The organism is Rhodococcus sp. NPDC003383 (genome assembly GCF_053589115.1).
Map to the genome: position 1 here is coordinate 57,672 of NZ_JBSFRG010000008.1, position 115,343 is coordinate 173,014.

At 65.5% G+C, this 115,343-nt stretch carries 96 protein-coding genes and 2 pseudogenes (2 of these 98 cut by a window edge); 83 read left to right on the forward strand and 15 right to left on the reverse strand.

Annotated features, from left to right (window positions below):
• Positions 1-789 carry the 5' portion of a glucose 1-dehydrogenase gene (locus tag ACWDTS_RS09775; RefSeq protein ID WP_450118043.1) on the reverse strand. It extends 54 nt beyond the left edge of the window, so the window shows 789 of its 843 coding nt (coding positions 1-789); the start codon lies at positions 787-789; its stop codon lies beyond the left edge, outside the window.
• Positions 790-888: 99 nt separating this feature from the next.
• Here ACWDTS_RS09775 and ACWDTS_RS09780 point away from each other — a divergent pair, with 99 nt between their 5' ends.
• The 8 genes from ACWDTS_RS09780 to ACWDTS_RS09815 all read left to right on the forward strand — a co-directional run bounded on the left by ACWDTS_RS09780 (position 889) and on the right by ACWDTS_RS09815 (position 10,241).
• Entirely contained in the window at positions 889-1,704 is an 816-nt protein-coding gene (locus ACWDTS_RS09780; protein ID WP_248675086.1) for an enoyl-CoA hydratase/isomerase family protein, read from the forward strand.
• 55 nt (positions 1,705-1,759) lie between these two features.
• On the forward strand, positions 1,760-2,797 hold the full coding sequence (locus ACWDTS_RS09785; protein WP_248675085.1) for an LLM class F420-dependent oxidoreductase: 1,038 nt from the start codon (positions 1,760-1,762) through the stop codon (positions 2,795-2,797).
• Positions 2,794-4,281 (forward strand): acetyl-CoA acetyltransferase, encoded by a 1,488-nt coding sequence (locus ACWDTS_RS09790; RefSeq protein ID WP_450118044.1) that lies wholly within the window; start codon positions 2,794-2,796, stop codon positions 4,279-4,281. Before ACWDTS_RS09785 ends, ACWDTS_RS09790 begins: the two co-directional genes overlap by 4 nt.
• 74 nt (positions 4,282-4,355) lie before the next feature.
• Positions 4,356-4,673 (forward strand): hypothetical protein, encoded by a 318-nt coding sequence (locus ACWDTS_RS09795; RefSeq protein WP_450118045.1) that lies wholly within the window; start codon positions 4,356-4,358, stop codon positions 4,671-4,673.
• Positions 4,670-5,113 carry a Zn-ribbon domain-containing OB-fold protein gene (locus ACWDTS_RS09800; RefSeq protein ID WP_450118046.1) on the forward strand — a complete coding sequence of 148 codons (444 nt, stop codon included), beginning with the start codon at positions 4,670-4,672 and terminating at the stop codon, positions 5,111-5,113. The genes ACWDTS_RS09795 and ACWDTS_RS09800 overlap by 4 nt, the downstream gene beginning before the upstream one ends.
• A complete protein-coding gene (locus ACWDTS_RS09805) occupies positions 5,110-6,303 on the forward strand; it encodes a thiolase C-terminal domain-containing protein (RefSeq protein WP_450118047.1) in 1,194 nt (397 codons plus the stop codon). The genes ACWDTS_RS09800 and ACWDTS_RS09805 overlap by 4 nt, the downstream gene beginning before the upstream one ends.
• Before the next feature lie 25 nt (positions 6,304-6,328).
• A complete protein-coding gene (locus ACWDTS_RS09810; RefSeq protein ID WP_450118048.1) occupies positions 6,329-7,774 on the forward strand; it encodes an aldehyde dehydrogenase in 1,446 nt (481 codons plus the stop codon).
• A 40-nt stretch (positions 7,775-7,814) separates the two neighbouring features.
• Positions 7,815-10,241, forward strand: a complete 2,427-nt coding sequence (locus tag ACWDTS_RS09815) for a CaiB/BaiF CoA transferase family protein (protein ID WP_420750319.1) — start codon at positions 7,815-7,817, stop codon at positions 10,239-10,241.
• Between the two features lie 75 nt (positions 10,242-10,316).
• Here the strand turns inward: ACWDTS_RS09815 and ACWDTS_RS09820 are convergent, their stop codons facing one another.
• Positions 10,317-11,555, reverse strand: coding sequence for a cytochrome P450 (locus ACWDTS_RS09820; protein WP_420750320.1), 1,239 nt, complete (start codon positions 11,553-11,555; stop codon positions 10,317-10,319).
• A gap of 479 nt (positions 11,556-12,034) precedes the next feature.
• On the opposite strand from ACWDTS_RS09820, the gene ACWDTS_RS09825 reads away from it, so the two are divergent.
• The 16 genes from ACWDTS_RS09825 (at position 12,035) to ACWDTS_RS09900 (ending at position 27,723) form a co-directional block, all read left to right on the forward strand.
• A complete protein-coding gene (locus tag ACWDTS_RS09825; RefSeq protein ID WP_197251403.1) occupies positions 12,035-12,511 on the forward strand; it encodes a cupin domain-containing protein in 477 nt (158 codons plus the stop codon).
• Between the two features lies 1 nt (position 12,512).
• Complete coding sequence (locus ACWDTS_RS09830) at positions 12,513-13,700, forward strand: LLM class flavin-dependent oxidoreductase (protein WP_420750321.1); 1,188 nt, start codon at positions 12,513-12,515, stop codon at positions 13,698-13,700.
• 51 nt (positions 13,701-13,751) lie between these two features.
• Positions 13,752-14,564, forward strand: coding sequence for a mycofactocin-coupled SDR family oxidoreductase (locus ACWDTS_RS09835; RefSeq protein WP_420750322.1), 813 nt, complete (start codon positions 13,752-13,754; stop codon positions 14,562-14,564).
• 64 nt (positions 14,565-14,628) lie between these two features.
• Positions 14,629-15,111, forward strand: a complete 483-nt coding sequence (locus tag ACWDTS_RS09840) for a Zn-ribbon domain-containing OB-fold protein (RefSeq protein WP_197251400.1) — start codon at positions 14,629-14,631, stop codon at positions 15,109-15,111.
• Positions 15,108-16,283 carry a thiolase C-terminal domain-containing protein gene (locus ACWDTS_RS09845; RefSeq protein ID WP_420750324.1) on the forward strand — a complete coding sequence of 392 codons (1,176 nt, stop codon included), beginning with the start codon at positions 15,108-15,110 and terminating at the stop codon, positions 16,281-16,283. Before ACWDTS_RS09840 ends, ACWDTS_RS09845 begins: the two co-directional genes overlap by 4 nt.
• A gap of 16 nt (positions 16,284-16,299) precedes the next feature.
• A complete protein-coding gene (locus ACWDTS_RS09850; RefSeq protein WP_420750325.1) occupies positions 16,300-16,818 on the forward strand; it encodes a lipocalin-like domain-containing protein in 519 nt (172 codons plus the stop codon).
• A gap of 70 nt (positions 16,819-16,888) precedes the next feature.
• Entirely contained in the window at positions 16,889-17,569 is a 681-nt protein-coding gene (locus ACWDTS_RS09855; protein WP_420750326.1) for a TetR/AcrR family transcriptional regulator, read from the forward strand.
• Between the two features lie 6 nt (positions 17,570-17,575).
• Positions 17,576-18,994 carry an aldehyde dehydrogenase family protein gene (locus tag ACWDTS_RS09860; RefSeq protein ID WP_420750327.1) on the forward strand — a complete coding sequence of 473 codons (1,419 nt, stop codon included), beginning with the start codon at positions 17,576-17,578 and terminating at the stop codon, positions 18,992-18,994.
• 45 nt (positions 18,995-19,039) lie between these two features.
• Positions 19,040-20,230: an aromatic ring-hydroxylating oxygenase subunit alpha gene (locus ACWDTS_RS09865; RefSeq protein ID WP_420750328.1), complete on the forward strand. Its 1,191-nt coding sequence runs from the start codon at positions 19,040-19,042 to the stop codon at positions 20,228-20,230.
• 39 nt (positions 20,231-20,269) lie between these two features.
• On the forward strand, positions 20,270-21,700 hold the full coding sequence (locus tag ACWDTS_RS09870) for an MFS transporter (protein WP_197251439.1): 1,431 nt from the start codon (positions 20,270-20,272) through the stop codon (positions 21,698-21,700).
• Positions 21,701-21,733: 33 nt separating this feature from the next.
• Positions 21,734-23,563, forward strand: a complete 1,830-nt coding sequence (locus ACWDTS_RS09875) for an N-acyl-D-amino-acid deacylase family protein (protein WP_420750329.1) — start codon at positions 21,734-21,736, stop codon at positions 23,561-23,563.
• 110 nt (positions 23,564-23,673) lie between these two features.
• Positions 23,674-23,820: a DUF1059 domain-containing protein gene (locus ACWDTS_RS09880; RefSeq protein ID WP_197251438.1), complete on the forward strand. Its 147-nt coding sequence runs from the start codon at positions 23,674-23,676 to the stop codon at positions 23,818-23,820.
• 195 nt (positions 23,821-24,015) lie between these two features.
• Positions 24,016-24,897, forward strand: coding sequence for an SDR family NAD(P)-dependent oxidoreductase (locus tag ACWDTS_RS09885; protein WP_450118049.1), 882 nt, complete (start codon positions 24,016-24,018; stop codon positions 24,895-24,897).
• 5 nt (positions 24,898-24,902) lie between these two features.
• On the forward strand, positions 24,903-25,136 hold the full coding sequence (locus ACWDTS_RS09890; RefSeq protein WP_420750331.1) for a ferredoxin: 234 nt from the start codon (positions 24,903-24,905) through the stop codon (positions 25,134-25,136).
• 37 nt (positions 25,137-25,173) lie between these two features.
• Positions 25,174-26,397: a cytochrome P450 gene (locus ACWDTS_RS09895; RefSeq protein WP_197251391.1), complete on the forward strand. Its 1,224-nt coding sequence runs from the start codon at positions 25,174-25,176 to the stop codon at positions 26,395-26,397.
• Between the two features lie 96 nt (positions 26,398-26,493).
• The gene (locus tag ACWDTS_RS09900) at positions 26,494-27,723 is read left to right on the forward strand and encodes a cytochrome P450 (RefSeq protein ID WP_420750332.1); all 1,230 of its coding nucleotides are present in this window, start codon (positions 26,494-26,496) and stop codon (positions 27,721-27,723) included.
• Positions 27,724-27,780: 57 nt separating this feature from the next.
• Here ACWDTS_RS09900 and ACWDTS_RS09905 read toward each other — a convergent pair whose 3' ends face one another.
• Both ACWDTS_RS09905 and ACWDTS_RS09910 read right to left on the reverse strand, forming a co-directional pair.
• On the reverse strand, positions 27,781-28,932 hold the full coding sequence (locus ACWDTS_RS09905; RefSeq protein ID WP_197251389.1) for an acyl-CoA dehydrogenase family protein: 1,152 nt from the start codon (positions 28,930-28,932) through the stop codon (positions 27,781-27,783).
• Positions 28,933-28,986: 54 nt separating this feature from the next.
• The gene (locus tag ACWDTS_RS09910) at positions 28,987-30,156 is read right to left on the reverse strand and encodes an aromatic ring-hydroxylating oxygenase subunit alpha (RefSeq protein WP_197251388.1); all 1,170 of its coding nucleotides are present in this window, start codon (positions 30,154-30,156) and stop codon (positions 28,987-28,989) included.
• Positions 30,157-30,319: 163 nt separating this feature from the next.
• On the opposite strand from ACWDTS_RS09910, the gene ACWDTS_RS09915 reads away from it, so the two are divergent.
• From ACWDTS_RS09915 to ACWDTS_RS09925, 3 genes are all read left to right on the forward strand, one after another.
• The gene (locus ACWDTS_RS09915) at positions 30,320-31,306 is read left to right on the forward strand and encodes a GNAT family N-acetyltransferase (protein ID WP_450118050.1); all 987 of its coding nucleotides are present in this window, start codon (positions 30,320-30,322) and stop codon (positions 31,304-31,306) included.
• Between the two features lie 246 nt (positions 31,307-31,552).
• Positions 31,553-32,377: a mycofactocin-coupled SDR family oxidoreductase gene (locus tag ACWDTS_RS09920; protein WP_450109118.1), complete on the forward strand. Its 825-nt coding sequence runs from the start codon at positions 31,553-31,555 to the stop codon at positions 32,375-32,377.
• 19 nt (positions 32,378-32,396) lie between these two features.
• Positions 32,397-33,884, forward strand: a complete 1,488-nt coding sequence (locus ACWDTS_RS09925; protein WP_450109119.1) for an aldehyde dehydrogenase — start codon at positions 32,397-32,399, stop codon at positions 33,882-33,884.
• A 69-nt stretch (positions 33,885-33,953) separates the two neighbouring features.
• On the opposite strand, the gene ACWDTS_RS09930 is transcribed toward ACWDTS_RS09925, so the two are convergent.
• The 3 genes from ACWDTS_RS09930 to ACWDTS_RS09940 all read right to left on the reverse strand — a co-directional run bounded on the left by ACWDTS_RS09930 (position 33,954) and on the right by ACWDTS_RS09940 (position 36,393).
• Positions 33,954-34,610, reverse strand: a complete 657-nt coding sequence (locus ACWDTS_RS09930) for a TetR family transcriptional regulator (RefSeq protein WP_197251437.1) — start codon at positions 34,608-34,610, stop codon at positions 33,954-33,956.
• A gap of 84 nt (positions 34,611-34,694) precedes the next feature.
• Positions 34,695-35,558, reverse strand: a complete 864-nt coding sequence (locus tag ACWDTS_RS09935; protein ID WP_450118051.1) for an alpha/beta fold hydrolase — start codon at positions 35,556-35,558, stop codon at positions 34,695-34,697.
• A gap of 43 nt (positions 35,559-35,601) precedes the next feature.
• Positions 35,602-36,393 carry an SDR family NAD(P)-dependent oxidoreductase gene (locus ACWDTS_RS09940; RefSeq protein ID WP_450118052.1) on the reverse strand — a complete coding sequence of 264 codons (792 nt, stop codon included), beginning with the start codon at positions 36,391-36,393 and terminating at the stop codon, positions 35,602-35,604.
• Between the two features lie 112 nt (positions 36,394-36,505).
• Here ACWDTS_RS09940 and ACWDTS_RS09945 point away from each other — a divergent pair, with 112 nt between their 5' ends.
• The 21 genes from ACWDTS_RS09945 (at position 36,506) to ACWDTS_RS10045 (ending at position 58,870) form a co-directional block, all read left to right on the forward strand.
• Positions 36,506-37,468 (forward strand): PDR/VanB family oxidoreductase, encoded by a 963-nt coding sequence (locus tag ACWDTS_RS09945; protein WP_450118053.1) that lies wholly within the window; start codon positions 36,506-36,508, stop codon positions 37,466-37,468.
• A 9-nt stretch (positions 37,469-37,477) separates the two neighbouring features.
• A complete protein-coding gene (locus tag ACWDTS_RS09950) occupies positions 37,478-38,911 on the forward strand; it encodes an MFS transporter (protein WP_450118054.1) in 1,434 nt (477 codons plus the stop codon).
• A gap of 137 nt (positions 38,912-39,048) precedes the next feature.
• Positions 39,049-40,566 (forward strand): class I adenylate-forming enzyme family protein, encoded by a 1,518-nt coding sequence (locus ACWDTS_RS09955; RefSeq protein ID WP_420751078.1) that lies wholly within the window; start codon positions 39,049-39,051, stop codon positions 40,564-40,566.
• A gap of 38 nt (positions 40,567-40,604) precedes the next feature.
• Positions 40,605-41,447, forward strand: a complete 843-nt coding sequence (locus ACWDTS_RS09960; protein ID WP_420751079.1) for an enoyl-CoA hydratase-related protein — start codon at positions 40,605-40,607, stop codon at positions 41,445-41,447.
• Between the two features lie 188 nt (positions 41,448-41,635).
• Positions 41,636-42,247, forward strand: coding sequence for a TetR/AcrR family transcriptional regulator (locus ACWDTS_RS09965; protein WP_197251379.1), 612 nt, complete (start codon positions 41,636-41,638; stop codon positions 42,245-42,247).
• A 309-nt stretch (positions 42,248-42,556) separates the two neighbouring features.
• Positions 42,557-43,429, forward strand: coding sequence for an SDR family NAD(P)-dependent oxidoreductase (locus ACWDTS_RS09970; RefSeq protein WP_450118055.1), 873 nt, complete (start codon positions 42,557-42,559; stop codon positions 43,427-43,429).
• Positions 43,430-43,467: 38 nt separating this feature from the next.
• Positions 43,468-43,686, forward strand: coding sequence for a ferredoxin (locus tag ACWDTS_RS09975; RefSeq protein WP_248675066.1), 219 nt, complete (start codon positions 43,468-43,470; stop codon positions 43,684-43,686).
• Positions 43,687-43,710: 24 nt separating this feature from the next.
• Positions 43,711-44,946, forward strand: coding sequence for a cytochrome P450 (locus tag ACWDTS_RS09980; RefSeq protein WP_450118056.1), 1,236 nt, complete (start codon positions 43,711-43,713; stop codon positions 44,944-44,946).
• 139 nt (positions 44,947-45,085) lie between these two features.
• Positions 45,086-45,706 (forward strand): TetR/AcrR family transcriptional regulator, encoded by a 621-nt coding sequence (locus tag ACWDTS_RS09985; protein WP_450118057.1) that lies wholly within the window; start codon positions 45,086-45,088, stop codon positions 45,704-45,706.
• 244 nt (positions 45,707-45,950) lie between these two features.
• Positions 45,951-47,282 (forward strand): NlpC/P60 family protein, encoded by a 1,332-nt coding sequence (locus tag ACWDTS_RS09990; RefSeq protein WP_450118058.1) that lies wholly within the window; start codon positions 45,951-45,953, stop codon positions 47,280-47,282.
• 48 nt (positions 47,283-47,330) lie between these two features.
• Positions 47,331-48,974 (forward strand): FAD-dependent oxidoreductase, encoded by a 1,644-nt coding sequence (locus ACWDTS_RS09995; protein WP_450118059.1) that lies wholly within the window; start codon positions 47,331-47,333, stop codon positions 48,972-48,974.
• 287 nt (positions 48,975-49,261) lie between these two features.
• Complete coding sequence (locus ACWDTS_RS10000; RefSeq protein ID WP_450118060.1) at positions 49,262-50,308, forward strand: ABC transporter ATP-binding protein; 1,047 nt, start codon at positions 49,262-49,264, stop codon at positions 50,306-50,308.
• A 41-nt stretch (positions 50,309-50,349) separates the two neighbouring features.
• On the forward strand, positions 50,350-51,165 hold the full coding sequence (locus tag ACWDTS_RS10005; RefSeq protein WP_197250422.1) for an MlaE family ABC transporter permease: 816 nt from the start codon (positions 50,350-50,352) through the stop codon (positions 51,163-51,165).
• A complete protein-coding gene (locus ACWDTS_RS10010) occupies positions 51,165-52,043 on the forward strand; it encodes an MlaE family ABC transporter permease (protein WP_197250419.1) in 879 nt (292 codons plus the stop codon). The genes ACWDTS_RS10005 and ACWDTS_RS10010 overlap by 1 nt, the downstream gene beginning before the upstream one ends.
• A gap of 10 nt (positions 52,044-52,053) precedes the next feature.
• Positions 52,054-53,130, forward strand: coding sequence for an Mce family protein (locus tag ACWDTS_RS10015; RefSeq protein WP_450118061.1), 1,077 nt, complete (start codon positions 52,054-52,056; stop codon positions 53,128-53,130).
• A complete protein-coding gene (locus tag ACWDTS_RS10020) occupies positions 53,127-54,140 on the forward strand; it encodes an MlaD family protein (protein WP_450118062.1) in 1,014 nt (337 codons plus the stop codon). Before ACWDTS_RS10015 ends, ACWDTS_RS10020 begins: the two co-directional genes overlap by 4 nt.
• Positions 54,137-55,138 carry an MlaD family protein gene (locus ACWDTS_RS10025; protein WP_450118063.1) on the forward strand — a complete coding sequence of 334 codons (1,002 nt, stop codon included), beginning with the start codon at positions 54,137-54,139 and terminating at the stop codon, positions 55,136-55,138. Before ACWDTS_RS10020 ends, ACWDTS_RS10025 begins: the two co-directional genes overlap by 4 nt.
• Before the next feature lie 64 nt (positions 55,139-55,202).
• Entirely contained in the window at positions 55,203-56,288 is a 1,086-nt protein-coding gene (locus tag ACWDTS_RS10030; protein WP_420751088.1) for an MlaD family protein, read from the forward strand.
• Positions 56,285-57,277: an MlaD family protein gene (locus ACWDTS_RS10035; protein WP_420751089.1), complete on the forward strand. Its 993-nt coding sequence runs from the start codon at positions 56,285-56,287 to the stop codon at positions 57,275-57,277. Before ACWDTS_RS10030 ends, ACWDTS_RS10035 begins: the two co-directional genes overlap by 4 nt.
• Positions 57,277-58,233, forward strand: a complete 957-nt coding sequence (locus ACWDTS_RS10040; RefSeq protein ID WP_420751090.1) for an MlaD family protein — start codon at positions 57,277-57,279, stop codon at positions 58,231-58,233. The genes ACWDTS_RS10035 and ACWDTS_RS10040 overlap by 1 nt, the downstream gene beginning before the upstream one ends.
• A 46-nt stretch (positions 58,234-58,279) precedes the next feature.
• Entirely contained in the window at positions 58,280-58,870 is a 591-nt protein-coding gene (locus tag ACWDTS_RS10045) for a hypothetical protein (protein WP_450118064.1), read from the forward strand.
• 79 nt (positions 58,871-58,949) lie between these two features.
• Here the strand turns inward: ACWDTS_RS10045 and ACWDTS_RS10050 are convergent, their stop codons facing one another.
• Positions 58,950-59,258, reverse strand: coding sequence for a hypothetical protein (locus ACWDTS_RS10050; RefSeq protein WP_450118065.1), 309 nt, complete (start codon positions 59,256-59,258; stop codon positions 58,950-58,952).
• A gap of 403 nt (positions 59,259-59,661) precedes the next feature.
• On the opposite strand from ACWDTS_RS10050, the gene ACWDTS_RS10055 reads away from it, so the two are divergent.
• The 28 genes and pseudogenes from ACWDTS_RS10055 (at position 59,662) to ACWDTS_RS10190 (ending at position 95,040) form a co-directional block, all read left to right on the forward strand.
• Positions 59,662-61,239, forward strand: coding sequence for an amidase family protein (locus ACWDTS_RS10055; protein ID WP_450118066.1), 1,578 nt, complete (start codon positions 59,662-59,664; stop codon positions 61,237-61,239).
• A gap of 35 nt (positions 61,240-61,274) precedes the next feature.
• Positions 61,275-62,573 (forward strand): MFS transporter, encoded by a 1,299-nt coding sequence (locus ACWDTS_RS10060; RefSeq protein ID WP_450118067.1) that lies wholly within the window; start codon positions 61,275-61,277, stop codon positions 62,571-62,573.
• A gap of 300 nt (positions 62,574-62,873) precedes the next feature.
• Positions 62,874-63,920: an ABC transporter ATP-binding protein gene (locus ACWDTS_RS10065; RefSeq protein ID WP_450118068.1), complete on the forward strand. Its 1,047-nt coding sequence runs from the start codon at positions 62,874-62,876 to the stop codon at positions 63,918-63,920.
• Positions 63,921-64,163: 243 nt separating this feature from the next.
• On the forward strand, positions 64,164-65,561 hold the full coding sequence (locus tag ACWDTS_RS10070) for an ABC transporter substrate-binding protein (protein ID WP_450118069.1): 1,398 nt from the start codon (positions 64,164-64,166) through the stop codon (positions 65,559-65,561).
• Between the two features lie 16 nt (positions 65,562-65,577).
• Positions 65,578-66,522, forward strand: coding sequence for an ABC transporter permease (locus tag ACWDTS_RS10075; protein WP_450118070.1), 945 nt, complete (start codon positions 65,578-65,580; stop codon positions 66,520-66,522).
• The gene (locus ACWDTS_RS10080; RefSeq protein WP_450107529.1) at positions 66,519-67,475 is read left to right on the forward strand and encodes an ABC transporter permease; all 957 of its coding nucleotides are present in this window, start codon (positions 66,519-66,521) and stop codon (positions 67,473-67,475) included. Before ACWDTS_RS10075 ends, ACWDTS_RS10080 begins: the two co-directional genes overlap by 4 nt.
• Positions 67,476-67,502: 27 nt before the next feature.
• Complete coding sequence (locus ACWDTS_RS10085; protein WP_450118071.1) at positions 67,503-68,558, forward strand: ABC transporter ATP-binding protein; 1,056 nt, start codon at positions 67,503-67,505, stop codon at positions 68,556-68,558.
• 20 nt (positions 68,559-68,578) lie between these two features.
• Entirely contained in the window at positions 68,579-68,776 is a 198-nt protein-coding gene (locus ACWDTS_RS10090) for a hypothetical protein (protein ID WP_450107531.1), read from the forward strand.
• 28 nt (positions 68,777-68,804) lie between these two features.
• Positions 68,805-70,217 carry an amidase gene (locus ACWDTS_RS10095; RefSeq protein ID WP_450107532.1) on the forward strand — a complete coding sequence of 471 codons (1,413 nt, stop codon included), beginning with the start codon at positions 68,805-68,807 and terminating at the stop codon, positions 70,215-70,217.
• Between the two features lie 72 nt (positions 70,218-70,289).
• Positions 70,290-70,487 carry a hypothetical protein gene (locus ACWDTS_RS10100; RefSeq protein WP_450107533.1) on the forward strand — a complete coding sequence of 66 codons (198 nt, stop codon included), beginning with the start codon at positions 70,290-70,292 and terminating at the stop codon, positions 70,485-70,487.
• Positions 70,484-71,908 carry an amidase gene (locus tag ACWDTS_RS10105; protein ID WP_450118072.1) on the forward strand — a complete coding sequence of 475 codons (1,425 nt, stop codon included), beginning with the start codon at positions 70,484-70,486 and terminating at the stop codon, positions 71,906-71,908. Before ACWDTS_RS10100 ends, ACWDTS_RS10105 begins: the two co-directional genes overlap by 4 nt.
• 1 nt (position 71,909) lies before the next feature.
• Positions 71,910-72,110 carry a hypothetical protein gene (locus ACWDTS_RS10110; RefSeq protein ID WP_450107535.1) on the forward strand — a complete coding sequence of 67 codons (201 nt, stop codon included), beginning with the start codon at positions 71,910-71,912 and terminating at the stop codon, positions 72,108-72,110.
• Between the two features lie 2 nt (positions 72,111-72,112).
• On the forward strand, positions 72,113-73,516 hold the full coding sequence (locus ACWDTS_RS10115) for an amidase (RefSeq protein WP_450118102.1): 1,404 nt from the start codon (positions 72,113-72,115) through the stop codon (positions 73,514-73,516).
• A 90-nt stretch (positions 73,517-73,606) separates the two neighbouring features.
• Complete coding sequence (locus tag ACWDTS_RS10120) at positions 73,607-74,752, forward strand: MFS transporter (RefSeq protein ID WP_450118073.1); 1,146 nt, start codon at positions 73,607-73,609, stop codon at positions 74,750-74,752.
• A 145-nt stretch (positions 74,753-74,897) separates the two neighbouring features.
• The gene (locus tag ACWDTS_RS10125; RefSeq protein WP_450118074.1) at positions 74,898-75,629 is read left to right on the forward strand and encodes a GntR family transcriptional regulator; all 732 of its coding nucleotides are present in this window, start codon (positions 74,898-74,900) and stop codon (positions 75,627-75,629) included.
• A 124-nt stretch (positions 75,630-75,753) separates the two neighbouring features.
• On the forward strand, positions 75,754-76,224 hold the full coding sequence (locus ACWDTS_RS10130; RefSeq protein ID WP_450107538.1) for a hypothetical protein: 471 nt from the start codon (positions 75,754-75,756) through the stop codon (positions 76,222-76,224).
• Positions 76,225-76,398: 174 nt separating this feature from the next.
• Complete coding sequence (locus ACWDTS_RS10135; protein WP_450107539.1) at positions 76,399-76,875, forward strand: VOC family protein; 477 nt, start codon at positions 76,399-76,401, stop codon at positions 76,873-76,875.
• A 613-nt stretch (positions 76,876-77,488) separates the two neighbouring features.
• Positions 77,489-77,851, forward strand: coding sequence for a hypothetical protein (locus tag ACWDTS_RS10140; RefSeq protein WP_450118075.1), 363 nt, complete (start codon positions 77,489-77,491; stop codon positions 77,849-77,851).
• Positions 77,848-80,586, forward strand: coding sequence for a vWA domain-containing protein (locus tag ACWDTS_RS10145; protein ID WP_450118076.1), 2,739 nt, complete (start codon positions 77,848-77,850; stop codon positions 80,584-80,586). The genes ACWDTS_RS10140 and ACWDTS_RS10145 overlap by 4 nt, the downstream gene beginning before the upstream one ends.
• A 42-nt stretch (positions 80,587-80,628) precedes the next feature.
• On the forward strand, positions 80,629-84,204 hold the full coding sequence (locus tag ACWDTS_RS10150; RefSeq protein WP_450118077.1) for a tubulin-like doman-containing protein: 3,576 nt from the start codon (positions 80,629-80,631) through the stop codon (positions 84,202-84,204).
• A 1-nt stretch (position 84,205) separates the two neighbouring features.
• Positions 84,206-86,932 (forward strand): magnesium transporter, encoded by a 2,727-nt coding sequence (locus ACWDTS_RS10155; protein WP_450118078.1) that lies wholly within the window; start codon positions 84,206-84,208, stop codon positions 86,930-86,932.
• 14 nt (positions 86,933-86,946) lie between these two features.
• Entirely contained in the window at positions 86,947-88,959 is a 2,013-nt protein-coding gene (locus ACWDTS_RS10160; RefSeq protein WP_450118079.1) for a hypothetical protein, read from the forward strand.
• Position 88,960: 1 nt separating this feature from the next.
• Positions 88,961-89,692: pseudogene (locus ACWDTS_RS10165) on the forward strand (GAP1-N2 domain-containing protein); the annotation flags it as partial.
• A gap of 360 nt (positions 89,693-90,052) precedes the next feature.
• The gene (locus ACWDTS_RS10170; RefSeq protein WP_450118106.1) at positions 90,053-91,663 is read left to right on the forward strand and encodes a hypothetical protein; all 1,611 of its coding nucleotides are present in this window, start codon (positions 90,053-90,055) and stop codon (positions 91,661-91,663) included.
• Positions 91,664-91,778: 115 nt separating this feature from the next.
• Positions 91,779-92,720, forward strand: coding sequence for a hypothetical protein (locus ACWDTS_RS10175; RefSeq protein WP_450118080.1), 942 nt, complete (start codon positions 91,779-91,781; stop codon positions 92,718-92,720).
• On the forward strand, positions 92,717-93,880 hold the full coding sequence (locus tag ACWDTS_RS10180; protein WP_450118081.1) for a TRAFAC clade GTPase domain-containing protein: 1,164 nt from the start codon (positions 92,717-92,719) through the stop codon (positions 93,878-93,880). The genes ACWDTS_RS10175 and ACWDTS_RS10180 overlap by 4 nt, the downstream gene beginning before the upstream one ends.
• Positions 93,881-94,039: 159 nt before the next feature.
• Positions 94,040-94,525 carry a hypothetical protein gene (locus tag ACWDTS_RS10185; protein WP_450118082.1) on the forward strand — a complete coding sequence of 162 codons (486 nt, stop codon included), beginning with the start codon at positions 94,040-94,042 and terminating at the stop codon, positions 94,523-94,525.
• A gap of 146 nt (positions 94,526-94,671) precedes the next feature.
• On the forward strand, positions 94,672-95,040 hold the full coding sequence (locus ACWDTS_RS10190; protein ID WP_450107549.1) for a hypothetical protein: 369 nt from the start codon (positions 94,672-94,674) through the stop codon (positions 95,038-95,040).
• A 381-nt stretch (positions 95,041-95,421) separates the two neighbouring features.
• Here the strand turns inward: ACWDTS_RS10190 and ACWDTS_RS10195 are convergent, their stop codons facing one another.
• The 4 genes and pseudogenes from ACWDTS_RS10195 to ACWDTS_RS10210 all read right to left on the reverse strand — a co-directional run bounded on the left by ACWDTS_RS10195 (position 95,422) and on the right by ACWDTS_RS10210 (position 98,537).
• A complete protein-coding gene (locus ACWDTS_RS10195) occupies positions 95,422-96,018 on the reverse strand; it encodes a TerD family protein (protein ID WP_450118103.1) in 597 nt (198 codons plus the stop codon).
• A 162-nt stretch (positions 96,019-96,180) separates the two neighbouring features.
• Positions 96,181-96,780, reverse strand: a pseudogene (locus tag ACWDTS_RS10200) (TerD family protein); the annotation flags it as partial.
• Positions 96,734-97,858 carry a DUF475 domain-containing protein gene (locus ACWDTS_RS10205; protein WP_450118083.1) on the reverse strand — a complete coding sequence of 375 codons (1,125 nt, stop codon included), beginning with the start codon at positions 97,856-97,858 and terminating at the stop codon, positions 96,734-96,736. The pseudogene ACWDTS_RS10200 and the gene ACWDTS_RS10205, both read right to left, overlap by 47 nt.
• Before the next feature lie 100 nt (positions 97,859-97,958).
• Positions 97,959-98,537, reverse strand: a complete 579-nt coding sequence (locus ACWDTS_RS10210; RefSeq protein WP_450118104.1) for a TerD family protein — start codon at positions 98,535-98,537, stop codon at positions 97,959-97,961.
• A 516-nt stretch (positions 98,538-99,053) separates the two neighbouring features.
• Between ACWDTS_RS10210 and ACWDTS_RS10215 the strand changes: the two genes are divergently transcribed.
• From ACWDTS_RS10215 to ACWDTS_RS10225, 3 genes are read left to right on the forward strand one after another with little or no spacing between them, the layout of a single operon-like run.
• The gene (locus ACWDTS_RS10215) at positions 99,054-104,537 is read left to right on the forward strand and encodes an AAA domain-containing protein (protein ID WP_450118105.1); all 5,484 of its coding nucleotides are present in this window, start codon (positions 99,054-99,056) and stop codon (positions 104,535-104,537) included.
• Entirely contained in the window at positions 104,534-105,991 is a 1,458-nt protein-coding gene (locus ACWDTS_RS10220) for a DEAD/DEAH box helicase family protein (RefSeq protein ID WP_450118084.1), read from the forward strand. The genes ACWDTS_RS10215 and ACWDTS_RS10220 overlap by 4 nt, the downstream gene beginning before the upstream one ends.
• Positions 105,992-106,043: 52 nt before the next feature.
• A complete protein-coding gene (locus tag ACWDTS_RS10225) occupies positions 106,044-106,493 on the forward strand; it encodes a hypothetical protein (RefSeq protein WP_450118085.1) in 450 nt (149 codons plus the stop codon).
• A gap of 72 nt (positions 106,494-106,565) precedes the next feature.
• Here ACWDTS_RS10225 and ACWDTS_RS10230 read toward each other — a convergent pair whose 3' ends face one another.
• The 3 genes from ACWDTS_RS10230 to ACWDTS_RS10240 form a co-directional block, all read right to left on the reverse strand.
• Complete coding sequence (locus ACWDTS_RS10230) at positions 106,566-107,330, reverse strand: protein NO VEIN domain-containing protein (RefSeq protein WP_450118086.1); 765 nt, start codon at positions 107,328-107,330, stop codon at positions 106,566-106,568.
• A 70-nt stretch (positions 107,331-107,400) separates the two neighbouring features.
• Positions 107,401-109,065 (reverse strand): DEAD/DEAH box helicase, encoded by a 1,665-nt coding sequence (locus tag ACWDTS_RS10235; RefSeq protein WP_450118087.1) that lies wholly within the window; start codon positions 109,063-109,065, stop codon positions 107,401-107,403.
• Between the two features lie 149 nt (positions 109,066-109,214).
• Positions 109,215-110,633 carry a hypothetical protein gene (locus ACWDTS_RS10240; protein ID WP_450118088.1) on the reverse strand — a complete coding sequence of 473 codons (1,419 nt, stop codon included), beginning with the start codon at positions 110,631-110,633 and terminating at the stop codon, positions 109,215-109,217.
• 92 nt (positions 110,634-110,725) lie between these two features.
• Between ACWDTS_RS10240 and ACWDTS_RS10245 the strand changes: the two genes are divergently transcribed.
• The 4 genes from ACWDTS_RS10245 to ACWDTS_RS10260 form a co-directional block, all read left to right on the forward strand.
• Entirely contained in the window at positions 110,726-111,424 is a 699-nt protein-coding gene (locus ACWDTS_RS10245) for a hypothetical protein (RefSeq protein WP_450118089.1), read from the forward strand.
• A gap of 172 nt (positions 111,425-111,596) precedes the next feature.
• Positions 111,597-112,916: a DNA cytosine methyltransferase gene (locus tag ACWDTS_RS10250; RefSeq protein ID WP_450118090.1), complete on the forward strand. Its 1,320-nt coding sequence runs from the start codon at positions 111,597-111,599 to the stop codon at positions 112,914-112,916.
• 7 nt (positions 112,917-112,923) lie between these two features.
• Complete coding sequence (locus ACWDTS_RS10255) at positions 112,924-113,445, forward strand: very short patch repair endonuclease (protein WP_450118091.1); 522 nt, start codon at positions 112,924-112,926, stop codon at positions 113,443-113,445.
• A gap of 137 nt (positions 113,446-113,582) precedes the next feature.
• Positions 113,583-115,343, forward strand: partial view of a TerD family protein gene (locus ACWDTS_RS10260; RefSeq protein WP_450118092.1) — the 5' portion only. It continues 126 nt past the right edge of the window; the window shows 1,761 of its 1,887 coding nt (coding positions 1-1,761); the start codon lies at positions 113,583-113,585; its stop codon lies off the right edge, out of view.

Here is a 115,343-nt window from a genome sequence, read left to right on the forward strand (position 1 = left end):
GTTGGACGGCCACTTCTTGCCGAGGGTCAGGCCGCCGTCGACCCCGAGGGTCTGGCCCGTCACGAACTCGGCGTCGTCGGAGGCGAGGAACGCCGCGGCGTGGGCGAGGTCCTCGGGTTCGCCCGCGCGGGGGATGGGCTGGAAGTTCGTCAGGCTGCGCCGCACGGCCTCGACACTGCGATCGAGCGCGTCGTCCTCGAGTCCGGCGCCGTGGCCGACGATGCGGGTGGCGACGCCGCCGGGGACCAGAGCATTGACGCGGATCCGGAACTCGGCCAGCTCTACTGCTGCGGTTCGGGTCAGTTGCAGCACAGCGGCTTTCGCTGCGCTGTAGGGGTGCGGACCGAACCCGGTGCGGACGCCCGCGACGCTCGAGACGTTGATGATGCTGCCGGATCCCTGCTCGCGCATGACCCGTGCGGCGTGTTTGGTCCCGAGGAACACGCTGCGTGCCAGCACCGCGAATCCGTTCTCCCACTCCTCGAGCGTGGTGTCCTCGAGGAACGTCCACGCGCCCACGCGGCCCGCGTTGTTGACCACGCAGTCGAGCCGGCCGAACCGGTCGACTGCGAGCGCGACGGCGGCTTCCACCTCGGCTTCGTTGCGCACATCGGTGTGCAGGTAGACGCCGCGGTCGCCGAGTGCGGAGGCGACGGCCTCGCCGCGTGCGTCGTCGATGTCCGCGACGACCACGCGGGCCCCGCGCTGGGCGAACGTGTGCGCAGTCGCCGCACCGATTCCGCTGGCGGCACCCGTCACCAGGGCTACCTTGCCGTCGAGGTTCGTCATGGGACTCCTTCGGTCGTCGTCCGTGCGCGGTTTCCTTGAGCTTTTAATCTAAAGCCATTAGCCTGCGTGTGTCGAGCACTCAGTCCCTTGGAGAGTCATATGTCCGATGTGAAACCGATCCTGACCGAGCGACCGCGGCCAGGTGTGCTCGTGATCCGGCTGAATCGCCCCGACGAGCTGAATGCCATGAACGTCGACCTCATCGACGCGTTGCACGAGGTGCTCGCCGAGGTTCGCGACGATTCGACCACCCGCGCGATCGTCCTCACCGGCGAAGGCCGGGCCTTCTGCGCCGGGCTGGACCTGCGCGGATACGGAACGCCGTCGGGCACCACGGAGGGTGAGGGGCGTGCGCAACTCGGACTGCGCGTGCAGAAGCACATCGCGGGTCTCGTCGACGACTTCCGCAGCGCGCGGCCGCCGGTCATCGCCGCGGTCAACGGGGCTGCGGCGGGCGGCGGCATGTCGCTCGCACTGATGGCCGACATTCGTATCGCGTCGGAATCCGCGGTGTTCCACGCCGCGTTCATCCGCCGCGGCCTGTCCAATTGCGATATCGGCATGAGCTGGCTGCTGCCCCGCATGATCGGGTTCTCCCGGGCCGCGCAGATCATGCTCACCGGCCGTTCGATCGACGCCGGCGAGGCCGAACGCATCGGCCTCGTCTCGTCCGTCGAACCTGCCGACGCACTGCTCGACGTCGCGTTGGACACCGCCGAGGCCATCGCGCAGAACAGCCCGTTCGGGGTGTGGATGACCAAGGAGGTCATGTGGTCGAACCTCGAGGTGCCCAGCATGCGTGCCGCGATCGACCTCGAGAACCGCACCCAGATCCTCAGCTCGCTGACCCGGGACCACAGGGAGGCCGTCGTCTCCTTCCTCGAGAAGCGTCCCCCCGAGTTCCGAAACCACTGACCATCGGCCGACGCCGGCTCGACCAGAACACACGTAGCAGAAGTAGCGAGGCAGCATGAGAGTAGGAATCGCCGCAGGTTATTGGGGGTCGGGCCCGCCGCGGCACGTCGAGCGGATGCTCGCCGAGGCCGAGACGCTCGGGGTCGACAGCTTCTGGACCGCCGAAACGTACGGGTCCGACGCGCTGACGCCGCTGGCGTGGTGGGGCGCGCAGACGTCGACGATCAAGCTGGGCACCTCGGTGTGCCAGATGTCCGCCCGCACACCGACGGCGCTGGCGATGGCTGCGCAGACCCTCGACCACCTCAGCGGCGGCCGCGTGATCATCGGTATCGGCGCCTCGGGACCGCAGGTCGTCGAAGGCTGGTACGGGCAGCCGTACCCGCGGCCCCTCGAACGCACCCGCGAATACATCGAGATCATGCGCCAGGTGTGGGCGCGGGACGAACCGGTGACCTACTCGGGACGGCACTATCAGCTTCCCCTGCAAGGCGGAACGGGACTGGGGAAGCCGCTCAAGTCGATCGTGCACCCGCTGCGCAACGACATTCCCGTCTACATGGGCGCCGAGGGACCGAAGAACGTGGCGCTGGCCGCCGAGATCGCCGACGGCTGGACACCGCTGTGGTTCTCGCCCAAGAGCGACGAGTTCTACCGCAAGGCACTCGCCGAGGGGTTCGCCCGGGAAGGCGCACGCCACACGGCCGACGACTTCGAGGTCGCGAACGTGTGCTGGCTCGTCGAGAACGACGATGTGGAGAAGGCCGCGTCCCGGCTCAAGCCGACGGTCGCCCTGTATGCGGGCGGCATGGGCGCCAAGGGCGCGAACTTCCACAACGACGTGTTCGCGCGCATGGGCTGGGGCGAGGTCTGTGCCGAGATCCAGGAGCTGTACCTGAGCGGGCGGGCCGATCTCGCCGCGCAGGCCGTGCCCACCGAGATGGTCGAGGACGTCGCGCTCGTCGGTCCCGCGGACAAGATCATCGAAGAGATCGAAACCAAGTGGAAGCCGACGTGTCTCACCACCCTCATCCTCGGTGGGTGGCCGAAGCCGGAGAACCGTAAGCGCATTCTGGAGGCAGTGCAGTCGTGAGTCTGGATCCGAGAACCCCCATCCTGGTCGGCGTCGGCCAGGTCAACGAGCGCGACGGTGGCATCGAACCCGTCGATCTGATGGTGCGTGCCGCACGCGCGGCGGCCGACGATGCCGGTTCGGCGCGACTGCTCGAGCTCGTCGATTCGGTCCGTGTGGTCGGGTTGCTGTCCTGGCGCTACCGGGATCCGGGTGCGCTCGTCGGGGAGCGCATCGGCGCGACCGTCCGGCACACCGGTTACTCGGGCAACGGGGGCAGCACGCCGCAGGTCCTCGTCAACGGTGCCGCCGAGGACATCGCCACAGGGCGTGCCGACGTCGTGCTCATCGGTGGTGCCGAATCCTGGCGCACCCGAACGAAGTTGCGCGCGCAGAAGCAGCGCCCGGAATGGACGGTGCAGGACGAGTCGGTGCCGGCCGCCGAAATCATGGTCACCGACGTGCCGATGGCCGACGAGAGCGAACGCCGGATCGGTCTGGACCGGCCGTCGTACGTCTATCCGCTGTTCGAGCAGGCGCTGCGCGTGTCGGCGGGGCGCTCGGTCGCGGAGCACCAGGACTTCATCGGCGGGTTGTGGTCGCAGTTCAGCAAGATCGCGGCGACGAACCCGAACGCCTGGGTGCAGCGCGAGTACACCGCCGCGGAGATCGCGACCCCGTCGCCCGACAACCGGATGATCTCCACGCCCTACACGAAGCTGCTGAACTCGAACAACATGGTCGATCAGAGCGCGGTGCTGCTGCTGTGCTCGGTGGAGACCGCCACCCGGTTCGGAATTCCGCAGGAGCGCTGGGTCTTTCCGCAGTCCGGCACCGAATCGCACGACACCTACGCGATCGCCGAACGCGGTGCGCTCGACCGGTCCCCGGCGATCCGCATCGCGGGCGCGCGGGCCCTCGAGCTCGCGGGGATCGGGCTCGACGACGTCGCGCACGTGGACGTGTACTCGTGTTTCCCCTCGGCGGTGCAGGTCGCGGCGAACGAACTCGGTCTCGCCCTGGACGACCCGGGCCGGCCCCTCACCGTCACCGGTGGCCTGACGTTCGGCGGCGGACCGTGGAACAACTACGTCAGCCACTCGATCGCGACGATGGCGGCGCGGCTGCGCGAGTCTCCCGGCTCGTACGGCCTGGTCACCGCCAACAGCGGGTACCTGACCAAACACGCGATGGGCGTGTACCGGTCCGAACCGCCGGCCGGCGGCTTCCGTCGTCTGGATGTGCAGGCCGAGGTCGATGCGCTCCCCACGACGAAGGCGCTGCTGTCCTGTGCGGGCACAGCGTCGGTGGAGTCGTGGACGGTGGTGTACGGCCGCGACGGCGCCCCGGAGCGCGGTTTCCTCGCAGCCCGCACCGCCGGGGGTGAGCGGACGCTTGCCGCGACCACGGACGCCGACGATCTCGCGCGTCTCGTCGAGGACGATGTCGCAGGCCGGCAGGTCGTCGTCTCGGAGGACGGGCAGTTCCGCTTCGCCCGACGTTGACGGCTTTTATCTAAAGACATAAGGTTAATGCCACTGACACGACGGTCTCGTGTCACGAAAGCGAGGAGTTCACAATGTCTGTCGAAGACTTCCGCGCCCTGTACGAACAGCACGTGGGCTACGTCGTCGCCGGAAACATGAAGGCCGCCCTGGCCGACATGGTGCAGGAGAACATTCCGCAGGTCTTCGACGGCGTCGACGCCCCGCGCGCGGCCGCCCAGGGTTTCGAGATCAAGGACGTGCGTGCCGAGGGCGACCTCATGGTGGGCGAGACCGTCTACGACATGGGCGACCGCTCGATCGGGCTGCGCTCCATCTGGGAACTCCACGACGGACGGTGGCTGGCCGCGAAACTCGAGAACTTTCCGACAGGAACGGACGCGAACGCATGACGACGACCGAACCATGGGGGCCCGCTCCCGACGGGCTCGACAAGCCCTACTGGGAAGGTCTCCTCGAAGGTGAGCTGCGGCTGCAGCGCTGCACCGGGTGCAGCACCTGGATCTGGGGCCCGCAGGCCATCTGCGGCACCTGCCACGGCTTCGACATCGGCTGGGAGACAGTGGAACCCGTCGGTACCGTCTACAGCTGGAATCGCAGCTGGTACCCCTACATGGACGAATATGCCGACAAGCTTCCCTACGTGACGGTGCTCGTCGAGCTGCCCCACGCCGGCGGCCGCCGGGTACTGGGCATCCTCACCGACGACATCGACGCGAACCCCGAGATCGGCGACCGCGTCGTCGGGGTGTTCGAGCACACCGAGGGCGCGACCTGGCCGTTGCTGCGCTGGCGTCGCACCGGCACGACCGAAGAAGGAGAACAGCGATGAGCGCGGGCAACATGCGCGGGGCCGCTGCGGTCGTCGGCGTCGCCGAACAGCACTATCGCCGCGGCGAGGCACCGCACAGCGAGAAGCGGATGACCCTCGAGGTCATTCTCGAAGCGTGCGCCGACGCGGGCGTCAACCCCCGCGAGATCGACGGCTTCGTCTCCTACGCGGGCGGTCCCAACGACGGCGCCATCATCGGCGGCGCGCTGCTGATCGACGAACTCCGCTGGTCGAACATGATGTGGGGCGGTGGCGGTGGCAGTGTCGCCGCCGCGATCACGAACGCCGCTGCCGCGATCGCCACCGGCCAGGCCGAGTGCGTCGTGGTGTACCGCGCCATGTCGCAGGAGGACACGGGCCGGCTCGGGTATGCGAAGTACCACTACGGAAGCCACTTCCTGGCCCACGGCATCGGCTCGCCCGCACAGATCTGCGCGATGCGCACCCAGCGGATGCTCGAGCACGGCGGCGTGCCGCGCAGCGCGATGCGCGCGCTGGTGCTCGCCGCGTACCAGCACGCGCAGAACAACCCGACCGCACAGGGTTACGGCCGGCCCCTCGACGAGGACACCTACGAGAAGTCCCGGTTGATCGCCGAACCGTTCCACCTGTTCGACTGCTCCCGGGAAAGCGACGGCGCGGTCGCCCTCGTGCTCGTCTCGGCCGAACGCGCCAAGACGCTGCGCCCCGATCCTGCCTACCTGCTCGCCGGTGCGCAGGGGGCACCCGGCGGCTTCTCCGAGCTGATCGACAACGACCTGGGCGAGCAGTACATGTCCGCCGGATTCGGTCCCGCCAACAACGGAAAACCCGGTGTTGCACAACGACTCTGGGCCGGAGCCGGATTGGGTCCCGACGACGTCGACGTCGTGCAGGTGTACGAGAACTTCAGCGGCCCCGCAGTGGCCGCGCTGATCGATCACGGCCTGTGCCCTCCGGGGGAAGCGGCCGGCACGTTCATGACGGTCGAGAACCTCACCGCACCGGGCGGCAAACTCCCGATCAACACCAGCGGCGGCAACCTCGCCGACTCGTTCGTCAACGGCCTGAACCTCGCGGTCGAAGCGGTCCGCCAGATCCGCGGCACCTCGACCAATCCGGTGGCGAACGCGAAGACGTCGCTGTTCATCGGCGGCCCGATGGCGCCGCTCGTGAGCTCGGTGCTGTTCGGCCACGAAGACACGCTCTGACCGTCACCCCCGCGAAAGGCACGACATGAACGACCTGGACAGGAACGAACTGTTCATCGGCGGCCGGTGGGTCGCGCCGAAGTCCGGTGCCACCACCGACGTCATCGAGGCGGCCACCGAGAAGGTGCTCGGTACGTCGGCCCTGGCATCCGAGGCCGACATCGACGAGGCGGTCGCGTCCGCCCGCGCCGCGCTGACCGGCCCGTGGGCCGCGCTGACCAACGCCGAACGTGCCGACCTGCTCGACCGGTTCGCCGCAGCGCTGAAGGCCCGGGGCCGCGACACCGCCCGGCTGGTGACCCGCGAGAACGGCATGCCGATCGCACTGTCGAACGGAGTCAACGGCTTCGGCCCCGCGGCGATGTTCTCGTACTACGCCGGCCTGATCCGCGACGCGGCCACCGAGGACGTGCGGCCGAGCGCATTCGGCGGCCGGACCGTCGTGCGCCGCGAACCCGTCGGTGTGGTCGCGGCGATCACGCCGTGGAACTACCCGCAGCCGCTGGCGGCGATGAAACTCGCCCCCGCGCTCGCGGCGGGATGCACGGTGGTCCTCAAGCCGGCACCCGAGACCGCGCTCGACGCGTTCGCCTTCGCCGACGCCGCCGTGGAGGCCGGGCTGCCCGAGGGCGTGCTCAACGTCGTCCCCGCCGGCCGGGAAGCCGGTGCCTACCTGGTCTCGCACCCCGGCGTCGACAAGGTGGCGTTCACCGGGTCCACGGCCGCGGGCCGCGCGATCGGCGAAGTCTGCGGCCGGCTGCTGCGCCCGGTCACCCTCGAACTGGGCGGCAAGTCCGCGGCGATCGTCACCGAGCAGGCCGACCTCGACGTGCTCGCGCAGAACCTGCTCGAGGTGTCGCTGGTGAACAACGGCCAGACCTGCCACGCGAGCACCCGGATCCTCGCGCCGCGCTCGCGGTACGCCGAGGTGGTCGAGGCGGTCACCGAGACGGTGCGGGCGCTGACCGTCGGCGATCCGCTCGACAAGGCGACGAACATCGGGCCGCTGGTGTCGGCGGCGCAGCGCGAGCGCGTGCTCGGCTACATCGAGGCCGGCCGCGCCGACGGCTACCGCATCACCACCGGTGGCGGGCGCCCCGCGTCGCAGTCCGTGGGCTGGTTCGTCGAGCCGACCGTGTTCACCGATGTCGACAACTCCGCGCGCATCGCGCAGGAGGAGATCTTCGGCCCGGTCCTGACCATCACCCCGTACGGCGACGAGGACGAAGCGGTGTCGATCGCCAACGACTCGGAATACGGCCTCGGCGGCACGGTCTGGACCACCGACGAACAGCACGGCCTCGACCTGGCCGCACGCATCCACAGCGGCACCGTCGGAGTCAACTACTACGCCCTGGATCTCGCGGCGCCGTTCGGCGGCGTCAAGTCGTCGGGGCTGGGCCGCGAGCTCGGACCCGAGGGACTGGCGCCGTACTTCAACGCGAAGTCGGTGTACTTCGGAACTCGCTGATGCGCGCGGGATCTCGCGGCAAGCACACACTTTGGAGCACATGATGGCACTTCCACTGCAGGGTGTCCGGGTACTGGAACTGACGGACGGATTCGGCGACGCCGCAGGCAGGTTTCTCGCCGACCTCGGGGCCGAGGTCGTCCGGGTCGAACTTCCCGGCGGATCGGCCGGGCGATCGGCGCAGCCGGTCCGGAACGGAGTGAGTGTTCCGTTCGCGCTGCGCAACGCGAACAAGCTCGGTGTCGTCCTCGACCTCGACGACGAACAGGACCGGGACCGGCTGCGCGCATTGGCACGGCGATCGGACATTCTCCTCGACTCGTTCGCGCCGGGCTTCCTGGCGGCGCGGGGCATCGGCGCCGAGGATCTGTGCCGGATCAATCCCGCGCTCGTGGCCGTGTCGATCACCGGTTTCGGGCAGGACGGTCCGTACCGCGACTGGGCGGCGACCGAGCAGGTTCTCTACGCGCTCAGCGGCGTGCTGTCGCGGTCCGGTGAACCGGGGGAGGAGCCGCTGCTGCCACCCAACGGCCTGATCGACGAGTCGGTGGCCGTGCACACGGCGTGGTCGGCTCTGCTCGCCTACTTCGACCGCCTGCACACCGGACGGGGGCAGACCGTCGACGTCTCGGCGTTCGAGGTCGTCACGCACGGCTTCGATCCCGGCTTCGGTGTGCAGGGGTCCGCTGCCGCCGGCCGCTCCGAGGACTTCCCGCGGGGCCGGCCCGACGCCGCCAACTTCTATCCGGTCTACCGGTGTGGCGACGGTCAGGTGCGCATCTGCCTGCTCGCCAAGCGCCAGTGGCGGGCGATGTTCGAATGGCTCGGTGAGCCCGAGGAATTCGCGGATCCGAAGTACGACACGATCCCCGCCCGGTTCGCCGCGTCCGATCGCCTCAACCCCCTCATCGAGCAGCTGTTCAGCACCTACACCCGCGACCAACTCGTCGCCGAAGGCGCTGCCCGCGGTATCCCGATCGGTGGGCTCAACACCGTCGCCGAGGTGCTGACGACCGAGCACTTCGACGCGTCCGGCACCTTCGTCGACACCGAGATCGCGCCCGGCCTGACCGCACGGGTTCCGTCCGGTTACGCGAAGATCAACGACGAGCGGGCCGGAATCCGCACTCGCGCACCGGAACCCGGTGAACACAACGAAAAGGTCTTCGGGGCCACCGACGATGCGCGTGACCCGATCCCCGCGCCGCGCCGCGAACCGGGCACACGCCCGTTCGAGGGCCTGCGGGTTCTCGACATGGGTGTCGTCGTGTTCGGCGCGGAACTCGGGCGTCAGTTCGCGGACAACGGCGCCGATGTCATCAAGATCGAGAACTCGAACTTCCCGGACGGCCTGCGCCAGTCCAAGCGCGGCGCCGCTCTGGCCGCGTCCGTGGCGTGGGGCCACCGCAACCGGCGCAGCCTCGGGCTGAACCTGCGCAGCCCCGAAGGCATCCGCATCTTCAAGAAGCTCGCCGCCGAGGCGGACCTCGTGCTCGCCAACTTCAAGCCCGGCACCCTCGCCGCGATGGGCCTGTCGTACGACGAGCTCGCCGCGATCAACCCGCGCATCATCGTCTCCGAGAGCAGCGCGTTCGGCAGCGTCGGACCGTGGAACAAGCGCCTCGGCTACGGGCCGCTGGTGCGGGCGGCCTGCGGTGTCTCGGCGCTCTGGCGGTACTCGGACGCCTCCGACGGGCTGTGCGACGGCTCCACCGTCTACCCCGATCACATCGCCGGACAGGTCGCCGCGACCACGATCCTCGCCGCGCTGATCAACCGGCTTCGTACCGGGCGCGGCGCCGCGATCGAGGTCGCGCAGGCCGATGTCGCGATCGTGCAGCTGGCCAATCAACTCGTCGCGGAGTACCTCGAGCCGGGATCGATTCACGCACCGGGCAATTCGGATCCGTACTCGGCGCCGTCCGGGGTGTACTCGTGCGCGGGTGACGACGAGTGGTGTGCCGTCACCGTCCGCGGTGACGAGGACTGGGTCCGGCTGTGCGAGGTCCTCGGACGGTCCGAGCTGGCCGACGACCCGCGTTTCGCGACCGCCGAGCGCAGGATCGAGAATCGGGCCGAGGTCGACGAGGTTCTCGCGCAGTGGATGGCGCTGCGCACGCCGACCGAGGCGATGGAGGCGTTGCAGGCAGTCGGCATCCCCGCTGGGGCGATGGTCCGGTTGCCGGAGTTGCTGACGAATCCGCAGCTCGTCGCCCGCGGTGCGTACACCGAACTCACCCACGAGTTGTTGCCGGCCTCGCTGCCGACGGCGAAGCAGGTGGCGCACTTCTCGGCGTTGCCGGCCTGGCCGCTGCGGCAGGCGCCGGCGCCCGGACAGCAGACGCGGGAGATCTGCGAGACCGTGCTCGGCCTGAGCACGCCCGAGATCGACGCGCTCGTGCGTGACAGGGTGCTGCAGCCCCCCGCCGACGATCCGGCGCTGTCGCCGGTTCCCTCCACAGTGTGACGCAAGCCCGAAGGTCCCCGGAGTTTTCCTCCGGGGACCTTCGTCGTTGCGGACCCGTCGGCGGCCCGGCGGATCTCAGCGCGTCGACGGCGTGAACGTGATCGGAAGCTTCGCGCAGCCCCGGACCTGTGACGAATGGAAGACGGCGGGATCACCCGGGACGAGGGCGTAGTCGGGAATCCTCGAGTGGATCTCTTCGAGGGCCAGCGTCAGCTCGAGCCGCGCGAGGTGGGAGCCGAGGCAGCGATGAGGACCGGCACCGAATCCGATGTGACGATTGGGATGTCTCTCGATGCGAAGCTCGTCCGGGCTGTCGAACTCGTCGTCGTCACGATTGGCGGCGGTCATCACCACCAGTAGTTGATCGCCGGCCTTGACGGAGACACCGCCGATCCGAACGTCGCGGGTTGCGCGCCGGCCGGCGCTCGTCGCGGTCTCGATGCGCAGAATCTCCTCCACCGCCGACGGGATCAGCGTCGGGTCGTCGACGATCGCCTCGCGCTGCTCGGGATTGCGCGACAGGTGGATCAGTCCCCACGCGAGAGCGCCTTGGACGGTATGCAGCCCCGCGACCAGAAGCAGGAAGAACATTCGGCACAGCTCCTCGTCGGAGAGTGGCCGGGGTGTGTCTTGGATGTCGAGAGGGGTGTTGATGATCTGCGCCGTGAGGGTTTCGGAACGGTCTTCGCCGGATCGGACCTGCGCAACGACCCGCCCGAAGTACTCGTAGATTTCGGCGGCGGCCTTCGCGCGGGCCGCGGCGGATTCCTCTTCGGTCGCACCGGGGATGCCTTGCAGCGTGATGTCCGTCCACTCCGTGAACTGCGGTGCGTCGCCCAATGGCCACCCCATGAGAGCAAGGAAGATTCGAGTCGGCAATTCGTGTGCGAACTCGGCGATGAACTCGCATTCGCCCTTGTGCGCGAACCGGTCGATCAGCTCGCTGATGATTCTTCGGATCTCGGGTTCGAGCGCCTTCATACGTTTGGGGCTGAACAGTGGCTGCAAGGCCTGCCGGTAGTAGCTGTGTTCGGGCGGGTCGAGTTCGAGCGGTAGGAATTTGCCCTGTGCGGCATTGAGTAGATTGTTCGGGAAGCTCGAGAACGTCTCTGCATCCTGGAGGATCTGGAGGGCTTCCTTGTACCTCGTGACGACCCAGTGCCCGCCGTGGTGTGGGGAATAGAGGATCGGACCCTGCCTGCGTAATGCGGCGACGCGTTCCTGAAAGACGTCGGTAGGCACGGCCAGGGACGGATCGTAGACATCGAAGTCGGTGATCAGGTGAGCGGGAATATCGGTCTGTGTCGTGATCATCGGTGATCCTTCGCGAGGGGAGTGGTCCGGGAGATCGCCTCGGTGAGGTGGCTTCCGGGGAGTCGGCCGAGGACGCGCGGTGACAAGTGCGGGAGCTGCCATGAAAGGGGAATTGCCTTGGGAAGAAGAGCGATTCCCCTGGGAAGAAAGTAGATCAGCGATTTCCCGCTGGTCAACAGTGTAGATGTCTCGGGTCCGCGATTTCCTGGATTCTGCCGAACCGCTCGCTCCGCTTGACCGATTAACCGATAGCATTTAGATTGAGTGATGTGATCTGAAGCACTCCGATGTGTGCGGGTCGCGTAGCGCACGAGATGTGCGGTGGTGCTTCTTGTGTGTTCGACCGGGTTGAAACCCGTTGTAGGACAGTTCATGTGCCCGCGTTGGCGGCACGGACCCGATATCGACCCGAGTTCCCTTCGGCGCAGCTGCTTTTCGAGAATCTGCGCCGCTACAGAGTTGTCTCCCGGAGGTCGGAGATGAGTTTTCGACGTGTGATCGCAATGGAGCGGAACGGTGCGGCGGTGCTCGTGGCCGACGAGAAGATCGACAGGATCCACGCCGCCGGCATCGACCCGATCTGGCGCACCGAAGGCATTCCCGAGGTTCCTGATCCCGGTGCGATACCGGACACCGTCGGGTTTCCGGATCCCGGTGGAGTGTGGGTGATCGGCTGGGTCCTCGAACCCGGGCGCATCGGCGACAACGACAACGGAATCGTCGTCATGGACGACGACGCACCGGGTTTTCACCGCACCGATTCCGTTGACGTCCATGTGCTTCTGGAAGGTTCGCTCGTCCTCGAGCTCGACGACGGCGTGGAGGTCGAATTGAATGCCGGCGACACGGTGGTCGTCAACGGCAACAAACATCGATGGCACAACCGCGGTGAACGGACGGCCCGGGCCATCGTCACCATCTGCGGCGCATCACGCAACTATCGACAGGAGACCTGACATGAATTCGACAAATGCGAAGGCTGCGCCACTGAAGTGTGGAGTGTTCCTTCCGCCGTATCACAACCCTCGGCGTAACCCTACGATGGCGATCGAACAGGACCTCTGCCACGTCGAGGAGCTTGATCGACTCGGATACGACCAGGTGTGGTTCGGGGAGCATCACAGCGGCGGATACGAGGTCGGACCGTCCCCGGAACTGATGATCGCGGCGGCCGCGCAGCGAACGTCGCGCATCGAGCTGTGCAGCGGCGTCATCTCCCTTCCCTACCACCATCCGCTGATGGTTGCCGATCGAATCACCTTTTTGGACCACATGACTCGTGGCCGAATCCGCATCGGGGTCGGGCCCGGCGCGCTGGTGGCGGACTCGCAGATGATGGGTATGGACTACAACCTCCTGCGGCCGCGGATGGAAGAAGCCCTCGACGCCATCCTCGAACTGCTCACCACGCCCGGTCCGATCGACAGGAAGACGGAATGGTTCTCGCTCGAGGATGCCCGGGTCCAGCTGGGCCCCTACTCGTATCCCGGCGTCCCGATCACCGTCGCAGCGGCGATGTCGCCGTCGGGCCCGAAGCTCGCCGGAAAGTACGGGCTCGGTCTGCTGTCCATCGGTGGAACCGGTGCGAAATCGGTCGAATTGCTCGCGCAGACTTGGGATATCACCACCCGTGAGGCGAACGAGCACGGGCAGACGGTGAATCGGAAGGATTGGGCGGTCGTCGGCAACATCCATATCGCCGATACCTTCGAACAGGCAGTAGAGGACACCCGATACGGGTTGCGCGACTTCATGGACTACCGCCACGTCGTCACCCCGATGAAGATGATCGAACCCGGCGAGGAGGTCGCACACGAGGAACTCGTCCGGCGCGTCAACGAGTCAGGCTACGGCTGCATCGGCGACGCGAACGACGCCATCGCCTACATCCGCAAGATCATCGACCGCACAGGTGGTTTCGGCACCTTCCTTGCGACGGCGCACGATTGGGCGGAAACCGAGGCGACCTCGCGCATGTACCGCATCCTCATGCGAGATGTCATGCCGCACTTCAGGGGAACGTGCGAGCCGCTCCTGAACTCGTACCACTGGACGCAGGCGCGCAAAGATGGCTTCAGCGAGCGTTTCGCGACCGGCATCAGCCAGGCGACGCAGGACTACGAGCGCGCGAAGAGCACCCGCTAGCCGGTCCGGAAGTTCCCACACCGAACCCATGTTTCGACACCAGGAGAATCGATGACGTCACTCGACGGAAAAGTAGCTGTGATCACCGGTGGGGCACGAGGCCAGGGACGTTCCCACGCGCTCACCCTTGCAGCCGCGGGCGCGAAGATCGTCGTGTGCGACGTCGCCGCACCGATCGAGGAGGTGCAGTACGCACTCGCGACCCCGGAGGATCTCGAGGAGACGATCCGGTTGGTCAAGGAAGCCGGGGGCGAGATCGCCGGCATGCAGGCCGATGTCCGGAGCAGTGCGGATATGAAGGCGGTTGCGGAGTTGGCCGTGTCGCAGTTCGGCCGGATCGACATTCTGCTGGCCAACGCGGGTATTCACGATCATGCCGAGTCGACGATCGAGATCGACGACGACGCGTGGCAGACGATGCTCGACGTCAACCTCACCGGCGCGTGGAAGGCCTGCAAGGCCGTCGTGCCCGTGATGATCGAGGGTGGTCGGGGTGGATCGATCGTGATCACCTCGTCGGTGGACGGATTGGGTGCTTCACCGTCGTGGGGTCACTACGGTGCCGCGAAGCACGGTCTTCAGGGCCTGAAGGACACCCTCGCGTTCGAGCTCGCCGACCACAACATCCGGGTCAACACGGTCAACCCGACCGGAGTCGACTCGCCCATGGCGACCGGCCTGTCGAAGGTGCTGCCGCACGTGGTGCGCAAGTGGAAGCACAACGACCGAACGAACCTGCTCGACGTCATGATGCTCGAACCCCAGGACATCTCGGATGCGGTGCTGTGGCTCGTGTCCGATGCCGCGAAGTATGTCACCGGGATCGACCTGCCGATCGATGCGGGATACCTGACCAAGCACTGACCGGACGTGACCTGCCCCAGCGGCAGAAGCAGACGTGCCATTTCACGAGAGCGGAGCGATTTCGATGACCCCGAGTGGCAGCGTGACCCGCGAGTTCCCGGCCACGGAGCTGGTCGGTCCGTACGCGGACGGCCTCGACCTGCCCTACTGGGAGGGGCTGCGGGCAGGGGAGCTGCGATTGCAGCGATGCGCCGCGTGTGACCTCTGGATCTGGGGCCCGCGCTGGATGTGCGGGCGGTGCAGTACGTTCGACCCGGACTGGGTCGCGGTGGAACCGCATGGGCGGGTCTTCTCGTGGTCGCGGACCTGGCATCCGTTCGTCCCCGAACTGGCCGGCGACCTGCCGTACATCACCGTCCTCGTCGAACTGCCCCATGCCGGAGGGCGACGCGTTCTCGGTCTGCTGGCGGAGAGCGGCGACACCGGAATCGCCATCGGCGACCACGTCACGGGCGTCATCGCGCAGCCGTCCGACGCGCCCTGGCCGCTGCTCCGCTGGCGCCGCGTGAGCGCATCGTCCGAGCCGGGGAAGGAAGCACAGCGATGACCGATACATTTCTCCGTGGTGCGGCGGCAGTAGTGGGCGTCAGCGAATTCCACTACAAGCGAGGGGAATCGCCCGACGGTGAGCTTCGGATGACACTGCGGGCCATCGTCGAAGCAGCTGCCGATGCCGGTGTTTCCCCACGCGATATCGACGGATTCGTCTCGTACGGCGGCGGCGAGAACGACGGGACCGTCGTGGGTGCCTCGCTGATGTCCCATCGGATCCGATGGTCCAACATGATCTGGGGTGGTGGCGGCGGTGGCGCCGCCGCGGCGATCACCAACGCGGCGGTCGCCATCGCAGCGGGTCAGGCACAGTGTGTTGTCGTTTATCGTGCTATGGCACAACATGATTCCGGAAGGCTCGGATACGCAAGGCATCATTTCGACGGTCACATGCTCCCGCACGGGGTGGGATCACCGGCCCAGGCCTGTGCGCTGCGAACTCGGCGGATGCTCGACCACGACGGTGTTCCCGAATCTGCTGTGAGGGCGTTGGTTCTCGCCGACTACTTCCACGCGCAGCAGAATCCGGATGCCGCGGCGTTCGGCCGCCCGCTCGACGAGCCGGCCTACGAAGCGTCCCGGATGATCGTCGAGCCGTACCGTCTCTACGACTGCTCGCGTGAGAACGACGGAGCCGTAGCGCTGATTCTGGTCGCCGCAGACCGCGCCGAGAAGCTTCATCCGAACCCCGCCTACGTACTGGCCGGGGCTCAGGGTGCGATGGGTGGGTACGCCACCGACACGGAGAACGATCCCGACTACAGCTCGGCCGGCTTCTCCGGATCCTCCGGCGTCGCCGAATCCCTCTGGAAAAATGCTGGACTCGGCCCCGACCAGGTCGACGTGGCCCAGGTCTACGAGAACTTCAGCGGTTCCGGAGTGGCCGCACTGATCGATCACTCGCTGTGCCCGCCCGGAGCCGAGGCAGGCAAGGTGATGACCGTCGAGAACCTGACGGCCCCGCACGGGCTTCTCCCGGTGAACACCAGCGGTGGCAACCTCGCGGATTCGTTCGTGAACGGAATGGGGCTGGCTGTGGAGGCCGTCCGCCAGGTGCGTGGCACCTCCACCAACCAGGTGCCCGACGCGAAGGTCTCCCTGTTCATCGGCGGGCCGATGGCCGCCCTCTCGAGTTCGATCCTTCTCTGCACGCGTGACGTGCTGTGAGTGGAGAGGAAGCAGAATGAGTATCGACGCCGGTATCGGTGGTCTGTCGATCGCCGAGCGCATCGTCGGGGCCTGGGAACTCGTCGAGTACTCGACGACCTCCGACGACGGGAAGGTCGACCACCCGCTGGGAGCCGACGCTCGCGGTCTGATCGTCTACTCGGCGGACGGATTCATGTCGGCACAGATCATGCGTCCCGGCCGCACCCCGTACCGGTCGCGCAACGTACACAGCGGTGAGACGAGCGAGCGAGGTGAGGCTGCCGGCGGGTACCTGGCGTACTCGGGCCCCTATCACGTCGACGAGGACAACGCCGCGGTCTGGCATGAGATGGCGGTATCGCTGTACCCGAACTGGATCGGCGACAACCAGAAGCGAGATGTGCGCTTCGACGGCGATCTGATGACGCTGTCCTCGGATCCGCTCGTGTTCCGGACCGTCACGTTGTTTCCGGCGTTGGTCTGGCGCCGCGTAGCGCCTCGGATGGGACGGGCGGAGCCGTTGCTGCGGGCTGGTACGAGTCCGGCGCCATGATGCAGACGACCCCGACGCAACGGCGCCGGACGGATGCTTCCGATTCGTTGTTCGATCGAAGGTGGGAACAGTGGGACGACCGACAAAACCCCTGATCAGTCGGAGTTCGGCGGTCGCAGCCAGTATCGAGATCATCGACACCGAAGGAATGGACGCGTTCAGTCTGCCCCGCGTCGCCAAGCAGCTGAATGTGAGGACCTCGTCGCTGTACCACCACTTCGCCGATCGTCGTGAACTCATGACGGAGGTGGCGAAGAAGCTGATGACGGAAGCGGTTCTCCCCGAACGTCCGCCGGGCACCCACTGGGTGGAGTGGTTCGTCGATCTCAGTCTCAACTACCGCGACGCGATCCTCCGGCATCCCAATGCGGCACTGGTCCTGGTGCAGTTTCTTCCGCGGGACATCCTCACCGGCACCTACGAGAAGTGTGCCCGGATCCTCGAGGAAGGGGGCGTCCCTGCGTCCCTGCATGTGGTGATCCTGGACGGGCTGGAGAAGATCTCTCTCGCAACCACGCTCGGCGACCTCATGCGCGACCCGGTCGGCAGCAGGGAGGTATTTCCGAACGTCGACGAGCGCAGGCACCCCACGCTCACCCGTGCGCTGGACGCCAACGGCTGGTCGTCACGAGAGCTCTTCGTCGTGACGATCCGTGGGTTTCTCGCCGGCGTCACGAACGGAGCCGACCCCTACCCGGGAACCCGAATCGAACTACCCGGCCAAATTCGAACTACCGACGGAGCGGAGTAGACCGTTATGACACTCGACCTGTATGTGGACGGCGCATGGATCGCGTCGGCGAACGACGAACGTATCGACGTGGTGAATCCGACCACGGAAGCGCGGATCGGGAGCGTTCCCGCGGGATCCGCGCAGGACGTCGATCGCGCGGTGGCGGCGGCGCGGCGAGCCTTGGTGCAGTGGTCGCAGACGGCCCCGAGCGACCGGGCGGAGCTCGTCTCGCGTCTGGCCGACGAACTCGAGCGGCGGCAGGACGAGATCACGGACATCGTCGTGGCAGAGGTCGGCACCCCGCGCCGGGTCGCTCGGTGGGCTCAGGTCGGACTGGGCATCATCGACCTGCGCGAGGCGGTGTCCGCCGCCGCCGACTTCCCATGGGAAGCGCCGCTGCGCAACTCGTTGATCGTGCGGGAGCCGGTCGGCGTGATCGGGTGCATCACCCCCTGGAACTACCCGCTGCACCAGATCACCGCCAAGATCGGCGCCGCGCTGGTGACCGGGTGCACGGTGGTCGTCAAGGCCAGTGAGGTGGCCCCGTTCACCGCCTGTGCTCTTGCGGAAGCGGTCGCCGCAGTCGGAATCCCGCCCGGGGTGTTCAATCTCGTGCACGGGTACGGACCCATCGTCGGCGAAGCCATCGCCGTTCACCCGGACATCGACATGGTCAGCTTCACCGGATCCAACGAGGTCGGCAAGCGAGTCCTCGAACGGGCCGCCGGAACCGTGAAGCGAGTATCGGTCGAACTGGGCGGAAAGAGCGCGGCCGTGCTGCTCGACGACCTGAACGACGAGGAGTTCGCGCAGGCGGTGTCCCACACGGTGCGCGCCTGCTTCATGAACGGCGGACAGTCCTGCAACGCGCAGACCCGGATGGTCGTCCCGCGCTCTCGCCTGGCAGCGGCCGAGAAACTCGCGGCGCAGGCGGTTGCCTCGTACCTGCCCGGCGACCCGACCGACGGCGACACCAAGCTCGGACCGATGGTCACCGCAGCCCAGCGTGAGCGGGTCCTCGGCTACATCCGATCCGGCATCAAGGAAGGCGCACGACTGGTCGTCGGGTCGGTCGATGCGCCCGTCGGCACCGGATTCTTCGTGGAACCGACCGTGTTCTCCGACGTGGACCCGGAATCCACGATCGCACAGGAGGAGATCTTCGGACCGGTGCTGTCGATCATCGCCTGCGACACGATCGAGCAGGCCGTCGAGATTGCGAACGGCACGATCTACGGGATCGCCGGTGCCGTGTGGTCCGGCGACCTCGAGCGTGCGAAGTCGGTGGCCCGCAGGTTGCGTGCGACCCAGATCGAGGTCAACGGCGGAAAGTTCAACGGCGCAGCGCCGTTCGGTGGTTTCAAGCAATCCGGACACGGGCGTGAGGGCGGGGTGTTCGGCCTCGAGGAATTCACCGAGATCAAGAGCCTGCAGCTTCCGTGACGTTCGTACGGCACCCCGCAGAGGCCCCGCGAAGGAGTGAGCACCATGGTCTACACCGACCTGCCCTACGACGAGACGACGAAAGCGGGCTTCGCCCGCGCGATGTTCGACCACCTCGACAACGGCACCACCGACATGGCGCCGGGGATCCTCGAGATCGATCCCCGCATCTACACCGATCCGGAACTCGCGGCCCGGGAACGCAGTGAACTGTTCGGGCACATTCCGATCATCGCGGCGCACAGCACCGAACTGCCCGGCAGGAACGACTTCGTGACCGTCCAGCTGCCGAACAACGAGGTCGTTCTCGTCCGCCAGGCAGACGGAAGCGTGCGCGGATTCGTGAACACCTGCCGGCATCGAGGAGCCAGGCTGGTTCCGGACGAAAAGGGTTCGAAGCGAACGTTTTCCTGTCGGTACCACGGTTGGGCATACGGGGCCGACGGCGGTCTGCGATCGATCGCGGACGAGTCGACGTTCGGGATGGTGGACCGCAGCTGCATGGGCCTGCTGGAGGTCCCGGTCGAGGAGCGGCACGGGTTCGTCTGGGTCGTCGACTCGGCAGCGGACGGCCGCAAGATCGATATCGAAGCGTGGCTCGGGCAGGAGTTCGACGACTCGCTCGCCGCCATGGAAATGGACGAGTACACCTGCTACACCGTCGGGAACTTCGACGTGGACATCAATTGGAAGGTCCTGATGGACGCCTTCCTCGACGGCTACCACATCACCTCGACCCACGCCGGAACGGTCGCCCCGTACTTCTACAACAACGCCCAGTCATGGCAGCCGATGGGCAGGCACGGGCGAATGGTGACGGCACGCAAGAGCATCGACTCGGTTCGCGGCGGGGCACCCGCAGAGGTGCCGATCGATCGGCACATCACCGTGGCGCACTTCCTGATGCCGAACATGTCGGTGCTGCGTCAGCCCGACCATCTGGAAGTGCTGAACTTCGTCCCGGCTCCGGGCACCGCTGTCGGGACACGGATGCAGATCCGTCTCCTGACTCGGGAACCGGCCGTGACGGACGAGCAGAAGGCGCGGTGGGACAAGAACTGGAACATCCTCATGGCGGTGCTTCGTGACGAGGACCTCGTCGTCAACGAAGGACTCCAGAGGGCCGTGTCGAACACGGACCTTGGACCACTGCTCTTCGGGCGCAACGAGATTGCAAACCAGCATTTCCATCGGTGGATGGCACGTGCATTCGCGGATCCACAGAAGTGGGGATGAGAGTCGGGTTTCCGGCAGGCCGGCTCCGTCGGTGCCGTCCTGCCGGTCGACAAACGTTCCCGCCGTCACTCGTACAGCACCGATTCCGAATCTCGGATACTCACCCCTGAAGGAACCAACATGTCGCAAATCATCGGATCGGGGGAGGGGCGGGCCGTATCGGGTGCCCGCTCCGTGGTCCTCACCTGCCTGGCCATCACCATCCTCGACGGTGTCGACCTCATCATGTTCGGCGCAGTGCTGCCGACGCTGCTGGAGACCGAACAGTGGGGGATCACCACAGCAACAGCAGGACTGATCGGAAGTCTGTCCCTGTTCGGGATGATGGCCGGCGCCATGCTGGCCGGTTACCTCACCGATCGGATCGGTCGGCGGCCCGTTGTGCTCGCCTGCATCGTGAGCTTCAGCCTGTTCACCGGATTGTGCGCCATCGCTCCGAACCTGGAGGCGTTCGGTCTCTTCCGGTTGCTGGCGGGGCTCGGTTTCGGTGGAGCGCTCCCCACTCTCATCGCTCTCACACAGGAATACGTCAAGGTCGACCGACGGCAGTTCTACAACGGTGTCATCCAGACCGGCTTCCCCATCGGGGGTGTTCTGGTATCCGTTGCCGCCATCTTCATGATCCCGGCGTTCGGTTGGAAGGCGATGTTCGCAGCGGGTGGTCTTCTCGGCATCGTGTTGTTGGTGGTTGCATTCCGGTACCTGCCCGAGTCCATCGCCTTCCTCACCGGTAAGGGCCGCCACGAAGAGGCGCGCGCACTGGCGCAGCGGTACGCGATCGATGCGGGTGCCGAATCGGGCATGGCACTCGATCGGTCGCACAGCACGGGTGCAGCGCCGAAGTCCGGCCTGAAACTGCTGCTCGCCCCGGGCTTCCGGATCGCGACGATCATGTTCCCGCTCATCACCTTCTTCGGCCTGCTCGTCTCGTACGGCATGAACACCTGGATCCCTCAGATGCTGCGGGCTTCCGGCTACGATCTCGGATCGGCACTGACGTTCCTGCTCGCCTTCAACCTCGGCAGCGGGATCGGCATGGTCGTCATCACGGGTCTCGCCGACCGGCTGGGCTCCCGCCCGGTGATTTCGGTGAGCTTCATCGGTGGTGCGCTGGCGGTCTCGGCGCTGACGCTCCAGCCGGCGCAGGCGATCGTGTTCGGATTGGTTCTGCTGATCGGCTTCTGCGCCTCGTCCACGACGGGTGTCTACGGCTTCGTCGGGGTCTACTATCCGGCGGCGGCTCGTGGCACGGCGCTCGGGCTGGCGGTGGGTCTCGGGCGGTTGGGTGGCGTCTGTGGCCCCATCCTCACCGGCCTGATCATGAGTTCCGCCCTCGGAGCGGACTGGGCCTTCTACGCATTCGCGTTCGCCGGAGTTGCCGCAGCGGTACTGGTGGCACTTGTTCCCCGGAGGAATCGGGCCGATCGCGAGACACCCACGGTCGTCGACAGGGCCACCGAGCCGGCTTGAGCGCGACCCGTTCCGACAACCCAGGAGGGTGTTGTGTTCGATCTCTTGATCAAGAACGGCACGATCGCCGACGGTAGTGGCGAACCTGCCGTGGTGCGTGATGTGGCGATCGCCGACGGCAGGATCGTCGCAGTCGAGCCGAAGATCGCTGGGGATGCCCGTGAAGTGATCGACGCGACCGGCAAGCTGGTCACTCCCGGGTTCATCGATGTGCACACTCACTACGACGGTCAGCTCACGTGGGACTCCGAGCTGCTTCCGTCGTCGGGGCACGGCGTGACAACTGTTGTCACCGGCAACTGCGGAATCGGATTTGCCCCTGTTCGCAAGGGATCCGAGGATTGGCTGGTTGCCCTGACCGAGGGCGTGGAGGACATTCCCGGCTCAGCTCTCCACGACGGCATCACATGGGGCTGGGAGACCTTTCCGCAGTACCTGGACGTCCTCGCCGACCGTGAGTTCGCGGTAGATGTGGCCACCCAGGTTCCCCACAGTGCAGTCCGTGCATATGTGCTGGGAAGCCGCGCGGAAACGGACGAATCGGCTACCGACGAGGAGATCGCCGAGATCGCTCGCATCGTCGGCGAGGGTATCGGTGCAGGTGCGGTGGGCGTCGGTACTTCCCGGGTGGCGGCACACCGCGGGTCGGGTGGTGGGATCCTCCCGGGTACCAGGGCTGCGGAGGAGGAGTTGCTCGCCATGGCCTGCGCGATGCGCGATGCGGGTGGTGGTGTGTTCCAGTTGGTGCCCTCCGGGGTCGCCGGGGGTGTAGAGGGGCAGCCCGGCGAACAGTATCGGGCCGGGCTGGGTCGGCGTGATGCCAACACGCTCTCGTCGGAGATCGAGATGATGCGACGACTGCACCGGGCAACCGGGCAATCAATCACCTTCACCTTCGCCGAAAACCTCACGCTCGGCGCAGAGGAGTTCACGAAGGCTCGTGCTCTTGTTGCGGAAGCGGGCAGATCCGGCGAACGCATCTACCCTCAGGTGGCGCCCAGGGCGATCGGCGGTCTGATCTCACTGGCGACCTACCACCCGTTCATGGGGCGTCCCGGGTATGTCGAGATCGCGGATCTTCCGTTGCCCGAGCGGGCACGCCGGATGTCGGAGCCGTCGGTGAAGGCACGGATCCTGGCGGAAGAGGACCTGCCCGTCGACTCCGGTGACCCGCGCAAACACACTCACCTGACGCTGCAGCGCAACCTCGCGAACATTTACAGCCTCCAGGATCTCGACTACGAACCGGACCCGAGCACGTCGATGGCGGAACGCGGGCGGCTCGAAGGGCGGGACCCGCTCGAGGTTCTCTACGACCAGCTGATCGCCGACGAGGGGCGTGCAATCCTCATCTGGTTCGCGACCGGCTTCCTTCACGGAAATCTGAACCGGATCGGTGAGTTTCTCGCCGATCCCCAGTACGTGATGGGTCTCGGAGACGGGGGAGCGCACGTTGCCTTCATCTGTGATGCAAGCTTCCCGACATTCCTGTTGTCGCACTGGGGGTTGCGTCGCCGGGGGCCACGGTTTGCGATCGAGGGTCTGGTCCGCAAGCTCACGAAAGATCTGGCCGACCTGTACGGGTTCGACGACCGTGGCACGTTGGCCGTCGGTAAGCGCGCCGATCTGAATGTCATCGACCTCGCGAGGTTGTCGTTGACGGCACCGCGGCTCGTCGCAGATCTGCCGTCGGGCGCCGAGCGGTTCATTCAGGAAGCGCGCGGCTACGTGGCCACGGTGGTCGCGGGCGTTGTGACGAGACGGGACGACCGGGACACGGGGGCGCGGCCGGGCCGGCTCTATCGAAGGAGGTCGGCGACCGTCCCCGATTCGGTGGTTGTGCAATCTACTCCCGTTAGATAACTTGGTGTGACGCCGCTCACGGACGTCGGTGCTTCCGGGCTTCTCGGTCGCGGACGTGCGGAGGGCGTCGCGATTGCACTGAAGGCGTGGAAAGGCTGTCCGGGATGAGAATGAAGACGAGATTGAGTTGTCCGTGCGGCGTAGCGATCACCGGCGTCGACGAAGACGATCTGGTGACGAAAACCCAGGCGCACCTGAGTGAGTCGCATCCGGGGATGGAGTACTCGCGCGACGAGATTCTGTTCATCGCGTACTGAAGACCTCGCGTACCGAACACCGTGGTCGGTTCGCCGACGGTCCGGCCGTCGGCGACCACCGTGTCTTCGCGGGTTGGTCCTGCTCGGGTGGCGGTCACGGCGCCGAGCCGTAGCGATTGACCGGAGAGGCCCGGAGAGGCACTGTCGTCCAACAACTTCCATTCATCTGTCACAGGTTCGAACAGAGGAGAGTCGATGAAACTCGAAGGCAAGGTCGCGCTGATCACCGGTGCAGGATCCGGGTTGGGGCGTGAGGCGTCGCAGCTGTTCGCGGCGGAAGGCGCGAAGATCGCGGTCGTCGACATCGATCCGGAGCGTGCCAAGGGCACGGTCGAGTTGGTCGAGAAGCAGGGTGGCACGGCCATCGCGGTCACCGCGGACGTGCGGGTGGAGCAGCAGGTGATCGACTCCGTGGCCGCGACGGTTGCGGCATTCGGCAAGCTCGACATCGCGTGGGCCAACGCGGGCATCGTGTCGCGTGGCGGTGTGCCGTCGGTCGCCGATGGTGAGCAGGTCGAGTTCCAGGATCTGACGGATGCGGACTGGCAGGACGTCATCGGCGTCAACCTGTCGGGTGTGTTCTACACCGCGAAGGCCGCCGTGCCGGCACTGCGGGCCAACGGTGGTGGCGTCATTCTGGCGACCTCGTCGGCCGCGTCGTTCGTCGCATACCACAGCATCGCGGCATACTCCGCGACGAAAGCCGGTGTGAACGGGATGGTTCGGGGTCTGAGTCTGGATCTGGGCAAGTACGGGATCCGAGTCAACGCGATCGCCCCGACGCACGGAATGTCGCCGAACTTCCTGGCCCCGGCGGGTACGCCGGTGGTGGGGCAGTCGTACGAAGAGGTGGCAGGCCCGTGGGATCCGACCGTGTCGCCGATTCCGCTCAAGCTCAATCGTCCGCCGTCGCTGAAAGACAATGCGCGCGCAGCGCTCTTCCTGGTGTCGGACGAGTCGGCGTACATCTCGGGTGTCACGCTGCCGACGACCGATGGCGGCACGCTCTCCCGCGTGGCGATGATGTTCCCGGAGGACGGGAACAATCCTCCGCCGATGGTCACCGGCGAAGAGTAACGATCATGACTGCCCACGACACGGAAACGAAGCGCGGTACGCGCCGCCTCGTCGTGGATCGGTCGGTGTGCGCGGGCCACGGCCTGTGCTACAGCCGTTCCCCCGAGGTTGTCGACTGTGACGACTCCGGCTATCCGGTGATCCTCCAGGACATACTCGAGCTCGAGGAGCACATCGCGGCTGCCGAGGAGGCCGTCGCGGTGTGCCCCGAGCGAGCGTTGACGCTCGAATTCTCCTGAATTGCTCCGAAATACATCTGCTACCAAGGCGGACAGCATGACCGTGACAGACGACCGGTCGACACCCGTGGTCGACTTCGACATCTACGATCCGACACTCGCATACCCGGTGGACACCGTGCAGGAGAAGGTCGCCGAACTGGCGGCCAAGGGGCCTGTGGTCTACTCGACCGCGCACGGCGGCCACTGGATCGTCACCCGCTACAAGGAAGCCCACGAGGTGCTCCGCAACCCGGAGACCTTCTCGAGCTATCCGAACAACCTCGTCAATGCGGGCGACGGCAAATTCCTCCCGCTCGAACTGGATCCGCCGGAGCACACCGCCTACCGGGTGGCGCTGCAACCACTCTTCTCGCCCAATCGGATGAAGGCACTCACCGAGCAGATCCGCGCGGTGGTCAACGAGCTCATCGACGGATTTGCGGGTGACGGTGAGGCCGAATTCATTTCGGCGTTCGCACACGAGCTGCCCACCCGTGTGTTCCTGGCCTTGATGGACTGGCCGCTGGAGGACGCACCCATGTTCACCGAAGCCACCGACATCGCACTGATGGGTAAACCCGGTGCGAGTGAGGAAGAGTCCGCGCAGGCCCGCGCCGAAGCCGCGCAACAGATGTTCGGGTACTTCCAGAAGATTGTCGACGAGCGCCGCGCCAACCCGGGCGACGACGTCACGTCTGTCCTCATCCACACCGAGATCGACCTCGCCGACGGCAAGCGGTTGCTCACGGACGAAGAACTCACGCGCATGTTCTTCCTGCTGCTCATCGCGGGATTGCACACCGTGCAGGGATCATTGGCATGGGCGATCATCCATCTGGTCAACCGCCCCGGCCAGCGCGCGGCGCTGATCGCCGACGACGGGCTGATTCCCAGTGCGGTCGAGGAGATCCTTCGGATCGAAGCCGCGGTCGTCATGGGCCGGCGTGCGACACGCGACGTCGAACTCGGGGGAGTTCGGATCAAGGAGGGCGACCAGCTCATCGTCATGCTGTGCTCGGCCAACCGCGACGCCGACGAGTTCGACGATCCGGACACTCTGGATCTCGAGCGGACTCCCAATCGCCACTTGTCGTTCGGTGCGGGGCCGCACCGATGCCTGGGCTCGCACCTCGCACGACTCGAGCTGTCGATTGCACTCGAAGAACTGCACCGGAGGATCCCCGACTACGAACTGGTCGAATCCGATCCGCCGGTCCTGCACGCCACCCAGGTTCGCGGGTGCCTGCGCCTCCCGATCAAGTTCACTCCGGCGTCCTGATCGTCGGAACTTTCCGTGCCACCCGATCGGCGTATCGATCCTTCACGAACCCCGTGGACGATCGATGCGCCGATCGGCGTTCGAAGGGAGTTCTACTTGACTACTCACGACATCGCAACGGATCTGACGGTCGACTTCGACGTCTACGATCCTGCCCTTGCCGCGCCGGTCGACGTCTTCCAACAGAAGGCCGCCGAACTCCGCGTCCGAGGTCCGATCCTCTACTCTCCGCACTACGGCGGGCATTGGATCGTCACGCGCTACGCAGACATCTTCCGTATTCTGCGTGACGCCGAGACGTTCTCCAGCTATCCGAACAATCTCGTCGACGCCGGCCAGGGCAAATTCATCCCCGTCGAGATCGATCCCCCCGAGCACACGCAGTATCGGCAAGCGCTCCAGCCGCTGTTCGGACCGGCGCGAATGAAGGAGCTCGAGCCGCAGATCCGCGCGATCATCAACGAACTGATCGACGGCTTCGCGTCCGCAGGGCGATGTGAATTCGTCGCCGAGTTCGCGCATGCGCTGCCGACCCGTGTCTTCCTGACTCTCATGGGCTGGCCCCTCGCCGACGCCGAACGGTTCACCGAGTGGACCGATACTGCGCTCCAGGGTATTCCGGGGGCGTCCGAAGAAGAATCCGCCAAAGCGCGTGCCGAAGCGGCGGCGAGCGTGTTCGAGTACTTCGGTGCCTTCGTGGACCGGGTGCGGTCGGGGCAAGAAGACGCCGACAGCATCACCGCGCAGATCATCAACACGCCGATCCGCATGGATGGAGTCGAGCGGCACCTCACGGACGAGGAACTGCGTCGCATGTTCTTCCTGCTGCTCATCGCGGGACTGCATACGGTGCAGGGTTCACTCGGCTGGGCCATGGTGCACCTCGCGAACAACCCGGCGCAGCGGCAAGCACTCATCGACGACAGTGGTCTGGTGCCGGACGCGGTCGAGGAGATTCTTCGCATCGAAGCGGCCGTCAGCATGGGGCGCAGGGCCACCCGCGACGTCGAGATCGCCGGTGTGCAGGTCAAGCAAGACGATCAACTGCTGCTGTTGCTGTGCTCGGCCAACCGCGACGATGCCGAGTTCGACGATCCCGACGCGTTCGTGATCGATCGTGGGCCCAACCGGCACCTGTCGTTCGGGGCGGGCCCGCACCGTTGCCTGGGATCGCATCTCGCCCGTCTGGAGTTGACGCTGGCAATGGAGGAGATCCACCGCCGGATCCCCGATTACGCTCTGGTCCAGAGTGATCCGCCGCTCATGCACGGCACGTCGGTGCGGGGATGCGTGCGGCTGCCCCTCACCTTCACACCGGAATCCTGATCCGTAAGAGGGGGCGGGACCCGATCGGTCGGGTCCCGCCCCTTATTCCTTGGTGGATCAGGCCTTCATCAGATCGCGATGGATGATTTCCTTCATGATCTCGTTGGTGCCGCCGTAGATGCGCTGGATCCGGGCGTCGATGAACGCCTTGGCAACCGGGTACTCCATCATGTAGCCGTAGCCACCGTGGAACTGGACGCCGGCGTCGATGACACGGCCCTGCAGCTCGGTGGCCCACAGCTTCGCCTTCGACGCATCCACCGCGGTGAGGGTGCCCTTGTTGTACTCGCGCACACACCGGTCGATGTAGGTGCGGGAAACCTCCACTGCCGTCTGCAATTCCGCGAGGGTGAAACCCATGCCCTGGAATTCGCCGATGCGCTTGCCGAACGCGGTCCGCTCCTTGACATAGTCGAGCGTCCAGCCCATGACGGCCTCCGCGGACATCTGCGCGGCGATTCCGATCCCGAGCCGCTCGAGCGGCAGGCTCTGCATCAGATATCCGAAGCCCTGACCGAGCTCTCCGAGCAGGTTCTCCTTCGGAACGCGCACGTCCTCGAAGAAGAGTTCGGCGGTGTCCTGGGCGTGCAGACCGACCTTGTCGAGTTTGCGGCCGCGGGTGAAGCCGGGCATGCCCTCTTCGACGACGAAGAGGCTGAATCCCCGGGAACCCGCCTGGGGATCGGTCTTCGCGAAGACGATGACCAGGTCCGCGAGGATACCGCTGGTGATGAACGTCTTGGAGCCGTTGAGGATCCAGTGGTCGCCGTCGGCCACCGCGCTGGTGGTGATGCCGCGGAGGTCGCTTCCGGCGGCGGGTTCGCTCATCGCGATCGCGCCGATCGTCTCACCGGTGACGAACCCCGGCAGCCAGCGCTGCTTCTGCTCGTCGTTGGCGTGCCGGAGCAGGTAGTTGAGGACGATGTCGTCGTTGGTCGAGAAGCCGGACTGCAGGGCCGACGCACCGACCCGCGCGATCTCGGACTGGATCACGACGCGGAAGCGGTAGTCCGACTCGCCGGGGCCGCCGTACTGTTCCGGCACGCTCAGTCCGAGCAGGCCCTGCTTGCCGGCGGCGAGCCAGGTGTCCCGGTCGATGAGCCGGTCGGCATCCCACTTCTCCAGATTGGGTACGACGTGCTTGTCGACGAAACCCCGAACCGAATCGCGGAACAGTTCATGGTCGTGTTCGAAGAGATCGCTCTCCACGTAAAGCCTCCTGGTGGCGGGGCGCCCGCAGGCGCCCCGCCGTCGTGTTCGGGATCAGTTCTCGCTGACCAGTTTCTGGATCTCGCGCCGGAAGACCTGGTTGGCGACCTCGTTCCGGCCGAGGAGCATGTTGCCGGCGTTGGCGCTGGCCATGGCCCGCTGCGAATCGCGCAGGATCGGGAAGTCCTCGTTGTGGAGGACGGCGATGAGGATTTCGACGTTCTTGTCCCAGAGCCGGTTCCAGCGCTCCTCGGTCATTCCGCTGTCCTCGACCGTCGGGCAGATCAAACGGATCTCCATGCGGCACAACTGTGGGTCGCTCGGATGCGGGCGGAAGGTGAGCAGCTGGAAGTGGTCGGGCTGGCGGAGCAGGGTGCTGTTGGGCCCGATGAAGTGGGTCTCGGTGGTGTGCTCGGCCAGGCTGCGGTCGCCGGGATCCTCCTCGATCCACCGGTCGATGGTCTTGCGCAGGTTCATGAACCGGCAGTGGTGACCGAAGTCCTCGAAGGACATCACGTTGGTGTGGATGTGCTTGGCGGCAGTGTTCGGGTGCGCGTACTGGATGTGGTAGCCGTCGAGGAACGCGTCCTGCATCAGCTTCCAGTTGACGGGCTCCTCGAACACCTGGACGCGGGTGCTCACCAGCTTGTCGAGGTTCTGCGAGGCCAGGATGGCATCCATCTCGGGTCCGAGCCAATCCGCGACGTCGATGGTGGCGTCGGCGTCGTCCACGACCCAGATGAAGCCGTGCCGTTCCTCGGTGGGGAGCTGGACGAGGTTGCGCTGGTCCCGGTCGGCCTCACCGAAGGTGTTGTCACGGGTGATCGTGCGCAGCGTGCCGTCGGTGTCGTACGACCAGCGGTGGTACGGGCAGGAGAAGAGGCGGCAACGGCCCTTCTCCTCCTTCTCGACCATGGCCCCGCGGTGGCGGCACTGGTTCACGAGGGTCTTGACACTGCCGTCGCGCTGGCGGACGACGATGACGTTGTTCCGCGGCATCTGCAGGGTGAAGAAGTCTCCCGCGCGAGGGATCTCGGACCCGTGCGCAACGATGGTCGGAACGCGACCGAACACGCGGTCACGTTCGAGCTTGGCCGTTGCCGGGTCGACGAATTCGCCCGGTTCGAACCAGGTGAGGTGCTCGTACTCGTCGGTGGTGTCGTTGCGCAGGTGGTCGAGCGCACGGCGAATGCGCTCCTCGCGGGGAATTCCGACCTCTGTCATGGCTGCCTCCAGGCGGTGGTTCGGATCGATGGCGCTAAATCTAACCCAAGTAGGTTTAAGTGTAAAGCCTGGGGATGCTCACGGAAGCGTTACGGACATTGCGGCCGTATACCGATGGGCATTAGATTTACGACAACGAACCGGCAGATGAGGAGCGGACAGGATGATCTCGTATCAGTGGTGTTCGGAATTGGATCCCGACGATCGCGACGAGGTGCTGGCGCTGGTTGCCACGGCCGCCGAGTACGACGAGGAAGCGGGCTTCTCCCGGATCCACGCCGCCGACGTCACCTCGACGAGCCGTGACGGCGCACGGGTGTACCACCTGCCGATCAAGGCACGCCGCGACCTGAGTGCCCGGGAGGACGCCCCGCTGGTGATCGTGGCGTACCTGCACCTGCACGTCGACGACGAGGGGCTCGGCACGGTGCAGTTCGTGGTCCATCCGGACTATCGGTCGCGCGGGGTGGCCACGATGCTCGTCGAGGAGATCGGCCTGGACGCGACCGGGGACGGCGGCTGGGAAGGCACCGGTGCCGTGGCCCTGCGCTGCTGGGCGTACAGCACCCACCCTGCGTCCGAGCGGCTCACGCGACGGTTCGGCATCCCGGCGGTGAGCAGGCTCTGGACGCTGTTCCGGCACCTGTCGGGGCCGTTCGCGGTACCGCTCGACGAGGTGGCCGCGCCCGAGGGAATCGCGATCGGCGAGCCGCGGCCGCTCGGGGACGCGGCGGTGTCGAAGGCGATCGACGAGGTGCTGGACTCGGCGTCGCTGGTGCCCGCCCAGCGTGAACGTCTCGCCGACGAGATCCGCCTCGGGTCCGGCAGCGTCGTCGTCGCGACCGATCCGTCCGGGGCGTGCGTGGGATTCGTCTGGTACGACCCCGCCCTGTTCATGCACAACGAATTGGACGCGGCCCCGACCCGAGCCCTTGTCCTCACCGAGGCCGCCCGGGGCGCGGGCGTCGGGACGGCCCTGCTCACGACCGCGCTCGGAGCGCTCCGCGAGGCGCGGGCGCAGATCGCCCTGATTCGCATCGATCCCGACGACGCGTCGGCGGTGCGCATGTGCCGGTTGATGGCGTTCGAGCAGGAGGACGAGCACTCCTGCTACCAGGTCGGCGAGTGGGCCGAGGTGCCCAGCTTCTGATCCTGCGTCCCTGACGAGAGGGAGGTTGTGTGCGGAATCCTCGGGGATATCGCACACAACCTCCCTCTCGCCCGCCTTTCGCGGCAACGAGACAAATTACGAAGTATGTTCGGTGTTGACCTAAAGGGTGTAGGCAACTACCGTCTGTGGTGTGGTTCACAGGCGATGAGGTGAGTCACCGCCTTCATCGCATTCATTCGTTGTCCCGCACTGCAGTCGGGACGTGCAATCCGCAGAGGAACAATCATGGGTCGACTCGAAGGCAAGGTCGCTTTCATTACCGGTGCTGCGCGGGGCCAGGGCCGCTCGCACGCCGTCCGGCTCGCCGAAGAGGGCGCGTCGATCATCGCGATGGACATCTGCGATCAGATCCCCACCGTGTTCTATCCGATGGCCACCAGCGACGATCTCGCCGAGACCGAGCGTCTGGTCAAGGAGGCCGGAGGCTCGATCGTCACGTCGGTGGGCGATGTCCGCAATCTCGAGGATGTCCAGCGGGCTTACGACGCGGGCATCGCGCAGTTCGGCAAGGTCGACATCGTGCTGCCCAACGCCGGCATCATGCCGGTCATCGGACCCGGTGAGCAGCGCCAGGCCTGGCACGACGCGATCGACACCATGCTCACCGGTGTGTGGCACGTGCTCGAGGTGACGGTGCCGGATCTCGTCCAGCGAGGCGAGGGCGGATCGATCATCATCACGAGCTCCGCCGCCGGCCTCACGAGCATCGGCCTGAACACCCTGCCCGGTCAGGTCGGATACACTGCCGCCAAGCACGGCGTCGTCGGACTCATGCGCATCTACGCGAAACAGCTGGCTCCGCACAGCATCCGGGTGAACACCATCCACCCGACCGGCGTGAACACCCCGATGGTCGCCAACGCCGAATACGGGGAATTCCTCACCGCCAATCCCGATGTGGCCGCGGACGAGTCCTACAAGAACCCGATGCCGGTCGAGCTGGTCGAGGCCGTCGACATCAGCAACGCCGTCGTCTACCTCGCCTCCGACGAGGCCCGCTACGTCACCGGTGTCACGTTCCCCGTCGACGCCGGCTACAACATCCGCTGAAGCGAAGGAGCTTTCACGCATGTCCACCACCGAAGCCACGACATCGACGATCCCGGCGATCGCCGACCGCGAGCAGGTGTTCATCGGCGGTCGCTGGGTCGACTCGACCGGCGACGAATGGGTCGACGTCGTCGACTCGTTCTCCGAGGAGAAGGTTGCGCGGGTACGCACCGCTACCGTCGACGACGTAGCCAAAGCGGTTGCAGCGGCGCGTGAGTCGTTCGACAAGGGCGAGTGGGCGTCGCGCACCATGGCCGAACGCGCCGATGTCATCGACGAGATCGCCGACCGCCTCGAACAGCGCCTCGACGAACTCACCACCATCGGCGTCGTCGAGGTCGGCGTCCCCGTGAGTGTCAGCGGACCCACCCAGCAGATGATCGGTGGTCTGTTCCGGGCGGTTGCCGCGGTGGCCCGCACGTTCGAGACCAGCGAGGAGCGTCCCCGCGCCGGCGGTGGCGTGTCCCGCATCGTCAAGGAACCGACCGGTGTGGTCGCGGCGATCATCCCGTGGAACGGCCCGGTCGGCACGATTGCGTTCAAGCTCGCCCCGGCGCTCGCGGCCGGCTGCTCGGTCGTGCTCAAGACCGCTCCGGAGGCACCGCTCTCACCGTCCGTGTTCGCGGACGTCATCGCCGAGCTGGTCGCGGAAGGCCGTATCCCCGAAGGCGTCGTGAGCGTGCTGTGCGCCGATCGTGAGGTGTCGGAGACCCTCGTCACCAACCCGGACGTCGACCACATCACGTTCACCGGCAGCACCGCCGCGGGCCGTCGCATCATGTCGCTGGCGAGCGAGCGCATCGCGCGGGTCTCCCTCGAACTCGGCGGCAAGTCCGCGGCGATCATCCTCGACGACGCCGACATCAACCACGTGCTGCAGACGCTGCCCATGGGTGGCTGCATGCAGTCGGGTCAGGCCTGCATCGCCCTCACCCGCGTCCTCGTCTCCCGCAAGCGGCACGACGAGGTGATCGAAGCGCTGAAGGCCGCGTACGGCGCCCTGCCGATGGGCAACCCGTGGGAGCCGACCAACTTCCTCGGCCCGCTCGCGTCGAAGCGTCAGCAGGACCGCGTCCTCGGGTACATCGACATCGCCAAGGAGGAAGGCGCCAAGGTCGTCCTCGGCGGCGGACGTCCGGAGGGCTTCGACAAGGGCTTCTTCGTCGCACAGACGCTGCTCGACGACGTGGCACCCGATTCCCGCATCGCGCAGGAAGAGGTCTTCGGGCCGGTCATCTCGGTGATCACCTACGAGGACGAGGAGGACGCGATCGCGATCGCCAACAACTCGATGTACGGCCTGTCGGGTGCGGTGTACACCGAGGACATCGACCACGGCTTCGACGTGGCGCGGCGCATCCGCACCGGAACCATCAGCGTGAACACCGCGACGATGGACTTCACCCTGCCGTTCGGCGGCTACAAGCAGTCCGGCCTCGGCCGGGAAGGCGGCATCGAGGGCCTCGAGGAGTTCTTCGAGACCAAGACCGTCCACATGCCTGCCTGACACGGCTCCACAAAGGCGACGCCCCCGCGGATTCGATCCGCGGGGGCATCGTTGCGCTTGTCGCCCTATTCAGTTCGCCGAAACCGTCAGTTCCTCGGTCTGCCCGGCCGACTCGCTGCGCATCACCCCGTACAGGAAACTGCGGATCATCTCCTCGAACAGCTGGCGGGAGGTGAACTCGTTCTCGGCGAGCGCCCGGGCGAGCAGCGGCTGCGATTCCGGATCGACGTGGGGGAAGATCGTGTTCTTCGTGCTCGGCTTGCGCATGGCCTCGGTCAGCACCGCACCGAGGGTCAGCCGCTCCATGCCGTCGAGAATCTGGACGTGCAGGCGGGCCGGTACCCCGGACTTCTCCAGGAACTGCGCGGTGTCCTCGTAGCTGCCGATCAGCAGGTCGCGGGGAAGGTACTGCAGCAGGATCGGTGCGGCGTTGCGATGCTTGAGGATCGACTTGCGGAAGTTCGAACTCAGGGTCACGAAGTACTCGGGCCATCCCGGGCCGGGCTTGCGCCGTGGCAGCGGGATGTTGCCGGCGATCTCCTGCGCGACCGCGGCGAGGATCTCCGACTTGTCGGCGAAATGGTGGTAGAGGGACGGCGCCCGCACCCCGAGGTGCTTCGCCAGGCGCGGCAGGCTGAACGCATCGAGTCCCTCGGAGTCGATGATCTCGATGGACGCGGCCACCGCGGACGCGCGACTGATGAGAGGCTTCGACGGTCGGGCCATCATTCGCTTTCGGCTAGTACGGTCCTCCGGGTGGGTCCGCCCGGAGGGTGCAAGAAATGGTATCGGTTCCAGCAGGGCCGGTGGTCACGCGGTGAGCACGGTCTCGTCGAGGAACTCCACCAGGCCCCGGCTCAGCACGTCGTTGTCGTCGCCGCCCACCATGTGCCCCGCTCCGCCGACGTCGATGTGCCGTGCCCCGGGGATCAGTTCGAGCAGTTCGCGCGCACCCTCGGTGCTGACCACATCCGACTGCGCCCCTCGGATGAGCAGGGTCGGCACCGTGACCCCGCGAGCGGCGGCCCGCGCACGTGCTTCGCGCTCGGCGGCGGCTTCCGGAAGGTTCGTCCGGTGGGCGAGCATCCGCGGGTCCCAGTGCCAGTACCAGCGGCCGTCCCGTTCACGCAGGTTCTTGCGCAGTCCCTCCAGCCGCGGGGGACGGCTCCGGTGCGGGTTGTAGGCGATCACCGCGTCGAGCGCGTCGTGCAGGCTGTCGAAGCCGGCGAGTCCCGCCCGCATGAATCCGGTGATCTTGGCCAGGCCCTCGGGTTCGGATTTCGGGGTGATGTCCACCAGCACCAGTGCCCGGGCGAGTCCGGGGTCGTCTCCCGCGGCGATGAGCGAGGCCATTCCGCCCATCGACGCACCCACGAGTACCGGTGGTTCCCCGAGTTCGTCGGCGATCGTGCGGATGTCGCGGGCGTGCGCATCGCTGCTGTAGTCGCCGTCGTGGGCCCAGTCGCTGTCGCCGTGCCCGCGCGCGTCGACGGCGTAAGCCCGCCAGCCTCGAGTTGCGAGGCGGATTCCGGTGCGCTGCCACGAGTGCCGTGTCTGCCCGCCCCCGTGCAGCAACAGGACCGTGCCTTTCTGCTCGGAGGCCGGTTCCCAGAGATCGGCGGCCAGTGAAACCCGGTCGCCGCGAAGTCTTGTCGTGCTGGTGGAGATCGTCATCGGTGTGTCGTCCCTTGGTCGTCGGAATCGGTGTCCGAGAAAATCAGTGTCCGGAGGTGCCACCGTCGACGGCGAGCGTCGATCCGGTGATGTAGCCGGAGGCACGGCTGGCGAGGAACACGACAGCGGCGTCGATCTCGCGCTGCGTGGCGGTGCGACCGAGCGAGCAGCCGCGCAGGAACTCTGCGAGCGTATCCGAAGACATCTCGGAGATCAGGTCGGTCTCGACGAAACCGGGTGCGATCGCGTTGACGCGGATACCTTTTCGCTGCGACCACTGGTGGGACAGATCCCGGGTGAGGCCGATGAGACCGGCCTTGCTCGCGGCGTAGGCGGCCTGGGGGAGAACCGACTTGACCAGACCGAGCATGCTCGCGACATTCACGATGCTCGAACCGGGGTTCATCACGCGGCCGCACGCCTGCGCCGCCCAGTAGGCGCCGAACAGATTCACGTCCATGACGGCGCGGAAATCCTCGGGCCGCTCGCGTGTCGAGGGTGCGGAATGGGTGACACCGGCGTTGTTGACCAGGATGTCCAGGCGGCCGAACTCGGCGATCGTGGCTTCCGCGAGTGCGGTGCACTGCTCGGGGTCGGTGACGTCGGTGGGGACGACGAGGCAGCGGCGGCCGGTGGCCTCCACCGCCGGGGCGACGGCCTCGAGGCGGTCGCGCCGGCGCGCGGCGATCACCACATCCGCGCCGGCCTCGGCGAGGGCGCGCGCGAAGCCGGCGCCGAGGCCGCTGCCGGCGCCGGTGACGACGGCGACGGACCCGTCGAGCCTGAAGAGGTCGAGGACCGAGTCGGCGGGGTGGGCGGTATCTGTCGAGGTCATGCGGTGTTCTCCCGGTGCTGCGTGCGGTGTGGTCGCGGGTGCGCCTTGCGCGCCCTAAAACTAATTACATAAGATTAGCGCGTAGGCGAGGTCCAGGGGAGTGGGAGCACTGATGGCCGCACACAGCAACTCGGAGCAGGACAAGATGCAGGTGATCGGCAAGGACGTCGTCGCGGACGGCGTCGTGGCAGTGCGATTCGCCGACCCCGACGGTGGGCGCGTTCCCGCATGGGATCCCGGCTCGCACATCGACATCATCATCGACGAGTCGACGGTCCGGCAGTATTCGCTGTGCGGCGACCCGGCCGACGACACCTGCCTCACCGTCGCGGTCCTGCGCGAGGAGAACGGGCGCGGTGGCTCGCGGTGGGTCCACGACTCGCTGCAGATCGGCGACCTCGTCAGCATCGCCGGTCCCCGCGACAACTTCCGTTTCGAGCCCGCGCAGTCGTACCTCTTCGTCGCGGGCGGAATCGGCATCACCCCCTTGCTGCCCATGGTGCGGGCCGCGGAAGCGGCCGGCGCCGACTGGCGCCTGCTGTACGGCGGGCGCACCCGCGCGAGCATGGCCTTCGCCGACGACCTCGTCGCCCGGTATCCCGACCGGGTCCTGCTCCGTCCCCAGGACGAATACGGCCTCCTCGATCTGGCGGGCGAGCTCGACGCCGTGGCCGCCGGCACCGGCGTGTACTGCTGCGGGCCGGAGCCGCTCCTGCAGGCCATCGAGAACGAGTGCCGCAACCGTGCCGGTATCGCCCTGCACGTCGAACGGTTCGCGGCCAAGGAGCGTCCGGCCGATGCCGTCGACCAGGCGTTCGACGTCGAGCTCCGGCAATCGGGCATGACGATCACCGTCGACGCGTCGGAGACCCTTCTCGACGCGGTACTCCGCGCCGGTGTCGACGTGTCGTTCTCGTGCCGCGAGGGGACGTGCGGCACGTGCGAAACCGCCGTGCTGGACGGCGTGCCGGATCATCGCGACTCGGTGCTCACCGAAGACGAGCAGGCCGAGAACGACTGCATGATGATCTGCGTATCTCGCAGCTGCACAGCGAAACTCACCCTGGACCTCTAGATCCGGCCTATGGTGACCCAACGACTCGCCACCGCGAGGGGAGGGGTACGCAACCCCACCGTCCCGCCCGGTGTGCTGATTCCTGCACTGTGTTTCGTCGTGATGATCACGGCGGTCATGCAGACCGCCGTGGTGCCGCTGATGCCGGCGATGGCGACGCAACTGGAGGTGGGTACGAACGCCGCCGGTTGGATCGTGACGGCGAATCTCCTCGCCGCCACCGTTTCCACCCCTCTGCTCGGAAGGCTTGCCGACCGGCGCGGGCCACGGAAGGTACTGCTCGGGATTCTCGGCGTGGTGCTCGTCGGGTCGGTGCTGTGCGTTGCGTGGGACTCGTTGCCCGTGCTCGTCGCCGGCCGTGCACTGCAGGGGACTTCGTTCGCTCTGTTCCCGATCGGGGTTGCCGTCCTGCGCAGCGCACTCGGCTCGCATCGGCTCACGCCCGCGCTCGGCGTCATGTCCGGAACGATGAGCGTCGGGGGCGGTGCGGGAATGATCGCGGCCGGACTGCTCTACCGAGAGGGCGACGACTATCGCCGCGTGTTCTGGTTGCTGGTGGTGCTCGCGCTGCTCGCTCTTGTCATCGCCTGGGCGGTGGTGCCCCGCAGCGCCGGTTCCGGTGCCGGAGCGGGGTTCGACGTCCGGAGCGCACTCGGGCTCGCGATCGGCCTGTCCGCGCTACTGCTGGCACCGGCGCAGGGCGGCACCTGGGGCTGGGTGTCCGTACCGACGCTCGGTTGTGCCGCCGGCGGTGTCCTCGTGCTCGCCGCCTGGTACCGGCACCAACGACGGTGCGCCGAACCACTGGTGGCTCCGGCCCTTCTCACGGCTCGCGCGGTGGCACCGGCGCACCTCGCCGCGTTCCTGGTGGGCATCGCGATGTTCGTGCAGTTCTTGGCGATTGCGATGTTCGTGCAGGTCTCCCGCGACGACGCGGGGTACGGGTTCGGCGCGTCGGTCCTCGTGACGAGTCTGGTGTACCTGCTGCCGGGCCAGGTCGTGGGCATTGTCGCGGCCGCGATCAGCGGGTTCCTGGTCCGCAGGTTCCGTGCAGACCGGGTTCTCGCGACGGCGTGTGCCGTCGGCGTGTGCGGGTTCGTGTTTCTGATTCTGGCCCACGACCATACCTGGCAGATGATCACGGCGGTGGCGATTCTCAATGCCTTCGTCTGCGTCGCGTACGGCGCGCTGCCGGCGATGCTCGTGGAGCACGTGCCGCTGCGGGACACCGGTGTTGCGAACGGTGTCAACGCAATCGCGCGGACGTTCGGCAGTTCGCTGGCCGGTGCGTTGGTGGGAACGCTGCTCGCGTCGAACACGATCGCGGAGACCGGCATTCCCTCCGAAGGAGCGTATGTGGCCGTCTTCGTGGTCGGGGGAGTGACGGCACTGGCTGCGGGACTCGTCGCGAGCGTCCCGCGCTTTGCAAGTAACAGATTTTGATTGACGTCTCACAGAAATGCGGATAGCGTGGATCACACGCGACGTGAGGACCCCGTCTCCTCGATTCATTCGCGCTGAAAACTTCTGGGGACAAACCCGATTCGGATTCTTCTCGGTACGGGAAAGGCAAGGGAGACATGGCTACCACCGTCGGCTCGGCATTGCATTGGTGGGCGAAGACCAAAGGCGAGCAGAACGCGATCATCGTCGCGGGCGAAGCCCTCACTTATCGCGAGCTCCAGGATTGGTCGAGCCGCATCGCTCGCGCCGTCGTCGATCGCGGAATCAAGCCCGGCGAGCGGGTGGGCGTGCTCGGCCCGAACTCGCTGACCTGGCCGGTCGTCGCGCTCGGTGTGCTCAAGGCCGGTGCGGTGCTCGTTCCGCTCAACCCGCGTTTCAAGCCCGCCGAGCTCCGCAAGGTGGTCGACGATGCCGGCGCCGTCATGGTCATCGGACCGGCCGAGTTCACCGGCACGGTCGAGGAGGCCCGAGAGCTCGGCGACACCTTCGCCACGCTCACGTTCGACGACATCACCCCGCTCCGCGAGGGCGAGCAGGACGACTTCCGTGTCGACCTCGACCCCGACGAGCCGACGGCACTGCTGTTCACCAGCGGTTCCACCGGGCTGTCCAAGGGTGTCATCTGCACCAACCGCACCCTGCTCAACATCGTCTTCGAGGCCACTCTCACCGAGGAAGGCTTCCGGCCCGGCTCGACGTCGCTGCTGGTGCTTCCGCTCGTGTTCACCCCGGGTCTGGTGTGGGGCCTGATCATGACGACCGTCCTCGGCGGCACCCTCGTGATCGAGAAGGAACTCGATCCGGGACGGGCAGCCACGCTCCTCGGCGAACACAAGGTGCAGGCGATCTTCGGTGTGCCGCTCATCTTCGAGGCGATCTCGCGGGCACCCGAATTCGAGAAGGCCGACCTGTCCTCGCTGCGCACCGCGATCGTCGGTGGCGCCGCGGTCGCGCCCGCGCTGCTGAAGCGGTGGGCGGACAAGGGCGTCGCGCTGCGCCAGATCTACGGCATGACCGAAGCCGGCGGTGTCGCGACCGCGACCCTCGTCGCCGAGGCGTTCGATCACCCGGACTCGTGCGGCTCCGGCTCGATCTTCACCGAACTGAAGGTCGTCCGTGACGACGGCACCGACGCCGACCCGGGCGAGGAAGGCGAAATCCTGCTGCGCGGTCCCGGCGTGACCCCCGGGTACTGGAACGACGAGGAGTCCACCGCGTCCGCGCTGCGCGACGGCTGGCTGCACAGCGGCGACCTCGGCACCCTCGACGCCGAGGGACGCGTCAAGTTCGTCGATCGTCTCAAGGACCTCATCATCACCGGCGGCATCAACGTCTCGCCCGTCGAGATCGAGCGCGTCATCGGCGAGATCCCCGGTGTCCAGGAGGTCGCGGTGATCGCGGCGTCCGACGAGCGGTTCGGCGAGACCCCGGCAGCGATCGTGACCGTCGGCGACGGTGTCGACGAGGCGACGATCATCGAACACTGCGACCGGTTGATGGCCGATTACAAGGTTCCGCGTTACGTCGTGATCCGCGACGAGCCGCTGCCGCGGCTCCCCAGCGGCAAGCTGTCGAAGACCGCGATCCGGTCCGAGTACAAGGACGTGTCGGAGCGTTTCGACAAGGTGCGCTGACCTACACAGGTCCGCGGGCCCCGGAAGGAAGCAATCAAGTGCCCGAAGCAGGAATCGACGACATCGTCGTCCTCGAACGTCGCGGCGAGATCGCGATCGTCAGACTGAACCGACCCGATCGGCTCAACGCATTCACCAACGAGATGTGCCACAAGCTCGTCGCGATCTTCGACGAGACGGATGCGGACGACTCGGTGCGGGCGGTCGTCCTGACCGGAACCGGACGTGCGTTCTGCGCCGGTGCCGATCTCGCGGCCGGTGGCGACACGTTCGTCCTCGGCGACGATCCCGAGACGGGAGGGGCCCCGCCGGACACCGGAGGACAGGTCTCGCTGCGGATCTACCGGTCGCTCAAGCCGGTGATCGCGGCGATCAACGGACCCGCCGCCGGGGTCGGTGTCACCATGACACTGCCGGCGGACATCCGAATCGCAGCGGACACAGCCAAATTCGGTTTCGTGTTCGCGCGGCGCGGGCTCGTGCCGGAAGCCTGCTCGACGTGGTTCCTGCCGCGGGCGGTCGGAATCTCGACCGCGGTCGAGTGGACGGTGGGTGGCCGGATGGTGCCGGCCCAGGAAGCACTCGAGCGTGGGCTCGTCCGTGAGCTGGTTCCGGCCGATCAGGTGCTGGACCGGGCGGTCGAGCTCGCCCGCGAACTCGTGACCGGCACGGCGCCGGTCTCGGTGGCGCTGACCCGTCAGCTGATGTGGCGGATGCTCGGTGCACCCGAACCCGAGATCGCGCATCGTGCCGAATCGATCGGCATCTACGTCCGTGGCACGTCGGACGACGTGAAGGAAGGGGTCGACGCGTTTCTCGGCAAGCGCGACCCCGAGTTCCCGAACAGGGTGTCCGACGGACTGCCCGATCTGTTCGAGTAGCCGACGAGAACAGAACCCGCCTGTGCGGGTCGCGAACGCCCCGGGGGGTCGACCTCCCGGGGCGTTTCGCTTTGTGTCACAGGGTGCGGTGGTCCGGGCAGGCCCGCGCCAACTCGTTGACAAGTGACGCATCTTGTATCATCAAACGAAACTTTTCTGCTGGGAATCGACATTTCAGGAGCAATGCAATGGCGCGACGGAGGGGGAGCGTCCTCAGTGACGACACGGAGGAGGCGCGCGCGCAGATCCTGAAGGCCGCCGAGTCGATGTTCCAGCGGTACGGCGTCTCGAAGACGACGATGGACGACATCGCCAAGGAAGCGGGTGTTTCGAGGCCGACGGTCTACCGTTACTTCGGCGACCGGGACTCGCTGATCACGGCCCTGATCGAGGCGCGATCGCGTCGGTTGTTCGACAAGGCGCGCGCGTATCTCCGCGAACGGAAGACACTGGCCGATCAGATCGTCGACGGCCTGATCTTCCTGGTCGAACGGGGCCGTCACGATCCGATCGTCCGGCTCATCGTGAGCCCCGAGCACATGGATCTCGCGACCGCGCTGGTCGGCAGCACCGGTCTGGCGGCGCGGCTCACATACGAGATGTGGGCCCCGTTGCTCGCGGAGGCGCGCGAACGCGGTGAGATCCGGGACGGCCTGACCGACGAGGAGATCTGCGAGTGGATCGCGCTCGTCCAGCTCGTCCTGGTCGGGCGCATGGATTTCAGCTCGGAGGAGGATCCCGAGAACCGGCGGATGCTCACGAACTTCCTGCTGCCCAGCATCGTGGCGCAGTCCGCGTGACGGAATCTGCCGTCGTCGATCGGTAGGTTTCGAAGCAGCCCAGCGGCTTTCGGTCCGCGACCACCCGGCCGGCCCCTTCCCTCCACGGGACGGGGCCGACCGCTTTTTCGATCACTCACAAATCACTTTACAAATTTCGATTGACGTCAGCTGTAGCGTGGCGGTAACCTGGGTCACACGCGGCAAGCCCCCTCGCTGAGGTGGTACGACGGCATCCACTCCGGGCCCCGAAACGGCAGGAGGGTCGGAACCGCTTGCCGCACAGTGCATCTACCCAATTCCCAGCAGCCCATGAGCAGAGGAGCTCGCATGAAACTCGAAGGCAAGGTCGTTCTCATCACCGGTGCGGGTTCCGGACTGGGACGTGAGGCCTCCCAGCTGTTCGCCTCCGAAGGCGCCAAGATCGCCGTCGTCGACATCGACGCCGAGCGTGCCAAGGGCACCGTCGAACTCGTCGAGCAGCAGGGCGGCGAGGCCATCGCGATCACCGCCGACGTCAGCAAGGAACAGCAGGTTATCGACGCGGTCGCCGCCACTGTCGATCGCTTCGGCAAGCTCGACGTGGCCTGGGCCAACGCGGGCATCGTCTCGCGCGGCGGCGTTCCGTCCGTCGCCGGTGGTGAGCAGGTCGAATTCCAGGACCTGACCGACGCCGACTGGCAGGAAGTCCTCGGCGTGAACCTCAGCGGCGTCGTCTACACCGCCAAGGCTGCGGTGCCCGCGCTCCGCGCCAACGGTGGCGGTGTCATTCTCGCGACCTCCTCGGCAGCGTCCTTCGCGGCCTACCACAGCATCGCGCTCTACTCGGCGACGAAGGCCGGCGTCAACGGCCTCGTGCGCGGCCTGAGCCTGGACCTCGGCAAGTACGGCATCCGCGTCAACGCCGTCGCTCCGACCCACGGCATGTCGCCGAACTTCCTTGCGCCCGCGGGAACTCCGGTCGTCGGCAAGTCCTACGAAGAGGTCGCCGGCCCCTGGGATCCGGGCATCTCGCCGATCCCGCTCAAGCTCAACCGCCCGCCGTCACTCGGCGACAACGCGCGTGCCGCCCTGTTCCTCATCTCGGACGACGCCGCCTACATCACGGGTCTGACCCTGCCGGCCACGGACGGCGGCACTCTCTCCCGCGTCGCGATGATGTTCCCCGAGGACGAACTGAAGCCCACGCTCGAATCCAACTGATTTCGCGCGCAGAGGCTTTCGAAAGGAGGGATCGGATCGTGTCCGATACCCGGCAACAGACGCGGCAGCTCGTCGTCGATCGCTCGGCCTGCGCCGGTCACGGCCTGTGCTACTCGACCTCCCCGCAGCTGATCGACTGCGACGACCAGGGATATCCCGTTCTCCTGAAGGAGTTTCTGTCCGACGACGACGTGCCCGCCGCGGAAGCCGCGGCCGTCGTCTGCCCCGAGCGAGCGCTGACCATCGAATCCCGCTGAGGATTCCGGCCCGAGGAACACCTGATGACAACCACCGAAAAGTCGGTACCCGACGAACTCGTCGTCGACTTCGACATCTACGACCAGACGCTCGCGCAGCCTGTCGACACCGTGCAGGAGCGGGTTGCCGAGCTGGCGGCGAAGGGCCCGGTCGTGTACTCCACCGCGCACGGCGGACACTGGATCGTCACGCACTACAAGGAGATCCACGAAATTCTCCGCGACCCGGAGACCTTCTCGAGCTACCCGAACAACCTCGTCACCGGCCCCGGTGGCATGGGCAAGTTCATCCCGATCGAGCTGGATCCGCCGGAGCACACCGGCTACCGCCTGGCGATGCAGCCGCTGTTCAGCCCGAACCGGATGAAGGCGCTGGAGGAGCAGATCCGCTCCCACACCAACGACCTGATCGACGCTTTCGCGGGTAAGGGCGAGGCGGAATTCATCACGGAGTTCGCTCACGAGCTGCCCACCCGCGTGTTCCTGGCGCTCATGGACTGGCCCCTCGAAGACGCGCCGCTGTTCACCGAGGCCACCGACACCGTCCTCCTGGGCAAGCCCGGGCTGAGCCCGGAGGAGAACCAGCAGGCGCAGGTCGCGGCCGGGTTCGAGATGTTCGGCTATTTCCACAAGATGGTGCAGGAGCGTCGGGAGAACCCGGGCGACGACATCACCTCCACGCTCATCCACACGGAAGTGGAGCTCGAGGGTGGCAAGCGGCTCCTCACGGACGAAGAGCTGTACCGGATGTTCTTCCTGCTGCTGATCGCCGGGCTGCACACGACGCAGGGCGCGCTCGCGTGGTCGATCATCCACCTGTACAACAACCCCGCGCAGCGTCAGGCCCTGATCGAGGACGACACCCTCATCCCCAGCGCGGTGGAGGAGATCCTGCGCTTCGAAGCACCCGTGACTCCCGGGCGGCGCGCGACCCGCGACGTCGAGCTCGGCGGGGTGCAGATCAAGGAGGGGGATCAGCTCATCCTGACCCTCTGCTCGGCCAATCGCGACGCCGAGGAGTTCGACGATCCGGGTGAGCTCATCCTCGATCGTCGCCCGAACCGGCACCTGTCGTTCGGAGGCGGTCCGCACCGGTGCCTCGGATCCCACCTGGCCCGCATCGAGCTGACCATCGCGCTCGAGGAACTCCACCGCCGGATCCCGGACTACTCGCTGATCGCGGAGGATCCGCCGGTCCTCCACGCCAGCCAGGTCCGCGGCTGCATGCGCCTGCCCATCAGGTTCACACCGACCGCCTGACCCACCGCTCGCCTGCCGGCTCCGAGGGCAGACGGACCGGCAGGCGAGCAAACTCTCACGGCGGTGCCGCCGCCGTGCCGACCGGCACGGCTGCGGTATCGTCGGGGCGGACTGGGTATCGATCGGCCGAGGAGGGCACATGGCGCGACGTCACGGTGTCCTCAGCGAGGACCCGGAGGCTGCACGTTCGCAGATCCTCAGGGCAGCCGAAACCGCGATCCAGAGATTCGGTATCGCGAAGACGACGATCGACGACGTCGCGAAGGAAACCGGTGTGTCGCGACCGACGATCTACCGGTACTTCCGTGATCGCGACACCCTGATGACGTCGATGATTGAGGCCCGATCCCGCAGGCTCTTCGAGCAGGCCCGCGAATATGTCTCGGATCGGGACACGTTCGCCGAACAGGTGGTCGACGGCCTGCTGTATCTCGTGGACCAGGGCCGCCAGGACGCGGTGATCCGCCTCATCGTCAGCCCGGAGCATGCCGGCCGGCGGACCGCGCTCGCCGGAAGTTCCGGTCTCGCATCCCGATTGACGTACGAGATGTGGGCTCCGCTCATCGATGCGGCTCGCGAGCGCGGGGAGATCCGGGAGGGGATCACCGACATCGAGATCTGCAACTGGATCACTTTGGTCGAGTTGATTCTGGTGGGACGCATGGACTTCGGCGATCCGACCGGTCCCGAGAACAAGCGCCTGCTCACCAACCTCCTTCTGCCCGGGATCGTCTCCACTCCGGTGGAGGTCATGCGCTAGCAATCCCGCAACCTCCGGTCCGAATTTCAACGGCCCGTGGACTTATTGTCCACGGGCCGTTGCCATTTCATGGCACAGCATTGGTTGCGTGGTCCAGCTCACATGCTGTATAACAAAATACGAACTTTGTATCTTGTTATCCACGACGTCCGGTCGACCGCGAGAATCAGCGGAGAATCCCAGCCCGCCCCGTAGACGGAGATCGACGACGTGGACTCCATCGATCCGAGAGGGTTACCCCACCATGACAGTGGATCCGTCGTCGTTGATCGTGGCAGTGGCCTCCGCCGTCAGCACCGCAGTGCTCGGCGTCGATGTACCCGAGGAAGTCCAGGAACCCGCGGCCGCGCTCGCCGCGTCGATCGAGCAGGGCGCGGCCGACCTCGGCGCACAACTCGACGATGCGTTCGCCTCGCTGCCCGTGGAGGTGCAGGCCCCGGCCCGGCAGGCTGTGGCCGATACCCAGGAGCTTCTCGCCGGCGTGACCGATCCGCACACGCCCGAATCGTCGGCCACCGAGACCGATGTCGCCGTATCGCCCGCGCCGGACGGCGCGCCCACGATCGCGGCCCCCGCGGCGCGACCCAACCCGTGGGGCATCGACTTCGGTGCCTCGACCGGTACGCCCGCTGCGGGTGCACCCGCGGTTCTCCCGCAGATTCCCGCGATCGTCCCCGGCACGTCACTCGCTCCGATCGGAGCCATCGCCGTGTTCGCGCCGTGGCTGAAGAAGGCCGGCTCGATCTGCGAGGGTGTCACCGCGCCCGTACTCGCCGCTCTCTACTCGGTCGAGAACGGCTTCCGCTACGGCCCCACCGCGCCGATCTCGCCGGTCGGGGCGCGTGGACCGGGGCAGTTCATGCCCGGCACGTGGGACGCCTACGGGAAGGACGCGGACGGCGACGGCAAGGCCGACGTCCTGGGCGTCGCCGACCCGGTGATGGCGTCCGGTCACCTGCTGTGCGACAACTGGTCTCGCATCGAGGCATGGAAGAGCGAGGGCCGCGTCACCGGCGACACCCTGGGGCTCACGCTCGCCTCGTACAACGCCGGGCTCGGCGCGGTCCTACGCTCGGGCGGGATGCCGTCGGGCCTGCCCGACTACGAGAACCAGACCAAGCCCTACGTCGCGAAGATCCTCGCCGCCCGGCCCGTGTTCGAGCGGCTCCTCGCGCCCTTCGTGGCACTCGGCCTGCCCGCCGCGAACGACATCGGTCAGCGGGTGATCGACGCAGCATTCCGCTACCTGGGCCTGCCGTACGTGTGGGGCGGCGGCAACATCGACGGACCGTCCGGCGGCGGTTTCGACTGCTCCGGGCTCACGTCGTTCGCGATGCACGCCGCCACCGGTATCGCGCTGCCGCGCACGTCCGAGACTCAGTGGCACGTCGGCGTCGAGGTTCCGCTCGCGGAAGCCCGCCCCGGCGACCTCGTCTTCGGGAACTGGCAGGCCGCCGGCCCCGGACACGTCGGTATCTACATCGGTGGCGGACAGATGGTCCACGCGCCGACCACCGGCGACGTGGTCCGCATCGGAGACGTCTTCCCCGACATGCGGGCCCGCCGCATCGTCTGAGACCGACCGGACACGAAGAACAACAGCTGTTACGAGGAGTGATCAACGATGGCGCACGTGGTGACACAACCGTGCTGCAACGATGCGGGATGCGTGGCGGTCTGCCCGGTCAACTGCATCCACCCGACCCCGGAGGAGCGAACCCGCGGTCGCACCGAGATGCTCTACATCGACCCCGAGGCCTGCATCGACTGCGGCGCCTGCGTGGACGAATGCCCGGTCGACGCGATCGTGCCGCCCGAGGACCTCACGCCCGAGATGCAGCCGTTCGTCGACATGAATGCCGCCTACTACCAAGACAATCCGACGCCTGATCCGATGCCCGCCGTCGAGCTGCCGAAGGTGTCCGCGGAGGCGGGTGTGCTGCGCGTCGCGATCGTGGGGAGCGGGCCGTCGGCGTGCTACCTGGCGGAGGCACTCACGTCGCACCGGGGCCTCGACGTCGAGATCTCGATGATCGAGAGGCTCCCGGTGCCCGGTGGACTCGTCCGCTACGGCGTCGCACCCGACCACAGTTCCACGAAGAACATCGCCGGCACGTTCACGCGGATGATGGGGCGCCGGAACATCGACGTCTACCTCGACGTCGAGGTCGGCCGTCATCTCACGCACGAGGATCTTCTGCGCCACCACCACGCCGTCGTGTACGCGAACGGCGCCACCGGGGATCGTGCACTCGGAGTGCCGGGAGAAGACTTGGCGGGCAGCATGTCCGCTCGCGAGTTCGTCGCCTGGTACAACGGTCATCCCGACTACGCGGACCTGCGGGTGGATCTGTCGTGCGAGCGCGCGGTGGTCGTGGGCAACGGCAACGTCGCGCTCGACGTCGCCCGCGTTCTCACGTCCGATGTGTCCCGGCTGCTGAAGACGGACATCGCCGCACACGCGCTGGAAGCGCTTGCTGCGAGCCGGATTCGGGAGGTTGTCGTGCTCGGCCGCAGGGGAGCGGGCGCGGCGGCGTTCAGCACACCGGAACTGCTCGGCCTCGGCGACCTCCCGGGCGTCTACGTGACGGCCTCCGATATCGGCACCGGAAGTGCCGAAATGTCTGCGCTCGAACGGATTCGAGCCGACATTCTCACGCGGTACGTCGCGACGGAACCCGCGCCGGGCCGGCGCCGCATCCATCTCCAGTTCCTGCGATCGCCCGTCGAAGTACTCGGAAACGGACGCGTCGAGTCTCTGAGAACCGCGGTGAATACGCTCGAGGGTGCCACCGGCGAATTCGAGAACATCGAGACCGGGTTGGTGCTCCGGTCGATCGGATTCCGGGGCATGCGTCAGTCGGGCGTGCCGTTCGACGAGGACCGCGGGGTGATCCCCAACGCGGCGGGCGCGGCGATCGATCCGGAGTCCGGCGACCGCGTTCCCGGCGTCTACACGGCCGGATGGCTCAAGCGTGGGCCGAGCGGTGTGATCGGATCCAACAAGGTGTGTTCGGCGGAGACCGCCGCCGCGATCGTCGGTGACTTCGTGAACGGCCTGCACACACCGCCGGTCGGTGACCGTAAGGCGTTTGCGGAGCTTGTGTGCGCCCGCCACCCCGACTACATCGACCTGCAGGGATGGCGTCGCATCGACGCGTTCGAGCGAGGGGAGGGACGCTCGGCCGGACGGCCCCGGGTGAAGGTCGTGAGCGTCGGAGACATGGTGTCGGTGGCGCGGGGTGAGCCGGCGACTCTGGGCCGCTAGTGGCGGTCGGCAGTGCGTCGAAATGTCCGCTTCATGGCAACTTGTCCAGTTCTCCTGAGGCGGGGTGAATTCAGGGGTGAGACACGACGACGCAACGATTGACAATATTCGTATTTTGAATCACAGTTATCGGCGATCGGGACTTTGGTCACATCGAGTCCCAGCGCGCGGCCCGTGTGAAGCCCTGCGAGGCCGCAAGAGTGCCGAACCTGTGTCAACACATGATGATTCGCTGACAGTCGCTGCCGACGGCACGCGCCGAAGCAGCGGCGAACGGGAGGGAACCGATGGGTGTCGAGGTCTCGGTCGAAGGACTCACGAAGTCGTTCGGCTCACAACGAATTTGGGGTGATGTGACGCTGACGCTGCCCGCGGGGGAGGTCAGTGCGCTGCTGGGCCCGTCCGGTACGGGTAAGTCGGTGTTCCTGAAGTCGCTGATCGGTCTGCTCCGCCCGGAGCAGGGATCGATCGTCATCGACGGCACGGACATCCTGCAGTGCTCGAGCAAGGAGCTCTACGAGATCCGCAAGCTGTTCGGGGTGCTGTTCCAGGACGGCGCGCTGTTCGGGTCGATGAACCTGTACGACAACGTGGCCTTCCCGCTGCGCGAGCACACCAAGAAGTCCGAGTCCGACATCCGCAAGATCGTGATGGACAAGCTCGAGCTGGTCGGTCTGCTCGGGGCCGAGGACAAGCTGCCCGGTGAGATCTCCGGGGGTATGCGCAAGCGTGCCGGCCTGGCCCGGGCGCTGGTGCTCGATCCGCAGATCATCCTGGTCGACGAGCCGGACTCGGGGCTGGATCCGGTGCGCACGACGTACATCTCGCAGACGTTGATCGACATCAACGCCGAGATCGACGCGACGATCCTGATCGTCTCGCACAACATCAACCTGGCGCGGACGGTGCCGGACAACATCGGCATGCTGTTCCGTCGGGAACTGGTGATGTTCGGTCCGCGCGAGGTGCTGCTGACCTCGGACGAGCCGGTGGTCAAGCAGTTCCTCAACGGCACGATGATCGGGCCGATCGGGATGTCGGAGGAGAAGGACGAGGCGCAGATGGCGCACGAGCAGGCGCTCGTCGACGCGGGGCATCATGCCGGTGGTGTCGACGACGTCGAGGGCATCGTGCCGCAGATGCAGGCCACGCCGGGCATGCCCGAACGCCGCGCCGTGGCCCGCCGCCAGGACCGTGTCCGCTCGATCCTGCACACGCTGCCCGAGGCAGCGCAGCACGCGATCCGCGAAAGCCTCGGAGCCGAGCCGGCGTACACCGGGTATCAGGACTTCGATGCCCCCACCGAAGAGATCCCGGCGGTGGTCGTCCGATGAGCGCACCCGCCATCGCACCCCCGGCGGAAAAGAAGCGGGGGATGTCGGGCCTGTCGCGCGTCGCGAAGTACCTCACGAGCAAGCCCGCCGCGTCCCTCGCGACGATCGGGCGGTCGGCCCGCCTGGGCGGAAACGTCCTGCGCTACTGCGTCACCGACACCATCGCGATGAAGCTTCCCCTGCGCGAGGTCATCGAGCAGATGTGGATCCTCCTCAAGGTCACCGCGCTGCCGGCGCTCCTGATGGCCGTCCCGATCGGCGCCGAGGTCTCGGTCCAGGTCGGCGGCATCATGAACCAGGTCGGTGCCAACTCCCTCGCGGGCGCGGCCAGCGGCCTCGGCGTCGTCGGTCAGGGTGCGCCGATGGCCGCCGGTCTCCTCATGAGCGGCGCGGCCGCCTCGGCGATCGCATCCGATCTCGGCGCGCGATCCATCCGCGAGGAGATCGAGGCGATCCGCGTCATGGGCATCGATCCTGTCCAGCGCCTCGTCGTTCCCCGCTTCCTCGCGATGATCGCGATCGCCCCGATGCTGTGCATCGTCATCATCGCCGCCGGTGTCGCCGCCGGCCTGACCATCTCCGCCAACGTCAACGACGTTGTGCCGGGCAGCTTCTGGCAGTCCTTCGGCGCCTTCGCCACCCCCACCGACCTCGCCTTCTCGGTCCTCAAATCGGTGATCTTCGCCGCGATGGTCGTGCTCATCGCCGGTCTGCGCGGCCTCGAGGCCAAGGGCGGACCGACCGGCGTCGCCAACGCCGTCAACGCTTCCGTCGTGCTGAGCGTGTTCTGCATCTTCATCGCGAACCTCGTCGTCAGCCAGCTCCAGCTGATGTTCTTCCCGGCAAGGCTCGCGTGATGACGACCGGAACACCCGCGCATCGCGGGATTCGCAAGCACACGCCGGTCTCGGCACGCCTCGGCGCGGTGACCCGACGCGCCAGGGGAGCGGTCGAGGAACTCGGCCAGATCGTGCTGTTCACGGCCCGCACCGTCTACCTGCTCCCGAAGACCGTCAAGCACTACCGCAAGCAGACCCTCGCGACGATGAACAACATGGCCTGGGGCAACGGGTCGCTCGTCGTCGACGGCGGTGTCATCAGCCTGATGTTCTTCCTCGGTATCGCAGTCGGCGCGGTCGTCGCCATCCAGGCGTTCATGGCCTTCGACCTGCTCGGCTTCGGCGCCCTGACCGGCATCATCGGCTCGTTCGGCAACGTGCGCGTCATCGCGCCGATCATCACCGGCATCGGCTTCGCGGCCCAGGCCGGTTGCCGGATGACGGCCGAGATCGGGTCCATGCGCATCTCCGAGGAGATCGACGCGACCGAATCGATCGGTCTGCAGGCGATCCCGTTCGTCGTCGGACCCCGCCTGATCGGCAGCATGCTCGTGGTCCTGCCCGGCTACCTCATGGCGCTCGTCGTCAGCTTCATCACCGGTGGTCTTGTGGTCAAGAACTTCCACGACCAGCCGAGCGGCACCTACGACCACTACTTCGGCCAGTTCCTCAACGTTCCGGATCTGGCCGCGTCGGTCGCCAAAGCCCTGATCTTCTGTGCCGTCGTCACGATGATCCACTGCTACTACGGGTATTTCGCGTCGGGTGGGCCGGCGGGTGTCGGCTCGGCGTCGGGACGTGCGATCCGCGCGAGCCTGGTCGCCATCGTCGTCCTGAACTTCGTAATGACGGTGATCATCTGGGGCCTGAGCCCCGAACTTGTCTTCAAGGGATGAGGAAACGAACATGTCGAGAAGCCAGGACTTCCTGCGCGGAACAGCGGCAGAGCAGTCGCGGAGGCTGGCAACGACCGGAATGGCTACCCTCGCGGTACTCGGGGTCGCAGCCGCCGTCGGCGCGACGATGTACCCGAAGTGGTCCGCCCCGAAGGGAATCGACGTCGCAGTCGACGTCGCCTATGTCGGACCGGGCGTCACGGAAGGAACGAAGGTCGTGTTGCGCGGCCGGTCCGTCGGAACCGTCACCGAACTCGAACGCACGGACACCGAATCGGTGCGGATGCACCTTGTTCTCGACGAGGAGCAGATCGGCGGACTCACCGACCGGTTCGAACTCGACTTCCGGCCCGAGAACTACTTCGGCACGTCCGCGGTGAACCTCGTCGCGCAGCCGGGTGGCAACCCGATCGCCTCCGGGATGGAACTCGCACGTGAACCACAGGGCGACTACACGATGTCGACGATGATCGAGCAGGGCTCGCTGACCATCGACGGCACCCTGACCGACGACATGATCTCGTCGCTCGACAAGACCGTCCACTACCTAGACGGACTGACGCCGTGGATCGACACCGGCGTCGAGGTCGCCGATCACGTCGCCGCGACTCAGCAGGAACTCCCGACCGTCCAGATCGCACGCTTCAACGACATCCTCGAGGCGATGCCCGGATTCAGCGAGCAGGCGATCGCGTCCCTCATGGCCATCTACGACAGCAACTACAACCACCTCGCGGACGGCTCGATCGGCGTCGACGATGCGGTGTTCGACGAAGCGAATGCGGGTCTGACGCTCGCCGCGAACCAGCTGTTCGGTCAGGCCGGCGCCCTGCTGGCGTCGCACGGCGGTGAACTCACCCCGTTGATCGACACGGTGGTCGTGGCCTCGGACGTCTTCCCGCACCTCGTCAACGGCGGTATGACTCCGGCCGCGGCCCGCGAGATCGTGCGGCGCCTCGACTCGACCTTCGTCGACACCCCCGACGGACAGCGCCTGCGCCTGCGCATCCTCGTCGACGGTTTCCCCTCGTTCACAGCGCCCCTCGGACTCGGAGCGGCACCGGCCCCGGAAGGAGGCGAGCGATGACGACCCGAGCCACCTACATCGCGACCATCGTCAAACTCGTGATCGCGGCGGTCATCTCGGTCATGCTGTTCGGTCTGGTCATCAGCGCGATGCGCAGCCCCGTGGACGGCGCCACCCGCAGCTACACCGCGGAATTCTCCGACGTGTCCGGTCTCGGATCCAACGGCGACATCCGCACCCGAGGCGTCCGCATCGGGAAGGTCGAGTCCATCGACCTGCACCGCCGCGACGGCAGCACCATCGCCGAAGTGCGATTCACGATGGAGGCGCCCTACACCCTCACCGACGACACCACCCTGGCGGTCAAGTACCAGAACCTGACCGGCGTGCGGTACATCGACGTCGACTTCGGATCCGGGTCCGGCACGCCGGTGGACCACGTCGCGCTCGAACGGACCCGGCCGTCGTTCGACATCACCGAGCTGTTCAACGGCCTCCAGCCGGTGCTCGCCACGATGAGCACCGAGGACATCAACCGGTTCGCCGAGAACGCGATCTCGCTGCTCCAGGGCGACGGCAGCGGTCTCGCCCCGATGATGGACGACGCGCAGAAGCTCGCCGACCTTGCCGCCGACCGCGAGCAGGTCCTGTCCACCCTCGCCGACAATCTCGCCCGGATCGCGGACAGCATGGGCGGCCGCTCCGACGGCGTCGTCGAATTCCTTCGCTCCGTGAGCTTCCCGATCGGAAAGGCCATGACCGTTCTCGACGAGTTCCCGAAGACCGCGTCCTACGGTCCGCAGTTCCTGACCCCCGTCAAGCGGCTGCTCGACGCCTATGGGCTCGCGCCGGGTGCGGACGTCGACGCGATGGTCGCCGACGCATTCACGTCGCTGGAGGAAGCCGCGGACGCCATCCGGTTGCTGCCCCCGGCGGTCGCCGGCCTGCAATTGCCGGCGAGTCTGCCCGCTGGCGCGGGAGCGGGCTGCACCCACGGTCTCGCCCAGTTGCCGACCGATGTCCAGGTTCTTCTCAACGGTAGTGAGGTCGTCGTATGCAGCGCGTCATGAGTAAGGGACGATTCGGATCGGGCCGCATCGCGGCGTGGTTCGACAACGATCTCCGGATCGGCGCGGGCGTCGCAGTTCTCGTCGCCCTGGGTCTCGTCGCCACCGCGGTCCTGTACACGAATCCGCCCGGGCGGAAGACGATTTCGTTCGAGACGACCGACGTCTCGGCCATCTCGGTGGGGCAGGACGTGCGCGTCGCGGGTGTGTCCGTCGGCAAGGTGTCCGACATGCGGCTCGGTGACACCTCGGTGCGCGTCACCGCCGAGGTCGAGGACGACCTCGAGGTCGGCACCGACACCCGTGTCGAGGTTCGCATGCTCACCCCTGTCGGCGGCTACGCGGTGACGCTCGTTCCCCTCGGTGAGGTTCCGCTCGGCGACTCCACCCTCCCCGCCGCGCAGGTCACCGTCCCGTACTCCATCGGCGACGTGCTGCAGGCGGCCCCCAACGTCACCGACAACGTCGAGGCTGAGCTGATCGACGCCAACCTCGCGCAGGTCGCGGAGGCCCTGAACAAGAACCCCGGCTCCGTCGAATCGGTGATCGCCGGAATGAGCGCGGTCGCGCGCGTCATGGACCACCAGCGCGCCCAGGTCCACACCGTCGCGAGCCTCGCCTCGGAGTACCTCACGACGTTCAACGCGAGCCGCCAGATGGTGTTCGACCTGATCCGCGAGATCGACATCGTGTTCGCCACCTACAACACCACCCACGCGGGCTTCAACGAGGCGTACCGGCTGCTCGGCCACGTCCTGATGACGGTCGCGCCCTACGAGGAGTACTACCTCGACCATCGCGAGGAGGTGGCGGCCGGCATCGCACAGGTCCGCGGCATGATCGAGCAGTTCAACGCGGAGTTCGGGCCGTCGATCGATGCACTGGCCGCGACCCGCGATCAGCTCGCGAACTGGCTCACGCCCACCGGCATCGCCGAGATCGGCGGCGGCACCCTGATGGCCTCGGACATCTGTGTCCCCGTACCGGGACGTCAATGCTGATGCGGCCCTCGACATTCCGTCTTGATGACACGAACGGCAGGTTGTTGTGAAGAGAACGACCAGAATGACGATCATCGCGCTGACCACCACCGCGATCGCGTCGTCGTGCGGCGTCGCCGTCACCCATGCCCAGGCGAACGACACCGGGGCACCGTCCGAGACCCTGTGCGCCGAGATGCCCGACGGCATCGGCCTCTACCCGGGAAACCCCGTCACGCAGATGGGTTTTCCGGTCGGCAAGGTCGACTCGGTGGTGTCGAAGGGCGATCACGTCGAGGTCGTCTTCACGACCGACGGCGGACGTCTGTTCCCGGCCGACGTCCAGGCCGTGACGCGGTCGAAGTCGATCCTCGCGGACCGCAGCCTCGAACTCGTCGGGAACTACGAGTCGGGGCCGACCCTCGAGCCCGGATCGTGCATTCCGCTCCGGAACAGCCACACACCGAAGACGATCTCCGAGGTCGTCGGATCGGCCGCGGACTTCATCGAGGCGCTCTCGCCCGAGGGTGGTGAGGACACCATCGAGATGGCCGTGACCGGATTGAACGAGTCGCTGCGAGGCCAGGGACCGAACGCGCGGGCGATGATGGAACACGCCGCGAGCGCGATGGAGAACCCCGACCGGTTCGTCGCGGACATCGGCTCGTCCATCGACAACATGGCCCCGCTGACCGAGGACGCCCTCGCCCAGTGGGCGGCGATCAAGAACATCGTCGCGAACATGCCCGACGTCGTCGACGCCGGCATCGACCTGTGGCCCGGAACGATCGACGTCTGCGTCGGCATCGGATGGCTCGTCGCCCTGCTCGACGACGTCCAGAACAGGTACGGCGACGAGATCTGGCCGTTCGTGCACGGCCAGGCGACCGATGCGATCGCCCTCGCCGCAGCCCGCTCCGGCGACATCGGCGACCTCGTCTCCACCGTGCCCTCCCTGAAGGGGGCCGTGGACCAGCAGACCGCGCAGTCCGGGCCGCTGACGGCAGGGTTCAACCCGCCCGCGATTGCTCTGAAAGACGAAGAAGCCGAACGTCTCTGCGCTCTCCTCGAATCGCTGAGCCCGGGAAGCTGCCGCAGTGCAGGCTCGGGCGAGAAGGTCACCGAAGAGGGCCTGCTCGGTCTGCTCGACCTGAACGGAGCGGTGCGATGACCTCGACCACGATCCGGCGCGGAATCCGGACCTTCACAGCGCTCGCCCTCATCCTCGTCGCCTCGGCGTGTTCGCTGCGCCCCGAGGACCTGCCGTCCGTGCGCGGCGGCATCGGCGACGGCTACGAGATCTCGATCGAGTTCGCCAGCGTCATGAACCTGCCGTCCGGCGCCGACGTCATCATGGACGGCGTCCGCGTCGGCGAGGTCCGCGAGGTTGCCCTCCAGGAGGACAGCGTCGCCGTGACGGCCGGGATCCGCTCCGATACGCGCGTGCCGGCGAGTATCCAGGCGATCGTCCGCCAGAACACCCTGCTCGGCGACACATACGTCGCGCTCGTGCGGGACCCGCAGGGCAAGACGGGGGAGTACCTCCGTGACGGCGCGACCGTCCCCACCGAACGCACCACCTCGCCACCCCAGCTCGAGGACACGATGGCCGTGCTCGCAACCTTCATCAACGGCGGCAGCATCCGCCGCATCGAAGAGGTGATGGGTCGCGTCAACTCCGTCATGCCGGACGTGCCCGAGATCCAGCGTCTCGCTTCGACCGTGGCCGTCGACCTCGACGATCTCGGCGGGCGAACCGCGGAGATCGACCGCATGCTCAACGGGTTGGACGCCACCGCAACGACTTTGAACAACAACGCGGAGTCGCTTGAGACGATCTTCGATGCGGAGACCGTGCACTACTGGCGTCGCCTCGCGGTCGATGTCGTCTCGCACATCGGCCAGATCCTCCCGTCGGTCGGCAGCCTCTACGAGGGCGGCCTGTGGTTGATCCCGATGTTCGAGTCGCTCGCCGACACCACCGACATCTCACGTGGCACCCCGTCCGCGGCGGTGGACCTGTCCAACTTCCTGCGGACCACGCTGATCCCGTTCGCGCAGAAGCCGGCCGTCGACGTGGTCGCGGTCGACTCGACGAACGGCGACCAGCTCGTGTCCGACGCCGAGAACATCCTGCGAATGTTGGGAGCTGTGAAGTGATGCGGCGCACCGTACTGTCCCTCGGCGGCATGGCCGTCATCGCGGCCCTGTCCTTCGGATACATGAGCCAGCAGGGTCTGCGCACCGGGCTCATGGAGGACGTCTACACCGCGCAGGTCGAGGTGCCCGACACCAACGGGCTCGTCGTCGGATCGCGAGTACTGCTGCGCGGCATAGACATCGGTGAAGTCACCGACATCACGGCGTCGGCCGACGCCGTCACCGTGTCGTGGAAGTACGACCGGAACACCCCGATCGCCGCGGACAGCACCGTCCGCCTCGACAACCTCTCGGCCCTCGGCGAGCCGTTCCTCGCCGTGTCACCTGGTTCCGATGGCGGACCGGCCCTCGAGGACGGCGCCGTGCTCGCGTCGGACCAGGTGGTCGTGCCCACGACGTTCGAGGAACTGTCCGAACGGCTCACCAACCTGCTCACGCAGGTCGAACCCGACGGCGTCCGCGAGATCTTCCGCACCCTCGACATTGCGTTGCCCGACGACCAGCGCGTCTACGGCAACCTCGAGCGGTCGGGGGAGCTCATGGCCGCGACGATCACGCAGAACTCCGACACCTTCACCACGTTGCTCCGCACCGTGCAGCCTCTGCTGCTCGACAGTGGAACCATTCCCGAGGGGATGCGCGCCACCGAACCCCGTGTTGCCGAATTCGGTAGTGGTTTCAAGGATCTGCTCGCCGGTATCCGCTTCGCCTCCGACCGCGGCCCCCTCAACGCCGGCATCAAGTACGGCGCGAGCCCGTTCATCGGCGAACTGCAGAAGTTCCTCGACGCCACCGCGCCTGACCTCCAAACCATCGGCGTCAACCTCCTGCCTGCCGTGTCCGAAGCCGCGAACAGCATCCGCAGCATGGACATCGGCACGCTGATGAACAACGTCCTCACCTCCACCGAATCCGGGGACGCCCTCACCCTGAAATTGGAGATGCCCGGCAACTGACTGTCCCCCTCCCCATCCCGGCCAGCCACGACAGACGAGGAAAACGATGAACGTCACCACCCTGCCCAACGCCACCGACCGCACCGATCTGGTCGAAATCACCGCCGACCGCAAGCGGTGGACCCCGCCCCGCGCCGCGGTCGGAGCCGCCGGGGTGGTGCTCGTCGCCGCCCTCGGCCTGACCACCTGGCAGTGGCTCGACGCCCGCAGCGAACGCGACGCGCTCCTCGCGGACGCGGCCGGTCGCGAGCAGGCGGAACAGGTCGCCCTCGACTACGCCCTCGGCGCGGCCGAAATGGACTTCCGCGACCTCGGCGCGTGGAAGGGCCGGCTCGTCGCCGGCACGACCCCGGAACTCACCGACCGCCTCACCAGGGCCGCCACGTCGATGGAACAGATCATCGTGCCCCTCCAGTGGTCGTCGACCGCGGAACCCATCACCGCCAAGGCCGAAGCCGGCCCCGACGGCACCTACACCGTCGACTGCTTCGTCAGCGTCCACACCACCAACGCCCAGGCACCCGAAGGCATCCAGTCCACCGCGACGTATCGCCTCACCCTCGACAGCGACGACGAATGGGCGATTACCGAGATCAGTGGGATCGGGGGAGAGGCACTGCCCGAACAGCCCCGGTGACGCTTCTTTCCGGATCCGCGCGCTGGTCGGACAACCGCCGAGGTCCAGGATCGACGTTTCTGTCCATCCGGCGAGCGGATTACGCCCTCGGGTACATCCGGTCGGTGCGGTCCGCGATGGAGACCATGTGCTCCCGAGCCTTCCGAAGTGCCCACAATGCGTCCGAGAGTTCGTCGGCGACCACCTTCAGCACATCGGCCGTGGCCGTGTCCGACAGGGTGCCCAGGTCCGGGTCGATCGTCTGAATCTCGGCCGGGTCGAGGGCGGCGAACTTGGGAATCGCGAACTCGACGAGGATCTCGGCGGACTCGAGCGCGTCGGCGGTGACGCGCATGTTGACGGAGAGCTTGTCGATATCGACGGGTGAGGGGATCGGGTCGTCGTTCATGTCAGGTGTACTCGAATCCGTGATGGTGTGATCGGGGCGGGACCGGATGGAGCGTTGACGATCCGAGGTCCCAACCCGATCGGGATGGTCGGCACAGTGTGCCATTCGAGCCCGACAGATCAACCAGGTCCCGTTTCCAGGCGTGTCCGACGAGGAGTCGCGAGAGATGCCCGTCTTCGGATTGCGCGTCGTCAGGAACAGATTCCCTGGCGTACTGCACCAGGCCGGTTGTGACGGCGGTTACCCGGCGGAGGTAACACCGCCGGACGTGATCGCGCTGCAAACGCGCAGGTCGGGGCCTACTGCGAAAAGTGTTGCACTGGCGTAACAGTGCAGACCCCTGCTGCGGTGGCAATCCAGCCGTGTCTGAAGCACCTTTCCCTCAAACGACTGGGAGGTGAAGATGGCCGGAAAGCCTGGAATCGACGAGATCATCGGCGTCGCGGAGCGCCTGGGAATCGGAATCACGTCAACTGAGGCGGAGGTATACCAGAGCCATCTGGTGAAGGTTCTCGAGGAGTTCGACGCGTTTCTCGGTTCGGACCTGCCCGAGGATCCGCCGCCGCAGTTCGCGACGGAACGGCCCGCCGGGTATCGCCCGAGCGAAGCGGAGGATCCGCTCAACGCCTGGATGTGGAAGACGCGCATCGAAGGCTCCGAGGAAGGACTTCTCCACGGACTCACCGTCAGTTTCAAGGACCACATCGCCGTGGCCGGGACACCGACGGCATACGGACTGCAGGCTCTCGAGGGCAACATCGCGGACTACGATGCCACGATCGTGTCGCGCACCTTGGCGGCCGGCGGAACGGTCGTCGGGAAGAACGTCATGGACGGCCTGGGCGGCGGGTTCGGCTTCGGCGGAGGCATCGGGGACTTCGGGCGAGTTCTGAATCCCCATAAGCACGAGCATCTTTCGGGTGGTTCCTCGTCGGGATCGGCGGCCGCAGTGGCGGTCGCGGACGTCGACATCTCGTTCGGAGGGGATCAGGGTGGTTCCATCCGGATCCCGGCGTCGTGGTCCGGGACGGTCGGGCTGAAGCCGACCTTCGGTGCCGTTTCGCACTTCGGTGCGGGGTTCGGCTCGGATCAGAGCGTCGACTACGTCGGACCCCTGACGCGGACGGTGCGACTCGCCGCAGCCGCGTTTCAGGCGGTAGCCGGGCGTGACGGTCTCGACCCGCGGCAGACCGCGGCGACACCCGAGTGCTTCGACGTGCTCTCCGGGCTCGAGGGCGGTGTCGAGGGATTGCGCATCGGCATCCTGGCGGAGGGGTTCGCCGACGCCGATCCCGCGGTCGCCGCGTCCGTGTCGGCCGCCGCGGAGGTCCTGGCCGGTCTCGGAGCCGAGATCGTGGAAGTGTCGGTGCCGGCGTTCGCCTGGGCCTCACGTGCACAGACGGCGCTGATGCCCGAAGGCGCCCGGGCGGTGTTCGACACCGGCTTCTTCGGGACGTTCACGCGGACGTGGTACCCGGCGGAGAACATCGAGGCGATCAACCGCATGTGGGCGAACGACGCCGACGGGCTGGATCCCCGGATCAAGCTCAACTACCTCGTCGCCGACTTCAGCCGGCGGCTGTACGGCGGGCGCGTCTACGCGAAGTCGCAGAACATGCGCGGCCAGGTGATCGGCGAGTTCGATCGGGTCCTGACAGGGATCGACGCCCTCGTGATGCCGACGACCCTCACGACGGCACCCGAGTACGACGCCCCCGCGCCGGGCGAGGCGCTCGCGGTCAAACTGGCCGGTGAGATCGTCGGCAAGGCGGTGCGGAACACCCGGCCGTTCAACTACACCGGCCATCCCGCGCTCGCCGTGCCGTGCGGAATGATCGGCGGTCTGCCCGCGAGCATGCAGCTCGTGGGGCGCTTCTTCGACGAAGGAACACTGCTTCGCATCGCATACGCCTTCGAGCAGGCGAAGCCCGACCTTCAGGAAGAGCTGGTGTCGAGCGCACGAGCGACCGTGACCGTATGAGGCGCCGGAACGACTCCGCACGACACGAGGGGCGGGTGTTCCGGTCACTCACGGTCCCGAACTATCGCCGCTATTTCTGGGGGAGTTTCGTCAGCAATATCGGCGTATGGATGCAGCGGACGGCCCAGGTCTGGGTGGTCATGCAACTCTCGGGCGGCAACGGCGTCGCACTGGGAGTCGTTGCGTTCCTCCAGTTCGCCCCGACCCTCGTGTTCGGTTTGTACGCCGGTCTGGTGGGGGACAGGTTCAGCAGGGCGAAGATCCTGCTCGTCACGCAATGCGCCATCAGCGCGGTCAGCGCGATAATGGCGGTCCTGGATTTCGCCGGGATGATGTCGCTGCCGATCATGTACGTGCTCGCCGCCGTCGTGGGAATTGTGACGGCGTTCGACGCGCCCATCCGTCAGACTTTCGTCTCCGACCTCGTGGTGGATCCCGAATTCATCGGAAATGCGGTCGGACTGAATTCTGCGGCATTCAATTCGGCGCGTCTGATCGGGCCGGCGGTAGCGGGCGGGATCATGGCGGTCACCTCGACCTGGACCGTATTCGCGCTGCATGTCGTGGCATCGCTGGGAATTATCGTGTCGCTCTATTCGATCGGCCGCAGTGTCCCCGGCGGTGGCCGGGTTCCACGCGAGAAGGGACAGCTCCGAGAAGGGATCAGGTACGTGCTGTCGTCGACGGACCTGGTCGGGCTGCTCCTCATCGCGGGGGTCATCAGCGCTCTCGGCCTCAACGGTATCCAGGTGTTCATCCCGCTAGCGTCGGGGGAGCTGTTCGGCCGCGGGGCACTTGCCTTCGGGATGCTGACGTCGGCAATGGCGATCGGTTCCGTCATCGGTGCGCTGGTATCGAATCTTCGATCGGGAATGCCGAAGCGGCGTACCGTATTCGGTGCCGCGGCCGTCGCCGGCATCTGTGAGTGCGTCCTCGGTGTCATGCCGACCTACGAGTTGTTCGCGGTGATGCTGCTTCCGACCGGGATCGCCCTGATGTACTTCGTGGTCGCGGTCAACACCCGGGTCCAGATGTCCAGTGCGGACTGGGTGCGAGGGCGGGTCATGTCGTTGTACATGATGGTGTTCTTCACCGGCGCGGCACTCGGCTCTACCGCGACCGGCGGTCTGTCGGAACTGCTCGGTATCCCGCTCGCCGTCGCGACCGCAGGGGCATCGATGATCGCGTGCGCGCTTCTCGTCGGTGCAGCGCTGCTCGTTCGGGCGAGAAAGCACGATTCGCGTGAAAGTGAAGACGTGCAAAGCAATACAGATTCCATTGATGCGAGCAAGATCACGGCCACGGTTTCCTTGCGTGCGAAATCACGAGTGTGATCCACCCTGCGCAGATCGAATCTGTTCACCGATCAGCCCGATTGTTACGAAATGACCGGTGCTGTAACACTCGGTGCAGTTTCAAGAAACAACACTCTGGAATATTGATCCTCGAAAGATCAAATGGGCCCGATCATTTCACGATTCATCGGATGCCCACACGAAGATGAACATTCTTCTCCTTCGTTCGGTGCTGCGACGATGCCGGCCGCGATGAAGCGAGTGACACGGACGCGAAGGCGTTCGTCATCGAGGATTCCGCCCACAGATCAGCGGCAACGTGAAAGGAAGGGTGAGTAGATGAGCCAGGCAGTTGTGAAGGAGCCGGTCGTTGCTACCGGAGACCAGTTGCGTGTCCCGGCACCGGCCCTCGAAGTTCGCGACCTCGTCACCGAGTTCCGTACGGAGAAGGGCAATCTGAGAGCAGTCAACGGTGTCTCGTTCTCGGTGCAACGCGGCGAGGTTCTCGCTGTGATCGGGGAGTCGGGTAGTGGCAAGAGCGCGATGCTCCGCTCCATTCTCGGCATCCAGCCGCCGAGCACTCTCATCGAAGGTGAAGTGCGACTCGGGGGCCGGGACCTGCTCGCGATGAGCAGCCGGGAGCGCCGGCGCGTCCGTGGACGTGACGTCGCGATGGTTTTCCAGGACCCGCTGACGGCGCTCGATCCGGTCTACACAGTCGAGCAGCAGCTGGTGGAGACGATCCTCGTCCATCAGAAGATGTCTCGCTCTCGTGCCCGGGCACGGGCGCTGGAACTGCTCGAACTCGTTCAGATCCCGTCGCCGGAAACGCGGCTGAAGGCGTATCCGTCCGAGTTGAGCGGCGGCATGCGGCAACGCATCGTGATCGCGATGGCGATCGCCGGAACCCCACAGGTGCTGCTCGCTGACGAGCCCACCACTGCTCTGGATGTCACCGTGCAGGCCCGGATGATCCGGCTGTTCCGCCGGATTCAGATGGAAGCCGACATGGGACTCATCGTGGTCACCCACGACCTCGGTGTCGCGGCCGAACTGGCCGATTGCGTTGCGGTGATGTATGCCGGGCGGATCGTCGAGTACGGCACAGCCAAGGAAGTGCTGTCGAATCCGCAACATCCCTACACGGAAGGATTGATCGAGGCGAATGTCCGGCCCGGGCAGGATTCGCGTCCGCGGGCGATCATCGGGGCGCCGCCGAGCTTGAAGCGGCTCCCGCCGGGTTGTTCGTTCGCGCCGCGATGCCCGGAAGCCGTCTCGGAATGCTGGTCGGAGCTACCGGCATTGGCGGAGATCGGCGAAAAGCGATTCAGTCGCTGTGTTTTCAGCCCACGTGCCATGATGGCACACAGTACCAGGGAGAACTGACATATGCGGATAGGATTGGTGCGCCGTAGCAGCCGCGCCTCTGCACCTCGTCGGCTACGGCTTCTTGCCCTCGGCCTTGCTGGAACGATCGCACTCACCGCGTGTGGGACCGCAAGCGGGTCGGATGGTGGGGAACAGGTTCTGCGGATCGCGATGTCGGCGGGAAACATTCCCTACCCCGCGACTCCGCCCAACGAAGGATACGAGGGATATCGATTTGTCGGGAACAACATCTACGATGCCTTGACTCGTCTGAATCTCGATCAGGCCGAGGAACTTCCGACGCCGCAGCCGTCTCTGGCCGAATCGTGGGAGTCGAGTGAGGATCTGACGGCCTGGACGTTCAAGCTGCGGGAGGGAGTCAAGTTCCACGACGGCACGGACTTCAACGCCGACGCGGTGATCTTCCAGTTCGATCGGATGCGCAATCCCGACTTCGAATACTATTCCGCCACCGATGCCGGACGCGGCGCGGCCGCATTCCGCTTCATCTCCGGCTGGGAGAAGATCGACGACTACACCGTCACGATCCGGACGTCGCAGCCCTACGCCTGGGTGCCGTGGGACGTGGCGTCGATCTTCATCCCCAGCCCGACCAAGGTCAAGGAAGTCGGCAACGACGCCTACAACCAGTCTGCGACGGGAACCGGCCCGTTCGTCATGACCGAGTACGTCGACGGCGAAGTGATGGAGCTGACCCGCAACGACGACTACTGGGGCAATGTGCCGAAGCTCGACAAGATCGTCCTGTACCCGCAGGCCGAGGCCGCGTCGCGGTTCGCCGCGCTCACGTCCGGTGAGGTGGACTGGGCCGAAGTGCCGGCACCGGATTCGCTCGCCCAGCTCGAAGCGGAAGGCTTCAACATTCAGCTCGGCAAGTACCCGCACGGAATCATGCCTCGGTTCAACCAGTTCCGGGCACCGTTCAAGGACAACCTGGCGCTCCGGCAGGCACTGAACTTCGCGCTGGACCGCGAAGGCACCGCCGCGTTGATCAACGATGTGGGCTACCCGGCTTCGCAGTGGGTGTACGACGGGCATCCCGCGTTCGACGTGGACAACAACTCCGGGTACACCTACGACGTCGAGAAGGCCAAGAAGCTCCTGGCCGATTCGGGAACCCAGCCGGGATCTCTGAAGCTGACGATGGCCTACCCGACGGGTGGCTCCGGGAACATGTTCCCCGACGTGATGATGCAGAAGCTCCAGGCGGACTTCGCGGCGATCGGGGTCGACGTGACGCTCGAGCCGATGGAGTGGAACACGCTGCTCACCGCGAGCCTCGAAGGGCTCGACAAGCCGCAGTGGCAGCACATCGACATCCTGTGGGCGTCGCCGGCGGCGGGGATGATGCCGTCGCTGTACTCGAGCTCCTTCATGTGTGTCCTCCCCGGTGGTTCGCCCAATGCGGCGGGCACGTGCAACCAGAAGGCCACGGACGCACTGCTCACCGCCGCGCAGCAGCCCGATGTGGCCGAGCAGGACCGCTATCTCCAGGACATGATGGGTGCAGCCGTCGACAATGCCGACTTCTTGTTCTGGATGCACGATCTGAACCTGCGCGTGCTCTCGCCCAGGGTTCAGGGATACGTACATCCGCAGTCCTGGTGGGTGGATTTCACCACCATCTCCATGGAATAGATTCGAGGGGGAGTCAATGCTCTCGGTGATCTTGAGACGTACCGCGCTGGCGGTGCCCACGCTCTTCGGTGTATCCATCGTCGTCTTCCTGCTCATGCAGGTTCTGCCCGGTGACCCGGTCGCCTCCTTCATGACCGAGGATTCGACCGACGCCGAACGTCAGGCCATGCGGGCCGAACTCGGCCTCGACCGACCCCTGCCGGTTCGCTATCTCGACTGGCTGACGGCCGCCTTCCAGGGCGATCTCGGATATTCCCTGCAACGGCGCAGGGAAGTCCTCGATCTGCTGACCCAAGCGATCGGCAACACGCTCGTCCTCGCCCTGGCCTCCGCGGTGTTCGGCATCGTCGCCGGCGTCGCAATCGGATTCGTCGCAGGTGTCCGCCGTGGGTCCGTCGTGGACCGGGTGGTGTCGGTGATCAGCTTGTCTGGCTTGAGCATCCCGTCGTTCTTCCTGGCGATCGTGCTCCTGGCGGTGTTCTCCGGAGGCCTGAAGTGGTTCCCGTCCGGTGGGGCGGTCCTCGACGAGGGGCTCGCGACGGCGCTGCAGCACCTGACGCTTCCCGTCCTCGCCGGATCACTGGTCACGATGGCGATCACGGCCCGGGTGACCCGGGCGAGTGTCGTCGACGTGTACAGCTCGGACTTCATCGAGACACTGCGAGCGAAGGGCCTGAGCTCCACGCAGATCAACCGGCACGTGATGCGGAACGCGATCTCCCCGGTGCTCACCACGTCCGGCGTGCAGATCGGTGCGCTGCTCGGCGGATCGGTTCTGGTGGAGACGATCTTCCGCTGGCCCGGCATGGGAATGCTCGTGTTCAACGCGATCTCGTCGCGTGACCTCCTCGTCGTGCAGGGCGCCACCCTCGTGATCGCCCTCTGCTTCGTCCTGATCAACCTGGCCGTCGATCTCGCACAGGCGGCGATCGATCCCCGAGTGAGAGCAGGTGTCGCATGACCACTCTTCTTCTGCAACAAGGACCACTCGCCGGCAGCGCGCCGACGACCGAATCGAAGGTGGAGGCGGAGCGACTCCGCGAAGCGTGGCTGGCGCAGGAAGAGAGCGTTCGCAGCCAGTCGTTCTGGAAGGAGACCGGCCGCCGATTCCTCGCCAACAAGGTCGGCGTCGGTGCCGCGGCCGTCGTGCTGCTCCTGGTCCTCGCGGCAATCTTCGCGCCGCTGATCACGAGCCACGACCCGCTTGTCGGGAACCCCGCGGACCGCCTGCTCGGGGTGTTCAGCGGAGGGCACATCCTCGGCACCGACGAACAGGGCCGGGACATGTTCGCCCGCATCGTCTACGGCGGACGGCTGTCGCTGGTGGCCGGCTTCGTGCCCACCCTCGTCGCGGCACTGATCGGCACCGCGATCGGCGTCACGGCGGGCATGGTCGGAGGACTCATCGGCAGCGGTCTGATGCGCGCAATGGATGTGCTGTACGCATTCCCGGCCATCCTGCTGGCCATCGCGGTCGGAGCGTCCCTCGGCCCCGGCCTGACCAACACCGTGATCGCCGTGACGATCGTGTTCATCCCCCCGGTCGCACGTGTCGCGGAATCGGCGACCCGCCGGGTCGTCTCCCGCGAGTACATCGAGGCCGCCCGGCTGACCGGAGCATCGCGCATCCGGATCGCCCGCAGCCAGGTGCTGCCGAACGTGCTGAACGACATCATCGTCTACTCGTCGGGCCTGGTCGGCGTCGCGATGATCACCGCGGCGAGCCTGAGCTTCCTGGGCCTGGGCTCCCCGCCGCCGGCACCGGAGTGGGGCTACATGCTCAACAGCATGCGTGGCGCGCTCTACGTCGAGCCGCTGGTGGCCATGATTCCGGGCATCTTCATCTTCCTTGCCTCGGTCGCATTCAACATGGCGAGCGACGCCCTTCGCGAAGCAATGGATTCGCGTCTGTGACAAGACGATCGACGGAAGGAGCGTGAAATGACCGTCACGACTGAAAATCCCGATCTATCCACGCCGAAGTCCCGGCACCCGGTTCTGGAAATCCTCGACGTCTCCAAATCGTTCGCCGTGCGGGACGGATTCAGAACCCGCTCGCTGTCGGCCGTGGACCACGTGTCGCTCTCGGTCGACGAGGGCACCACACTCGGCATCGTCGGCGAATCGGGCTGTGGCAAATCGACACTCGCCCGGATCATCGTCGGTCTCCACACGGCGAGCACCGGTGAGATCATCTTCGACGGCAAGCAGATCTCGACCACCGGCAAGCGCGACCGCGCCGCCGTCGAGCAGATGCAGATGGTGTTCCAGGACCCGTCGTCCGCTCTCAATCCCAGGGCCACCATCAGCGAGTCGATCGCCTTCCCGCTGCGGGTGCAGGGTGTCGCCGCCGACGAGATCGACAGACGCGTCGCGAAGGTCATGGCGGACGTGGGCCTGCCCAGCAACTACGCCGGCAACTACCCGCATCAACTCAGCGGCGGGCAGCGCCAGCGCGTGAACATCGCTCGCGCACTGGCGTTGCAGCCCAAGCTGATCGTCCTCGACGAGGCGGTCTCGGCACTCGACAAGTCGATTCAGGCGCAGGTGCTGAATCTGCTCGAGGACCTGCAGGAAGAGTACGGGCTCACCTACGTCTTCATCAGTCACGATCTCAACGTGATCGAGTACATCAGCGATCGCATCGCGGTGATGTACCTGGGACAGGTCGTCGAATCCGGTGCCGCGTCGGACCTCTACGAGCATCCCCTGCATCCGTACACCCAGTTGCTGTTCTCCTCCATTCCGAATCTCGATCCCGACGAGAGCCGGCGCGACGATCCGGAGGCCGTCGACGCGGGCGAGATTCCCAGCCCGCTGAACCCTCCGAGCGGGTGCCGGTTCCGGACCCGATGCTCGTTCGCCCACGACCGGTGCGCGAGCGAGGCGCCGGTTCAGGTCGAGGTGTCGGCCGGGCACGCCGTCGCTTGCCACCTCTACCCGGAAGGAGGTGCGCGAGACCTCGTCGAGTTCCTTCCAGGAGTTTCCGAGCAGTGAAATCGAGAAAGGCACCAATGATGGCTGTTTCACCGAACGACATGGTTGCGGCGATCCTGTCGGCCGCACAGCTGACCGTGAGCGAACGCGAATTCGACACCATGGTCAGGGACTATCCGGTCATGCGGGCAGCGGCGGACTCGCTGTACCTCCCGGAACTCGAGTTCGTCGAGCCGGCCGTGACCTTCGATTCGAGGACTGCATTTCTTCCCGTGTAGGCGCTGAAGCTCAGAAAGGAAAACTCCTGTGACAAGCGATATTCCGCTGACGATCAAAGAGGCCGCGGAGGCGCTGCGATCGGGCGAGACGACGTCGGTGGCGATCACCGAGACCGTGCTCGCCCGGGTGGAGCGGCTCAACGACGAACTCGGTGCCTATGTCACCGTCACCAAGGATCAGGCCCTCGAACAGGCGGCCGCCGCAGACGCGGATCTCGCTGCCGGGAAGGACACCGGTCCGCTGCAGGGAATTCCGCTTGCGATCAAGGACATCATCGCGATGCGGGGCGCAGGTACCACGGCCAACAGCCGCATCCTCGACGGCGGCTGGTGCCCGGACCACGAGGCCCCTGTGGCGGCACGCCTGCGGGCCGCCGGGTCCGTCTTCGTGGGTAAGTCGACCACCAGCGAGTTCGCGCTGGGTCTTCCGGACCCGGACAAGGGCTTTCTCGTACCGCACAACCCGTGGAATGTCGCCCACACGCCCGCAGGTTCGAGTTCGGGCACCGGAATCGCGGTCGCGGCCGGGTTGGCGCTCGGCGGTCTCGGAACCGACACCGGCGGATCGGTGCGCGGCCCCGCGGCCGCGAACGGCCACACCGGCCTGAAGGTGACCTTCGGACGTGTGCCGAAGAGCGGCGTGGTCCCGCTCGGGTACAGCCTCGACAGCATCGGGCCGATGGCCCGCAGCGCGTACGACTGCGCACTCATGCTCGAGGTGATGGCCGGACACGATCCCAGTGACCCGAACGCCGCCGACGTGCCCGTTCCCGCGTACTCCGCGCAGCTCGACGGGGACGTCGACGGGCTGAAGATCGCGCTCCCGATGCCGTACTTCTTCGACCACGAGATGCTCGACCCTCAGGTGCGCGAAGCTGTCCTGGCAGCGGTCGGCCGGCTGGGCGAGATGGGTGCGGCCGTGGCGGAGACCAGCCTGCCCTACGCCGCGGAGGCCAAGGAAGCGAACCACATCATCCTGGTCGCCGAGGCATTCGCGTACCACCGCAACAACCTCGTCTCGCGCTGGTCCGACTACGGCGCGTTCACCCGCCCCGCCCTCGCCCGCGGAGCCTTCTTCTCCTCCGCCGACGTGATGCAGGCGAACAGGCTGCGGACCGCATTCTCCGCGGAAGTGGCCGCGCTGCTCCGCGAGCACGACGTCATCGTGACGCCCGCCGCGGTCACGCCGGCGGAGCGAGCCGACACGATGGACGTCAGCAAGCGACTCAGCCAGCCCAGCTACACCGGCCACTGGAATCTCACCGGCCTGCCCGCAGTCGCCATTCCCGTCGGACTCAGCGCCGAGGGACTGCCCATGTCGATGCAGATCATCGGGCGGCCGTTCGCCGAAGCGACGGTCCTCAAGGTCGCCGACGCCCTGCAAAGCGTCACGGATTGGCACCTGCTGGTGCCGCCGATCGCTCAACCCGCCGCTGTGTGACAACGGGCTCCGCCCGGTGACCGCACACACCGGGCGGAGCGCGTGCCGTCCAGACCGATGAATGGAGGATCGATGGATCAAGACGTTTCGAAGGCCCGAACGCTCGAGATGCTGGAGCTCGCAGGACTGACGATCCCCGAGGACGAGGTTCCCTACCTGGTCGAGGCGTTCGAGCAGTCCCGCTTCCACGCCGACCGCGTCCGGTCGATGGCGCAGACTCGTTACGACGAACCGGCCATCGTGCTGCGTGTGGGGACGGTGTCCGCATGACCACCTATCGGACAATCGCAGGGAGCGCGGCCCAACTGCGCAGTGGTGAGATCACCGCGGTCGAACTCGTGGAGGAGTCGATCGCCAACGCCGACCGCACCGACATGGAGATCGGCGTCTACCTGCGGCGTTTCGACGACGAAGCGCGTGCCGCAGCCGAGAAGACCGACGCCGCTCTGAAAGCCGGGAACGACCCGGGACCGCTCGCCGGGATTCCGCTGGGCGTCAAGGACATCATCGCGACCGAAGGTGCCCCCACCACCGCGCAGAGCCTGGTGCTCGATGCGGAATGGTCGGCGGCACTCGGCGATGCGCCGGTGGTCGCGCGACTGCGTGCGGCGGGCGGCGTCATCACCGGCAAGACCACCACCATGGAGTTCGCGACCGGCGTCCCGGATCCGGAGAAGCCGTTCCCGATTCCCGTCAACCCCTGGGATACGGCGCGCTGGGCGGGCGGGTCGAGTTCCGGGACCGGCAGCGGTGTCGTCGTCGGCGCCTTCCTCGGGGGACTCGGCACCGACACCGGGGGCAGCATCCGGATGCCGGCCGCGTTCTGTGGTATCTCGGGGCACAAGCCGACGTTCGGGCTCGTACCGAAGTCGGGATGCGTCCCGCTCGCATACAGCCTCGACAACATCGGGCCCATGGCCCGGACGGCCGAGGACTGCGCGATCATGCTGAACGCCCTCGCCGGGTTCGACCCCAGCGACGCGTGCAGCGCCGACGTCGCAATACCCGACTATGTGGGAATGCTCCAGCCCGATCTCACCGGGCTGCGCGTCGGAATCGACACGCTCGAGCGCTTCCCGACCTCCTTCGACGAGCCGGAAGTCTTCGCTGCGCTGCGTGCCGCGGCCGAAGTTCTCGAATCACTGGGCGCGACCGTCGTCGAAGTTCAGGTGCCGTACTACGAGGAACTCTGTTCGGCGGCGCGGATCACGTCGAGGTCGGAGTCGTTCGCGTATCACGCGGACGATCTGGCCGCGCGGTGGGACGACTACTTCCGTTCGACGCGCCGAGGGGTGAGCGGAGGCGCGTTCTACACCGCAGCCGAATACGTTCAGGCGCAACGAGTCCGACGCGTCGTCCAGCGGGCGCTCGCCGAGCTCTACACGACGGTGGATCTGGTGATCACCCCGACCGCGACGGTGTCGGCGTTCCTGATGGACAGCCTCGATTCGCTGCAAGGGGAGCGGTTCGTGGCGCTGAAGACGAACTACTGGAACGGCTCGGGAAACCCGGCGCTGTCGGTGCCGATGGGGTTGTCGGCCACCGGGATGCCGTTCGGAATGCAGATCATCGGCCGCCACTTCGAGGACGGGACCGTGCTTCGCGTCGGTGACGCCTACCAACGCCGAACGACATGGCACGAACGCGTTCCCGCCGGCACGCAACTCGTCGCTGCCGGATCGGAGGAATGACATGGCGGAAACACGAATTCTCTCGGGGACCGCGGAGAAGATCGGGGTCCTGGCTGCGGTCGCCGGACTGGATCTGACCGCTCAACGGATCGACGCGCTGAAGGCCTCGGTCGAGGACATGTGGCTGGCGGCGGCACGTGTGCGCGCGATCGACCTGGGTGAGGTCGCGCCGGCTGCCGCGTTCGACCCGGAATGGACGTGACGATGCAGCCGTACGAACTCACCATCCAAGAAGCCTCGCAACGTATGGCGGAAGGTTCGCTCACCGCCGTCGAACTCACCGAATCCAGCCTCGACCGGATCGGGGAAGTCGAGCCGGCCTTGAACGCGTTCGTCGCGGTGACCGGCGATACCGCGCTCCGGCAGGCCGAGGAGGTGGATGCGGCACGACGCGCCGGCGTCACGTTGGGGCCGCTCGCCGGCATCCCCATCGGCGTCAAGGATCTCTACGACATCGGCGGGATCCCGACGACGTCGAGTTCCCGGGTCCGAGCCGACTACGTTCCCGACCGGGATTCGACGGCCGTGGACAAGCTGCGGCGGGCCGGATCCGTGCTGGTCGGCAAGACTCACACGCATGAATTCGCCTACGGTGGAATCACTCCCACCACGCGGAACCCCTGGAACACCGGCCACATTCCCGGAGGTTCGAGCGGTGGCTCTGCTGCCGCCGTGGCAGCGGGGGAGTGCATGGCCGGTCTCGGCAGCGACACCGGCGGTTCGATTCGAATGCCGGCCGCTGCGTGCGGTGTATTCGGGATCAAACCGACCTACGGGCTGGTATCGCGGCGCGGCGTCACGTCGCTCTCGTGGTCGCTGGACCATGTGGGCCCGTTGACCCGCACCGCGCTCGACTCCGCATATGTCCTGGACGCGATGGCGGGGTACGACTCCGGTGATCCGGCCTCGGCCGATCGGCCACCGGTCCAGTACGCCCAAGGGGTGCTCGCCGCCGCCGGCCGAGACGTCGAACTGCGAATCGGGTTCCCGCAGAACTACTTCACCGATCGGGTCCAACCCGAAGTTCAAGAGGCAGTCGAACGCGCGGTGGAGGAACTGGTCGGGCTGGGGGCGACCACTGTTCCGGTGGAGATACCGTTCGCCGACGAGTTCGCGGCGGTCTCGCGGCTCATCGTCGGGGCCGAGGCTGCGGCGTATCACCGGACGATGCTGCGCGACCGTGCGGACCTCTACACCGACCAGGTGCGAACGGCACTCGAAACCGGCTCGCTGGTGATGGCCACGGACTACATCGATGCTCTGCGGGTCCGAGCGTTGATCCAGGACGCGTGGAAGGTCATGTTCGACGGGATCGACTGTCTCGCGGCGCCGGTCTCGCCGATCGTCGCGCCACCGGTCGAACTGGGCCCGATCGAGTGGCCGGACGGCACGGTCGAGGAGTCGGCGCGTGCGATCGGCCGGTTCTCGGCACCGGCCAATCAATTGGGTCTTCCCGCTGTGGCCGTGCCCGTCGGAGTCGCCGACGGCATGCCGATCGGGATGCAGTTGATCGGGCGTCCCTTCAGCGAGCTGCCGCTGCTGTGTGCCGCTGCGGCATACGAAAGTCTTTCCACCGTAAGGCGTCCCGTGGACGTGTGCGTCCGCTGAGAAGGGAGGACAGGCGTGGCGACGTCGCTTGTCGTCGAAAATGAGACATCGTCGCCGCGAGGACTACCGATCGGCTTTCACCTGTTCTCGATGCTGGCAGGTTTGTCGCTGGGCCTCACTGCACCGCTGACGGCCGGATTCGCGGTTGCTTTGGGGTCCAGCGCCTTCCAAGCGGGTCTGTCGGTGGCATCGCTCACCGCGGTGGTGTTCGTGATGGACATCTTCGGGACGCGACTGCTTCCGTATATCGAGGCGCGGCGCTCGATCTGCTTCGGGATGGCGTTGTGGAGCATCGGCTCCTTCGGTTCGGCACTGTCGCCGAACATGCCGGTCATGGCTTCGTTCCGGCTGCTCCAGGGCCTCGGGCTGGCATTCTTTGCGTCCGCGGCGCCTCAGGCCGCGGTGGCGATGGCGGGTCCGGGCAATGTGGGGAAGGCCCTGGGGCGGTTCACGGCATGCATGGCATTGGGTTCGGTGGTCGGCCCGCTGGGCGGGGGTGCCCTCGCGGCGATCGGCACCGGAGACACGGGTCTGCGCATCGCATTCCACGTGTGCGGGGTACTGGCCGCTTTGTGTGCAATCGGGGTGTGGTGGGTGATCCCCGAACACGGGGCCGGCTTTCCTTCGACGGAGCGACCGCGGCTGAGTCTGCCGCGGTTGCCGGGAATCCTCCGACCGAGGTCGCTGATGGGGCTCGGCCTCGGTGCGACCGGCCAGGGGGTTCGGAGCGCGCTCGCGATCACGCTCCTGCCGTTGGTGGCGGTCGAGGACTTCGGGTTGTCCTCCGTGGGGATCGGTGTGGTCCTGTCGTGCATGTTCCTGCTGGAGGTGGTGATCATGTCGGTGGGAGGCGCTGCGTCCGACCGACGAGGCAGACGGCCGATCCTGACCGCATCTTCGATCTTGGGAGTGGGTGCGGTAATGGCCGGGGTCGCGGCGCTGTTTCTCGAATCGGTGCCGTTGTTCATCGGGGCGGTCATCGTGCTGGGCGTCGCGTGCGGCGGAATGATGTCGCTGCCGCCCGCGATGGCCGTGGATTTGGCCAGTAGGCCGCAGGTCGGCCTGGCGAGCTATCGCATCTCGAAGGATTTCGGATTCACCTTCTACACGGTCCTGATCGGGGGAGCGATCGGGGCGTTGGGGTCGGCCGCAGCGCTGGCCTTGTGCGCAGTGTGTTTTGCGGTCGTGCTGGTGCTGGCGCTGGCAGTGGGGGAGACACTTCCACCCCACACGTGACGAAAACTTCACAAACCGGACCACCATCGGCAACGCCGACGACGAAAACTGGGTGGCCGGCGGCAGTTCACGACTCCTGCCGCCGGCGTCGTCGACTGTGTCGCAGGTGGAGGTGACTGTGTCTCCTTACAGTGGGGGAACCGCGGTGCGTTCGAAGATCGGAGCGCTCTTCTGGGTGCGTGACCTGCTGCGCGCCGAGGTCCTGTCGGGGCGCTTCGCGCAGAACCCACTACCGGCCGAGGACCGGCTTCAGAGCAGGTACGGTGTCGGCCGCGCCACCATCCGCGAGGCGCTTCGCATACTCACCGAGCAAGGCCTCATCGAGAGAGTCCGTGGAGCAGGCACTTTCGTCGTCTGCCCCGAGGTATTCAGGCATCGGGTCGTGAACTCGTGGGACCTGGTGCAGAATTCCGAGGCCGGCCCGAACCGGGTCGCCTTCAAACTCACCCACCTCGAACTGATGCCCGCCCCTCATCACGTCGCAGCCAAACTGGAGGTCGACGACGATGACGACGTCATCGTGTTCGAGCAGATCAGCTTCCTCGACGGCAGCCTGCTCAGCCTGCGCTGCGGATGGTGGCCCGCGGACCTGCTCAGCGCAGCGCTGGAGGAAGGCGCCGACCTCGACCGGTCGCCCTACGAAATCCTGGAACGCATGGGGAAGGTGCTGGTCGGCGACACCGATCTCATCGTCAGCGCATCCGTGGCAGACGAACACATCGCACAGCTCCTGGGAGTCGGCACCGGCGCCGCACTGCTCGACACCGAACGCGTCATCTACAACCTCGATGGGCGGCCGGTGGAGTTCAGCATGTCGCACGCGCGGGGTGACCGGATCACGATGGGGACCTCCATGCGTTCGCTGCACGAGCGTTGAGCAGCTTGTTGGTGTCTGTGTATCGGGCATACCGTCCCCGTCGATGAGTGACCGTGCAGCCGAATCTTCCGCAGGCGATAGCATCTGTCTCGATGTGTCCGTGTATCGATGAAGGAAGTCGTCGTTGACCGATGACAGGGTTGGCCCAGAGATCAACACCTGGGAAGAGATGGCCGCGTGGATGGTCACCTCGTTCACGGATCAGCCGGTCGGCCTGATCATCGATTACGGACCGAGTGATTATGTTCAGTACTTCGACGATGAGGAATTCGAAGACCGAGAGGTCGAGCGAGTTGTGTGCGCGCAGGTGCACGTGCTTTCGGACGGCGTATTAATGGTTCGGCGTTCGCAGACCGTGCTCGAGCGTCTGCGTCTCGACGATCACGCAGTCGCCGGGTTGGAGCTGGACCGCTGGTTCTTCGACGACCATTTCGAGGACTGCACGGACGGCTATGTCTTCACGCGCGATATCGAACTGGCTGCTGACGCTTGCGTTTCATGGTTTCGGGATGTGCCGGGTGCGCCTGCTCTCGACCAGCTTGGCTGTGACTACGAGTATCCGGTTTCGCTTCCCCATCACGATCGGGCTCGGTGACGTGCTCTCCACCTAATCGTTGATGTGCTCGTCGACGGCGCGGTCACAGTTCGATCCCTAGGCGGTCGTTTGCTCCCGTGGACGGGTACCCCGCGAAGGGTCAGCCGGTGATTCCTTGACGGGGTTCCTCGTGACGGGGGATTCTGAACGTCAGCGTCACGGAGGGGACTGGTCATGATTCCGACGCTCGCCGGCGTTCACCATCTGAAATTGCCTGTCGCCGATCTCTCGCGATCGGTCGAGTGGTATCGGACGCGACTCGGGTACGAGGTGGCGGTCGAGTTCCACGAAGAGGGTCGACTCGTGGGTGTTGCGATGCGGCACCCGGCAGGCGGGCCGATGATGGCACTTCGACTCGACCCGGAGAAGGCTGCAGCAGCGGCAGGATTCGACTACTTCTCGATCGGTGTGCCCGACCGCGATGCCCTCGAAGCGCTGGCAGAACATCTCGACCAGCTCGGCGACCAGCACGGTGGAGTGCATTTCGCCTCGATCGGTTGGATCCTTCCTCTCCTGCACGATCCCGACGGGCACGAAGTGCGGTTCTACACGGTCGAATCGCATACCGAAACCCCGGAATCGGAAGTGCGCACGGTTGTGAACCCGGTGGAGTCGGCGGCAGATGAAGAAGCGCGCCGCGGACCTCGCTGATTGTTTCGAAAGGCCGGGGCTCGAGCCGTGGGTGACAAACTCGACCGTGGGTTTCGGTGATGGTGTCCGCCGCTGCACGTACTTGCACGAAGTCGTGTTCTTCGAAAACTGTGCGGGGATCGAAACTTACAAGATCAAATTTCTGTCTTCAGTCTTTGTTTGTGGCGGCCACGCAGTTGATACCGACGGGTGGTTTACGCAGCGAGACGTGCGGTCGCGATACAACCCTGTAGCCGGGTATGTGTGACGCAGGGTATCGGGGCGTTCATGCCCCTCGAGGCGGTATCGGGATGTGTCGATCGGACCGCTGTCTGGCAAATTGTGATAGATCATCAAACCGGGGCTAAAGTCCCGTAACGGAGACGGGTCGACCGTCGATTGATCGTTGAACTATGCCGACATCTGTAGCAACACCGCTCCCGGATGCGCGGCCCAGACCCGACCCCGAGGGACGCCCGTGCAGTTACCGTCGAACTTCGACTTCACCGAGTATTCGAGCTCGCGGGACGGAACCGATACTCCTTCGTTGAATCCGAGTACGGCAGGGTGGGGATCGGATGCTCCCACCTTCGGATTCTCGTCCGACCCGTTCGGAGGTTCAGCCGGCTCCTCGATGGCGGCGCCGGCCGACATGTTCGCCCTCCAGCAGACCCCCGTCTCGGCAGGTGTTGAACAGGGACGCACGCCGGTCGGGTGGGCGGCTGGTGCCGCAGCCGTCGCACTCGTGGGTCTGGTGTTCGCCCTCGTCGCCGTCAACGGTGGATCGGTCCTGTTCGCGGCAATCGGCTGGGTCATGTCGGTACCCGCAGCGTTCCTGTTGGCCAAGCACATCTCCGCAGACACGACGCAGCGCACCCGCGCCGTCTACCAGCCGTCAGTGTTTCCTCGGATCGTCTACTGGTCGGCAGTGGCACTCACCGGTTTGGGAATCCTGCTCAACGCGTGGCAGATCGCGGACTGGGCAGGCCGTCTGTGAAGAAGCTTGCAGTACTCGGCGCCGCACTCATCGGTTGCCTGCTCCTCACGCCGTCGGCATCGGCTCAGCCCACCGAGTCGGCAGTCTCGGACTTCGGCGGCTGCCTCGCCGCGCAACGCGAAGGCGACCTGCTGCTGATGATCGACGAGTCGGGCAGCCTGCAGCAGTCCGATCCGGATGCCGCTCGCGTTCAGGCCGCGAACTACCTGCTCGAGCAGCTCAGCACCTTCGGGAGCGCGGCAGGTGTCTCCCTCGACGTGGCCGTAGCCGGGTTCTCCTCCGATTTCACCGTGCACGCGCCGTGGACACGACTCGACGCCGGATCGCTGCCCGAGCTGAAGGATGAGGTCGACGCATTCCGCTCGCGCACCGCGGGGCTGGATACCGACTACTGGACCGCACTCGATGGCGCGCGGAGCGCACTCGCCGACCAGGCGCAGTCGGGGACGGCGTGCCAGGCCATCGCGTGGTTCTCCGACGGCAAACTCGACTTCAGCACGCGCGACGGCGAGAAGCCTTACGCACCCGGTATCTCCTTGAGCACGGACGAGGGTGTCGCACAGGTCGTGGCGGTTGCCCGCGAATCGATCTGCCGCCCTGCCGGTATCGCCGACCAGGTGCGATCGTCCGGTATCGCGACCTTCGCGGTGGGCTTGGCGAACGGGACGGCAGCGGCCGCCGACTTCGACCTGATGCGAGCTATCGCGACCGGCGCGCCCGCTGCCGGTCAGGCGTGCGGCGCACGGACGCAGCCGTCCCCGGGCGACTTCTACCTGGCTCAGAACATCGACGACCTGCTGTTCGCATTCGACGCGTTCTCCAGCCCCGGCCAGGCGCCGTTGGAGAACGAGACCGGTGTCTGCGCGTATGAGGTGTGCGACGCGGGTAAGCACCGATTCGTCCTCGACGATTCGATCGGCTCGGTCGCCGTGCTCGCCTCTGCCGACACCGAGGGGCTCGTGCCGACGCTCGTCGCACCCGACGGCACCGAGCTGCCGATGAAGCAAACCGCAGCTGCGGCCACGACTGACGTCGCAGGTGTCGGTGTCGAATACCGCTGGCTGTCAGAGCGGTCGGTGTCGTTCACGATGCAGAAGCCGGACGGCGAATCCGGCGAGTGGCAGGGCATGTGGGCACTCGTCTTCGTGGACCCCGACGCGTCGCATGCCGATGCGCGATCGAAGTCGAACATCCACATCTCCGGCAATCTCTTCCCTGCTTGGCTCGGCCAGGATGTGACTGCCATCCACGCGGGAGAAACGACGTCCGCCGTGCAGCTGGGCATCGTCGATTCCGATCGCCAGGAGATCGACCCGTCCGAGCTGTTGGGTTCGGCGTACCTGTCGGTCTCGATCACCGACGCAGCCGGGGTGGATCACCCACTGGCTTCCCGTATTTCGAAGGACCGCATCGACGCTCCCATCGAACTGGACTTGACGAACATTGCACCGGGTGAGGCCACGTTGCGGCTGGCGCTCGAGGTCACGACGGCCGATGCGACCGACAAATGGGGCACCCTGATCGCGCCGGGTACGGACCTGGCACCGCAGTTCGTGGACGTGCCGCTCACGATCGCTCCGCCGATCGGATATCCGACGCTGCCGAACCGGATCGACCTCGGCACGGTGGAAGGAGCCGGCACATTCGCACGCGAGGTGCCGATCACCGGACCCGGTTGCGTGTGGGCCGACGCCGCGTCACCCGCACGCGTCGACGCTGTACCGGACGGTGTCGGTGGTGCGGAGGTCCGAATTGCCGGTGCGACCTCTGCCGACAACTGCATCACGGTCGCGGAGGGCGAGACGGGTGTGGTGCCCATCGAGTTGGTCGTGCCCGAGGCCGGCAACGGCGCATTCAACGGGTCGGTCCGCCTGATGGTCGCCCCGACGGGCGAACCCGATCGTGCAATGCCCGTCGACGTGCCGTTCACGTCGGAATTGCTGAAGCCGCTCGACACCGGTCGATTCTGGCTCGTGTTCGCTATCGTGTTCGCCCTCGGTGTGGCGATTCCGCTCGCGCTGCTCTACTTCCTCAAGTGGCGTGAGACGAAGATTCCGGCCGAGACGTTGAAGGCGCAGAGTTTCCGGGTCACCATCTCCGACGGTCGGCTCCACCGAAACGGGAGAGCGTTCGCGCTCGAGGGTACCGACCTGCGCGACCCCGTCCGCGGCCTGGACAAGCCGGCACGCAAGCTCGCGGTCGACGGTGCCGAGCTCGAAACCCGAATGGGCGCATCGCCGGTCGGGACCGGGTACGTGGTCGTGCGTGCGCCCGGAATGCTCGGCGCATCCGGTTCCACCCCGTCGACCGACCGCCACGGTAATGCGGTCCTTCCGCTGGCCGTGCACAACAACTGGGTTCTGTTGCACGACCCGGAAGGTCCCGCAGATCACGCGACGCTGCTGTTGCTCGTCGCCGGTGGAGCGTCGGCAGGACGTGTGCAGGAACTTGTCGACCAAGCCGGAAGACGCGCCGAAGGGCTGATCGGTGAGCTGAGGAAGCGGTCCGCGCAGACCGACGACCGTCCGCCTGCCTCGGGAGCCGGGCCCACCATGGCGCCTCCGGCGCCGGCCGCGGCGTCCCCGTTCGATCCGTTCGGTGTCCCGGCCGCGACCTCGGCGCCGACTTTCGGTGCGCCACCGTCGTTCGGCGGTTCGGGATCCGGTGCGTTGCCGCCGTCCCGACCGGCATCCCCTGGACAACCCTTCGACCCGTTCCGGCCGCCCGGTGCCTGACAGACGTACAGCTTCGAATTCTCTCGATATGGAAGGCCCGTAATGAGGCGTTTTCTTGTGGTGGGTTGCGGTGGATCCGGTGCCGTCACTCTCGCGTACATGATGGATCAGCTTCGCTCCGACCTCGCGGCAGTGGGTATCGACAAGATCCCCGGTGGCTGGCAGTTCGTCAGCGTCGACGTGCCCACCGCGCCCGAAGCCGGGCCGGACGGTCTCGGGAACGTGCGCGACCAGGGCGGCTACTACTTCGGCAGTGGGCCGCAGGGTGATTCGTATGCGGTACTCGACAACGCGCTCAGCAACCAGCTCGCTGCTCGCAACAGTCTCGGCGAAATCGCCACATGGGCACCGCGGGACCCGTCCGCGGTGACGGTGCCGATCGGATCCGGTGCCGGTCAGTACCGCGCGCTCGGGCGCATGATCACGCTGAGCAAGGCCGGGGGCATCCGCGACACGCTCCAGAACGCGTGGGACCAGCTGTTCACGGTGCAGACCGCCACCGAGATGTCCGCGCTCAACATTCCCGGTGGAGGAAGTTTCGAGCAGGAAGAATCCCCGATCGTCCTCGTCGTCTCGTCGATGGCCGGCGGCGCCGGCGCGTCGATGGCCCTGGACGTGTGCCGGCTGCTGACGTTGATTCCCAAGCTCGATCCGCGCCTCATGGGCGTGTTCATGGTTGCGCCGGACATCTTCGACGGCCTCGGTCGTAGCGCCACCACCGGTGTTCGCGCCAACGCGCTCGCGATGCTCGGTGAAATCGTGGCAAGCCAGCTCGGATCCGCCCGCGAGCACGACGTCGAGATCCTGCGCGCACTCGGTCAGCAGAGCGGTGCGGGGGAGAAGGTTCCGTTCGCTCGGGTGTTCCCGGTCGGGCGTCGCGTCGGTGTCGAAGGTGCGCCGTTCGGTGACGGCTCACAGAAGGCGATCTACCGCGGCCTCGCGCGCGGGCTCGCCGGAATGATGATGAGTGGCGCGGCGACTCGTCAGTTCGTGCAGTACGACCTGACCAACGGTGCCGGTCTGTCGGGGCAGCGCGACAACATCGGCTGGGGCGGTCAGTGGGACAATCTGCCGTGGGGCACCTACGGATTCTCGAGTCTGAGCATGGGCCGCGACCGCTACGCCGAATACTCCGCGCAGCGTCTGGCCCGTAGCGCAGTGGACCGGCTGCTCGAGGGCCATCGCAATCCCGCCAACGTTGCGTCGGACGACGACCAGGTCACCTCCATCCTCGACAGCCAGTGGCAGACCCATCTCGCAACGATGGGACTTCCTGCGGTGCAAGCAGATCAGCGTGCGGCTCAAATCGGGGTCGGTCCGTGGCTCACCCAAGTGGTGCTGCCCGCGGAGGACGGACTGCGGATGGCGCGGCAGATTGTCGAAGCGGAACTGCGGGCGTATCTTCCGTCGGGTAGTGGTCTGAGCGCCGCCCAATGGGTTCCGGAGATCACGCGGGTTCTGGGTGCCCGACGCCAGGCCTTGACGACCTCCGCGGAGCATCACGCGCTCGGCCACGCATTCCAATGGCACCGGACTCTCGCGGACAACATCGAGCGGGTCGTGTCGAAGGCGGTGTCGGATCTCGGCCTCCCGTACGCGACCGCACTGGTCAACCGCTTGTCGGTGCTCCTGAAGGATCAGGTGCGTGCCGGGGCGGAGGAGCTGGCGAAGCAGACCCCGGCGGACATCACCGCGCAGTCTGCCGACACCGCACAGATGCTGGCGTCGCTCAAGGGCAACATCGAGAGCGATGCCGACATCCTCGACCGCGTGCTCACCAGCTGCAGCCAGAACGTCTACCGGCAGTTGTATGCGTCCTTGTCCGGGAAGGTCGCCGAGGTCGCCACGGCGCTCGTGCCGGAGATCGTGCAACCGCTGCTCGACGCGCTCAACGAGTCCCAGACCGCTCTGCGGAAGGCACGCAGCAAGCCGGCGAGCGATGTCGGTCTCGCCCGGCTCGCGACCGACCAGTACGGCGCGTGGCCCGCGGACAAGGCCGACCGGGTACCGAAGCGGTTCGCCGAGGCCAACAACGAAGTGATGCTCACGCCGTCGGCGGACTTCATGGATCAGTACCGCACCGACCTTCCCCTGGCCGTTGAGTCCGACGGACTGGGAACGCCGCCGTTCGAGACCGCCGTGCAACGTGCGGTCGCGGATGTGGTGACCGGAGTCTGGCCCACGATCGACGGCAGCCGGTCGCCCGGCGAGGAACACCCCGTCCTCGAACGGACGTCGGCGTGGCGGACCCGTGCGTTCCCCTACGACCCCGGCACCCGCGAAGCGCTCGTCCCGTCCGCTGCACGCTACGACGTTCATGTTCGTCCGGCGGAAATCCTCGGCCGCGCAAGGCAGTTCGTGGCACGAACCGGCGAATCGTTCGACCGGTTCTGCCGGGTGTCGCTGCGCGAATACATCGAGGACATCACGGTGCCGGAGTACGCACTCGAGGAGCGGCGTGAGCGTCTGCGGTCGAAGTTCGTCGAGGCGCTCTCGCTCGCGCGGCCGCTCGCGAGTGTCAACCAGCAGGCACTCGAAGCTCTGCACCCCGGTCAGCAGATCGAGTACCGGTACAAGTTCACATCGGTGCCGTTCCTCAATCTTCCTGTAGCGGAAATGCTTTCGCAGGTGCTGCAGAAGAACCCGATGATCGACCACGAGACCCGGTCCGAGTTCACTCGGTTGCTGACCGAGGAGGACAAGCTCACCCGCATCGACATCTTCGGCTCGTACCCGAACTATTCGCCGCTCGCGTACGACTCGGTCATCGCGCCGGCTGCGAAGCAGTGGGCGGATTCCACTCCGGCTCAGCAGGAGGCGTTCTGGCAGTGGCGTCGTGCCCGACCCCTCGCCGCGTCGCTGCCGATGCACGACAGCGAACGGCGTGCACTCACCGCAGGTTGGTTCCTCGGGCTCGTCGTCGGGCGGCTGCGGTTGCCCGCTGAGCCGTACAACGAGCCGGTGCGCGTGTGGGACGCCGGTACCTCCGGGTGGGTCGATTTCCCGAATCCGCTGCTCACCCCGCCGGCGCGGTTCCTCGCCAACAACGATTGGTTCCCGGCGGTTCTCGAATCGGTCCTGCTCGCGATGGCGCGGTCGCACGAATCGCCGGTCATGAGCTCGATGCTGCCGTATCGCGTGCTGCGTGGGATCTACGACGCGTCCCCGGAGAAGCCGGCCAGCGGGATCCTCGAGGTGTCGGCCAAGTCGGTTCTGACGGAATGGCTGCGCATCGGCGACACGGGAACCGGTTGGCAGTCCCAGGTCGCCGATACCGGCCCGGATGTGTCGATCGACGTTCGAGCGAAGAACGCGATCACGTGGCTGACCGCGGTTCGGGATCTGGCAGGCACCCACTACATGGAACCGGGCCGGGACGGTGCTCCCGGTGGGGGCGTGTTCTCGTCGATCCATCTGCGTGAGCAGGCATCCCAGACCCCGATCTTCCGGGACATCGCCGTAGACGTGTACTGGGCTGCCGGCGAACTCGTCGATCTGATCGAGGAATGCAAGGTCCGCGCCGAACAACCGGACCGCCCCGCCACCGTCGACGTGCCGTCCGGTCCGTCGGTGCCGTCGGCGCAGACCTTCCAAATCCCCGACATGGGGCAGTTCTGACATGGCGGGCGCCGATACGAAGGTGCTGACCCTGTTCGTCGCGACCCCCGGTCCGGCCGACGGCGTTCGGGACGTGCTGCGCGATCTGTCCGCGGCGGAACTCGTCTCACCGTTCGTGTGGGTGGACGACTCCCGACTGGGCGAAGTTGGTGCTCCGATCCCGGCAGTGGAGACCGTTAGGGGAGTGGATCGCACGCTCACGCTCCAGGACGTGCTCGCCTCGCGCCACTACGATCTGGTGCGCCTGTGCGTGCTCGTGCCGACCGCAGCAGTTGCCGTTCCGGTGCGACTGCGAACGGAAACGATGTTGGCCGAGCTCATGTCGGCCAACTCGGGTGGGGCGCGGTGCGTGCGCATGCGTCTGCTGCTGCATCGGCCGGCCGACGAGCAGTCGGGACTCGCGACGCCGGCCCTGGCAGGTTGGCACAACCTGCTCGTGGCGCCCGAGGACTCCCGGGGGCCGGGCATGGGTCACGAATCGCTGGCGACGACCATCGACCCGATCGACACCGGCCGGCACGCAGCGCCCGTCATTGCCGGCGTAACGGGGCTGTGGACGGATATCGATCACGCACCGTTCGACGACGAACCTGTCCTGCCCGGTAATTCGCTGCGGGTCGTGCGTTCGTTCTATCGCAGGCTCGACACATCGCATGCGGAGCACCAGCTGCATGCCGAATTGCTGGACTTCGGTGGGCAATTGCCCCTTCCCCGCGACGCGGGTACTGCGGTGCTCTACGTGGACGACGTGCCCGCCGCCTCACGTCAAATGGCCCAGGCGCTGTGGACCAAGCACGGTCATCTGCTGACGAGTGCGCGCGTCAAGACACCGACGGCGGCTGCGCCCCGCGTCGTGTCGTTCAGGGATGCGCTCCGCATGTTCGGACGGTTCATCCTGGCGGTTCTCACCAACGCGCCGGCGAGGCTGTTCGGCCGAATCGCCACACTGTCCTCGGCGGCGCTGGCGTCGGCCACCCAGAACGCGTTGTTCGGTTCCACGTCCGGTGCCTATCGCGTCGTCGTGGGCGGTATCGACGCCGACGGTCGGCGGGTGGCATGGACCGAGTACGAAGCCGCGTCCCGCCAGATCGGGGCCGCCCTCGACAGCGCAAAGGGCGCTCCGCAGTCGGCCGCACCCGACCTCTCGGCGCTGTGGCGGGACTACGCGCGGGCCGCACTGACCCTGGCGGACGCCAGCGAACGCTCCCCGGGTCTGCCGCCGATCCAGGTGGGTGCGCATCGTGCCGTGTTCCGGTCGGCGTCCGACATCGTTCCGGGTCCCGCCGACGACTTCACCGACATTCCGGGCGTGGTCTCGGCGACCGTTCACACACATGCGGTTGAGGCTTCCGACGTGCTCGGAATCGCGGAGATGTGCGACCGCCTGCGAGGACTGGAGCAGGACCCGGTGATCGGCCTGGACGCGCGGCGCACCGGTGCCGCGATCAAGTCCTGGTCGGCTACGACTCGCCGGAGTTTCGCGAGCACGTTCGGTTCGGCCCTCGCTGATCGACTCACGGCCGATGTCGCCGAGACCCGGACACTGCTCGAGCGTGTGAAGAACGCGGAGGAGTTGCGCGATCCGGCCGAGGAGAGCGCGGAAGAGCACGCCCGCATGTTCCGCAAGGTGCATCTCGCGACCGTCGTCGCAGTGGCGATCGCGGTCGTCGCCGGCGTGCTCGCGTGGAAAGACTTCATCTCGTGGTGGAAAGCCGGTCCGATCATCGCCCTCTGCGTTCTGGGCTGGGCCACCGCTCTGGTCGTGATCTGCCGCCGCTCCCAGCAGTTCCTCGAAGATCTGTTGGCACGTCGCGAGGCAGCGACCGCGGCCGCCGAGGCCGATCGCGCCAACCTGCGGGCCGTGCTTCGCGAGGTCGAGGTTCTCACTGGCGCCTACAAGCAGTACCTGTCGTGGAATCGAGCACTCGGTGCGTTCCTCGCCACACCGCTCGGGACACCCGAACATCACCTCGCGTCGCGGCGACGGATCGAATGGGGCCTGCCGCGGCACAGCGCCATCGGATCGGGTAGCCCGGGCGACGCCGACACGTCGCGCGTCGCCGACGAACTCCGCCAGGATCTGTTCACCGTCGGATGGCTCACCGACCCGTGGGACACGCTCGTGGGCTCGGCCGGCGCCGCGGTCGGCTTAACTGCACGTGACGTCGAGCGCGACCCGAGCCTGCTCGCGGTCAAGGCCGGCGCCGGATCCGGATCGCCGCTCGACGAGTGGTCGATCCGGTTGCACCGAGGGGAGCTGGAATCCACCGGTGCCGCCGTGCTCTGGGACCGCGCGCTGCACGAATTGAACGGTCCGCGTACAGAACTCGCCCGGGACCTGCTGGGGGACGTCGAGTATCGAGTGGACGGGGTCCTCCGGCGGACCGACGTCGACGAATTCCTGGCCGGCGTCGGCACCGCCGCCGGAGCGGGCTTCTTCGACCGGTCCGCATTCAGTGACACCGCGTCGATGAAGGGGCTGACCCGCGTGGCCGGCGAGGTGGCGTCCGCGTCACCGGCCGGGTGCGGACTGGTTGCGGTGACCACCCAGTACACCGAGGGAATCTCGGTCGAGGATCTCGCGGTTCCGCACGCCCCGACGGCTTCGATCGAGATCGCCGAGGTCCCGGACATTGCACTGCGTCCCGCGCAGCCGGCCGTGACGCGTACGGATCGGCCCGGTGCGGGACTGTTCAGCGCCCCGGTCATCGACGGCATCAACTTCTGAGAGCGAGGAATCCAGTGTCGGAGGCAGTCTTCGAGGCGCTGCAACAGTGGCGCCAACAAGAGATCGACGAAGGCCGTCTGCGCCCCGGTCTGATCAAGGACACGAACCTGCAGCAGATCCTCCGGCACAACCGGCGAACCGCCGAGGAGATCGCGCCGATGCTGCCGCGACACGCGAAGCCGCTCGTCGAGGGCATCGTCGCGGTACTGGAATCGCACGCACCGAGCGGGGAGGCTCCGGTATCGGTCCCGAATGAGACTCCGGCCGAGGAAGAGGCGCAGAAGTCGGAAGTTCCTCCGGACGAACCACTTCCGGGGGAAGAATTCCTGGTGGATCTGCGCACCGAGGACTTCTGCGAGTATCTGCACGGCGAGTCGGATCATGTCGTCGGTGGTCTCACCGTCACCCCCGAACCTCGTGGCGGCCACTGCATCGACTGGGAGCCGCTTCCGGCCGCGCCCGGGACGATCGTGCTGTATCGCGTGGTGGCGGGGGAGACGCATCGCGCCTACAAGCCCGAGGCGGGCCGACTCGTCGGGGTCACCCGGGGAACCATGATCGTCGACCTCGAACCGCCCGCTGCCGCGGTCCGGTATCTCCAGGTGTGGGCTCATGTCGGCAGCAGCGAGCGGGACGCGGCGCAACGCCAACCGATCCTTGTTGCCGAAGGGCATGTGCTCAGCCCGGTCGAAGGATTCGTCGTCATCGAGGACGACGGAGCGGTGATCGGCCAGTGGTCGGCTTGGCCGGGCGTCTCGCGCGTCCGGGTACTGCGGATCCCGCTCGACGGGAGCGGGCCCGTCTCCAACGATCCCCGACATCGAATCCTGGCCGACCAGCCCAATCTCAGCGGCTTCGTCGATCGTGAGGCGCAGCGCGGGCACCGCTACCTGTACCGCGCCATCTGCGAAGTGGAGGTCGACGGACACACACGGCTCTCGCCCGCTGCGCAGGACGAGGTGCTGGTCTCCGCGGTGCTCGAACCGGTCTCGGATTTGGAGGTGGTCACACATCGCAACGGTGACGACCTTCATTTCGATCTGACGTGGACGCCCCCGGCGATCGGGAACGTCGTCATGTACCGAACCCGGAGCACGCCCCGCGCCGGGATCGAAGGCACGCTGCTGTCGTCGGGTGCTCTTGAAGTGTCCGGCGGACTGTCCGAATCGGACCGTCTCGTGCATCCGGTGGTGGCGGGGGACGCCGGTCGTCACAGCATGACCAACGTGTCGTGGCCACGCGGCTGGGTGCGCGCCTATTTCACCCCCGTGACCGTTCTCGACGGACAGGTACAGGTGGGGCACACCGTCATTGCGACACGACCGTTGCCGGCCTTGAGGGATGTGCGCGTCGTCGAACGATGCACCGAGCAGGTCGTCACGTTTCCGTGGCCGGACGGCGCAGCGTCCGTGTCCGTGTACGTGAGCGCCCCGCAGGTTCCCGCCGAGCACGCGATCGAGCAGCGGCCGGTCGCGGAGGTCTCGCGTTCGCAGTATGACCGCGACGGTGGGCTGCACCTGCGGGATCGGCTTCCGGAGCTGGGATGCTCGGTGCACGTCGTGGCGGTCGCATACACAGCAGGAGAACGGAAGGTCGGGATCCCGACGACCGTCGAGTATCCGGGGCTGTTGCGTATCGAGTACACGGTCGAAGTGCGGCACGCGCCGGAAGGTGGCGTGTTCCTCGCGATCCGGCTGGCGTCGGAGATCGAGCTGTCCACCGCTCCTCCCTTCGTCGTTGTGCACAACGAACATCGGCTGCCGTTGAGTGCTCGGGACGGCCATCCGCTCGAGGTGCGCGTCAGTGGGGAGACGCAGCCGGGCGCCCGCAATTTCCAGCCGCGAAGCCTTCGTCGCGAATGGAGCCAGCCGTGGTTGGTCGACGTCACCGGGATGAGGGGCTTCGTCCGCGTTTTCGCCGACGTTCGCCCCGAAAAGGCGCGCACCATCGCATTGCTCGACCCGCCGATCGAGCGGATCAACCTCGACTTCGCAGCATGGTCGCGACCCGAAGAACAGGCGTTGTGACATGCCCGACGTCGAGCGGCCACGCTTCGGCCAGCTGACCTACACCTCGTTCGACCGCCCCGATGCGGCCACGGGCGGAGGCTGGCAGGTCAAGGAGGTATCGGGAGAACTCGATCCTGCGGAGGAGGAGGCACTGCGCGCGGGGGTGTTGACCCGCTTCGAAACTGCCAGTCCGCTCCCGCGGTTTCCGAGCCCCGAGGAGATCGAGGACCGCCCTCGGCGGTTGATGTACACCGTGGGGAAGCACGGCGGCATGTACTGGCACACGGTTCCGGCAGGACCGGACGCTTCGGGCAGGCCTGGGAATGTGTTCGCGCACGCGCTGGTCGACCGCCGAACGTCCGAGGCATCGCGTGCACGTCCGATCGAGCGGTGGCGTTCACCGGATTGGCTCGTCCCGTACGGCGCGGAGCAGGTTGCTGCCGCGACGCTGCCTGCGGACGAACCACGCCCAGGGGACGCAGTCTCCCGCGAGGCGGTTCTCGCGTTCCTGCTTGCTCCCGACACCTGGCGAATCGGGATCTTCGGTGTGCTGCTGGACGCAGTCGCGCGTGCGCTGGAGGGCGGGCCGCCCGTGGTGCTCGGGTGCCAGGACCAGAGCAGTGCGGCGCTGTGGATCGCGGCGGTCTCACAGTTCATGTCGCCGGGGACTTGTCATCGATTCGGGTGGTCGACCTTCGACCGCCTGCACAGCGTCGACGACGCGATAGCGCGGGGAGCGCACCTGTCGGCGGTACCGCTCGACGACCTTCCCGGCGACGCTCCCGGGTGTGTTGTGTTCGGCGAGAGCGAATCTCCGGAGATCGGCGAGCTCGACGGCGATCCGCACTGTGTCGCCAACGGCGACCTGGTGCCGGTCTCGCCGTGGTCGCTGTTGGCCCAGACGGTCCTCATCGACGCCGTGGTCGCGGCCCGGGCACTGGCTCAGCAGGATGAGATCGCTGCCGAGGTGGGTGACCGCGGGCTGAATCCGATGTGGCCGTTGGCGATGGCGGTGGTAGCGAACAGTGAACTTCACGATGCGCTGGACGAGGCGACCACTGTGCTGCTCGAGCACAGTCCCGAGTCGGTGTCCGGCACCGATTTCGAACGGTTGATCGTCGACGTCATCGACCACAACCTGGGTGAGACCACCGAGCATGCGGCACAGGCACTCGCGCGGTGGCAGTCGGACGGCACCCTCGCGCAGGTCGTGCGGAATCTGGCCGGCACGGTGTTCGTGTATCGGGTGTTCCGCGACCCGGAGTGGGTCCGTCGCGCCGCGCCGTCCCGTCTTGCACTTGTTGAACACTGCTGTCGAACAACGGAACTCCTAGCGGATGCAGGTCGTGTGTTGGACGGGTTGCGTCGTCGCGCCCGCGCGGCAATGCATCCGGACGATCTCGCGACGGAGGCTCTTCGACACGTGGACCTAGTCGTCCGCGCAGGGTTGGACGACGACCGAAGTGCCGATGTGATCGTCGAGCTCTTGGATCTCACCGTCGTGCCGGTCCTCTGCGATCCCGACCGCGGCGCGGCCTTCGTCGCCGCGATCGACACCCTCGCGGACTCCACGCGCATCGACTACCTGCAACACGCGGTGGTCACCAGCACGGAGTTCACCACGCGGCCGTTGGGATCTCGCCTCGTCCCCGCAGTGATCGCTTGGCTCGGCGGTACGTTGCCCGGCCCACCGAGATTCGACGACTTCGTCGCAGATCGCTCCCTGGTCGACACGCCACAGTGTGCGCTCATCGCTGAGGGCGTGTTCGTCCTTGCCGGAGACGGTCAACGTGTCCGTCCGGAGCTCGGAACCGTTGCACTGTGGCGGGCGCTTGCCGAACTCGATCGAGGAACGATTGCCTCGGCCCACCTCGATGCGGTCGTCGATGGTGTGTCCTGGACCCCGGCGCAATGGCGATCGGCGATCGCGCAGTATCCGTGTGCGGTCGCGCCGCGATTTCTCGCCGACACCATCATCCACGCGGGTTGGAGCGAGCACGTCGAAGACCTCGGCCGTCACCTCGGCGACGTTCTCCGCGGTGGGCTGCCCGAGCTGCTGATACCGACGTCGCAGCGTGATGTGCTCGTGCTGTCGTGGGCTGCGATTCGCCTCCAGGAAACGTGGGACAACATCAGCGCGGGCGCGTTCCGACGTGCGATCGAGACCCACGGCCTCCCGGTGCTTACCGACTACGCCACGGATCGCCCGGCGGAACTTGCGGACGATCTGCTCGCGCGATTGGCGGTCTTCGTCGTTGCAGCGCGTGGCTGCGGGGTCGGAATCCGTCCGCTTCCTTCAACGCACGAGGATGCACTCGTCGAAGCGGTCGTGCGCAATGCCGACTACGTGGTCGAAGCTTTGGTGGCCCTCGTGTACAGCGGTGCGATCGATGAGAACCGGCTCATTGCCGACGCGGTTACTGCGTATCGCGACGCGCAGAACGCACGCGATTCCGCTGACTCGGTCGACTTGCATTCGCGCTTCGAGATCGGGGATCCGCCGCGTCGGCGAACCGTTCTTGACGAGGTCGTCAATCGGATCCTGGCGGAATCCTGGTATCGCGGGCCGCGCAGCGCGGCCGAAGCACTGGCGGTGATTCCCGTCGAACCATGGGACCAAGCTCGGCGCGACGTCTGGCGGGTCGTGGTCGAAGGCTGGTTCGAGCAGCGACGGCGTGACGTGCACCAAGCGGCGGTGGAACACCGAAGGACACCGCGGTGACGACAGCATTGGAACACAAGGGTTTTCGAATGGGAGAAGGACAGATCTGATGCCCGGTTACGTACTGGACGGCGCAGGCCGGGTGGACCTGCCGCGACAGCCGCTGGCGGTGACGGTGACCGCGCTCGATGTGCCGGTGGTGCTGCGCGTCCTCACTGCGGACGGCGCCGATTCCGTGTCAGCGTTGTATCCGAAGCCGGGCTTCGCCGTGTTGCCCAGAATCGATGCCGAGATCGTCGTGGTGGCTACGCCTGGCACCGTCACCGGGTTTCCGCAGGGTACCGTCCTGCAGACCACGATCGCGGTCGACAGCGACCAGACCATGGACCCCGATCGCGCCGAGCTGACGCCGCTCGACGTGTCGGGGCTGCACCACGTGGAACTTGCGACCGTCACGCCGTACGGTGATCGGCTCACCGTCGCTGCGCGGAAGACCGCCGTCGACGTCCCACTCAACGATCTCGGTGCGCGCGCCCGCTCGGCGGCGCGTGGCGTGCTCGGCGTCGACCGGCTCCCCGAAAGTCGTCAGGTGCGGGTAGAGGTGGACGTCGACACCACTATGTCCATGTCTCCCCTGATCGACGACGGCAGCGTGCGCGAGATCGTCGATCTGCTGACCGGCGTCGCCGCCGTCATCGGACGTAGGGAAGAGTTGCACGTCAACCTGATCGGTCACACCGTCACGCCGGTTCGCGTTTCGGAACTGCGCTCGGCAGCCGACGAGGTGCAGGCGGCACTCGACTCGGCGGGACTGGGTATCGGATTTCGTTCGACCGCTGTCGATCGCTCCGGTTGGAGCGAACCGACTCTGGTCTACACCGTGACCGATGGCATTCCGGCCGATGACGGTGTCGCCGGCACTGCCGGCGTTCGGCGGCGTCCGATTGTCCTGGGCGCACAGGCCGATACGATGCCCGCAGCCGGGACGATGTCGCTCGCCGGCAGTGGATTGCGTACCGGTAGCCGGCTGGATGATCCCGCAGAGCTGTTCGAAACGGTGCAATCGCTTGTAGCGGGGCTGGCCTCCGCTTCGGATTCGGAAGGCCGCACGTCGTGACCAAGTGCCCCAGATGCTTCACCCCGTTGCCCAGCGACCGCACGTCATGGCTGCCCACGGCACCCGGCGACGTCGAGGTAGACGACATTGCGACCGCGTTTCAGGGCACACCTGTGCGTTCCGGCAAGGTCGTCGACATGGACCGGCCCGCTACTGCAGTCGACCATTGGTCGCCTGATCCGTCGGCGGTCGAGGAAAAGGTGGGCGGCCCGGCCGTCGAGGTCTGCCCAACCTGCCACTACCGGCTGCCCGTCGGCTGGCGGACCGCGCACGCCACGTGCATCGCCATGGCCGGCGCCCGTGCGACGGGAAAGACCGTCTACATTGCGGTGCTGGTCAAGTCGCTTCAGCTTCTGGGTGAGCGGCTGAACTGTGTGGTTGAGCCCGCTACGGCCGAGACGGAATTGGCGTACCGCGAGCTGTACGAAAAGCCGCTCTACGAAGAACGGGGCATTCTCGAATCCACCCCGGCAGCACACACGAGCAACCAGCATCAGCGGGAGCCGCTGATCTTCTCGCTCGGCACCTGGCACGGCACCCGGCAGTTCCTCGTCCTTCGTGACGTGGCGGGGGAGGACCTGGAGAATCCGAACAACGTCCATGTCCAGCACATGCGGTTCTTCGCGCAGGCCGACGGTGTGGTGTTCATGTTCGACCCGCTCAAGGTCGAATCGGTCCGGCAGCAACTCCACGACCTTGTTCCCGTTCAGGAACGTGTCGGTGGCGACCCGCGGTCGGTACTGCGAACCGTGCTCTCGATCATCGGGGACGCCACCCCGAATCTCGCGGTCGACCTCTCCAAGTTCGATGCGTTGCAGGCACTGCAACATGTTGAGGGAAGCGAATGGAGCGAGATCATGTCGCAGCCGGGTGCGGCCTTCTCCCGCGATCCCAGCTTGCAGTACGCGCCGTACAACGAGATCGACGGCCGCCTACTGCACCACGAAGTCCGTAGCCTCCTCGACAAGCTCGAAGCCAAGTCGATGGTGATGGCCGTCGATCAACCCCACACAGGAGCCGCGGTGAACAGCCGCTTCTTCGCGGTCTCGGCGCTTGGCGAATCGCCGGTAGGGGACCGGCTGCACCACAACGGCATCTCACCGTTCCGCTGCCTCGATCCGGTGCGATGGGTTCTTGCGCAGCGCGGCGTGTGGGTCTAGCCGCCACACCTGTTTGTACACAAGAGTTTTCCGCTGTCCCGGTTCGCTCGGGATAGCCGTGTCCGTGATTCGAAGGAGTATGAAGTGTTCCGAAGTTCCATTGTTGCGCGCTTATCCGGCAAGACCAGGGCGGGTTTCCGCCGGGGGACAGGTGTCGCCGTGACCGTTGCGGCACTCGCGTTGGCATTGTCTGCATGCGGTGCAGATACGGAAACCGGTGCAGCCGAGCCTTCTACGACCACCACGACGACGTCCTCGAGGCCGGCCACCACGAGCACGACAACTGCGCCGGCATCCACCGCGACGTCAGCTCCCGCCGCGCTGCCGCGTACCTCGACTCAGACGCCCACGACCACGGTCACGCTGGAGGAGACGGTTCCTGCGGCGGTGCCGGCGGCAGCACCGGTTGCAGAACCGGCTCTGATGCCCGCCGTCGTGTGCATGAACCTGCAGGACGCACAGGACCTCATCCAGGCACAGGGAGTCTTCTTCTCGCGCAGCACCGATGCGACCGGGCGTGGACGTAAACAGGTGCTCGACGCAAACTGGATCGTTGTCGCGCAGAGCCCGGGTGTCGGTGTTCCGATTACCGAGGGCGTCGCAGACTTGTCGGTCGTCAAGATCGGCGAGCCGAACCCCTGTTGATTGCAGAGTTCTTACATCGAGAACCGACTCAACACGAAGTCGATCTTGGGCCTGCGACGCAACTTGTCTCAGCCCGTTGACACTCCTTCATTTTCAGCGAATTGCGGGTCGCATCAGGGCGGTTCGCCATGTCTCAGAGGATTTCCATGGCCGAGGACTATTCCACGTCTGTTCCGCCGCAGGTAGAGCAGGGGCCCACCGAAACGCCTGTGAAGAAGCCGCGACGTTGGCCCTGGATTGTCGGCATTGTTGCCGCACTGCTGGGCGGTGTTGGGATTGGGATTGTCGGCACGCCATCCGACGAAGAAATCCAGGCGAGGATTGATACGTCTGTCGCTGCCGGAGTTGCTGATCAACGGGCGCAATTGGACGCGGACCAGCAAGAGGCTGCCGACGCGCTCGCCGATGCAAAACAGCAGCATCTGCTGCAGCTTCAGCCCAGCAGCAAGCAGATGCTGCCAATGCTGCAGCCGATACCCGCTCAGCCGAGCTCGACAAGCGGGAAGCGGCGCTGAAACCGAAGGAGGCAGACGCGGCACGGTCGACATTCGGCAACGGAATGCACCTTGTCGGCAAGGACATCAACCCGGGTACGTACCGTACCAACGGCGGGTCGTACTGTTACTGGGAACGTCTTTCCGGGACCTCCGGAGAATTCGACGACCTCATCACCAACGAGGCAACCGAAGGAGCCTCGGTGGTGACGATCTCGGCTTCCGATGTCGCCTTCAAATCGCAGGGGTGTGGGAAGTGGGCGAAAATCGGATGAGGTCGTGTATGAGGTGTCAATCCTACGGCTTGGCTTCGGGTACTGCAGAATTGAAGTAGCCGGTCACCGTCGTCTGACTCGAGTTGGCTCACGCACTAGCGGAATGAGCCAACTCGGGTCAAGTGGGCTATTTGCTGCCCGGCGTCCAGCGCATCTTCCACTTGTACGCTTTGTCGAGGTCCGACTGACTCCCTCGGATATACCGGACTTCGCGCTTGACATCGATCTGTCCGTTCTTGTTTTCCAGCAACGCGATCGCGCACATCGGTGCACGGTTGTCGCCGGAGTCGAGGCGAACCTCGATCGGTGGCCCGGAGGTTCGATAGAGCGTGACCACGCCGTCCGCGGCAGCCCAGTTCGGCACACCCTCGTAGATGTACGCGAAGATGAGGATGCGCTTGAAGATCGAAGGGTTCGACAGGTTGATGTAGAGGTTCTCACCGCCGGAAACCGATCCCGTTCGATCGTCACCGTCCAGCTCGATATACGGGTAGCTATATTGCGATCCGAAGGCCTCGCCGAGTGCCTGGATAACGCCCTTGCTCCCGTCTGCAAGCTCGTACAGGCATCCCAGGTCCAGATCGATGCCGCCTCCACCTGCCAGACGACTGAAGAATCCCTTCCCGGAGCTCCTTGAACTCCAGTTCAGGTTGACTCGCATGACGCCTTGTTCCTCGCCGGGTTTCACGAGATTCACTGAGGGTGTGTTCTTGTCCAGAGTGATCTTGGAAAGGCTGACCGGTGGCGCCGCCGGTGCGAGTGTATGGTCCCGAGACGGCGGAACGCCGCGACGCTCCGTTGTTCGGTCGGGCGACGGGACAGGCGGAAGGGTAGGGGTGGGTGTAGGAGGTGCCGGCTGAGTGACATCAACGCCGTAATTCGTCGCGAGTGCCGAGAGCCCTGTGTTCCATCCCTGCGAGACGTTGCGTACCTTCCACGTTCCGTTGCGGCGATAGACCTCCATCAAGATGGCTGCGCGTTCGGAGCGCAGTCCGGTCGCGGGGGCCTCCACTACAACGCCATTCGGCTGCTCAAGCGTCACCCCGAGGCCGGGGACGGTGGCGAGGGTTCCGTTGACGCTGTCGTCCAACGCGACCGCAATCGACAGTGAGTGAATATCGGCCGGGATCCTGTTGAGATCCAGTGAGATCCGATCGGCACCGAGCAACCGGACTGCACCTTCGGGGGACTTCGGCTGGTTGAAGAAGATGAAGTCGTCGTCGTTTCGTACGCGCTGGTTCGGCGTGAGCTGGAAGGCCATCAAGTCGACTGTGCCCTGACGGGCACCGGTGACCGACAATGTCGCAGTACCGTCGTGGATTGCCGTGTTGGCGCCGGGGGGAAGTACAGGCATGTTTGTTCCGGCCTGGCGGCCGACTCCTTCCGTAGAGATGAGTGCGGGCAGCCGGGGGAATCCGGCTGCCCGCACGTCGAACCGATCAGGCGTTGACAGCGATCGGTTCCGGCTGCGGATCCTCGCCCGCATCGGTCCCGTCGTCGGGATTGTTCTTGTTCCGGATGATGCTGGTAACCAGCGCCGCGAGGATCAGGAACACGCCGGTCAGGCCCGTGACGATCTCGCTGACGTGGTGGCCGATCGAGTAGAACAGGATCAGCGCCAGCGCGCCGATCGCCCAGTGGGCTCCGTGCTCCAGGTACACGTACTCGGCGAGGGTGCCCTTGCGGACAAGGTAGACGGTGATCGAGCGAACGAACATTGCGCCGATGAATCCGAGGCCGAGGGCGATGATGATCGGGTCGGAGGTAACCGCGAATGCACCGATGACGCCGTCGAACGAGAAGGAAGCGTCGAGGACTTCGAGGTAGAGGAACAGGAAGAAGCCGGCCTTGCCGACGGCCTTCGCGAGATCCGTCGGTCCGTTGGAAGTGCTTTCGTCGTCCTCGTCGACATTGAACAGTTCACCGAGTCCGTTGACGAGGATGTAGGTGATCATGCCGAGGGTGCCCGCGATCAGCACGGTCGTCGATTTGCCCTCGGGGGCGATAAACGCAGCGGTGAGGACGAGAATGCCACTCGCAACGACGACAGCGAGCTGATCGAGCTTGCCGATGCGCTCCAGTGGACGCTCGAGCCAGGACAACCAGGTGATCTCCTTCTCCTCGAACAGGAAGCCGAGGAACAGCATCAGGAGGAACATTCCGCCGAACGCTGCGATCTGCGGATGCGCGTCGGTGATGAGGGTTTCGTAACTGGGGCTGCCGTCGGGGAAGTATGCGGCGCCGTCGGCCGGCGGATTCAGGGCGAGGTCGAGCGCCTCGATGGGCCCGAGGCCAGACGCTGCCCACACGATGGCCAGCGGGAAGACGAGGCGCATGCCGAAGACGGCGATGAGAATACCGATGGTGAGGAAGATCTTCTGCCAGAATTCGCTCATTCGCTGCAACACAGTCGCATTGATGATCGCGTTGTCGAACGACAGGGAGACCTCGAGGACGCCGAGAATGGCGGCGAGGAGGAGTGCTTCAGGCCCGCCGTAGAGAAAGGCGACGACTAGGGCAACAACGGTAACGGCGAACGATGCGCCAAATATGCGCAAAACCACAGACGTGGCCTTTCTCGATGGGGTGTGGGGAGAGTGACGGGGTGCCCGCATCCGGATGCAGACACCCCGCTCAACCCGTCCGCGGACGGAACTGACGAAATCAGGCGACGTTGACGCCGTAATCCAGGGCGATGCCGCGAAGACCGGACGCGTAGCCCTGACCCACAGCGCGGAACTTCCACTCGTTGTTGTGGCGGTACACCTCTCCGAAGATCATCGCCGTCTCGGTGGAGGCGTCCTCCGTGAGGTCATAGCGCGCCAGCTCGACCCCGGTGACACGATCGATGATCCGGATGTATGCATTGCGAACGTGGCCGAACGACTGGCCGCGCACGTCTGCTTCGTAGATCGAGACGGCGAAGAAGATGTTCGTGACCGCTGGGGGGAGAGCCTGGAGATCCACGTGGATGGACTCGTCATCGCCGTCGCCGTCGCCGGTGAGGTTGTCGCCGGTGTGCTCGACCGTGCCGTCGGGGGACGAGAGATTGCCGTAGAAGACGAAGTGCTTGTCCGAAAGGACCTTGTAGTTCGGACCCGTGATCAGTGCAGACGCGTCGAGGTCATAGGCCGCGCCGGTGGTGGTGCGTTCGTCCCAGCCGAGTCCGACCGTAATGGCGGTGAGATTGGCGGTGGCCTTTGAGAGGGAGACGTTGCCGCCTTTGGCAAGTGAGACGCTCATGCGAATCCTTTCGAGATGCTGCACAGTAGGGAGGCGCAGTCGGTTCTGCTCCTGAGTGCATTACTGGTGCGGACCGACCGTATGGCCGGTACGGATAGTAGGACGAATCAGAGACGAAGCGTCCGCTGGTTCGTATGAGCGCAACAGAGCTGGCCTCTGGGCTCGTGTTGATGGGTATCAACCACGTTGTACGGGCGGAACTCCTTCTGCAGCTGCAACTTCGAAACTGGAGCCCAACGGAATCACTGCACCGCGCGCTACTATCTCCAGCCCCCGACAGACTGATGAGCGACAACATAGCAGGTGAAACTATTTGTCTGGAAGTGTCTATCTGCCCGGAATCCTTCTGGGTTTCTGTTACCAGAGGTACGGGAGTTGAAGGTCGAGGACCTGGGTGTGATGTAACGATCCGGGGCCGCGCCGAAGATGTAGTCCACGACGTAGGCGGGAGCGGTAGAGGAGGACGGATGCGCGCTTGAGGGGGCGCCCACGGGGGTGTTGTCGTATCCGCTATCTATGGTGGTCAGCGATCGCTTCGTGTCAGGAACGGAGCATCGCACGAGTGGGGTGGTTGTGGATTCGAGGGAGAACGATCCCGAGCTGAAGGATCGTGTCCAGCGCCTGCTGACCTTCTTGTCCGAGCTCGTCAAGGCCCGAAGTGCCCCTGTTCGAATTCTGGACAAGCACCGCGGAGCCTTCTCGCTGGAAGACGGGAATCTCGCAATCGCGTTGAGCGTGGACGCGGCCGCGGGTGACGTCGTTCTCAAGGCACGGCGTGTTCACCTCGAGGAGCCACCACGGCCGCCCAAGCGGATCGAAGAGTGGGTGCGCGGCGATATCGGCGACTCGAGCGCTGAGCCCACCCTTGCTTCCGACGCCGCCTACTCCGACGACTTCGGAAACTGGCTGAACAAGTGGCGAGCTTGGGCCGCAGTGGATCGGGAGCGCCGTCCTGCCTGGCGGCTGTACGCGTTCCTCCAGCGCGCGATGCTGGAACTCGAAGCCCAGCCGGAGTCGCTCGAACTCGTAGTTGCATCGGGCCTACTCCAACTGTCGGCCAGCGTCGTCGGCGAGCACGTCCGTACGCATCTGATCACCCAGTCGACTCGCGTCGAGCGGGACTCGTCGTCGGGCGACTTGCTGGTTCGCCTCGATCCGGAGTCCGGGCCTGCGCTCGAAGACACACAGCTGCTCACCGGGATCTCGGTCTTCGACTCCTCCGGCACCCGTACCCTGCACGAATCTCTGGCTGCTCGTGTGAGCTCGCCGGTAGATCCTGCGGCCACGGTATTTCTGAAGGACTGGGCGGACCGGGCGCTCACCACGCGCATCGAGGTCGTGGAACGGGCGGACGAAGCGGAATCGCCGGACCGTGTGCTCACGCCGTCCCCCTCGCTGGTTTTGCGCAAGCGGGGTGCGTATGCGCTGATCGAGTACTACGACCGTATGACTGCTGCAGCGTCGGATGAAGCGACACCCGTGCCGTTGGGCCTGGCGCAACTGGTTGAGGCGATCGAGCCCAAGGACCGAGTCGAATGGCTCGATCGATCCGGATCCTCCACGTCGGCTCTGCTGGCGGATGACCCACTGTTCCCGCTACCTGCGAATCAGGAACAGCGCGACATCATCGATCGACTCGCAGGCGACAGTGGTGTGGTGGTGGAAGGGCCACCCGGTACCGGCAAAACTCACACGATTGCCAACCTCGTATCGGCTTTGCTTGCACGAGGCCAACGCGTATTGGTGACCAGTGAGAAGGCGCAGGCGCTGCGGGTGCTCCGCGACAAGCTGCCGGTCGAACTCCAGGAACTGTGCGTCTCTGTGACCGACGCGACACAGGGTGGCTCCACGGAACTCAACTGCAGTGTCAGTGAGATCGCCACGCGTAAAGCACAGTTCGACCCTCGTCGGACTGCGGCTCGGATCGAGGAGGTGGCGCACCAGCGAGATGCCGCACTGAGTCGCCGGGCAATTCTGACCGAGCGGATCCGGCAGGCCCGTTCATCGGAGACCCTCGAGCACACCGATGTCGCTCCGGGCTATGCAGGAAAACCCGCAGAGATCGTCCGGACGGTTATGGCACAGAGAGCCAACCACGACTGGCTGCGGGGTCCTCTCAATACAGATACGCCGCCGCTCATCCGGGACGAGTTCCAGACACTTCTTGCTCTCGTGGAACGGTCCAGGCCCGGACGGGCGGACCGTCGGAGGCAGCATTTCCCGGACCTGGATCTGCCGACTCTCTCCGATCTCGAACTGGCCTGCGACGCCGTTCACCGTGCACCCGGCCTGGACGGCACCACTTCCTCGGGGCTGCTTCAGATGCTGGCCGGCGCCGACTCCGACGTGCTCGAACGGATTCGGGAACAGTGTGAACATCTGCAGCGGGCACTGGTCGACGTCGACGGGCTCGAGCCGGGCTTTCAGAATCTTGCTGATGCAGTGTTGTCCGGTCGAAGCGACTACCTCTGGGACAAGACCGCACATATCCGCGAACTGGTGACCACCGCGTACAACGCGGACATGTACCTCGGTACGACAACTGTCGTCGACACTCCCGTCGTCGGGCGAGCTGCGATGCACGTGTACGACGCGCTCGCCAAGGCACTCGAGGGCGGCGAGGTATGGCGAGGCGGACTCGGCAGATTCCGCAGATGCAACGAGCAGACTGCAGTGGAGGCGCTGGGCGGTATCGCCACTGTCGACGGCGTCCAAGCAACTACTGCGCAGCTGGCCCGAGCGGTTGCGGAACACTTGCGCGCGCTCGAAGCTCTCCAGTCCGTCACGCTGATCCTCCGCGATCTGGGTGTCGATATCGAGACTGCGGGATCTCGCAGTCAGATGATCGGTGAAGCAGCACGAGCAGCGCGGGCGCGCGACCTGGTGGAAAATCTCGCAGCGCGCACCCGGGAAGTGGAGCTTGCGGTGCAGCAGGCCAATCCCGGCGCACCGCGTATCGCGAGCCTGGACCAAGCCCGGTCCGTAGCGACTGCGGCGCAGGCGATTGCTGCAGCCGGTTATGCGGAGGCGAATCGATCCTGGCTGACGGAGGTTGCGTCTCGTGTTCGCGCCAGGATGACCCACGGGGTTCCGCCGGAAGGTCTTCTTCTGGTTCGGGCGCTCGAGTCCGCCGAGTTCGGCAGGATACGTATTGCGATCGACTCCTGGGAATCGGCGGTACGAGAATCCCAGGAAGAGCTCCACCTCGAATCGCTGCAGACACGGCTGGCGGATGCAGCACCGGCGTTGGCGCATGCGATCGCCGAGACCCCGTCCTCTGCCGAGTGGTCGGTACGTCTGTTCCATATCGATGAGGCCTGGCCGTGGCGTCGCGCGTACGACTGGGTACAGCAGAACTCAGCCGCCGCGGACGACCATCACCTCGAGCGCGAACTCGACGCCACCGAGAAGGACATCGCCCAGCTCACTGCACAGTTGGCTGCCGAACGGGCGTGGAAGGCGTGCCTCGAGCGAACGACCGCCGCGCAGGTCCAAGCGTTGCAGACTTACCGCGACCACGTGGCGAGCATCGGCAAGGGGACCGGCAAGTACGCCGAGCGATTCCGGGCCGGTGCGCGCGAAGCGATGCAGGTTGCGCAAGAGGCGGTTCCGGCATGGGTGATGCCGCTGCAGCAGGTGCTGTCGTCGATTCCTGTGAAACAGAACTCTTTCGACGTCGTCATCGTCGACGAGGCGAGCCAGGCGGACATCAGTAGCTTGTTCCTGCTGTGGCTTGCTCCTCGCGTGATCGTGGTAGGCGACGACAAGCAGTGTGCGCCGAGCGATGTATCGTCCGGTGCTCTCGAAGGGGTGTTCACCCGACTCGACTCCTATTTGCCCGATCTCCCGAAGTACTTGCGCGACAGCTTCACACCTCGGTCGAGTGTCTTCTCGCTGCTTCGCTCGAGGTTCGGCACTGTCATCCGGTTGCGCGAACACTTCCGGTGTATGCCCGAGATCATCAACTGGTCGAGTGGGCAGTTCTATGCCGATGCGCCGCTGGTTCCCGTGCGGCAGTTCGGAGCCGACCGTTTACCGCCCCTGCGGACCACCTACGTCGAGGGCGGGTTCGTCACGGGACGGAATGCAACGCTTGCCAACAGGGTCGAAGCTCGAGCCATCGCCGACACGATCCAACGGTGCCTGTCCGACAAAGCATACGAAGGCAAGACCTTCGGAGTGGTCGTGCTGCAAGGTCAGGCGCAGGTCGACGTCATCACCAACGAGCTGCTTGATCGGTTGACTCCAGATCAATGGGAAGAGCGCCGACTTCGTGTGGGGACTCCGCCGGACTTTCAGGGCGACGAACGTCACGTGGTGTTCCTGTCGATGGTCGTGGCGCCGGAGCAGAACATCTCGGCGATGACGAAGACCGAGTACCAGCGACGATTCAATGTCGCTGCCTCGCGCGCCCAGGACCAGATGTGGCTGTTCCACTCGCGCGCCGTCGACTCGCTTCGTTCGACCGACCTACGGCACTCACTGCTCACCTACATGCAGTCGACATCGCCCGCGCCGGCGGCGCCGATGCCGCACGGAGTGGGTCGCGACGAACGGCACGAGGCATTCGACAGCCTCTTCGAACAGCGAGTGTTCCTCGACATCGTGGCGCGTGGATACCACGTGAATCCGCAGGTGGAAGCAAACGGGCGGCGTATCGACCTCGTTATCACCGGTGCAGCCGGCAAGCTTGCTGTGGAGTGCGACGGCGACCATTGGCATTCCAGCCCGGAACAACAGCGCGCCGACCTCGAGCGGGAACGAGAACTACAGCGTTGCGGATGGAAGTTCTGGCGCATTCGCGAGTCGGAGTACTACCTCGATCCGGTGGGGTCGATGCGGAGTCTGTGGGAAGAGCTGGACAGACGCGGTATCAGGCCGCATGTCGTCGGAGTGTCCGACGTCGCAACTGCTCCGGCAGAGACATGGGCTCCGGTCGAGCTCGTGGACGACGATTCACCGGTCGACGACGTCGTAGACCCTGCGGAGCAGCCGGTCATCGAGCCGGTGCCGTCCGTGGTCGAGCTCGATCCGAGCCCGGGAGCCGAGACGGGTCTGGAAGAGGAGCCGGCCCCTGCACGGGATATCCCGGTCGTGGTCGAAGGCCCGCCCGTACAGGAGGCCGAGACGCCGCCAATCGCGACGTCGTCGCAGACGCTGGTGGAGGCAGAGGATCTGCCGGCCAGCGAGAATCCAACGCGCGTACTCCGGGACACGTTGGTCGACGAGCTGCGGAGTGAGTCGCTGCCGGTACGCACACTCGCTCTACGTCTCGACAAGGACTGGAAGGACATCCAATCCGAGCTCGATCGCCTTCAGCTCGACGGCTTTGTCGAGGAAATCAGTGAGTTCGGCAAGCTGACCCACTACCGCTTGATCGGCGACGATTCTCGAGAACAAGCTGAAGCAGCTGTTGAACCGCGAGTCGACGTCGAGGTCATCGTGCCCACTGGGCTCGTGTCGCCTGAATCGGATTCCTCCGGCGAGCCCGAGATGGTGGGTGGCTGGCAGGTGATGCCGTCGGAGGCTGTGGAGTCGCTTTCTCCAAGCCTCGGCTCGCGCATCATCGAACGACTGTCGTTGGGTCCGGTATCCCTCGCAGATCTCGAGTATCGATTGAACGATCCGAGAGATCGCATCGAAGCGGCGATAGGCGAGCTGATCGCCCAGGGCCGGGTGACATGGATGCCTGAACGAGGGCCTCGTGTATACGGGTTGGCAGATGAGGTATCGCCGCAGATAGAGGTCGAGTTCCCGATGCCGGCGACAGTGCGTGAGGTCGTCACCCTAGCCGACCTACCGTCGGCGCATGTCGATTCTGTTGCCGAAGTACTCGTAACGGCTGCCGGGATTGCCGCGTTGTCGCTACAGCGGGCGAAGAAGCTCACCAGGCTTGAGGACGAGCACGTCCTTAGCATTCTCGCGAGTCTGGAATCAGAGGGAAGGTTGCTGAGGAATTCCGATGCCGCAGATGTGACGTGGACAAAGGTGGGACGATGACCACGGTTACTCTGGCTGGTCCGCCGCTACGTGCTTGGCAACGCGAAGCATTCGACGCGTGGGTGGCCGCCGATCGTAGCGCCGTCGTGGAGGCCGTCACTGGCACGGGGAAGACGACCCTCGGGATCGCGGCCGCCGCTGATGCAGTAGCGCGCGGCATGAACGTGTTGGTCGTGGTACCGGGCATCGAACTGCTGGACCAATGGCATCGAGCCATTCGACGCGCACTCCCGGATACCCCTATCGGCCGTCGCGGTGGCGGATACGCAGACACCTTCCGCGGCAAGCGAATTCTGGTGAGTACCGTGCAGTCGGCAATCAGTAGATCGGCTCCGAAGGCACTCGGACCAACTCTGCTTGTGGCAGACGAAGTCCACCGGTACGGAGCGCTGACTTTCTCGCGACTCCTGACCGAGTCCTTTGCGGAGAGGATCGGCCTCACCGCGACCTTCGAACGGTCGGACGATGGCGTCGAGCGGCACTTGCTGCCGTACTTCCGCACGATCATCAACGGTTGTGACTACGAACGAGGCCACGCCGACGGAATCCTCGCGCCGGTGCGCGTCATGCTCGTTGCTGTTCCATTCGACGAAATCGAGGCGGCCGAGTACCAGGAGTTCGACGAGCTGGCACGCACGCTCCGTGGCGACCTCATCAACAAGTTCGGGTGTGCGGATGAGTCGTTCGGAGAGTTCATGCGCGACGTCCGATTGCTCAGCGGAGGGGAGAGTGCCGAGGGTTCGACGTGGGCAGCTCGAAAGTATCTGTACGCCTTCTCGAAGCGCCGAATGTTGCTAGCCGAGTGCCGCGGGAAACTGGAAGCGCTCCGCGGTCTCGGTGCCGTGCTCGAGGAGACCGGACAGGCACTCACCTTCTCGGAGACGAAGGGCTCATCGCGTGCTGCCGCAGAGGTACTTCTGGAAGAAGGCGTGCTTGCTGCACCGTTCACGAGCGACCTGAAGCGCTCGGATCGAGCGCGGTTGCTCACGGAGTTCGAGAATGGCACGATTACCACTCTCGTTGCCCCTAAGGTTCTCGACGAAGGCGTCGACGTGCCCGAAGCCGATATCGGAATCATTCTGGCGAGCAGTAAGAGTCGTCGGCAGATGATTCAGCGGATGGGTCGTGTCATCAGGCCGAAATCCGACGGTCGACCGGCTTCGTTCCTGGTGATGTTCGCGCAGAACACTTCTGAGGATCCACAGAACGGAGCTCACGGCACCTTCCTCGAACAGCTCACCGGTATCGCATCGGAAGTAGTCACCGTGTCCCCGGGCGCTCCACGAACTGACTCGACGATTGCCGGAGAACTCGGGGATCAAAGCCTTGCAGAACGCGGTGAAAGGAACACCGCTCCAACATCTCGGTACTCAACGTCTCGGCACACTGTGGGAAGCAGTCATGTCGGAGGCGCTGCCCGAGGTGGAGGCACCTCGTGTGCGGACGGCACCTGATCCCGACATGCGTCCTGCCGCGCCGAGCCGGAACGAACGAACTTCTCGTCCCATGACACGACTCTGGAACAAGTGGGGCAATTTGGAGTCGGCTCCGGCTCGGACCTCGAGGAGGGAGAAAGAAGAAGACGTCGCGGACGAAGGCGCCGATGACCACGCCTCGGTGGCTCCGGTGTGCGCGCAGAACCCGAAGCCGGACAAGTCACTACCCGCGCGCCGAATCACTGCGCTTAGCGGCAAGAAGATTCGTGTCCATCTCGATTGTGATGGGCATCCTGCCAAGGCGCTGTTCGATCCTGACACCGGATCGATGGAGATCACGGTGGCTCCGGTACTGTCCGTATTGGGAGCGATTTACCCGAGCCCCGACCTCGCAGCCAAGGCGGTTATCTCGGCGCTGAGAATCGGAGAGGACGGCCCTTTCGACGGGTTCGAGCTATGGAAAATCGACGATACTTCCGGGCGGAGCTTGAAAGAAGTTCGGGTAACTGTCGAGCCTTAGAAGAGCTGCCGGGCTTTCGTGTCGGGGAATCGTCCAAGTGAGGTAAGTCATGAGTTTCGACGATGCACTGAACTACGGGCATACTATTCCCAGCAGTTCGCTTGGCGATTGATCTTTCTGATATGGGCGTAGCTCCTGAATTCCCGGCTCGACCACCGATTCAGGCAGGATGAAGCGAGCGCTGTCCCAGCGGGAAAGCGCACTGTGGTCTCGAGGAGCTGCTTCTTCGATGTAGCTCTTCGAAACCACTCCAATGCTGTCCACCTTGAGGTCGTTATCAAGCCGAACGACGACCAAACGCCAGGTGGGGTCCCGCTTCATTACCTCGAACTCGTGTCGGGAAAGAAAGATTCGCACACTGCCGCGGCGATTGGTTGACTTTACCTCGATATGAAGTTCCATTCCCCCTGTGGAGACAGCCATGTCGTAACCGTGGCCATCGGACCACTCCGATACGTGCTCGATACGAGTGTGCGTGGTGGAACGAAGGAGCTTCGCCAGTTCTCGTTCGCCTGCGGCGCCGATGCGTTCGCGCTCTTCCGTATCAACCTTTTGCGCCAAGGATGAGATTCTTGCATAGGCATGTGGTAGATCGAGCTGCAGTGCTTCCGCCGCTCGGATCGCCTCATCGGGAAGATCCTCGGGTGTTGGAACGAGATCGACGAGATCTCGGAACCAAAGCGTCTCGCCATTCGAAATCGCAGCATCGAACAGATGCTGGGCCGCCTCGGACGGGGTACAGCTTCGCTGAAGCAGATCGAGCTCCCGGGCCCACTCAAGTGCCTGTTCGTACTGAGTGGGAGTGATGTCGGAGAATCCCGAATGGGATACGAACATGACCCTGCTCCGGGCGATCCCCATCATTGGAACGTACTTCATCCATCTCAGGGCCGCCCGGAGTACGGGGTCAGGAGGGATCGCCATTGAGGTGGCCGATCAACGCCGCAAGATCGCGTGCGTCCATCTCCGACCCGACGGCTGGCTCCTCTTCGAGGTCCGCTAGCTGCTGAACGGTTGGGTCATCCAGAATCTGCCCCATGAAGAGGAGCTTGTCCGTGAGACGCTGCTCGATCACATCGTCGATCGTCTTCTCGGCAGACAGAACCGTGATGCGAGTTTCGGTTCCCTCGGGAAGCCCGAGGCGATGGATGCGGTCGAGACTCTGGAGAAACCGGCCGGCTGCGAAATCCCTATCCACGTACACAGCGTCGTGGCAGTGATGGTGAAGGCTGATTCCTTCTCCGAGTGTTGCGGGATTGGATATCAGCACCATGCAGCTGGGGTCGTTTCGAAAACGGCTGATTTCGGTCTCGCGGTCCTTTGTCCCTCCATGAACAACGGCTGGAGAAAATGCGGATAACATCCGCTCCAAAGTGTTGATGCTGCGGATGAATGTGGACCAGATGAGCGTCTTCCGTCCGAGTCGTGCATTCTCGGAGACAATCGAAAGCACTTCCTGATACTTCGGCGACAATTCGTAGGCTGGCAGGTCCTGCATCAGCTCGTACAAGTGCGCGTTCTTGGGGACCTGCAGCGAAGGAACCCGAGCTTCGATGGGGTCGTGCCGGGTGGCACCCACTGCTAGCAGAGCAGGGGTTGTAGCGGCCATCATCAGGTAGATGAGTACGCGACCGAGAGCCTCGAAATCGGATTCGCGACCTGAAGCTCGAGCGGAGAAGTGGCCCACCAGTGCGTCATAGATTTCCCGGTGAAGCCCAGGCAGCGAGATAGGCCTGATCGTCAGGCGAACGGGCGGAAGGCCGAGTTCGGCCTTGGTGGTACGCGTAAAGAGAGGTCTGAGAACGGCACTGGCCTTGGCGAGGTCGCCCCCGCCTACCGCCTGCGTAACCCGTCTGCGCCCGTAGCCCGGCCATACGAATCCGAAGAGGTTCTCCAGGTCCTTCACGCCGTTCGGCGCAGGTGTTCCGGTGAGGATCAGTCTGTGGCGTGCCCGGGGCCCCAATGCAAGGCATGCCGAGCCGTAAACACCGTCAGCGCCTAGCTTCATCCGGTGGGCTTCATCGAGAATTATCATCGAGGGCCGAGCTGTCAGCCACTTACTGAGCTCGTTGACTGCAGCACCCAGCCGTTCGTAATTGATGATTATGGCCTCGGCTGAAGGATCTATTCCCTGCCCGTAAACCTGCATGACCAGCGGTGCCTGCAAACACTGTGAGTTTTCGCCTTGCCACGCCTCATAGCAGGATTTCGGGCCCACAATCAAGAGGCGTTCGATCCCGTTCGTATTTCGTAAAGCCTGGAATACTGCGAGGCCGACACGCGTCTTTCCGGCGCCTGGAACCGAGAAATTCGCGCCATGCTTGAGTGCAAGAAGCTTCTCGATATCGCGGCGCTGGAACTTGGTGAGATCACCGACCCAGTCCGATCCCAGCACGGAATCGATATCGAGTTCTGGGAGTTCTGAAACCTCCTGCGTAAGCTGGGTATCCACTGCGTGAGAGTCGGTAACGGAGTCGGTGGCGAGCGCGGCGAGCTGTGGGTCCCACTCGACGGATTCATCTGGCCACTTGGTCAGGGCCTCGAGGTTCGTCAGCAGCTCATCGATCTCCACCTCTAGAGTGGAGGGAGTCCTCTGGACTGCCGTGCTGAAGCTGACCGAGAGTTTGCGAAGTGAGTCCTCGAACCCAGGAGCCGTACGCAAGTGAGCTTGGGTAGCGGTGTCGCCGAAAAGGATCTGAAGGCTGGGCATATCGGGTGAGGTCATGATTCCCGGGTGCAGTTGAGGAGCCACTGCACGCCCTCGCCCGGAGTCTTGAATGTCCGTCCGGCCTGCAGGGCCAGCTGGTTCAAGCTGTCTCGGAGAGAAAGCAGGGCTTCATCGAACGATTCCTCATCGAGCGCATTCTTGGCTTTGGCGCCTGCAAATTCGCGGACGCTTTGCTGAATGTGGTCCGTGGCATCGAAGATTCGCTCCGGTACTGCGACCTGACGCTTCTGAAGCTGTGCGTTTGTTCCCGCAAGCTTGGCTGCTGTGTCAAAAGCTTTCTTCGCATCTGCGAGAGTCGAAACAGCCGCCTTGAGGTCCTGAGGCGTTGTAGTCGAATCGCCGGATTCCAGGACGGCCTTCGCGCGTAGGAGGGCATCGGTCAGCGCGCGAACCTTCTTGACACCTAGTTCTGCATCAGGGACCGCTACTCCGGACAGACCGGGAATCGTCACTGCAGCTGGCTTCTTATCTACTTTCGGCTCGAGCTCTTGAGGAAGGCGCCCTTCCAGGAAGCGATCATGGAAATCCTGTTCAACAAGCCTCAGTGTGGTTTTAGGCATGTTGAGAATGACCATCTGGAGCCGAGACTCTTTGAGGCGTTGTGCTCCGGCTGGATCAGTCTTAGCGAGTTTCTCATAGTCTCTTTGAAGCTCGCGAAGCTTCTCCTGATGGTCTTCAAAGTCGATCAGTCGAAGCGAGGTTTTCCCATCCTCGGACCGGCTGCGTTCGATTGCTTCGTTGATCAACTGGAATACCCAGCGATCCTTCTTGAGTGTGGCCACCTTTATGTTGAATGCGGCCGCAATCATCTCCTGATTGATGCCATTGGCGAGCTGTTCGTCGATGGCGATCAGGCGATTGATATACGAGTACTCGCGCCGTTTGTCGCGACGCAGCTGCAGCGCGAGTTCGACAGCGTGAATATCACTCCAGGAGGTGTCGTCAGGGAGTACGGCAACCTGGATAATGGGCTGCCCCAGCTCGCGCAAAGCTGCGCACCGGGTATTTCCATCGACCAGGATCCCATCAGGGGTAATAATTCCAGGTTCCAACTGCCCGAACTGTCGAAGTTCGTCGACAAGTGCGGTGAACTCCGGGTCGATCTGGTTGGGATTCGACGGCTTCGAAGCGAGGAGTGAGCGGAGGTAGGTCTGCGCGTCTTCGCTCCAGGGGTGCTCCTCCAACGTCTTGTTCCGTTCCGGGTCCAGCGTGCGCTGTGCGCGGATGCGGTGGGTGTCGGGGTTGAAGTACAGCATCCCCACCGGCATGGAGATCACATTCAGGTACCGCTTCTCGTTCCGCCAGTCCACAGTCACCTTGGCGCCGTCCTCCTGACGGGCCACTGCGAGTCTCTCCGCAACCATCTTGCGGATCTCGGCTCCGTTCGGGGGGATGCCAAACTTCGAGGCCATCGGAAACCTTTCGGATCGCGGACGATATCTTGGACATCATTGCAGGACTAGCCGATGGCCTCGATAGGGCGTACCGGACAGAGGAGGATCGGGTGCCACTTCCACGATGGGACGACCCGGCGAGCAAGCACGGGACCATGGTGCGCGGTGCGCTTTGGCTGCTGCAGGAGGTCGGGGAAGGGAATGCCTTTACGAAGGAGCAGCTTCGGGAAGCCTTCCCCGGGGTAGCCCAGGTCGACCGCCGGATCCGTGATCTGCGTGACTACGGATGGAAGATTCTGACCAGTGCTCAGGACGCCAGCCTCACTGCTGAGGACCAGCGGTTTGTGTCCGCGGGTGTACCTGTCTGGGACCGTGCTGCACGCGTGGCGGCAGCGAAGAAGGCCATCCCGGCCAAGGAGAGGCACGCTGTCCTCGAACGCGACGGATTCCAGTGCACTACTTGTGGTATTGCTGGTGGCGAGGTGTACGCCGATGCTCCGGGACAGGTCGCTGTGCTGTCCGTGGCGAAACGGTCGACCCTGACCCTGTCGGGTGACAGCGACGAGCTGCTGGTGACCGTATGTAGCCGGTGCGCCTCTGGAAGCAGCGGCGAGGTCGCGAGTGCCGACGAGGTCCTATCCGAGTATCAGGACCTCGATGACGAGGACCGTGCGAGGTTCAGCCGGTGGGTCGCGCGGGGGCGACGGGGGCAGACCCCGCTCGAACGAGCATGGACTGCTTACCGGCGGCTGCCGGCCGATGCTCGCGACGAAGTTCGTGCGGAGATCATGCAGGACACACAGGGCTGAGCGGCTGAAACAACTGGTGTCGTAGTCCGCCTCTAGACTCGTCCACGACGATCGGCCGGACCGCGTGGAACATCTTCGCGAGTACGGCACTCCGGTCGCGCCATACGGGGGCGTTCTGGGCACGGACACACCCGCGAAGTTTGCTCGTGCCGGTTTCGATGGAGGTAGGCGGATGTCCGGATCAGTTCACGCTACGGGGCTGGAGGTGGTGGAGGTCTGCGCGGGTGCCGGTGGGCAATCGCTTGGCCTCGAACATGCCGGATTTTCCCATCGCCTGGCGGTTGAGCTCGACCCGCAGGCTGCTGCAACATTGCGTCACAATATCCGGCATTACGTTGACGATCCGAAAAAAGTGGTCCGTGAAGGGGATGTGGCCGATCGCCGGGTCCTGGATCCGGCTAGCCATATAGGCATCGATCTTCTGGCTGGTGGCGTCCCCTGTCCTCCATTCAGTATCGCTGGGAAGCAGCTCGGAGCGAATGACGAGCGGGATCTCTTTGCTTGGTCTGTCGAGTTGTGTGGCCGCATGCGTCCAAAGGCTCTCTTGCTCGAGAACGTTCGCGGGCTGAGCGGAAATCGATTTTCCGCATATCGGCAGCATGTACTCGATCGCCTTCGTGATCTGGGGTATATCGGCGAATGGAGACTGCTGCATGCGGCGGATTTCGGGGTCTCGCAATTGCGGCCACGATTTGTGCTGGTTGCATTGCAGTCAGAGTATGCAGAATATTTCAGGTGGCCTGAGCCTCTGACGGACGCTCCTCCTACAGTTGGGGAACTGCTCCGGGACCTGATGGGGTCGAACGGATGGGAGCCTTCCGAGGTTGATTCGTGGGTGAACAAGGCGAACGGAATTGCACCAACCATCGTTGGAGGATCCAAGAAGCACGGGGGAGCAGATCTGGGTCCGACTCGAGCAAAACGGGCATGGGCCGAGCTCGGAGTGGATGCGATGGGGGTGGCTGACGAAGCACCACCAGCAGGGTGGACGGCCCCGCCCGGCAAACCCGGTCCCAAGCTGACCACTGAAATGGTGGCCCGTATCCAGGGGTGGATGGGTGAATTTTCGGACTGGGAGTTCCTGGGCCGGAAAACGTCGGTGTACCGCCAGATTGGAAACGCATTCCCTCCACCCGTTGCGAAGGCCCTCGGGGATTCGATCAGGGAGGCGCTCCTCAAATCGGGTCCTCGGCGTGAGCTGATCGAAGAAGTCAATGCAGGACACGACCCCGTCTACGCGATCTTGCGGGGCAGCGTCCAGCCCCTGACTTTGGAACAGATCTCGAAACGGCTTTCCGCTGACGGAGTTCGAATCGAATTTCCAGAGCTCGAGCGTCGCATTGTGAATCTTTCCAGGGATTTCGAAATCTCCACCGTCGAGCGTGCTACAGGGAGTCTCGCCTTTACATTGGGGGAGTTCAAGGCGTTCATCGGGCAGGAGACGCACGTGCGTCACGAATTATTCGCTTCGAATAGATCCAGAATTAGTTAGGTTTTCCGTGGGCGCGAAGCGGAAGCAGGGCGAGAGTTCAGGAAATCAGGTCACGCCTGGGCATCCAGCGTATCCGGCTGCACAGGATCCTGGCCGCTCCCGCAACATGCGCGCCATCCGGAGAACTGATACTCGTCCGGAGGTTGCTCTTAGAAGTCAGCTACACCGCCTCGGATACCGATTCAGAAAGGACCATCGTCTGGATCTCGGGGATGTCAAGGTCAGGCCTGACATCGTATTCACGAAGCGGAAGGTTGCGGTTTTCGTGGATGGGTGTTTCTGGCACGTTTGCCCTATCCACGGGAGGCGGCCCTCGGTCAATGAATGGTACTGGGATCCCAAGCTTTCAAAGAATGTCGAACGCGATAGGCGGTCAAATGAAGCTCTCGAGAAGGCCGGCTGGGCGGTAGTGAGGATCTGGGAACACGAAACCATAGATGGCGCTGTGAACCTGATAGAGCAGGCACTGCGGCCTTCGAGTGAAGCTGACAGCACCTTGTCGCCACAGAGCCCCCATCCCTCGTTATGACCACCAGGGCAGGAAACTACGCACTGTGAGTCTGTACGATGTTGCAGCCCGACAGTCCGGGCGGTCTTTGCGGCGAGGGTCCTTGCCGATGCGCCAGTATTCAGGGTGCCAGCGTGTGCACTGTACGGAGGGTTTGGATGAGCGACGTCGCGACTGCTGAGGCGAGAAGCGCAGGGATTCCTGAGAACCTGCGCTGGGCAGTAGTGCATGTCGAGACCTCGGGGAGACGGGTGACCTCTGACCGCGTCACCCATGTCGCCCTTCTCGTGCTCGATCGAGCCGGTGAAGTAGAAGACGAGTTCACGACGTCGATCGACCCAGGCAGTGACCTGGGGCCGAGCCTGACCCGGGACCAGCTTCTGGATCGGCTGGCAGGCTCGCCTCACTTCGAGGACGTGGCCAATCGGCTGATCGACCTTCTCGAAGACCGGACCATGGTTGCATACGACGCCAACGTTGGATTCGGATTTCTGGATGCGGAGTTCAAGCGGGCGGATGTCGCGAATCCGATCCAGTCTCGCCTGTGTATTCGGGCGCTTTCCCGTCGTCTCGAACTGGACGTTCCCAACCTACGACTCGACACACTTGCTTCTTATTGGAAATTGCCTGCTGTCCAGTCCGGTGATGCCATTGGCATGGCGCGGCAAGTGGCCGAAATATTCCTGCGAACCGCGAATTTCGCTCATTCATTGGACCTCCCGCTTCCTTTGGTCGACTGCACCGTCAATAGGTCGAGGAAGCCGAACAGTGCGCGCCGGGTTCCTTGCCCCTGGACGAACCCGGGCCGCTTCGACCCGGAGATCGGTCTTGTGCAGGGTATGAAGATCGGGATCTGTGGGCCTACCAGAGCCGACCGAGCCGATTTGTCCCAGCGTATGACAGACGCTGGGCTGGACGTGATGAGCACGGTAGGGCGTCACGTTGGTGTAGTGGTCTGCAATGACATCAATTCATGCATGACTGAGCTGGAAAAGGTGATGGATGAGGGAATCGGAGTCATATCCGAAGGTGTTCTGGAAAAGCTACTGAGGAACGTCCAGCCCGGAACCCCGCGCCGACCTGCTCTCGAGCCGACGGAGCTCAGTCGGACGACACCAGCTGCCAGTGCAGCCGATCGAGCCGCCGAAGAACTGGAATCGGTGGACGCGAGTGCCGACCGCTCGACACGCATGCCGGAGAGTGCGGACGAGAATACGGTTCAAGCCGAGGAAACGGACGGCCGTCCCTGGATGGACCGGCACATTCTGGTGGTCGGGGGAACTCACTTGGATGCTGTCGAGATGCGATCGTGCATAACACGATTGGGTGCGCACGCGGCAATCAACCTTTCCGCTGCCGTCACGGATGTCGTGGTTCTCGAAGGGGGATCCGATGACCCGCGGATGGCGGCGATTGGTGAGCGACAGCTACCAGTACTGACTCCGAACGAAATCCGGGCCGGGCTTGTAGACGGAGAGGCCTCGAAGCGTGACGTCCATGCCATGGGTGATGGACCTCGTTCGATGGTTGCCGGCGAGGTGCTGGATCTCCCGCGGGGTACATCGGAATGGGCAGTGCATTCGTCATGGCGTGCTGATGCAGGCCTCGATGGGATTGCCGTGGATATTGTCGCGTTTGCAGTGGCGGCAGATGAGAAGGTCGCGCGTGATGAAGACTTTGTCTTCTACAACTATCCCGCGCGGGATGATGGATCCATCAGCCTTGCCGTAGACGGCAACTGTGAGCAAAGTGTTCACATAGATACTTCCTCGTTGCCGGCCACGTGTTCCCGTGTTGTGGTTGCTGCCGCGATTGATGGGGATGGAACCTTCGGGGATCTTGGTCCTGTCTCGGTGAACGTCGAAACGCAGTCGCGCACACAGTTTTCCTTCGTCCTCGATGCCGGAACAACCGAGTTG

Coding starts and splice junctions, on each gene's coding strand:
- ACWDTS_RS10085 (WP_450118071.1), top strand. CDS start 67,503: ATGACCGTCACGACTGAAAATCCCGATCTATCCACGCCGAAGTCCCGG.
- ACWDTS_RS09845 (WP_420750324.1), top strand. CDS start 15,108: ATGACCGATACATTTCTCCGTGGTGCGGCGGCAGTAGTGGGCGTCAGC.
- ACWDTS_RS09830 (WP_420750321.1), top strand. CDS start 12,513: ATGAATTCGACAAATGCGAAGGCTGCGCCACTGAAGTGTGGAGTGTTC.
- ACWDTS_RS09995 (WP_450118059.1), top strand. CDS start 47,331: ATGGCGCACGTGGTGACACAACCGTGCTGCAACGATGCGGGATGCGTG.
- ACWDTS_RS10035 (WP_420751089.1), top strand. CDS start 56,285: ATGACCTCGACCACGATCCGGCGCGGAATCCGGACCTTCACAGCGCTC.
- ACWDTS_RS09930 (WP_197251437.1), bottom strand. CDS start 34,610: ATGGCCCGACCGTCGAAGCCTCTCATCAGTCGCGCGTCCGCGGTGGCC.
- ACWDTS_RS09880 (WP_197251438.1), top strand. CDS start 23,674: ATGAAGACGAGATTGAGTTGTCCGTGCGGCGTAGCGATCACCGGCGTC.
- ACWDTS_RS09925 (WP_450109119.1), top strand. CDS start 32,397: ATGTCCACCACCGAAGCCACGACATCGACGATCCCGGCGATCGCCGAC.
- ACWDTS_RS09795 (WP_450118045.1), top strand. CDS start 4,356: ATGTCTGTCGAAGACTTCCGCGCCCTGTACGAACAGCACGTGGGCTAC.
- ACWDTS_RS10080 (WP_450107529.1), top strand. CDS start 66,519: ATGACCACTCTTCTTCTGCAACAAGGACCACTCGCCGGCAGCGCGCCG.
- ACWDTS_RS10105 (WP_450118072.1), top strand. CDS start 70,484: ATGACCACCTATCGGACAATCGCAGGGAGCGCGGCCCAACTGCGCAGT.
- ACWDTS_RS10110 (WP_450107535.1), top strand. CDS start 71,910: ATGGCGGAAACACGAATTCTCTCGGGGACCGCGGAGAAGATCGGGGTC.
- ACWDTS_RS09945 (WP_450118053.1), top strand. CDS start 36,506: ATGGCCGCACACAGCAACTCGGAGCAGGACAAGATGCAGGTGATCGGC.
- ACWDTS_RS10045 (WP_450118064.1), top strand. CDS start 58,280: ATGAACGTCACCACCCTGCCCAACGCCACCGACCGCACCGATCTGGTC.
- ACWDTS_RS09840 (WP_197251400.1), top strand. CDS start 14,629: ATGACCCCGAGTGGCAGCGTGACCCGCGAGTTCCCGGCCACGGAGCTG.
- ACWDTS_RS10150 (WP_450118077.1), top strand. CDS start 80,629: ATGAGGCGTTTTCTTGTGGTGGGTTGCGGTGGATCCGGTGCCGTCACT.
- ACWDTS_RS10055 (WP_450118066.1), top strand. CDS start 59,662: ATGGCCGGAAAGCCTGGAATCGACGAGATCATCGGCGTCGCGGAGCGC.
- ACWDTS_RS09990 (WP_450118058.1), top strand. CDS start 45,951: ATGACAGTGGATCCGTCGTCGTTGATCGTGGCAGTGGCCTCCGCCGTC.
- ACWDTS_RS09885 (WP_450118049.1), top strand. CDS start 24,016: ATGAAACTCGAAGGCAAGGTCGCGCTGATCACCGGTGCAGGATCCGGG.
- ACWDTS_RS09865 (WP_420750328.1), top strand. CDS start 19,040: ATGGTCTACACCGACCTGCCCTACGACGAGACGACGAAAGCGGGCTTC.
- ACWDTS_RS10115 (WP_450118102.1), top strand. CDS start 72,113: ATGCAGCCGTACGAACTCACCATCCAAGAAGCCTCGCAACGTATGGCG.
- ACWDTS_RS10230 (WP_450118086.1), bottom strand. CDS start 107,330: ATGTTCGTATCCCATTCGGGATTCTCCGACATCACTCCCACTCAGTAC.
- ACWDTS_RS09810 (WP_450118048.1), top strand. CDS start 6,329: ATGAACGACCTGGACAGGAACGAACTGTTCATCGGCGGCCGGTGGGTC.
- ACWDTS_RS10100 (WP_450107533.1), top strand. CDS start 70,290: ATGGATCAAGACGTTTCGAAGGCCCGAACGCTCGAGATGCTGGAGCTC.
- ACWDTS_RS10135 (WP_450107539.1), top strand. CDS start 76,399: ATGATTCCGACGCTCGCCGGCGTTCACCATCTGAAATTGCCTGTCGCC.
- ACWDTS_RS10005 (WP_197250422.1), top strand. CDS start 50,350: ATGTCGGGCCTGTCGCGCGTCGCGAAGTACCTCACGAGCAAGCCCGCC.
- ACWDTS_RS09970 (WP_450118055.1), top strand. CDS start 42,557: ATGAAACTCGAAGGCAAGGTCGTTCTCATCACCGGTGCGGGTTCCGGA.
- ACWDTS_RS09850 (WP_420750325.1), top strand. CDS start 16,300: ATGAGTATCGACGCCGGTATCGGTGGTCTGTCGATCGCCGAGCGCATC.
- ACWDTS_RS10220 (WP_450118084.1), top strand. CDS start 104,534: ATGACCACGGTTACTCTGGCTGGTCCGCCGCTACGTGCTTGGCAACGC.
- ACWDTS_RS10190 (WP_450107549.1), top strand. CDS start 94,672: ATGGCCGAGGACTATTCCACGTCTGTTCCGCCGCAGGTAGAGCAGGGG.
- ACWDTS_RS10010 (WP_197250419.1), top strand. CDS start 51,165: ATGACGACCGGAACACCCGCGCATCGCGGGATTCGCAAGCACACGCCG.
- ACWDTS_RS10015 (WP_450118061.1), top strand. CDS start 52,054: ATGTCGAGAAGCCAGGACTTCCTGCGCGGAACAGCGGCAGAGCAGTCG.
- ACWDTS_RS09895 (WP_197251391.1), top strand. CDS start 25,174: ATGACCGTGACAGACGACCGGTCGACACCCGTGGTCGACTTCGACATC.
- ACWDTS_RS10020 (WP_450118062.1), top strand. CDS start 53,127: ATGACGACCCGAGCCACCTACATCGCGACCATCGTCAAACTCGTGATC.
- ACWDTS_RS10215 (WP_450118105.1), top strand. CDS start 99,054: ATGGTGGTCAGCGATCGCTTCGTGTCAGGAACGGAGCATCGCACGAGT.
- ACWDTS_RS09910 (WP_197251388.1), bottom strand. CDS start 30,156: ATGACAGAGGTCGGAATTCCCCGCGAGGAGCGCATTCGCCGTGCGCTC.
- ACWDTS_RS09935 (WP_450118051.1), bottom strand. CDS start 35,558: ATGACGATCTCCACCAGCACGACAAGACTTCGCGGCGACCGGGTTTCA.
- ACWDTS_RS10250 (WP_450118090.1), top strand. CDS start 111,597: ATGTCCGGATCAGTTCACGCTACGGGGCTGGAGGTGGTGGAGGTCTGC.
- ACWDTS_RS09780 (WP_248675086.1), top strand. CDS start 889: ATGTCCGATGTGAAACCGATCCTGACCGAGCGACCGCGGCCAGGTGTG.
- ACWDTS_RS10065 (WP_450118068.1), top strand. CDS start 62,874: ATGAGCCAGGCAGTTGTGAAGGAGCCGGTCGTTGCTACCGGAGACCAG.
- ACWDTS_RS09860 (WP_420750327.1), top strand. CDS start 17,576: ATGACACTCGACCTGTATGTGGACGGCGCATGGATCGCGTCGGCGAAC.
- ACWDTS_RS09940 (WP_450118052.1), bottom strand. CDS start 36,393: ATGACCTCGACAGATACCGCCCACCCCGCCGACTCGGTCCTCGACCTC.
- ACWDTS_RS09785 (WP_248675085.1), top strand. CDS start 1,760: ATGAGAGTAGGAATCGCCGCAGGTTATTGGGGGTCGGGCCCGCCGCGG.
- ACWDTS_RS10140 (WP_450118075.1), top strand. CDS start 77,489: ATGGCGGCGCCGGCCGACATGTTCGCCCTCCAGCAGACCCCCGTCTCG.
- ACWDTS_RS09985 (WP_450118057.1), top strand. CDS start 45,086: ATGGCGCGACGTCACGGTGTCCTCAGCGAGGACCCGGAGGCTGCACGT.
- ACWDTS_RS10155 (WP_450118078.1), top strand. CDS start 84,206: ATGGCGGGCGCCGATACGAAGGTGCTGACCCTGTTCGTCGCGACCCCC.
- ACWDTS_RS09815 (WP_420750319.1), top strand. CDS start 7,815: ATGATGGCACTTCCACTGCAGGGTGTCCGGGTACTGGAACTGACGGAC.
- ACWDTS_RS10030 (WP_420751088.1), top strand. CDS start 55,203: ATGACGATCATCGCGCTGACCACCACCGCGATCGCGTCGTCGTGCGGC.
- ACWDTS_RS09825 (WP_197251403.1), top strand. CDS start 12,035: ATGAGTTTTCGACGTGTGATCGCAATGGAGCGGAACGGTGCGGCGGTG.
- ACWDTS_RS10040 (WP_420751090.1), top strand. CDS start 57,277: ATGCGGCGCACCGTACTGTCCCTCGGCGGCATGGCCGTCATCGCGGCC.
- ACWDTS_RS09920 (WP_450109118.1), top strand. CDS start 31,553: ATGGGTCGACTCGAAGGCAAGGTCGCTTTCATTACCGGTGCTGCGCGG.
- ACWDTS_RS09890 (WP_420750331.1), top strand. CDS start 24,903: ATGACTGCCCACGACACGGAAACGAAGCGCGGTACGCGCCGCCTCGTC.
- ACWDTS_RS09955 (WP_420751078.1), top strand. CDS start 39,049: ATGGCTACCACCGTCGGCTCGGCATTGCATTGGTGGGCGAAGACCAAA.
- ACWDTS_RS10025 (WP_450118063.1), top strand. CDS start 54,137: ATGAGTAAGGGACGATTCGGATCGGGCCGCATCGCGGCGTGGTTCGAC.
- ACWDTS_RS10075 (WP_450118070.1), top strand. CDS start 65,578: ATGCTCTCGGTGATCTTGAGACGTACCGCGCTGGCGGTGCCCACGCTC.
- ACWDTS_RS09915 (WP_450118050.1), top strand. CDS start 30,320: ATGATCTCGTATCAGTGGTGTTCGGAATTGGATCCCGACGATCGCGAC.
- ACWDTS_RS10000 (WP_450118060.1), top strand. CDS start 49,262: ATGGGTGTCGAGGTCTCGGTCGAAGGACTCACGAAGTCGTTCGGCTCA.
- ACWDTS_RS09800 (WP_450118046.1), top strand. CDS start 4,670: ATGACGACGACCGAACCATGGGGGCCCGCTCCCGACGGGCTCGACAAG.
- ACWDTS_RS10090 (WP_450107531.1), top strand. CDS start 68,579: ATGGCTGTTTCACCGAACGACATGGTTGCGGCGATCCTGTCGGCCGCA.
- ACWDTS_RS09805 (WP_450118047.1), top strand. CDS start 5,110: ATGAGCGCGGGCAACATGCGCGGGGCCGCTGCGGTCGTCGGCGTCGCC.
- ACWDTS_RS10210 (WP_450118104.1), bottom strand. CDS start 98,537: ATGAGCGTCTCACTTGCCAAAGGCGGCAACGTCTCCCTCTCAAAGGCC.
- ACWDTS_RS10225 (WP_450118085.1), top strand. CDS start 106,044: ATGACACGACTCTGGAACAAGTGGGGCAATTTGGAGTCGGCTCCGGCT.
- ACWDTS_RS09835 (WP_420750322.1), top strand. CDS start 13,752: ATGACGTCACTCGACGGAAAAGTAGCTGTGATCACCGGTGGGGCACGA.
- ACWDTS_RS10240 (WP_450118088.1), bottom strand. CDS start 110,633: ATGGCCTCGAAGTTTGGCATCCCCCCGAACGGAGCCGAGATCCGCAAG.
- ACWDTS_RS09950 (WP_450118054.1), top strand. CDS start 37,478: ATGGTGACCCAACGACTCGCCACCGCGAGGGGAGGGGTACGCAACCCC.
- ACWDTS_RS10120 (WP_450118073.1), top strand. CDS start 73,607: ATGCTGGCAGGTTTGTCGCTGGGCCTCACTGCACCGCTGACGGCCGGA.
- ACWDTS_RS09965 (WP_197251379.1), top strand. CDS start 41,636: ATGGCGCGACGGAGGGGGAGCGTCCTCAGTGACGACACGGAGGAGGCG.
- ACWDTS_RS10050 (WP_450118065.1), bottom strand. CDS start 59,258: ATGAACGACGACCCGATCCCCTCACCCGTCGATATCGACAAGCTCTCC.
- ACWDTS_RS09820 (WP_420750320.1), bottom strand. CDS start 11,555: ATGATCACGACACAGACCGATATTCCCGCTCACCTGATCACCGACTTC.
- ACWDTS_RS09980 (WP_450118056.1), top strand. CDS start 43,711: ATGACAACCACCGAAAAGTCGGTACCCGACGAACTCGTCGTCGACTTC.